Here is a 115343-nt window from a genome sequence, read left to right on the forward strand (position 1 = left end):
GTTGGCGACTACTTCGCCACCGGGAATCTGTAGGGTCGCTTCGATTTTCTGCTGAAGCTTGTCGACCTTCATGATCACTTGCACATTGGTGATCTTGTCAAAATGACCCTCAAGCTTTTTCAGCTTTTGCTCGACATATTCGCGCAGGGGAGGGGTGACTTCTACATGGTGTCCACTGATGTTGACTTGCATACAGCTTCTCCTTCGTTGCCAGTGCATAAAGCGGCGGGTAGGAATACCCGCCACTGGAACGCTGTGGCCCGCCCGTCACATCAAACGCTTACGCTCGCTGGAAGGCGCGATCCCAAGGGATTCGCGGTACTTGGCGACGGTTCGACGGGCGACCTGAATGCCTTGTGCCTCCAGTAAACCAGCGATCTTGCTGTCACTCAACGGCTTTTTCTGATTTTCCGCTGCAACCAGTTTTTTGATGATTGCGCGGATTGCCGTGGACGAGCATTCGCCGCCTTCTGAGGTGCTGACATGGCTGGAGAAAAAGTATTTCAACTCATAAATACCCCGTGGGGTATGCATGAATTTTTGCGTGGTAACGCGGGAAATCGTCGACTCGTGCATGCCTACCGCTTCGGCGATATCGTGCAGAACCAAAGGCTTCATCGCTTCATCGCCGTATTCCAGGAAGCCGCGCTGATGCTCGACGATCTGCGTGGCGACTTTCATCAGGGTTTCGTTACGGCTTTGCAGGCTCTTGATGAACCAGCGCGCCTCCTGCAACTGGTTGCGCATGAAGGTGTTGTCGGCACTGGTGTCGGCGCGTCGCACGAAACCTGCATATTGCGGGTTGACTCGCAGGCGTGGCACTGACTCCTGGTTAAGCTCCACCAGCCAGCGCTCGTTGTCCTTGCGCACGATCACGTCAGGAACTACGTATTCGGCTTCGCTGGACTCGATCTGCGAGCCGGGACGCGGGTTGAGGCTTTGCACCAGCTCGATGACCTGGCGCAGATCGTCTTCCTTGAGCTTCATGCGACGCATCAGTTGGCTGTAATCGCGGCTGCCGAGCAGGTCGATGTAGTCGGTGACCAGGCGCTGGGCCTCGGCGAGCCATGGGGTCTTGGCGGGCAGCTGGCGCAGTTGCAGCTGTAGGCATTCGCTAAGGGTGCGCGCACCAATACCCGCGGGCTCAAATTGCTGGATGCGGTGCAGGACGGCTTCGATTTCGTCCAGTTCGATATCTAGTTCGGGGTCGAAGGCCTCAAGAATCTCTTCGAGTGTCTCGTCCAGATAGCCTTGGTTATTGATGCAATCGATCAGGGTGACGGCGATCAGGCGATCGGTGTCCGACATCGGCGCGAGGTTCAGCTGCCACAACAAATGGCTCTGCAGACTTTCGCCGGCGGACGTGCGGGTAGTGAAGTCCCACTCATCATCGTCGTTGCTGGGCAGGCTGCTGGCGCTGGTCTGGTAGACGTCTTCCCAAGCAGTGTCTACGGGAAGCTCGTTGGGAATGCGTTCGTTCCAATCGCCTTCCTCAAGGTTATCCACCGTAGGGGCGGTCTCTTGGTAGGACGGTTCCTGCACGTCTGCGTTGGGCTTTTGCTCGATGTTGTCGGCCAACGGGTCTGCATTATCGAAGTCGTCGCCTTCTTCCTGGCGTTCGAGCATCGGATTAGACTCCAGGGCCTCCTGGATTTCCTGTTGCAGGTCCAGGGTCGACAATTGGAGCAGGCGGATGGCCTGTTGCAGCTGCGGTGTCATCGTCAGCTGCTGGCCCATTCTTAGGACTAGCGATGGTTTCATGGCAGGGGCTTAACACCTTATTCGCCGGCGCAACGCGCCATCCACGACAGGGCGCGTGAGCGCCAAACATAAGCAAATTATATGCCTGATATCGAGGGCTTTGCCTAGAGCGCGGTAACAATAAAAAACCGGAGGTTTTCATTGACTCCCGCGCATCAGGCAAACGACCTGCCACCGCCTTGTTTGTGCAGGCGGCTTTACAGGCGAAACTCGTGACCCAGGTACACTTCCTTGACCAGTTCGTTGGCCAGGATGGTGGCGGAGTCGCCTTCTGCGATCAGTTGACCATCGTTGACGATATACGCGGTTTCGCAGATATCGAGGGTCTCACGCACGTTGTGATCGGTGATCAGTACACCGATACCCTTGGCCTTGAGGTGATGGATGATCTGCTTGATGTCGCCAACCGAGATAGGGTCGACGCCGGCAAACGGTTCGTCCAGCAGAATGAACTTGGGGGCAGTGGCCAGGGCGCGGGCGATTTCCACGCGACGCCGCTCACCACCGGACAGGCTCATGCCAAGGTTGTCGCGAATGTGGTTGATATGGAATTCCTGCAGCAGGCTTTCCAGCTCCTGTCGGCGGCCGTCACGGTCCAGTTCCTTGCGAGTTTCAAGGATGGCCATAATGTTGTCGGCAACTGACAATTTGCGGAAGATCGATGCTTCTTGAGGAAGATAGCCGATACCCGCGCGTGCACGACCGTGCATTGGCTGGTGGCTGACATCCAGGTCGTCGATCAGTACGCGACCCTGATCCGCCTGGACCAGGCCAACAATCATGTAGAAGCATGTGGTCTTGCCTGCGCCGTTGGGGCCGAGCAAGCCGACGATCTGGCCGCTGTCGATCGACAGGCTGACGTCGCGCACGACCTGACGGCTTTTATAGGCCTTGGCCAGATGCTGGGCTTTCAGGGTTGCCATTACTCGGCCTTCTTCTTCGGCTGGATAACCATGTCGATGCGTGGGCGCGGTGCGGTGACCTTGCTGCCATTGGCACGACCGGCGTTAGCGATCTGTTTCACGGTGTCATAGGTGATCTTTTCACCTTCCGTGGAGTTGCCATCGGGGCTGAGCACCTTGGCCTGGTCGATCAGCACAATGCGATTCTGCTGGGCGTGATACTGAATGGTCTTGCCGTAGCCCTTCATCGGGCCAGTGTCGGCAGCGGACTGCTTCTGTTCGAAGTAAGCCAGGTTGCCCACTGAGGTCACGACGTCGATGTCACCGGCTTGGGTACGCGTCAGTGTCACGGTATTACCGGTGATCTTCATCGACCCTTGGGTGATGATTACGCCGCCGGTATAGGTGGCAACACCTTGCTTGTCATCCAGTTGCGCATCGTCAGCCGAGATGTGGATCGGTTGCTGGCTATCGTTCGGCAGAGCCCAGGCGCTCACGCTTCCCAGTGCTGCGCCCAAACCGAGCAAAATAGGGAGAGTTTTAACGAGCCTCATACTGTCCTCTTACGTTCGATAGCAGGTGTATCCTGCTTTCTTTCAAATACGCTTTCATTCCCTTGCCAGTCGATACACCGCCAGCGCCGTCGATTCTAACGTCTTGCTCGGTCTGCGCATATTGCTTCTGCGGGAATACGGTCATGCGACTGCTGGTAATCACCGTGTCACGGGCTTTGGCATCCGTGCGCGCAACACGTACCGAGTCAATCAGTTCTACCTCGGTGCCGTCGGGGTTCACCTCACCACGCTTGCTGGTGACATGCCACGGAAATTCGGTGCCGCGGTACAGGTTCAGGTCCGGATTAGTCAGCAGAGTGACTTCGGTGGCCTTCAAGTGCTCGACTTTGTCCGACGTCATTTCGTACTGCAGCTTGCCGTCGGGCAGGAACTGCACGCTATAGGCATTGGTGGCGTAATAGTCGATGGCCCCCTCGTCGACCTGCGCAACAGGCTGGTCGAGGAAGCGCCCCGGACTGATATTCCAGTAGCCCACCGCGAGGAACAGCGCGGCAATGACCCCGAATAACAGGAAGTTGCGAATCTTTTTGCTCAGCATAAAACGCTCTATAGGTAGGCGGCGTTAGCCGCTTCAAGGCTGCCTTGGGCTCGCAGGATCAGTTCGCAGAACTCGCGTGCTGCACCTTCGCCACCACGGGCGCAGGTGATGCCATGGGCGTGCTCGCGAACAAACGCCGCCGCATTGGCGACGGCCATGCCAAGCCCTACTCGACGAATGACCGGCAGGTCGGGCAGATCATCGCCTAAGTAGGCGACCTGCTCATAGCTTAGGTTGAGTTGGCCAAGAAGCTCGTCCAGAACTACCAGTTTATCCTCGCGGCCCTGATACAGGTGAGGAATCCCCAGGTTTTGTGCGCGGCGTTCCACAACGGGCGTTTTTCGGCCGCTGATAATCGCGGTTTGCACGCCTGCAGCCATCAGCATCTTGATGCCTTGGCCATCGAGGGTGTTGAACGTCTTGAATTCGCTGCCGTCTTCGAGGAAGTACAGGCGGCCATCGGTCAGCACGCCGTCAACGTCGAAAATCGCCAGTCTGATGTTTTTGCCGCGTTGCAACAGGTCGCTGGTCATTTACATCACTCCCGCACGCAGCAAGTCGTGCATGTTCAGGGCGCCAACAGGGTGGTCGTCGCTATCGACAACCACCAGGGCGCCGATTTTGTGGTCTTCCATGATCTTCAATGCTTCGGCTGCCAGCATCTCAGGGCGTGCGGTCTTGCCGTGTGGCGTCATCACTGCATCGATGGTCGCAGTGTGGATATCGATGGTGCGGTCCAGGGTGCGGCGCAGGTCGCCGTCGGTGAATACCCCAGCCAGGCGGCCGTCAGCTTCAAGGATCACGGTCATGCCCAGGCCCTTGCGAGTCATTTCCATCAGCGCGTCCTTCAGTAAAGTGCCGCGCTGGACGTGGGGCAATTCATCGCCTGAATGCATAACGTTTTCCACTTTCAGCAGTAGGCGGCGGCCCAGCGCGCCACCCGGGTGGGAGAACGCGAAGTCTTCAGCGGTGAACCCGCGAGCTTCAAGCAGCGCAACGGCCAGGGCGTCGCCCATAACCAAGGCAGCGGTAGTGGAGGATGTCGGTGCCAGATTCAGCGGGCAGGCTTCGTGGGCGACGTGAACGTTCAGGTTAACATCGGCAGCCTTGGCTAGCGTCGACTCCGGGTTGCCGGTGACGCTGATCATCTGGATGCCAAGGCGCTTGATCAGCGGCAGCAGGGTCACGATTTCGTTGGTGGTACCGGAGTTGGACAGCGCCAGGATGATGTCATCTTTGGTGATCATGCCCATGTCGCCGTGGCTCGCCTCCGCCGGATGCACGAAAAACGCCGTGGTCCCGGTGCTCGCCAGGGTGGCGGCGATCTTGTTGCCGACGTGGCCCGATTTGCCCATGCCGACCACGACAACGCGGCCCTTACTGGCCAGAATCATCTCGCAGGCGCGTACGAAATCTGCGTCGATATGGGCCAGTAAGCCTTCTACGGCTTCGACTTCGAGGCGGATGGTGCGTTGTGCGGATTGGATAAGGTCGCTGGATTGGCTCATGTCTGAAATCGTATAGCCTGACGAAAAGTCGGCGATTATAGCGGTAATGATCAATTCCCTCACGCAAGTTCGTCAGGCTTTATTCAGCAGGGGACTGAGATCGATCCTCAGTCACACAGTCGGCAACGTTTTTTCCCTGTCCCCAAACTGAACTAGCGCTGTTCCGGCCTTGGGCGCCTTGTACGAGCAGTGATATAGTTCGCCGCCAGTTCGGTCCGCCCAGCCCATGTGGCTATCTATATGCGTCGCCGTTGCAAACGTTTGTCGCATGCGTGGTGTCTGAGTGAGAGGCTGCATCCCAAGGAGTTTAGATGAGTGCCGATAACGCCTACGCGGTCGAGCTGAAGGGACTGACCTTCAAGCGCGGGACGCGCAGCATCTTCAATAACGTCGATATTCGCATTCCCCGTGGCAAGGTCACGGGCATCATGGGGCCGTCCGGTTGCGGCAAGACCACGCTGTTGCGGTTGATGGGCATGCAATTGCGTCCCAGCGCCGGCGAAGTGTGGGTCAATGGCCAAAACCTGCCTACGCTGTCGCGCAGTGATCTGTTCGATGCGCGCAAGCATATGGGCGTGCTGTTCCAGAGCGGTGCGCTGTTCACCGACCTCGATGTGTTCGAGAACGTAGCGTTTCCGCTGCGGGTGCATACCCAGCTGTCCGACGAAATGATTCGCGACATTGTGTTGCTGAAATTGCAGGCCGTCGGCCTCCGTGGCGCAATTGATCTGATGCCCGACGAACTGTCCGGCGGCATGAAGCGCCGTGTGGCCCTGGCGCGAGCCATTGCCCTCGATCCACAGATTCTCATGTACGACGAGCCCTTCGTCGGTCAGGATCCGATCGCCATGGGGGTGCTGGTACGACTGATCCGTCTGCTCAACGATGCCCTGGGTATCACCAGTATCGTGGTCTCCCACGACCTTGCAGAAACCGCGAGCATTGCCGATTACCTCTATGTGGTCGGTGATGGCCAGGTGCTGGGGCAGGGTACGCCTGAAGAGCTGATGAACGCCGACAACCCGCGCATTCGCCAATTCATGACCGGCGACCCCGATGGCCCTGTGCCTTTCCACTTTCCGGCAGCGGATTACCGCTCAGATCTTCTGGGGAAGCGTTGATGCGCAAAACATCTCTTATCGAGAAAGTTCGCCTTTTCGGTCGCTCCGGCATCGACATCGTCGAAGTGCTCGGCCGCTCGACGATTTTCCTGTTCCACGCCTTGTTCGGCCGCGGCGGTATTGGCGGTGGCTTTGGCCTGTTGATCAAGCAGCTGCATTCGGTGGGTGTGATGTCCCTGGTGATCATTGTGGTCTCCGGGGTGTTCATCGGCATGGTGCTGGCGTTGCAGGGCTTCAATATCCTGTCCAGCTACGGTTCGGAGCAGGCAGTGGGGCAGATGGTTGCCCTGACGCTGCTACGTGAACTGGGACCGGTGGTGACCGCGTTGCTGTTCGCCGGGCGCGCAGGTTCCGCGTTGACTGCCGAAATTGGCAACATGAAGTCTACCGAGCAGCTGTCCAGCCTCGAAATGATCGGTGTGGACCCGCTCAAATACATTGTTGCCCCGCGCCTGTGGGCCGGCTTCATTTCCCTGCCATTGCTGGCGATGATCTTCAGCGTGGTCGGTATCTGGGGCGGTTCGTGGGTAGCGGTGGACTGGCTTGGCGTCTACGACGGCTCCTACTGGGCCAACATGCAAAACAGCGTGACCTTCAGTGGTGACGTGCTCAATGGCATTATAAAGAGCATCGTCTTCGCCTTTGTAGTGACCTGGATCGCCGTATTCCAAGGCTATGACTGTGAGCCCACCTCAGAAGGGATCAGTCGTGCCACCACCAAGACCGTTGTGTACGCCTCGCTGGCAGTACTTGGCCTTGACTTCATTTTGACCGCCTTGATGTTTGGAGACTTCTGATGCAAAACCGCACTGTGGAAATCGGTGTCGGCCTTTTCTTGCTGGCTGGCATCCTGGCTTTACTGTTGCTGGCTCTGCGAGTCAGCGGTCTTTCGGCCAGCCCAACCGCCGATACTTATAAACTTTACGCATACTTCGACAATATCGCCGGTTTGACTGTCAGAGCTAAAGTGACCATGGCCGGTGTAACCATTGGCAAGGTCACGGCAATCGATCTGGATCGCGACAGCTTCACCGGGCGAGTGACGATGCAACTGGACAAGAAGGTGGATAATCTGCCTACCGACTCTACTGCATCTATCCTCACTGCGGGGCTGCTGGGCGAGAAGTACATCGGTGTCAGCGTGGGCGGGGAAACAGGCCTGCTCAAGGATGGTTCGACCATCCACGACACTCAGTCGTCGCTGGTACTTGAGGACCTGATCGGAAAATTTTTGCTCAATACGGTCAATAAAGACGCCAAATGAGGAATCTGTTCATGATCTCTACCTTGCGACGTGGCCTGCTGGTACTGCTTGCAGCACTGCCATTGATGGCCAACGCGGCAGGTTCTGCGCACGAACTGGTGCAGGACACCACCAGCAAGATGCTGGCTGACCTGACGGCCAATAAAGAACAGTACAAGCAAGATCCAACCAAGTTCTATGAAGCGCTCAACAGCATCGTCGGCCCGGTCGTCGATGCTGAAGGCATCTCACGCAGCATCATGACGGTCAAATATTCGCGCAAGGCCACGCCTGCGCAGATGCAGACGTTCCAGGAAAACTTCAAGCGCGGCCTGTTCCAGTTCTATGGCAACGCTTTGCTTGAGTACAACAACCAAGGTATTACCGTTGCTCCAGCCGGTGATGAGTCGGGCGATCGCACCAGCGTCAACATGAGCGTCAAAGGTAATAACGGTGCCGTGTACCCGGTGCAGTACACCTTGGAGAAGATCAACGGCGAGTGGAAACTGCGCAACGTGATCATCAATGGTATCAATATCGGCAAGCTGTTCCGTGACCAGTTTGCCGACGCCATGCAGCGCAATGGCAACGACCTGGACAAAACCATCAATGGTTGGGCCGGTGAAGTCGCCAAGGCCAAGGAAGAAACCGATAAAGCTGCTGGGAAGCCGGCGCAATGACCGAGTCGGCTGTTCGTCTCGGCGACTCTGGCCAGCTGTTCATCAGCGGGGTGCTGGATTACCGAACCGGCCCGGCTCTGCGCAAGCATGGCCAAGCACTGATCAAGTCGAGCGCTGCGCCGGAGTTGGTCCTGGATTGCTCAGCGGTAACCAAGTCCAGCAGTGTCGGGTTGTCGTTGCTGCTGTGCTTCATGCGTGATGCCGAAGCGGCTAAGAAGCCGGTTAGCATCCGTGCGTTGCCCGAAGACATGCGCGAAATTGCCGAAGTTTCCGGTCTGACCGAGCTGTTGGCGCATCCTTAATACACATTATTAGAGAAGCCCCCCGTCAGAGTCCTGCTATGCGGGGTTCGCAGGCGCGGGGCTTTTTTGTATGATGTGCGACCCGTGCGCACTGGGCGCCGATAGAGGTTGAGCATGCAGGCCCTAGAAGTTAAGAGCTTTCTTGAAGGAAAGCTGCCGGATACGACCGTAGAAGTTGAAGGCGAAGGCTGCAACTTCCAGCTGAACGTGATTAGCGATGAACTGGCGGCATTGAGCCCAGTCAAGCGTCAGCAGCAGATCTATGCCCATTTGAACCCGTGGATCACCGATGGCAGCATCCATGCGGTCACTATGAAATTTTTCAGCCGCGCGGCCTGGGCCGAGCGCACCTGAGCCCCCTAGGCGTCGAGATTCTTATGGATAAATTGATTATTACCGGCGGTGCTCGCCTTGATGGCGAGATTCGCATTTCCGGTGCAAAAAACTCCGCCTTGCCGATCCTGGCAGCGACCCTGCTGTGCGATGGCCCGGTGACCGTGGCCAACCTGCCGCACCTGCACGACATCACTACCATGATCGAGCTGTTCGGTCGCATGGGCATCGAGCCTGTGATTGATGAGAAGCTGGCCGTCGAAATTGACCCACGCACCATCAAGACCCTGATCGCCCCGTACGAACTGGTGAAAACCATGCGTGCGTCGATCTTGGTGCTGGGCCCGATGGTTGCCCGTTTCGGTGAAGCCGAAGTCGCCCTGCCTGGCGGCTGCGCTATCGGCTCGCGTCCAGTGGACCTGCACATCCGTGGCCTGGAAGCCATGGGCGCAGTCATTGACGTTGAAGGCGGCTACATCAAAGCCAAGGCGCCGGAAGGCGGCCTGCGTGGTGCGAACTTCTTCTTTGATACCGTCAGCGTGACCGGTACCGAGAACATCATGATGGCCGCTGCCCTGGCCAAAGGCCGCAGCGTCCTGCAAAACGCCGCGCGTGAGCCGGAAGTGGTCGACCTGGCCAACTTCCTGAACGCCATGGGCGCGAAGGTTTCCGGTGCCGGCACCGACACCATTACCATTGATGGTGTAGAGCGCCTGCACACTGCAACCTATAAAGTGATGCCTGACCGCATCGAGACCGGTACCTACCTGGTTGCTGCCGCCGTTACCGGTGGTCGCGTCAAGGTAAAGGACACCGATCCGACCATCCTGGAAGCGGTCCTGGAAAAATTGCGCGAAGCTGGCGCCGAAATCACCACCGGCGAAGACTGGATCGAGCTGAACATGCACGGCAAGCGGCCGAAAGCCGTCAACGTGCGGACCGCTCCGTACCCGGCGTTCCCGACTGACATGCAAGCGCAGTTCATCTCCCTGAACGCGATTGCCGAAGGCACTGGTGCCGTGATCGAGACCATCTTCGAAAACCGCTTCATGCACGTGTATGAACTGCACCGCATGGGCGCGAAGATTCAGGTTGAAGGCAACACCGCCATCGTTACCGGCACCGAGAAGCTCAAGGGCGCGCCAGTCATGGCTACCGACCTGCGTGCTTCGGCCAGTCTGGTGATCTCGGCGCTGATCGCCGAAGGCGACACTCTGATCGACCGCATCTACCACATCGACCGTGGTTACGAGTGCATCGAAGAGAAACTGCAGATGCTCGGCGCTAAAATCCGCCGCGTACCGGGCTAGTTCCCGGAACTGAAAACACCGTCACCGTGGTGAGCGGGCTTGCCCCGCGCCGGACTGCGTAGCAGTCCTGTTTTTTGGGTCGCTACGCAATTCAGCGTGGGGCAAGCCCACTCACTACAGACGGTGTCAGCTCGCAGTATGCTGAATTTGTTTCAAATCGAGGCTGTCATGGCCTCGATCTGCGTCTGGCGCCGTTTGCGACCGGACAGCAATAGCCTGATGAAGGACTGACGTTTCCCATGTTGACCATCGCACTGTCCAAGGGCCGCATCCTTGACGACACTTTGCCGCTTCTGGCTGAAGCGGGCATCGTGCCGACCGAGAATCCGGACAAGAGCCGCAAGCTGATCATCCCTACGACCCAGGACGACGTTCGCCTGCTGATCGTGCGGGCTACCGACGTGCCGACCTACGTTGAGCATGGCGCGGCCGACCTCGGCGTCGCCGGTAAAGACGTGCTGATGGAATACGGTGGCCAGGGCCTGTATGAGCCGCTGGACCTGCGTATTGCCCTGTGCAAGCTGATGACTGCCGGCCGTGTCGGTGACGTCGAGCCTAAAGGCCGCCTGCGCGTGGCGACCAAGTTCGTCAACGTCGCCAAGCGTTATTATGCCGAGCAAGGCCGCCAGGTCGACATCATCAAGCTCTACGGCTCGATGGAGCTGGCGCCGCTGATCGGCCTGGCCGACAAGATCATCGATGTGGTCGACACCGGCAACACCCTGCGTGCCAACGGTCTCGAACCACAGGACTTCATCGCCGATATCAGCTCCCGCTTGATCGTCAACAAAGCGTCGATGAAGATGCAGCACGCCCGTATCCAAGCGTTGATCGACACCCTGCGCACCGCAGTGGAGTCTCGACACCGCGGTTGACCTACCCGCGTAGCTGAAAGGCTGCGCCCGTCTATCCGCCTCATAGCCAGAATTCTCAGGTGCCCAAGCGGAAACGACTGCTAGTTTAGGGCGCCTGAGTTTTTGCCAATTCTATTGAGGCCCTCGCTATGACCACGTCCACTGCAATTGCCCGACTCAACGCTGCCGACCCGGATTTCGCCCATCATCTGGATCATCTGCTGAGCTGGGAAAGCGTGTCCGACGACTCGGTCAACCAGCGGGTGCTCGACATCATCAAGGCCGTGCGCGAGCGTGGTGATGCGGCGCTGGTGGATTTCACCCGTCAGTTCGACGGTCTGGACGTCAAATCCATGTCCGATCTGATCCTTCCCCGCGAACGCCTGGAGCTCGCACTGACGCGCATCACTGCGCCTCAGCGTGAAGCCCTGGAAGTCGCGGCGGCGCGTGTGCGCAGCTACCACGAAAAGCAGAAACAGGACTCCTGGAGCTATACCGAAGCCGACGGCACTGTGCTGGGCCAAAAGGTCACGCCGCTGGATCGTGCCGGTCTCTACGTGCCGGGTGGCAAAGCGTCGTATCCATCGTCGGTGTTGATGAACGCAATTCCGGCCAAGGTGGCGGGCGTGACCGAAGTGGTTATGGTGGTGCCGACCCCGCGCGGCGAAATCAACGAACTGGTGCTGGCTGCGGCCTGCATCGCTGGTGTTGACCGTGTGTTCACCATTGGCGGTGCTCAAGCCGTCGCGGCCCTGGCCTACGGCACCGAAAGCGTGCCGAAGGTCGACAAAGTGGTGGGGCCTGGCAACATCTACGTCGCCACCGCCAAGCGCCACGTTTTTGGCCAGGTTGGCATCGACATGATCGCCGGTCCCTCGGAAATCCTCGTAGTGTGCGACGGCCAGACCGATCCGGATTGGATCGCCATGGACCTGTTCTCCCAGGCCGAGCACGACGAAGACGCCCAGGCGATTCTGGTCAGCCCCGATGCCGAGTTCCTCGACAAGGTCGCCGCCAGCATCGATAAGCTGCTGCCTACCATGGACCGTGCAGAGATCATCGAGAAATCCATCAACGGCCGTGGCGCGCTGATCCTGGTGCGTGACATGGAACAGGCCATCGAAGTGGCTAACCGTATCGCCCCGGAGCACTTGGAGCTGTCCGTGGCTGACCCACAGGCCTGGCTGCCGTCGATTCGCCATGCGGGTGCGATCTTCATGGGGCGTCACACCAGTGAAGCGCTGGGCGACTACTGCGCCGGCCCGAACCATGTGTTGCCGACCTCCGGCACCGCGCGGTTCTCATCACCGCTGGGGGTGTACGACTTCCAGAAGCGCTCGTCGATCATCTTTTGCTCGCCACAAGGTGCTTCCGAGTTGGGCAAGACCGCTTCGGTGCTGGCCCGTGGTGAGTCGTTGAGCGCACACGCCCGTAGTGCTGAGTATCGAATCCTGGAAGAAGGGAAATAACACATGAGCAAATTCTGGAGCCCCTTCGTCAGGGACCTCGTGCCTTACGTACCCGGCGAACAGCCAAAGCTGACCAAGCTGGTCAAGCTCAACACCAATGAGAACCCCTACGGTCCGTCGCCCAAAGCACTGGCCGCGATGCAGGCCGAGTTGAACGACAACCTGCGTTTGTACCCGGACCCCAACAGCGACCTGCTCAAGCAGGCGGTGGCCAAGTATTACGGGGTCGACGCCGGCAAAGTGTTTCTCGGTAACGGCTCTGATGAAGTGCTCGCGCACATCTTCCACGGCCTGTTCCAGCACGACCTGCCGCTGCTGTTCCCGGATATCAGCTACAGCTTCTATCCGGTGTACTGCGGTCTTTACGGCATCCAGTCCGACCCGGTGCCGTTGGATGAGAAATTTCAGATCCGTGTTGCGGATTACGCCAGGCCCAACGGCGGGATCATCTTCCCCAACCCGAATGCGCCGACCGGCTGCGTGCTGGCGCTGGACGCAGTAGAGCAGATCCTCAAGGCCAGCCCGGATTCGGTGGTGGTGGTCGATGAAGCCTATATCGACTTCGGCGGTGAAACCGCCATCAGCCTGGTGGATCGCTACCCTAATCTGCTGGTGACCCAGACCCTTTCCAAATCGCGCTCACTGGCCGGTTTGCGCGTGGGCTTGGCCGTGGGTCACCCGGACCTGATCGAGGCGCTGGAACGGGTCAAGAACAGCTTCAACTCCTACCCGCTGGATCGTTTGGCGATTGTCGGCGCGGCAGCGGCGTTTGAGGACCGTGAGTACTTCGAGAAGACGTGCCAGTTGGTGATCGACAGCCGTAACAAAGTAGTCGCGCAATTGGAAGGCAAAGGTTTTGAGGTGCTGCCATCAGCGGCCAACTTCATCTTTGCGCGCCACCCACGGTATGACGCTGCCGGCCTGGCGGCCAAGCTGCGTGAGCAAGGGATTATCGTGCGGCACTTTAAGCAGGAGCGGATTGCCCAGTTCCTGCGGATCAGCATCGGTACGCCGGAGCAGAACCAGGCGCTGATCGATGGCCTCGGCGAGCTTTAACGGGCGCTGAAATCAAATGTGGGAGGGGGCTTGCCCCCGATGGCGGCGTATCAGTCAGTTAATCTATTGACTGACACACTGCTATCGGGGGCAAGCCCTCTCCCACATTGGTTTGTATTGGCAGTTAGATCAACGGCTCATCTGGCTTCTTGTTCTTCCAGCCATCATTGCCCGGCAGCAGCAGGTTCAAACCAATCGCTACCACCGCGCACAGAGCAATGCCCTTCAGGCCGAAGTCATTCGGACCAGTTCCGGTCCCCACCAGCACACCGCCAATACCGAACACCAGGGTCACCGACACAATCACCAGATTGCGCGCCTCGCCCAAGTCGATCTTGTGGCGAATCAACGTGTTCATCCCCACCGCGGCAATCGAGCCGAACAGCAGGCACAGGATCCCCCCCATCACCGGCACCGGGATGCTTTGCAGCAGTGCACCGAACTTGCCGATGAACGCCAGGCTGATGGCGAATACCGCCGCCCAGGTCATGATTTTCGGGTTGTAGTTCTTGGTCAGCATTACCGCGCCGGTTACTTCGGCGTAGGTAGTGTTCGGCGGGCCGCCAAACATGCCTGCTGCCGTGGTGGCGATCCCGTCACCCAGCAGGGTGCGGTGCAGGCCAGGCTTCTTCAGGTAGTCGCGACCGGTCACGCTGCCCACCGCAATCACACCACCGATGTGTTCAATCGCCGGGGCCAGGGCCACTGGGACGATAAACAGGATCGCCTGCCAGTTGAATTCCGGCGCGGTGAAGTGGGGCAGGGCGAACCAAGGCGCAGCGGCGATCTTGGCCGTGTCGACAACGCCAAAGTAGAACGACATGGCAAAACCTACCAGCACACCGGAGATGATCGGCACCAGGCGGAAGATACCTTTGCCGAACACCGCCACGATCAACGTGGTAAGCAGCGCTGGCATCGAGATCAGCATGGCGGTCTTGTACGGGATCAGTTCGGCACCGTTGTCGCCTTTACCCATCGCCATGTTGGCCGCGATCGGCGCCATGGCCAGGCCGATGGAAATAATCACTGGCCCGATTACCACAGGCGGTAGTAGTCGGTCGATGAAACCAGTGCCTTTGATCTTTACCGCTGCCCCTAGGAAGGTGTAAACAAAACCGGCCGCCATTACCCCGCCCATGGTCGCCGCCAGGCCGAACTGCTGCTTGGCGAGAATGATCGGGGTAATGAAGGCAAAGCTCGATGCCAGGAATACCGGCACCTGCCGCCCTGTCACCACCTGGAACAACAACGTGCCCAGGCCGGCGGTGAACAGTGCGACGTTTGGATCAAGACCTGTGATCAGCGGCATCAACACCAGCGCGCCAAATGCTACGAAGAGCATTTGTGCGCCAGACAGGATCTGGCGCCAAAGCGGGTCGTTGAATTCATCCTGCATGCTCACGCGTCCTTCTGCTTGGTGCCGAAGATCTTGTCACCCGCGTCGCCCAGGCCAGGGATGATGTAACCGTGTTCATTCAGGCGCTCATCGATGGAAGCGGTGTAGATCTGCACGTCCGGGTGGGCTTTCTCGACGGCGGCGATGCCTTCGGGAGCGGCGACCAGCACCATGGCGCGGATGTCCTTGCAGCCGGCTTTCTTCAGCAGGTCGATGGTGGCGACCATGGAACTGCCGGTAGCGAGCATCGGGTCAATAATCATGGCCAGGCGCTCGTCGATTTCCGGTACGAGTTTTTCCAGGTAGGTGTGAGCCTGCAAGGTTTCTTCGTTGCGGGCCACGCCCACGGCGCTGACTTTGGCACCCGGAATCAGGCTGAGTACGCCTTCGAGCATGCCGATACCGGCGCGCAGGATCGGTACCACGGTTATTTTCTTACCAGCGATTTTTTCCACCTGGACGGGACCGGCCCAACCGGGGATCTCGTAGGTTTCCAGGGGCAAATCCTTGGTGGCTTCGTAAGTGAGCAACGCTCCGACTTCCTGAGCAAGCTCACGGAAGTTCTTCGTGCTAATGTCGGCGCGGCGCATAAGGCCGAGCTTGTGCTGGATCAGCGGGTGGCGGATCTCGCGAGTGGGCATGGGAAAGGCTCCGGCGGCGGGCAAAAAAACCGGCCTAGATTAATCTATCCGAGGGTGTTGTCCTATAGGCATCTAGTACGTTAGTCCATTAAGGCTTGCTCGGAGCGCATGAGAAGCGTACCTTCGCCCGCTTTTCTTGCCACAGCACCCCCTTGGAGAGCGCCATGTCCGCTGATCTTGAGCATATCCGTCAAATCATGCGTGAGGCTGATTGCCTGTACACCGAAGCGCAAGTCGAAGCTGCGATCGCCAAGGTTGGCGCCCACATCACTCGCGAAATGGCCGACACCAACCCGGTGGTCTTTTGCGTGATGAACGGCGGCCTGATCTTCGCCGGAAAATTGCTGACTCACCTGCAATTTCCGCTGGAAGCGTCTTACCTGCACGCGACTCGCTATCGCAACGAAACCACTGGCGGCGATCTGTTCTGGAAAGCCAAGCCGGAAGTCTCGTTCATTGACCGCGACGTGCTGATCATCGACGACATCCTCGACGAAGGTCACACCCTCGGCGCGATCATCGATTTCTGCAAACACGCCGGCGCGCGCAAAGTGCACACCGCCGTACTGATCGACAAAGACCACGACCGCAAGGCTCGCCCGGACCTTAAGGCTGATTACGTTGGCCTGCCGTGCATCGACCGCTACATCTTCGGTTATGGCATGGACTACAAAGGCTACTGGCGCAACGCCAATGGGATCTACGCCGTCAAAGGTATGTGATCCAGGCCTGGCGCAGGGTTGTCATGCTATCGTGCTTGGCCCCTGCGTCTGGAGCTGTCCATGAGCCTGTTGATTCGCACTTGCGCCGCCCTGGCGCTGACCCTGAGTTTGCCCCTGGCCGCCGCACCGGCGCCTATGCATGGTCAATTTCTGCCTCCCGATGACCTCACCCTGCGGACTGAAAGCCCTGACCAGCAGCAGTTGCTGCAAGTCACGGAGTACGCGGTGGTGGTGGGCAACCAGCGCCAATCCAACCAGCAACCTATCCCGGTGACTTCGCCACTGATGCTCCGGCTTAAGGGCAAGCCCCTGAACAAAGGTGCGAGCATCAGCCAAGTGGTGCTCAACTTCGATGCCGAAAGTAAAAGCCTGAAAAAGCCGGTGTTTGACGACAAGAGCAAGACCCTGACGCTGTCTTATCCGGTGGCCCAGTACCGGGTGATCGTCGATTTGCTGCGCAATGACACGGTGTATGTTCAGTTCCTCAGTTACGCCAACGGCCATATCTGGGCGGACCTGCATACCGGCGTTGTACGTACCAAGTAGCGCTAACATTGAAGAATAAATGTGGTGGGGGATTGCTCCCATATTGGTTCTTCAGCGCTTTCGAAGCCCGCGGCTCGCAGGTAGACTTCAAACCCCGTGTAAATGTCTGCAGGCTGGAGTCGGTAATGCGTAAAGATAAGAAACAGGTGATTGGCGATGAGATCGGCGACGATCAGATCAAGTTGTTCCTGGACTTCGAGCCGGTCGACGCGACTTCACCGTCCCTGCACAAACTGATCAAGGCCTATCGTGGCCTGCGTATCGACGACTTTGAGCGCTTCCTGGGCTTTTTCAAGGAAGCCGGCCTGGACCTGGATGGCAAGGATGAGCATGGCCAGACCTTTGTTGATCTGATCAAGGATCAGCGCAACGCGGACGATTACATCGAGCTGATCAAAAACGCTCGCGGCTGATTATCCCGGCCACAAAAAAACGCCCCGAGGGGCGTTTTTTTATTGCAGCCAGGCCTCAAGCGTAGCTTTCGGCCTCGTTGCTTTGCTCAACCAGTTCCAGGCTGATGTTGTTCTGCGTGTTGATCTTGCGATACAGCTCGGCATCAGTCTCAAGCACTTTTTCCCGGGCAGGGAAGATCTCGTGCAGCTTGGCCGCCCACTCACCGGCGGCTTTGGCCGGGAAGCAGCGCTCAATCAGTTCCAGCATGATCGACACCGTCACCGAGGCGCCTGGGGACGCGCCCAGCAGCGCCGCCAGCGAGCCGTCTTTGGCCGCTACCAGCTCGGTGCCGAATTGCAGCACGCCGCCTTTTTTCGGGTCTTTCTTGATGATCTGCACCCGTTGGCCGGCCACTTCAAGACGCCAGTCTTCGGCTTTAGCCTCAGGGTAGAAGCGACGCAGGGATTCCAGGCGTTGTTCCATGGACTGACGCACTTCGCTGACCAGGTACTTGGTCAGGTCCATGTTGTCGCGGGCCACGGCCAGCATCGGGCCGATGTTGCTGGCACGAATCGACATCGGCAGGTCTAGGAACGAGCCGTGCTTGAGGAACTTGGTGGTGAAACCGGCGTATGGCCCGAACAGCAGGGATTTCTTGCCATCCACTACACGGGTGTCGAGGTGCGGCACCGACATCGGTGGCGAGCCGACGGCGGCCTGGCTGTAGACCTTGGCCTGGTGGTGCTTGACCACTTCCGGGTTGTCGCAACGCAGCCATTGGCCGCTGACCGGGAAGCCGCCGAAGCCTTTACTTTCTTCGATGCCCGAAGCTTGCAGCAGCGGCAGCGCCGCGCCACCGGCGCCGAGGAATACAAACTTGGCGTCCACCTCACGGCTGGTACCGCTGTTGACGTCCTTGATGCTCACGGTCCAGCCGGCGCCGTTGCGCTTGAGGCCGGTCACGCGCTTGCTGTACTTGACCTGGGCATCCGGGGAGCTGGTCAGATGGCCAAGCAGTTGATTGGTCAGGGCGCCGAAGTTGACGTCGGTGCCATTCATTACGCGGGTGGCAGCGATTTTTTCGTCGAGCGGGCGGCCCGGCATCATCAGCGGCATCCATTCGGCCATTTCGCTGCGGTCTTCGGTGTAGTGCATGTCCGAAAACGCGTGGTGCTGGCTGAGGGTTTCAAAGCGCTTCTTGAGGAAGTCCACGCCTTTGTCGCCCTGTACGAAGCTCAGGTGCGGCACCGGACTGATAAAGGACTTGGACGAGCCAAAGGTGCCCTTTTTGGTCAGGTACGCCCAGAACTGCTTCGACACCTCGAACTGAGTGTTGATGTGCACGGCTTTCTTGATGTCGATGGAACCATCGGCGGCCTGCGGCGTGTAGTTCAGCTCGCACAGACCGGCATGACCGGTACCGGCGTTGTTCCATGGGTTGGAACTCTCCGCTGCACCCGAATCCATCAGCTCAACGACTTCCAGCTTGAGGCCGGGGTCGAGCTCTTTGAGCAATACGGCCAGGGTGGCACTCATGATGCCGGCCCCTACCAGTACTACGTCGACTGCTTCGTTATGCGCCATTTAACGCGTCTCCAAAATCTGCAGCACCAAATTGACGGCATGGCTGCCAGGAGTGACGGGGCGGTTCACGTGTTGCCCCAGGTTACCCATGGCCAGGATCGCCATGTCCGTTTCGCAATTCTTTGCAACTTCGGCGCACGCTTCCTGCCCGGCCTAATCTGCCTATGAACGCATTCATGGGCGCCTGTGGCAATTCGACTTATGGTCAAAGCGTGCGATTCGTGCAATCAATCCGTAGCGGACAGGCTCAAGCTCCGGTTGTTGAGGAGTACTCAGTCCTGTGTGGTTGGGCTGTTCCAGACGCTGATGGTGCTTTTACAAACGCCAAACTATTCATTTGCTCGCCACACTCTTGTGAAGTTGTGAAAACCCGTTTTTTCACGCTCTTTTGAAGACGTGAACCTCAAAAAAGGGCTGCCTCAGCCTGGCACTTGGCCCGCAAGACATCTGCCGACACGCGGCAATACGGGCAAACAACTCAAGTGGCCGAGCGCAATGGCAGCTCTGGCAGATTCGGTAAAGGCGGGTGGTTTGCAAAGGAAACAGCAAGCGCGCCAGCTTCACTCGATCTGTGTGGGCGGCTCTCTGTGGGCGATTCTTGGAGTTAATACCGAGGCATTAACGATGCTGCGAGGCCCGATCAGGAGACGTCCTTATAATCGGGGGGAGATTGTAGCGAAGAACGTCAGGGAAATGGGCGTGTTTTATGACTTTTATTAGGTCTTCGGTCAGGCGGCCAACGGCTGGTGCCGCGGCGACCGCGCCGGGCGTGGGCTGACACGGGCGCCGGCGGGCAGCGGGTGGTGCATCCAGCTCAGGCGGATTTCATCAATTTCCACCCAGCCGTCGCCCAAAGGCGGCTGGCTGCACTCTTTAAAGGCCTGGCAGCGGCCTTGCGCATCAAGCCGGGCGAACTGGCGAAGGGCAGGTTTGCGCGTAAACAGCGTCCAGAGAAAATGCATGGCGATAGACCTCCTGAGATTGAGGCCAAGCATGCCTTGCGAGGATGACGAGCCCATGTAACGGCTATTACATATCGGTGACAGCGAACCGCTGTCGAGCCGACGAGTCATAGGTTGTAACTGACGCTAGTTCCCTGCGGGGGCGCCCCGTTATACTGCCGGCCTGTCGGTACCTGATTTCTGGAGAGAAGCGCATGTTGCAACGCCTGTTGTTCGGTTTGATCACTGTGACCAGTTTGACCTTGGTTGGCTGCGCCAACAGCCCGCAACAACTGAGCCCGCAACCGAAGCTCACCACGCAGTTGGCGCCAGTGGGTCATGGTCAGCCAGTGTCGGTGCGTGTAGTGGATGGTCGTCCTTCGCCAACGTTGGGCTCTCGCGGGGGCTTGTACCCGGAGACCGCGCTTATCTCGGTGACTGGTCAGGACGTGCTGCCCAAGTTGCAAGCTCAGGCCGAAGCCGCCGTGCGCCTGCTGGGCTTTACCCCGAGCGCCAACGCGCCGGGCGCTCCTCAGTTGACCATCACCTTGGCTGAGCTGAAGTATCAGTCGCCTAAAGAAGGTCTCTATGTGACAGAAGCCGCCATCGGCGCAACCTTCAAGTCCGATGTCACCGCTGGCACCCGTCGCTATAGCGGTCGTTACGGCGCATCGTTGAACCAGCGTTTCGGTATGTCGCCGAACCAGGAAACCAACACCAAGCTGGTCAGCGACGTCCTGAGCGACGCCTTGACTCGCCTGTTCAAGGATCCAAGCATCGGTTCATTGCTCAGCTCGCAGTAACCGTCCAAATAAAAACCGGGCTCAGTCATGTGCCCGGTTTTTTTTCGTCTGCAGTTTCACGCGGCGGTGTCGATACAGAAGTCCAGCAGGCTCACACCCGTCAACAGGTCGGCCTCTGGCGAGTCTGCATGCTGGTGCCCGCCAAGGGCGCAATAGACCAGCCAATGGCGGTCCTGCACGTTGAACGCCAGGCTGCCGACCAGCGCCTCCTGCTCATCGCTTTGGGCAATTAGATACAGCCGATCCTGGTTGTGCGCGTGCAGCATGACAAGCTCCTGAGTGTTCGAAGGGCAACAGAGTGGCTTGTTAAGGTGACGTTCAGGTGACGCCGTAAATTACTGGATACATTAGCCGTCCATGGAAGATGGAGCGGTTTGGCGCTGGCCGCCACTACTGTTCAGGTTGATATCGGAACCGATACCCAGACACCGTTTCACCCGAGGTTTGCGATGGCGCTGCCCGCACTGTTGATCAATGTTGTGGCTTTATTGGTGGCCTGCTCCGGTGCAGCGCTGCTCTCCATCACCCGCCTGCGCGAGCAGCGCGCCATGGCTGACCTGGCTGCGCAAAGTGAAGCGCGCGCGATCGATCAGCCCATGCTGTTCCTGGATGCGCGTACCGAGCGGGCAAATCGTGTGGCTTACCGCATCGGGTTCGCCTGCCTGGTGCTGGCGCTGGCTATTTCCTGGCTCAGCACCCGAATCTAAAACACGGCAGAACCAATGTAAGAGGGGGCTTGCCCCCGATAGTGGTGTGTCAGCCAAGTATTCATTAGCTGACTCACCGCTATCGGGAGCAAGCCCCCTTCCACATTTTCTGATCGGTGTTTACAGCGGGATTCCGGCCTTGACCCGATATTGATTACGCACCGGCGTCGCATATTGCACCACCAGAAATGGTCGGTGTTCCGCCGGGCATTCGTTCAAGCGCCGTTCCCACTCAGCTTTCGCCTTCGCCAGCTCATCGGCCGGGAACACTTCGGCCGCCTTTGGCACCTGCAATTGCGGGTCGGCGTCGGCCCACTGGGCGTACGCCAGGTAGTGCACCGGGAATAGCCGATAACCGCCGAGAATTTGCCGATCCATTTCCACGGCCAGCACTTTGGTGTCTTCGAAGCGCTCGCTAATGGGCGGCGCGAAGTTGATGTGCACGCGGCCTTTGTAGCCGGTGATGCCCAGGGCAATGCTCACGTCATCTTCACCCTGTGCCTTGACGTAGGTCCCGGTGGTGGCGCGGATATACAACTCGCGGGCCTTGGCTGCATCGCACGGGTCGTACTCGTAGCTGATGGATACCGGCGTCAGGTTCAGTGACTGGATCACCTCGGCAAACGGCTCGTCCTTGCGGCTGACATGGAACATCTTGAGGATGGCTGACTCGGTGCGGTCATCCCCATCCTTGGCGCGGCCTTCGGCCTGGGCGATCCAGATCGACTGGCAGTCGTTGCGTATCGAATGATTGATGTAGGCCGATAGCAGGTTGAACGCCGCCATCTTCTCCTTTCGCCCGGTGATCGAGCGGTGCACGATAAAGCTCTTGTTCAGGCGCATCAGGTCGCTGACAAACGGCTTTTGCAGCAAGTTGTCGCCGATGGCGATGCGTGGCGTCGGCAGGCCGGCGTGGTACACGGCATAGTTGACGAAGGCCGGGTCCATCACGATGTCGCGGTGGTTGGCCAGAAACAGGTAAGCGGTACCGGATTTGAGCTGTTCGACGCCTGTGTAGGTAACGCCATCGGTCGCCCGGTCAATGGTATGGTCGACGTAGTACTCGACTTTGTCCTGCAGCGTAGCCACGGTGGTGACGCCGGCAAATTCACGGCGCAGCTTGCGGGCAATCATCGGCTTGAGCAGCCAGCCCAAGGCGCCGGCAAAGCGCGGGAAGCGGAAGTGGGTCAGGATGTCCAGAAAGGCCTTGTCACTGAACAGTCGGTCCAGCACTGCCGGGACTTCGCTGTCGTTGTAAGGTCGGATGGTATCGAATTCGCCCATCATGCTCTCTTGTTAGAAACGGCTAGGGTAAGTAGAGGAAATATCAGGGTGCGACCCGAGTAATGGGCTCGGCCGGAAATAGCCCTGTAAATAGACCGGCGATTATACGCACAAGTCACCTTGGAGGCTGCGATGCTGGAAACTACGACGTACGATTGTCCTTATTGTGGTGAAACGGTAGAGACAGCGGTGGATTTATCCGGCGGTGATCAGACCTACATAGAAGATTGTCAGGTGTGTTGCCGACCGATTATTTTCGACCTGCAGGTCCATGGTGAAGAGTGGATGCTTGAAACCCGCAGTGAAAACGAATAACAGGCAAGCTCATGCAGCGAATCTACGAACCGGAAAACCTGATGGAAGGCGAGCTGCTGCAACAGATGCTCGCCAGCGAAGGCATCGAAGCACATTTGGTGGGGCGCCATTTGCTCGGCGGCACCGGCGAGCTACCGATCTTCGGTCTTCTGGGTTTGGAAGTAGACAATGACCGGGCGGCTGATGCCCGGGAGCTGATTACTGCCTATATCGGGGCGCAACCGCTGCCGGGTGATGAACCCGACAGCTTCCCCGACGTGCTGGTCTGTTAGGCTGTCGGCCGGTTTACCCAAGAGTCGTGTTGCCCCATGTGTGGACGTTATGCCCTGTTTCGCTGGAATCCCTCCTTTGCTGCCTTGCCAGGCTTTCCGGCTGACCAGCAGGCCCAGTGGAACATCTCCCCGAATGATTCGGTGCTGATCCAGCGCCTGAACGACGGCCATCACACCCTGGCCCGCGCCCGCTGGGGCCTGACGCCGCCCTGGCTGACCGACCTTTCCCGCACCCCGGCCCATGCTCGCGCCGAAACCCTGGCCGAGCAGCCGATGTTCCGCGAGGCCTTTCGCCAGCGCCGCTGCCTGCTGCCCGCCAATGGTTTTTATGAATGGCGCGGCACCCAGCGCAAACGCCCGTACTGGCTGACGCCGGGGGAAGGCTCCACGTTGTTTTTTGCGGCGATCTGGGAGGCCTACCCTGTGCAGGAACAAGTGTGGTTGAGCACGGCGGTGGTGACCCAGGCGGCCCAGAGCCAGCGCCGGCCGCTGATTCTTGATGCCGCAGGGCAGGCCGCCTGGCTCGATCCCGAGACGCCGTTGCATGTGCTGCAAGGTCTATTGGCCAGTGAGCCCATCCCACTGCGCGAGCGGGTCCTGGCTAATATGGTCAACGATCCCAAGCTCAATGGGCCGGAGTGCCTGACTCCGGCCTAAACCTGAAGGCGCCGTGGGATGTATCCGAAATTCCGCGGTTACGCGTCTGTTGTATCTGGCGCTGATACAAATGAGCGCCTACGATACGCGCCATGTTTTGAGGGCGTTTTTCAGGGCGTCTTTTTCAGGGAGAGAGTGTTGATGAAAAGAACATTGGCGGTAAGTGTATTGGCTGCGGCGATGCTGCTGGCTGGGTGTCAGTCGGTCAATACCACCAGCGGCGGCGCCGTTGGGGTTGAGCGCAAGCAATACATGTTCAGCATGCTGTCGAGTCAGGAAGTCGACCAGATGTATGCCCAGTCCTACCAGCAGACGCTGGGTGAGGCCAGTACCAAAGGCCAGTTGGACAAGACCAGCGCCAACGCCAAGCGCGTGCAGGCAATTGCCAAGCGTTTGATCGCCCAGGCGCCCACCTTCCGTCCTGATGCAGCGCAGTGGAAGTGGGAAGTGAATTTGATCAAAAGCGATGAGATGAACGCCAACTGTGGGCCTGGCGGCAAGATCTTTGTGTACAGCGCACTGATCGACAATCTCAAGCTTACCGATGACGAGTTGGCAGCAGTGATGGGCCATGAAATCGCCCACGCCTTGCGCGAGCACGGTCGTGAGGCAATGTCCAAAGCGTACGGTATCGAGATCGCCAAGCAGGGTGCTGGTGCGTTGTTCGGCTTGGGTCAAGACAGCCTGGCATTGGCGGACACGGTTGCCAACTACGGCATGACCTTGCCCAACAGCCGCAGCAATGAAAACGAAGCGGACCTGATCGGCCTGGAACTGTCGGCTCGCGCCGGCTACAACCCGAACGCCGCCATCACGCTGTGGAACAAGATGGCCAAGGCATCGGAAGGCTCGCCACCGGAGTTCATGAGTACTCACCCGGCGTCGGACAGCCGAATCGCGTCCTTGCAGGCGGCGATTCCTAAGGTGATGCCGTTGTATCAACAGGCCAAGAAGTCCTAAGGCTTGATGAAGATCCAAATGTGGGAGGGGGCTTGCCCCCGATGGTGTTGGGTCAGTTAGCAGATGCATTGACTGATCTACTGCTATCGGGGGCAAGCCCCCTCCCACATTGGATTGGGCTTGCAGGCTTAGATCCTTAGAGCCAGCCGCTGCTCTGCATGGCCTTGTACACCGCCACGATCGCCAGGACAAAAAACGCCGTAGCCGCCAGTCGACGAATCAACGTCAGCGGCAGTTTCTCCGCCGCGAAATTCCCCGCCAGAACCACCGGTACGTTGGCAATCAACATGCCCAGAGTGGTGCCGATAATCACCAGCCACAGCTCCGGATATTGCGCGGCCAGCATCACCGTGGCGATCTGAGTCTTGTCACCGATTTCCGCCAGGAAGAATGCAATCAGCGTGGTCAGGAACGGCCCGAACTTGCGCGTGGTACTGGCTTCGTCATCGTCGAGTTTGTCTGGCACCAGTGTCCACAGCGCAGTGGCGCAGAAGCTCGCTGCGAGTATCCAGTGCAACACCGCATCCGAGAAAAAACTGCCAAACCAGGCCCCCACTGCGCCGGCAGCCGCATGGTTGGCCAGGGTCGCGGCGACGATGCCGGCGATGATTGGCCAAGGCTTGCGGAAGCGAGCAGCGAGAATGAGCGCGAGCAGTTGCGTCTTGTCGCCGATTTCGGCCAAGGCAACGATTGCGGTAGGAACGAGTAATGAATCCAGCATCAGGTAAGTTTCCAGGGGCGGGTCGACACGGCTATGACACGTACAGCCTTCCCGCCCCGGGTAAGGTGTGCGTGTCATAGGTCTTGTCAAACCCCGGTCCGTCTGTGCGGACTCCTGGGTCGCATACGCCATGGTCTGTTGACCAAGTATGTTGACGTATGCCGGACGAGCGTGGCGCTCGTGGGAGACTACTCCCCTAGGACGGAGCGGATTCTGCCTAGGCAAAATCCATTCGGCAAGCCTTCTTTTTCAAATAGCCATCAGCCGCGTTTGGCACGGTAGATGCGAAAACCATTGCCCTCGGCCTTGATCGCACACACGCCCAAATGCTCTTCAATAAGCGGTTGGTATTTCAGGAAACTGTTAGCTACCAGGCGAAGTTCGCCGCCTTTTGCCAAGTGTTTCGCTGCTTTTCGCAGCAGGTTCTCGGTGGCGAAATAATCGGTGTGCACACCGACATGGAACGGCGGGTTGCTCAAGATCGCATTCAGACCCATCGGTGCAGCATCGATGCCATCACCGGTGAGCACCTCGGCTTCCAGCCCATTGGCAGCGAGGGTCAAGCGGCTGCTGGCGGCGGCGAAGGCGTCCACGTCCAGCATCGTCACGCTGTTGTGCGGGTAGCGACGTTTCACCGCAGCCCCCAGCACGCCGGCGCCGCAACCAAAGTCCAACAGATGGCCACTCGGCAATTTGTCCAAATGCGCCAGCAACAACTCGGTGCCACGATCCAGGCGGCCATGGCTGAACACGCCCGGCAGGCTCACTACTTTGAGCGGACCTTCGGCCAGTGGCACTTCGAAGACTTGCGCCAGGCTCTCCAGTTCCACTGCTTGCGGCGCGTTGGCAACGGTGATTTGCCACAGCTGGCAATGCCGGGCGTTGTCGAGCTTGCGCGGCTTGCCGAAGGGGATCATCTGCTTGGCGGCACTTTCGATACCGCTTTTTTTCTCGCCGACCAAAAACAGCTCGGCGCCGGGCAGGCGTGCGGCCACGGCGTTGAGCAGGTAGTCAGTGAGGTCCTTGGACTTGGGCAGGAAAATCACCGCAGCGTCGAACTCACGCTCTGGCACATTCACGCCAAATTGGCTGCGGTCCGGGAAGCGTGCGTCGAGCGCCGCCTGGTCACCGGCATGCCAGCACCACCCATGGGCGTTGGGCAGGCGACCCAGCAGGTCGTCGGCGGGCAAGCCCACCAACAGCAGGTTGCCTTGAAAAAGTTCGGCCTGACGAAGCAGTACTTCACTGCGCGGATCCATGGTCTGCTCCTTGAAAAGGGGCGCAGTTTATCAACTGACGACGCGCAGCGGGGCGCCGCTGAAAAAGCCCAGGGCGTTTTCCGTCAGTTGGCCGACGATCCGCTGCCGCGCTTCGCGACTGCCCCAGGCGTTGTGCGGTGTGACGATCAGCCGGGGAATGCCATCGGCCAGCAACGGGTTGCCGTTGACCGGTGGCTCCACGCTCAGCACATCGGTGGCCGCGCCGCCCAAGTGACCGCTGCGCAAGGCATCCGCCAGGGCCTGTTCGTTGATCAAGCCACCGCGCGCGGTGTTGACCACAAACGCGCCTGGCTTGAGCAGTGCGAGTTCGCGGGCGCCGATAAAGTCGCGAGTGTGCTCGTTGAGTGGGCAGTGGAGGGTGAGTGCGTCCACTTGGGCCAGCAGTTCATCCAGGGGCACGCGGTCGGCACGCGCAGGGCGCCCGGGAATGGCCCCAAGAATTACGCGCATGCCAAAAGCCTCGGCCAGCCGCGCCACGGCGCTGCCCAATTCACCATGGCCGAGCAGACCGAGGGTTTTGCCTTCAAGCTCGACGATGGGGTAGTCCAGCAGGCAGAACTGCTTGGCTTCTTGCCATTTGCCTGCGCTCACATCGCGCTGATAGTCCTTTACGCGCGTCACCAGGTTGAGCAGCAGCATGATCGTATGCTGCGCCACTGAAGGCGTGCCGTAGCCCTGGCAATTGCTCACCGTGATGCCGTGAGCGCGGGCGGCGTCGAGGTCAACGTTGTTGGTGCCGGTGGCCGATACTAGGATCAGCTTGAGGTCCGGGCAGGCCGCCAGGGTTTCGGTGTTCAGGGCAATCTTGTTGCTGATAACTACCTGGACGCCTTGCAGGCGCGCAATCACATTCAGCGGCGTGGTATCAGAGTACAGCTGCAGGTCGCTGAAGCAGTCTCTCAGACCGCTGAGGTCGAGGTCCCCAAGGTCCAGGGACGGGTGATCAAGGAAGACGGCGCGGCGATTGTTCGTCATCAACTGTACCTTTTGCGACAGGGTTCGAAGGCGTAATCTGCCGAGCCTATCAGATGAAATAATCCGTTACTTAATGGAGTGAATATGTACGCCGCCGAGTTTTTGACCGTAGCCCTGATTCACCTGTTGGCGGTGGCCAGCCCCGGCCCGGATTTCGCGGTGGTGGTTCGCGAAAGTGTTACCCACGGCCGTCGCGCCGGGACCTGGACCGCGCTGGGTGTGGGCTCGGCGATTTTTCTGCACGTGGGCTATTCGTTGCTCGGTATCGGCCTGATCGTTTCCCAGTCCATCGTGTTGTTCAACGCCCTGAAATGGGCGGCGGCGGCCTACCTGCTGTACATCGGCTTCAAGGCCCTGCGCGCGCAACCGGCCAAGCCTGTCGCCGAGGGCGAGTTGCACCGTGAAGCGGGCGAGCGCACCCCGCGCGGCGCGTTTACCGCCGGTTTCGTGACCAATGGCTTGAATCCCAAGGCCACGCTGTTCTTCCTGTCGCTGTTCACCGTAGTGATCAACCCGCACACGCCGCTGGCGATCCAGGCCGGTTACGGTGTGTATCTGGCGGTGGCGACGGCGCTGTGGTTTTGCCTGGTGGCGATGTTGTTCAGCCAGCAGCGCGTGCGCGCAGGCTTTGCGCGGATGGGGCACTGGTTTGATCGGACCATGGGGGCGGTGTTGATTGCAATCGGCGTGAAACTGGCGTTCACGAGCATGAAGTAAACGCGGGTCTCAAGTGAGCACAATCGAATGTGGGGGGCTTGCTCCCGATGGCGGTGGATCAGTCAATACGTGTGTCGACTGAAACACCGCTATCGGGAGCAAGCCCCCTCCCACATTTGACCTCTAGTGTCCCTGGATAATGGCGCAAAGCTAGCATTCACTGGGGGCTGCAAATCATTCCTTTGGCTGATTTAGCTGAAACATAAGCGCTCTACAGTGCAGATCGTTCAGCCAAGACCGTGCAGTCATAAAAGGGATTCGTATGTTGCAGACCCGTGTTATTCCCCCCGCCGAAGGTGCGTACCAATATCCGCTGTTGATCAAGCGCCTGTTGATGTCCGGCGCCCGCTACGAAAAGACCCGGGAAATCGTCTACCGCGACAAGCTGCGTTACACCTACCCGACCCTGATCGAGCGGGTCGCGCGCTTGGCCAACGTGCTGACCGAAGCCGGGGTAAAGGCCGGTGATACGGTGGCAGTGATGGACTGGGACAGCCATCGTTACCTGGAATGCATGTTTGCTATCCCGATGATCGGCGCGGTGATCCACACCATCAACGTGCGCCTGTCGCCGGAACAGATTCTCTACACCATGAACCACGCCGAAGACCGCTTTGTGCTGGTCAACAGTGAGTTCGTGGGCTTGTACCAAGCCATCGCCGGGCAACTTACCACCGTCGACAAGACGCTGCTGCTCACTGACGGTGAATCAAAAACGGCCGAGCTGCCTAACCTGGTAGGCGAGTACGAAACCCTGTTGGCTGCCGCCAGCACCAAGTACGACTTTCAGGATTTCGACGAGCATTCCGTCGCGACCACGTTCTACACCACCGGCACCACCGGTAACCCCAAAGGCGTGTACTTCACCCACCGCCAATTGGTACTGCACACCATCGGGGTGTCGACCATCATGGGCAGCATCGACAGCGTGCGCCTGCTTGGCACCAACGACGTGTACATGCCGATCACGCCGATGTTTCATGTGCACGCCTGGGGCCTGCCGTATGTGGCGACCATGCTCGGCCTGAAACAGGTCTACCCCGGCCGCTACGACCCCGAATACCTGGTGGAGCTGTGGCGCAAGGAGAAGGTCACCTTCTCCCACTGTGTGCCGACCATCCTGCAAATGGTGCTCAACGCCAAGGCCGCCCAAGGCGTCGATTTTGGCGGTTGGAAAATCGTCATCGGTGGCAGCGCCCTCAATCGCACGTTGTATGAGGCGGCGAAGGCGCGTGGGATTCAGCTGACCGCTGCGTACGGCATGTCCGAGACAGGGCCGCTGGTGTCCTGCGCCCACCTCAACGAAGAACTACTGGCCGGCAGCGAAGACGAGCGCATCACCTACCGCATCAAGGCCGGCGTGCCAGGGCCGTTGGTGGACGCGGCAATCATCGACAGCGAGGGCAACTTCCTGCCCGCCGACGGCGAGTCCCAGGGCGAGCTGGTGCTGCGTGCGCCGTGGCTCAGCGAGGGCTATTTCAACGAGCCGCAGAAGGGCGCGGAGCTATGGGCCGGCGGCTGGATGCACACCGGCGATGTGGCCACGCTGGATGCATTTGGCGTGATCGATATTCGCGACCGCATCAAGGATGTGATCAAGACCGGCGGCGAGTGGATCTCCTCCCTGGCCCTTGAAGACCTGGTCAGCCGTCACCCGGCGGTACGCGAAGTAGCGGTGGTGGGCATCGCCGATCCGCAGTGGGGCGAGCGTCCGTTTGCGCTGCTGGTGGTGCATGATGGCCATGTGATAGGGGCCCGCGAGCTCAAGGAGCACCTCAAGCCTTTTGTCGAACTGGGCCATTTGAGCAAGTGGGCGATTCCGAGCCAGATCGCCGTTGTTACCGAAATTCCCAAGACCAGTGTCGGTAAGCTCGACAAAAAACGTATCCGTATTGACATCGTCGAGTGGCAGGCCAACAACAGTACCTTCCTGTCCACCCTCTGAGCTGATTTGCCGTGCCCTCGTGGCACGGCGATGCTCTATCTCGCGCCCTCACTTGTGATTTGCCAATTTTCAGCCATCCTTGCCGCGTCGGCCTTCGCCGACATGGCGAAAGGGCTGTGGCAGACGGGTTGGTGATGCAAATCACACTTTAGAGGGATCAAGCGGTACCCCCTGCTGGCTATAGTCCCACCCAGAGTTTTTCAAGGATGCGTCGCTTCGGGCCATGGAGGTTCAGTTGCCAGGCGGCATTGGAATCGTTGTATTCCGGCCGTTACAAGCATCACAGAAAGAACTCACTGCCATAACAATAATGCACATGGAGTAGCGTCGATGACCTCAGTAAACCAGTTCTGGCGCCGGGCAAGACTGCCCCTGGCCGTCAGTCTCGCCTCTACGCTCGCCGGGCCCGCATTCGGCGTCAGTTTCAATATCGGTGAAATCGAAGGGAGTTTTGACTCGTCGCTTTCGGTGGGGGCGAGTTGGTCGACAGCTAAGGCCAACCGCGACCTGATTGGTGTTAACAACGGTGGCAAGGGCTTGTCCCAGACCTCGGATGACGGCCATTTGAACTTCAAGCGTGGGGAGACATTCTCGAAGATCTTCAAGGGTATCCATGACCTGGAACTGAAGTACGGTGACACCGGCGTGTTTGTGCGTGGCAAGTACTGGTATGACTTTGAACTCAAGGATGAAAACCGTGAGTTCAAGGACATCAGCGATAAAGGTCGCCAAGAGGGCGCAAGGTCGTCTGGTGGGCAAATTCTCGACGCATTCATCTACCACAACTACTCCATTGCCGATGAGCCGGGTTCCGTGCGTTTTGGTAAGCAGGTCGTGAGCTGGGGTGAAAGTACCTTCATTGGTGGCGGTATCAACTCGATCAACCCGGTCGATGTGGCTGCTTTCCGTCGTCCCGGGGCTGAAATCAAGGAAGGCTTGATTCCAGTCAACATGTTCTATGTGTCGCAGACGCTGACGGATAACTTGTCGGCTGAAGCCTTCTATCAGTTGGATTGGCAGCAGACTGTCACCGATAACTGCGGAACGTTTTTTTCGCAGGCTGATGTGATCTCCAAAGGTTGCGATGACAACCTCCGGTTGCTCAGCAAGCGCTCAGTGATGGCGGGCGCGGGTGCTTTGCCCGTGTTGAACCGGTTCGGGGTCAACATCAACGAAGAGGGTGTGCTTGTCCAGCGCAGCAAGGATCGCGAAGCGCGTGATGGCGGCCAGTTCGGTGCAGCGTTCCACTACAACTACGAGCCGCTGGACACAGAGTTCGGCGCCTACTTCATGAATTACCACAGCCGTGCTCCGATCTTCAGTGCGACTGGCGCTCCGCCCTCCGTTTACGCTGCTGCTCGAGCGGGCTTGCCGGCGACTTTACAGCCGCTCGCAGTGGCGGGTAATTCCAAGTACTTCATCGAGTACCCGGAAGATATTCGCCTTTACGGGTTGAGTTTCTCCACGACGCTTCCTACCGGTACCGCGTGGAGCGGTGAAATCAGCTATCGCCCCAATGCGCCGGTGCAGTTGAATACCACCGACATCCTCTATGCCGGCGTAACGCCTCTTGCGGCTTACGCCAATGCCTCGCCGCTCAAAGGTGTCGAGGGCCAGGACCTACATGGGTATAACCGTAAGGAAATCACTCAGATCCAGACGACCTTCACGCACTTCTTTGATCAGGTCATGGGCGCCAGCCGTCTGACATTGGTGGGCGAGGTGGGCCTGACCCACGTCGGCGGCCTGGAAAGCAGTGACAAAGCCCGTTACGGACGTGACCCGGTATTCGGTCCAGGTCGAGGCCCTATGTGTACCGCCCTTAATACCGGTACGTTCAACGGTGCAGGTCCTGGCACCGACCGCAGCAACCTGACCACTAACTGCAACAACGACGGCTTCACCACCGCTAACTCCTGGGGCTACCGTGGCCGTGCCATCTGGGAATATCCGGATGTGTTTGCGGGTGTGAACCTCAAGCCTAACGTGGCTTGGTCCCACGACGTCAGTGGTTACTCCCCAGGCCCTGGCGGCAACTTTGAAGAAGGCCGTAAAGCCGTAAGCCTTGGGCTGGATGCCGAATACCAGAATACCTACACCGCGAGCTTGGCCTACACCAACTTCTTCGGCGGTAAGTATTCCACCGTGGATGACCGCGATTTCATCGCACTCAGTGTCGGCGCCAACTTCTAAGCGAACGTATTTCTAGGAAGACCAGAACATGAAAATAACCAAAAGTCTGTTGCACGTCGGTGTGCTTGGGCTGTCGATCCTGGCGAGTAACGTCATGGCGGCGGTGTCGGCGGATGAAGCCGCCAAGCTGGGCACGACCCTGACGCCGATGGGGGCGGAAATGGCCGGTAACGCAGCGGGCACCATCCCTAAATGGTCGCCAATGCCTACCAACGCCGGCGCCGTCGACGCCCGTGGGTTCCTGGCCAACCCGTACGCCAGCGAACAACCGCAATTCACCATCACCGCGCAGAACGTCGAGCAGTACAAAGACAAGCTGGCGCCGGGGCAGTACGCGATGTTCAAGCGTTACCCGGAAACCTTCAAGATGCCGGTCTACCCGACCCATCGCGGCGCTACCGTGCCGGCGGATGTGTTCGCCGCCATCAAGAAGAACGCCACCACCACCAACCTGGTGTCGGGCGGCAACGGCCTGGAAAACTTTGAAACCGCCGTACCGTTCCCGATCCCGAAAAGCGGCGTGGAAGTTATCTGGAACCACATCACTCGTTATCGCGGTGGCAGCGTGACCCGCCTGGTGACCCAGGCCACGCCGCAAACCAACGGTTCCTACAGCCTGGTGTACTTCCGCGACCAGTTCGTGTTCCGCGACAAGATGAAGGACTTCGATCCGAAAAACCCGGGCAACGTGCTGTTCTACTTCAAGCAGCAAGTGACCGCGCCGGCACGTCTGGCCGGTGGTGTGCTGCTGGTGCACGAAACCCTGGACCAGGTGAAGGAGCCGCGTTCGGCGTGGGTCTACAACGCCGGCCAGCGTCGTGTGCGCCGGGCGCCGCAAGTGTCCTATGACGGGCCGGGTACCGCCGCCGACGGCCTGCGTACCTCCGATAACCTCGACATGTACAACGGTGCGCCGGATCGCTACGACTGGAAACTGGAAGGTAAGAAGGAAATCTACATCGCCTCCAACAGCTACAAGATCGACGATCCGAAACTCAAGTACGCCGACATCATCAAGGCCGGCCACATCAACCAGGACCTGACGCGCTACGAGCTGCGCCGTGTCTGGCATGTGGTCGCCACTTTGAAAGAAGGCCAGCGCCACATCTATGCCAAGCGTGACTTCTTCATCGACGAAGACACCTGGCAAGCGGCAGTGATCGATCACTACGACGGTCGCGGCCAACTGTGGCGCGTCGCCGAGGCCCATGCCGAGAACTACTACGACAAACAGGTGCCGTGGTATGCCCTGGAAACCCTCTACGACCTGCAGTCCGGCCGCTACCTGGCTTTGGGCATGAAGAACGAAGAGAAGCAGGCCTATGATTTCGGCTTCACCGCCACGACCAGCGACTTCACCCCAGCGGCCCTGCGCCAGGACGGTGTTCGCTAAGCGGCACGAGTAACTCAATGTGGGAGGGGGCCTGCCCCCGATAGCGGTGTGACAGTCAGCACGTGTATTGACTGATCCACCACTATCGGGAGCAAGCCCCCTCCCACTTTTTGTTTGTGGCGATATTTTTTGTCTCAGTTCTTTTTCAGGCAAATGTTGCAAAGATCTACAAAGCTGCTGCTTTTACCGCTAGTCTGCGGACATCTGCAATGCCGACAACAGCCTTCTACAAGAGCCCGGCGATGACTGATCTGTCCCGAATCCAAGGGCCTGCCAGTGCGGTAATCCCGACTCTGGAAGGTCGCTTCTACAGGCCTCCGCTGCCTGACGGCTATGTGCTGCGCCCCCGCCTGTGTGAACGGCTGAGCGCTGGCCTCGAAGGACGGTTGCTGCTGGTCAGCGCCCCGGCGGGGTTCGGTAAGAGTTCGCTGGCGGTGGAGTTCTGCCAGAGCCTGCCGGCTCACTGGCAAAGTCTATGGCTTGGGCTGAGCCCTCGGGACAACGACCCGGGGCGCTTCCTTGAGCGTCTGCTCGAGGGGTTGCAACACTACTTCCCCGCACTCGGCGCTCAATCCCTGGGCTTGCTGAAAATGCGCCAGCGTCACCAGCCCTTTGCCTTTGAAGAATGGCTCGATGGCCTGCTTGATGAGCTCGCGGTTCACCTGTCCACGCGCGCGCCATTGTTACTGGTACTGGATGACTATCATCTGGCCCAGGGTCCGGTGCTGGACCGTTGTCTTCAGTTTTTCCTCAACCATTTGCCGGATGGCCTGCTGGTATTGGTCACCAGTCGCCAGCGCCCTGACTGGCATCTGGCACGCTTGCGTCTGTCACGGCACTTGCTGGAGTTGCACGAGCAAGACCTGCGCCTGACCCATGCCGAATCTCAGGCGCTATTGGATCGCCACAGCAGTTCCCTGAGTGGTGAGGCCCTCGACAACCTGATCCGCCGCAGCGAAGGCTGGGTAGCCGGTTTGCGTTTCTGGTTGCTGGCGGCTTCCGAAGCCGGCAACGAAGACGCATTGCCGCAAAGCCTGCACGGTGGAGAAGGGCTGATCCGCGACTACCTGCTGGAGGAGGTGATCGATTGCTTGCCACCCGAAGTGCAGGCGTTCCTGTTCGACACTGCGCCCCAGGACCGTTTCTGCAGCGAACTGTGTGACGCCGTGCGCGAAGCTCATGACAGCGCCGAAATCCTGCGTTATCTGCAAGCGCACCAAGTGTTCCTGGTGCCCTTGGACGAGCAGGGCCACTGGTACCGTTATCATCATTTATTCTCCGACCTGCTGCGCACCCGCCGTGCGAGCAGCAATGTATTGCCAGCCGCCAGCCTGCACCTGCGCGCGTGTCGTTGGTTCAACGCCCAGGGTTTGATCGATGAGGCGGTGGAGCAGGCTTTACGCGCCGGGCACCTCGACGTGGCGGCCAACCTAGTGCAGAACCTGTCCGAAGAGCAACTGCTGGCCGAGCAGAATGTCGGCATGTTGCTGCGCTGGAAAATGGACTTGCCCGACAGCCTGCTGATCAGCACACCGCGCTTGATCGTGTTGTACAGCTGGGCATTGGGGTTGGCCTGCCAGTTGGATGCGGCGGAGGAATTGTCCGCGTACCTCAGTCGCTTCCTGCCGGCGCCCTCGGCCACTGCACAGCGCTCAATGCTGGCCCAATGGCTGGCGCTGAGCGGGATTATCGCTCGGGGCCGAGGTGATCGTGAATTGACTCAGCGCTATTGCAGTGAGGCGTTGGAAAGCCTGCCGCAACGGCGTTACGGCCAGCGCCTGGTGTGTCTGTCGACGCTGTCCAACTTGGCCATCGCCGATGGCGATTTGTGGCGCGCCCGTGGCCTGAACCGTGAATCCCTGGAACTGGCGCAGCGCGTCGGCAACCCTTTGTTCGAAGCCCTGGCCCATTACGACCGCGCGCGGGTATTGCAGGCCCGCGGTGAGATCCTGCGTGCCCTTGATGAAGTGCGTCAGGGTCTGCAACGTTTGCACGGTCTGGCGCCGCAGAGGCTGTATGCGGTGCGTGCGCGACTGTCGTTGTACGAAGGCTATTTGCTGTTAATGCGTAATCAGCCTGACGCCGGTATCGCTCACCTGCGGGCGGGTCTGGCCGAGGCGCGCGCCTGTCGCGACATCAGCGTACTGATCGGCCATTGCGTGATCGCCAGCTTCGAAGGGCGGCGCAATGACTTTTCCAAAGCCTTCGCCGAACTCGCCGAAGCCGAACGCTTGATGCATATCTGGGACGTGCCGCCGATCTACTATCTGGCGATGATCACCCTGATCAAATGCGAGCTGTGGCTGGCCCAAGGCCGCACCGATCTGGCCGATGCCTGGTTGACGCGGCTGGGGCAGACTTACAACGGCGAGCATGCTGCCGCTGCGCCGGAATTCCACCCGCATTTGCCGCAACATATCGGGCTGCAACAAGCCGCCCTTGATGCCATTCGTCATCAACCCGACGCTGCTTTGCAACGGCTCGGCGAACTGGCACAACACGCTCATAGCTGTGGGCGGCAGATGATTGCACTGATGGCATTCGCCCAGCAGACGCAGTTGCTGCTGGAATGCGGTCAGGAAGCCAAGGCGCGGCCGGTACTGTCCCGAGCGCTTGAGGCTGGCGCCGGAGGGGCGTTGCAACCTTTCCAGAGGCTGCTGGAAAACCACCCGGACTGGATGCGCGAGCAACTCGGCAAGGATCCCCATGGCTTGCTGAATCAGAGCCTTCTGGCACTTCTGCCTACCGTTGCTGAAGTGCACGCGTCACCTAGTCATGAAAGTCTGAGCGCCCGGGAACTGGCAGTGCTGCAACTCATCGCCCAAGGTTGCTCCAACCAGGAGATCAGCAACCGACTGTTTATCTCCCTGCACACTGTCAAGACTCACGCCAGCCATATCAACAGCAAGCTCGGCGTGGAGCGACGCACCCAGGCGGTGGCGAGGGCGCAGGAGTTGAGGTTGATTGGTTAGCGCTTGACCGTTTGCGGTGAGAGTTTTTTGTGTGAGTAAGCTTCTTGTGGCGAGCGAGCTTGCTTGCGTTGGGCCGCGAAGCGGTCCCAGTCTGTTTTAATAGTGCAATTATCCTGGCGATACTGCCCAACCCCCCAGTTAATTTGCACCAGAGGCCCGTTCATGGAAACCGCACAGCCACCCCTCATACGCGAAACCTTCCCTGTCGGTCCCCTGCAGTGCAACTGCACCATCATCGGCGATCCCATTACCAAAAAAGCCATTGTGGTCGACCCGGGCGGCAACCATGAATTGATCCTGGCCCGCCTGGACGCGCTGGGCCTCAAGGTGGTGAGCATCATCCATACCCACGCCCACCTCGATCACTTCCTGGCATCGGGTCAGTTGAAAGAGAAAACTGGCGCCACCTTGCACCTGCATAAGGAAGACCAGTTTCTGTGGGACAACCTGGAAATGCAGTGCCAGATGTTTCGCGTGCCTTATACCCCCGTGCCGTCGCCAGACCGTTGGCTGGAAGATGATGAAGAGTTAGCCTGCGGCTGTGGCGTTGCCTTGCATACTCCGGGTCACACGCCGGGCTCGATGAGTTTCTGGTTTGCCGACGCCAAGCTGCTGATCGCCGGCGATACGCTTTTCCGTCGTGGCGTGGGGCGTACAGATCTGTGGGGTGGGGACCAGGCCACGATTGTGCGCTCGATCAAACAGCGGCTTTATACGCTGGACGAGAGTGCCACGGTGGTCACCGGCCACGGACCGGACACGCGACTGGGCGATGAGATGCGCGAGAATCCATTTGTGCGGGCTTGAGGAGGTGAAAGCGGGCTGATGCATGTTTCATGAGGGGTAATCTGTTGTAGTAAAAACGCAGGTCGCGTTCAGGCTGGGTCTGCTACGTTTTCTACAGCGGTAATGCGGGCTAACGTTTCGTTACAGCTGCGCGAGTGTTCACGGAATTTTTGCCATTTGTCGTGTTCCAAACTCGGCAAAGGTCCATTGCCAATGTCCTCTGCACCACAGAATGCAAAAAGTAGGAGCTCTCTTCATGTTCACTCCGCGTCGTCTGCTTGTAGTCGCCACCGCCGTAGCCCTTTTGTCCGGCTGCGCTTCACCTAATCCTTATGACGGCAGCAGCCAGGGACAGGCGAATAATGAATCCAGCGGTATGAGCAAAACCGCCAAGTACGGTGGTCTCGGTGCTCTTGCCGGTGCGTTGGCCGGTGCTGCCATTGACCATAACAACCGTGGCAAGGGTGCGCTGATCGGTGCGGTGGTTGCGGGTGCTGGTGCCGCGGGTTATGGCTACTACGCCGACCAACAGGAAAAGAAACTGCGCGAGAGCATGGCCAACACTGGAGTTGAAGTTCAGCGCCAGGGTGATCAGATCAAGCTGATCATGCCGGGCAACATCACCTTCGCGACCAACTCGGATGCGATCTCCAGCAGCTTCTATCAGCCGCTGAACAATCTGGCCAACTCCCTCAAACAGTTCAACCAAAACACCATCCAGATTGTTGGCTACACCGACAGTACCGGTAGCCGCCAACTGAACATGGACCTGTCCCAGCGTCGTGCGCAGAGCGTGGCCAACTACTTGACCTCCCAAGGCGTCAACGGTGCAAACCTGAGTGCCCGTGGTGCCGGTCCGGATAACCCGATTGCCAGCAACGCCGACGTCAACGGTCGCGCTCAGAACCGTCGCGTGGAAGTTAACCTGGGCCCAATCCCTGGCCAGCAGTACGGCCAGCCGGGCACCCAGCAACAGGCGCCACAACAGAACAACCAGTTCCAAGGCAACCCGTACTCGCAGTACCAGTAAACAACGGCTAATAAAAAGGGCGCCGTGCAGTCAATGCACGGCGCCCTTTTTTGTGGCTGTCGATTACATCAGTCGATGTATTCGAACACCTTCACGATTTTCTGCACGCCGGATACGCCCTGTACCAGGTTGGACGCACGGGTGGCTTCTGCCTGGGTCAGCAGGCCCATCAGGTAAACGATGCCGTTGTCCGTCACGACCTTGATGCGCGAGCCGGGGATCGCATTGTCGGTGAGCATCTGCGCTTTGATCTTGGTGGTCAGCAGCGCGTCATTACTGATGGCAAGCAGGGTGATCGGATCCATGACCTGCAATTCGTTGTGGACCTTCTTGACCCGCTGAACCGACGCAGCGGCCTGCTCGGCCTGGGCCTTGAGGTCGGCGCGCGGCGTTTGGCCTGCGAGCAGCACCACGCCGTTGAAGCTGGTTACGACGATACGCGACGCACCGTTGCCCAAGTCCGTTGCGGCTTTGGCGACGTTTACTTCGACCTTTGTTTCGATCAACGAGTCGTCAATCTTGCTGCCGAAGGTGCGGGTGCCCTTGTCGTCCTGAATAGGGGTGTCACGTGTCGCAGTGATCGCCGTGCTGCAGCCGCTGATGCCGAGGCACAGCGTAATGGCCAAGAGGCCGAGGCGGTTAACGGTCATTCTTCACTCCCAAACAGTTGGCTGTCGATCAGATCGCACAGGCAGTGGATCGCCAGCAGGTGGACTTCCTGAATACGTGCGGTGACATTGGCCGGGACGCGAATTTCAACATCTTCGGGCAGTAACAGCGAGGCCATGCCGCCGCCATCGCGTCCGGTCAATGCTACGACAATCATTTCGCGATCATGTGCGGCCTGGATCGCTTGAATAATATTCGCCGAGTTGCCGCTGGTGGAAATCGCCAGCAGTACATCGCCTGGTTGGCCCAAGGCGCGGATCTGCTTGGAGAAGATTTCGTTGTAGCTGTAGTCATTGGCTATCGAGGTGATCGTCGACGAATCGGTGGTCAAGGCGATAGCCGGCAGGCTCGGACGCTCCCGCTCGAAGCGGTTGAGCAATTCGGACGAGAAATGCTGGGCATCGCCGGCCGAACCGCCGTTGCCGCACGAAAGCATTTTGCGTTCGGTGAGCAAGGCATTAACCATGACCTGACTGGCTTGCTCGATGTGCGGTGCAAGTACGTCCATCGCCTGTTGCTTGGTGTCGATGCTGGCCTGGAAAAGCTGGCGAATTCGGGATTGCATGTCCATCTGTGTGACCTTAATTAGCGCGGCTATTTGGCACAGGAATGTGCAGCCCGCAAAGCAAAGAGCAAAAGTGTGTGGTGAAGATGTCCGGCGAATCAGCTGTCGAAGGCATCTTTGAGCCAGTTCAGATCAGCCTTGCCTGACGGTGTGCTTTCTATGGCAACCACGTCGAAACGGCAGGGGGAGTTGGCCCAGCGATGCTCTTTTTGCAGGAAAAACTGCGCGGCGAGTATCAGCTTCTGACGCTTGCGCCCGTCGATACTGGCGAGCGCGCCACCCCATTGTGCGTGTTTTCTGTAGCGGACTTCGACGAATACTACTGTATCGCCGTCAAGCATGACCAGATCAAGCTCGCCGCGTTTACACAACCAGTTCTGCGCCAGCAGGCGCAGGCCTTGTTTTTGCAAGTGTTGCAGAGCTTGAAGTTCGGCATCCTTGCCGCTTTGCGCGCTGGACCTCTCGGGCATCAGCGCGGGGTGTCCGGCAGGCGTTGGATCTCGCCACCGACGAACTTCGCCCATGGCATCTGGCGATCAACGCGCTGGTTGGCGCTGATACCCAGGTTGCCCGAAAGGCCGTCAACCCGTGTGTCCGGCAGGGCCTTGAGCTGGCCAAGGCGTGGCGCGAGGCGGTAGGCGTCGACACCCATTGCATACAGGCGGCCCAGGCTGCCGTTGGCTTGTGGCCATTGCGCCGCAACCTGGTTGCGCAGCGGGTCAGTGGTGTTGAGCAGCCAAGGCGTTTCGCAGAACATTACATTGGTCATGTCCAGGTACTGGTTGCGGTCACCGCTGGCGCTGAAAACGTGGGACGTTGCGTAGACCGGTACATCACCGGCGTACTGGAAGTTCAGGGTCGGCTTGATCTGCTGAGCCAGTTGCGGAGTGACGGCCAGGAAGATGAATTCGATGTCCTGGCGACGCGACGGTTGTGCCGCTACGTCAGTACCAACGGTGCTTTGCAGGCTCTTGGCGCGGCCTTCGCTTTTACGCAGTTGGAACAGATCGGCAATCTGCTGGGCCAGGGCGACCGGCTGGTCGACATACTCGACCCCCATGACGGTGCCGCCGTTGGCTTCCCAATCCTGGCGGAACGCTTTGTAGACGCGCTCACCCCATTCGCCACGGGGCACCATCGCGGCAGCGCGATGCAGGCCGTCGGCACGGGCACGGCGCGAGACTTCGCGAGCTTCGTCTTCAGCGGCCAGGCCGAACTGGAACAATTGCGCTGGACCTTGATCGGTTTCGCTGTAGTTCAGTGCCAGGGTGGTGATCGGCAGTTGCGGGCGCGCACTGAGCTGCTTGACCAGCGGCTTCTCCAGTGGGCCGACGACTAATTGCACGCCGGCAGCCTGGGCCTTGGCGTAGAAGTCGTCGATGGAAGTCAGGCGCGAGCTGTCATAGAACTCGATCACCGGGGGCTTCTGCCCGGCTTGTTCAGCCTGGTAGTGAGCGGCCATGAAGCCTTCGCGCAGTGCCTTGCCCACGGAAGCCAGGGGGCCCTCTTGGGGCAGTAGCAGGGCAATCTTGCTCAAGGGCTGGCTTGCGAGTTCCTTGAGCTTGGTCAGCGGTGTTGGCAACTGCACGGCAGCCGGGTGGCCGGGGTTCTGCGCGCGCCAGGTGTCGATAGCGGCTTGTTGTTGCTCCAGCGTGCCGGCACCCTTGACCGCCTGGGCCAAGGTGATCCAGCCGTCCAGGGTCGGGTTGCCACTGGCTTGCAGCTGTTCGGCAGGTAGTGCGGCAATCAAAGTCCAGATGGCTTCGTGATTGCTTTGGGCTGCATCGCCAGTGAGCAGCGGCGCCATGGCGACACGCTCGCGGGCGGCGTTGAGGGTCTGGCCATCAGCCTCATAAGCACGAGCATGCACGGTACCTGTGCGAATCTGCTGTTCAGTCGGCAGGTCCTTCAGACTTTGCAGGCTAGCGTGGTTCAAGGCAGTCAGCGCAGCCTTCGGCTGGTTGCGTGCCATGGCCAGCTCGGCGGCCAGGGTGCTGGCGAACACTTGTGCTGCCGGCTTGAGGGCGTCCAGGGGCACTTGGGCAAGAATTTGCGACGAGCGGCCAGGGTTGTTTTGTTTATAAGCCATGTCTGCCGCACTCAGGCGCAGCAATGCGGCCTTTTCTGGCGTCTTGGCGGTGGTTGCCTGTTCGAGCAGTTGCTCGATACTGGCATCCGGGGTCCGTGGAAGTTCGCCAAGGCTGGACGAGGGCGAGCTGGCGCAAGCCGCCAGTAAGGCAGCGAGGCAGAGGGCAGAGAGCAGCCGCAGGCAAGCGATCATGTAAGTGTTCCTGATACCGATCAAATTAGCGTGGAATTGTACCCAAGCACTGGCCCAGGCGCGATGTTACTGGTGTGAAACCGTCGATTTAGGTCGTGCAAATGTTGGTATTGGGCTGTTGTAGGCAATCGGCGGCGGAAACGGCATCGACCGTGATGGCATATTTTCAAAGCATCTACGCGCTACAATGCGGCTTTTGCCAACCATCGAGGTGTGCGTTTTGACTGCTCCAGGTCCTTTGAATTCCACTGCAGGCTCGCTTTTTGTCGTGGCGACGCCCATTGGCAACCTGGACGACATCAGTGCCCGGGCGCTGAAAGTGTTGCGCGAGGTTAAATTGATCGCGGCGGAAGACACTCGGCACTCCCAGCGGTTGATGCAACATTTTGGTATCAGCACGCCATTAGCCGCCTGTCACGAGCACAACGAGCGCGAAGAAGGCAGCCGCTTTATTGTGCGCCTGCTGGCCGGTGACGATGTGGCGCTGATCTCCGACGCGGGAACGCCGCTGATTTCTGATCCGGGTTACCACTTGGTTCGCCAGGCGCGGGCCGCTGGTATCAATGTAGTGCCTGTTCCGGGTGCGTGCGCACTGATTGCTGCATTGTCGGCTGCGGGGCTGCCTTCAGATCGGTTTATTTTCGAAGGTTTTTTGCCGGCCAAAGCAGTGGGGCGTCGTGCGCGTCTTGAGGCGGTAAAGGAAGAACCGCGTACTTTGATCTTCTACGAAGCGCCGCACCGCATCCTTGAATGTCTGCAAGATATGGAATTGGTGTTTGGCGGCGAGCGCCTGGCATTGTTGGCGCGAGAACTGACTAAAACATTCGAAACCCTCAAGGGGCTGCCGCTGGAGGAGTTGCGTGCATTTGTCGAGGGCGACAGCAATCAACAGCGTGGCGAGTGTGTGGTGCTGGTGGCGGGCTGGACGGCGCCGGAGGCCGAAGATGCGGTCGGCAGCGAGGCCATGCGCATTCTTGACCTGCTCCTCAAGGAGATGCCCCTCAAGCGCGCCGCGGCCCTGGCTGCAGAAATTACCGGTCTGCGTAAGAATGTGTTGTATCAAGTTGCGCTGGATAAACAGAAAGCTGAATAGTTCCGGGGTTAAACCGGTATTCCGTCTGAACGTGATGGCCTTGGTGACTATTATTACTTGTCCTGAGGCCGCCGTGCCGTTAACCTGCGCGGCGGAGAGTCGATTGGACAGTCGCTGCCCTCTATGAAAATTAGGGGGGGGAGGAAAGTCCGGGCTCCATAGGGCGAAGTGCCAGGTAATGCCTGGGAGGCGTGAGCCTACGGAAAGTGCCACAGAAAATAACCGCCTAAGTACTTCGGTACCGGTAAGGGTGAAAAGGTGCGGTAAGAGCGCACCGCACGACTGGCAACAGTTCGTGGCTAGGTAAACCCCACTTGGAGCAAGACCAAATAGGGTCCCAAGGCGTGGCCCGCGCTGGGACCGGGTAGGTTGCTAAAGATGTCCAGTGATGGCCATCGTAGACGAATGACTGTTCAAGACAGAACCCGGCTTACAGATCGACTCTCCACCTTTTTCCTTCTGCCCGAGTCTCGGGCAGAAAACCGGTAATAACGCAAGAATCCTTCCCTGCCAAATCATTGGCAGATGCATCTTCGTAATACCAAAAAAATCTTACTCTTAATAAATTACTTTAACTTTAAGTCGTAGCTCTTTGAGCTATTTGCCCTTATTGGGTCAAAAATACCGCCGAACTCTGGTTTCTCCTGCTTTTACGCTCCTAAATCTCCGTTCTGTAAGGCTTTTCCTTGAATCCGCGCCTTGACGGTGTGGTGGGCGCATTCCTATAGTGTGCGCAAGTGGCGGAAAGTGGCACAAAGTGGGTTTTTTGAACGTAAAACGCTAAAATTTGGAGAAACGCATCTGTGTTTCGCGGAGCTAACGCTATCAGTCTCGATGCAAAAGGCCGTCTCGCCATGCCGAGCCGGTATCGTGACGAGCTGATTTCGCGAAGTTCCGGGCAATTAATCATCACTATCGATGCTGTTGATCCTTGTTTATGTGTTTACCCGCTCGATGAGTGGGAGTTGATTGAAACCAAATTGCGCGCCCTGCCTTCATTGCGTGAAGAAAACCGCCGCCTGCAGCGTTTGCTGATCGGTAATGCCGTCGACCTTGAGCTCGATGGCAGTGGTCGTTTCCTGGTGCCCCCGCGTCTTCGCGAGTACGCCAAGCTGGACAAGCGCGCAATGCTGGTTGGCCAACTGAACAAGTTCCAATTGTGGGACGAAGATGCCTGGGATGCTGTTTCTGCAGCTGACCTGGCTGCTATTCAACAACCGGGCGCTATGCCTGATGAACTGCGTGATTTGATCCTGTGACTATTGATAGCGGCTTTAACCACATCACCGTACTGCTTGACGAAGCCGTTGAGGCTCTCGCCGTACGCGCGGATGGCTGCTATTTGGATGGCACCTTTGGCAGGGGCGGGCACAGCCGGTTGATACTCAGCCAGCTCGGTCCCGACGGCAAGCTCCTCGGGTTCGACAAAGACCCCCAAGCGATTGCCACCGGGCAAGCGCTAGCGGCCGAAGACGGCCGCTTTGTCGTTGTGCAGCGCAGCTTTGCCGAGCTGGGTGCTGAAGTCGCCGAGCGTGGTATGGCGGGCAAGGTGGCCGGGGTTTTGCTCGACTTAGGCGTGTCTTCGCCACAGCTCGATGATCCGGAGCGCGGCTTCAGCTTCATGAACGATGGCCCTCTCGATATGCGCATGGATCCTACCCGTGGCATCAGTGCGGCACAGTTCATCGCCACCGCTCCCCATGAAGAAATTACCCGCGTATTCAAGGAATACGGTGAAGAGCGTTTCGCTGGTCGCATGGCACGTGCCGTGGTGGAGCGCCGTGAAATTCAGCCGTTCGAACGCACCGCCGACCTGGCCGAAGTACTCAAAGTCGCCAACCCTGCATGGGAAAAGGGCAAGAATCCTGCGACCCGTGCGTTCCAAGGCCTGCGCATTCACGTCAACAACGAACTGGGCGATCTGGAAGCTGGTCTTGAAGCCGCGCTGGACGCTTTGGAAGTGGGCGGTCGTCTAGTGGTGATCAGTTTCCACTCCCTTGAAGACCGCATCGTCAAATTGTTCATGCGTCGGTTGGTCAAGGGTGAGTCCGACAACCTGCCGCGCAACCTGCCGGTGCGTTTCGAAGCCTTTGTGCCGAAAATCAAAATCCATGGCAAAGCGCAGTTTGCTTCCGAGGCCGAACTCAAGGCCAACCCACGCTCCCGTAGCGCCGTCATGCGCGTCGCGGAGAAGCTGCGGTGAGCAAGCTTTTTGCCAAGCCCCTGCCGGGCGGCAGCTTCTTTATGTTGCTGCTGTTTGTCGGCGTGCTGGTGTCCGCGATTGCGGTGTCCTACAGCGCCCACTACAACCGTCAACTGCTTAACACCCTGTACGGGGAATTGAGTGTGCGCGACAAAGCGCAGGCGGAATGGGGTCGGTTGATTCTTGAGCAAAGTACCTGGACGGCCCATAGCCGTATCGAAGTTCTGGCCACCGAACAACTGAAAATGCACATTCCGGGCGCGGCCGAAGTCCGCATGGTGGCGCCATGATGAAGCTCGAGGGCGCACTTTATCCATGGCGCTTCCGACTGATGCTCGGGTTGCTGGCATTGATGGTGGGGGCGATTGCCTGGCGGATCATCGACTTGCAGGTCGTCGACCGTGACTTCCTGATCGGCCAGGGCGACGCCCGTAGCCTTCGTCATATCCCGATTCCTGCGCACCGCGGCCTGATTACCGATCGTAACGGCGAGCCTCTGGCCGTCAGTACGCCGGTAACTACCCTGTGGGCCAACGCCAAGGAGTTGCAGGTTGCCAAGGACAGGTGGCCACAACTGGCTGCCGCACTGGGCCAGGATCCAAAAGCCTTGGCCGAGCGCCTTGAGGCTCAAGCCAATAAAGAATTCATCTACCTTGTTCGTGGCCTCACCCCCGAGCAGGGCCAGCAAGTGCTCGACCTTAAAGTCCCCGGTGTCTACGGCATCGAGGAATTCCGTCGTTTCTATCCGGCCGGTGAAACCACCGCCCACATGGTCGGCTTTACCGACATCGATGACCACGGCCGCGAAGGCGTGGAGTTGGCCTACGACGAATGGCTGGCTGGTGTTCCCGGTAAACGACAAGTCATCAAGGATCGGCGCGGCAGACTGATCAAGGATGTCCAAGTCACCAAAAACGCCAAGGCCGGTAAGCCCTTGGCGTTGTCGATTGACCTGCGTCTGCAATACCTGGCCAACCGCGAGCTGCGTAACGCGATCATCGAGAACGGCGCCAAGGCCGGCAGCCTCGTGATCATGGACGTGAAGACCGGCGAGATCCTGGCTATGGTCAACCAGCCGACCTACAACCCGAATAACCGTCGCAACCTGCAGCCGGCGATGATGCGCAACCGCGCCATGATCGACGTGTTCGAGCCGGGTTCGACCATGAAAGCCATCTCCATGAGTGCCGCCCTGGAAACCGGACGCTGGAAACCCAGCGACAAGGTCGAGGTGTACCCAGGCACTTTGCAGCTTGGCAAATACACTATTCGTGACGTATCGCGCACCGAAGGTCCGGTGTTGGATTTGACAGGCATCCTGATCAACTCCAGTAACGTGGGCATGAGTAAGGTCGCCTTCGATATCGGCGGTGAAACCATCTACCACCTGGCGCAGAAAATCGGCTTGGGCCAACCCACCGGTCTGGATTTTCCCGGTGAGCGTGTCGGCAACCTGCCGAACTACCGCGACTGGAAAAAGGCCGAGACCGCCACGCTTTCCTACGGTTACGGCCTGTCGGTAACCGCAATCCAGCTGGCGCACGCGTTCTCCGTGCTGGCCAACAACGGTCGCATGGTGCCGCTGAGCCTGATTCACGTCGACGAAGCGCCGAAAGCCACCCAGGTGATCCCGGAAAACGTCGCCAAGACTATGCAAGGCATGCTGCAACAAGTGATCGAAGCGCCGCGCGGTGTATTCCGGGCCCAGGTGCCGGCGTATCACGTGGCAGGCAAGTCCGGTACCGCGCGTAAAACGTCGGTGGGTACCAAGGGCTATGCCGAAAACTCCTACCGTTCGCTGTTCGCCGGCTTTGGCCCGATGAGCGATCCACGTTACGCCATTGTTGTAGTGATCGACGAGCCGAGCAAAGCCGGTTACTTCGGTGGTCTGGTCTCGGCGCCAGTGTTCAGCAAAGTGATGTCCGGCACCCTGCGCTTGATGAACATCACGCCGGACAACTTGCCGCCGACTCAACAAGCGAATGCCGGACCACCGGTTGCTGCAGTCAAAGCCAATGGAGGGCGCGGCTGATGTCTCTTAGCCTGAATAAGATTTTCGCCCACGCTGGTCGCGATCTGCTGATTCGCGAGTTGACCCTCGACAGCCGTAACGTGCGCGCCGGTGATCTGTTCCTGGCGGTGCCAGGCGGCAAGGTCGATGGTCGTGCGCATATTGCCGACGCCTTGCAGCGCGGCGCCGCAGCCGTGGCTTATGAAGTGGAAGGCGCCACGGTGCTGCCGATCACCGACGTGCCGCTGATCCCTGTCAAAGGCTTGGCCAAACAATTGTCGGACATCGCCGGGCGCTTCTATGGCGACCCGAGCCGCCATCTCAATCTGGTGGGTGTGACCGGTACCAACGGCAAGACCAGTGTGACCCAACTGGTTGCCCAGGCGCTTGACCTGCTGGGCCAGCACTGCGGCATCGTTGGCACCCTTGGCACCGGTTTTTATGGCGCGCTTCAAAGCGGCCTGCACACCACGCCCAATCCTATTGCTGTGCAAGCGACCCTAGCCGACCTGAAAAAGGCCGGTGCCAAGGCGGTTGCCATGGAAGTCTCGTCCCACGGTCTGGACCAGGGCCGCGTAACCGCCCTGGCCTTTGATGTGGCGGTGATGACCAACCTGTCCCGCGACCACCTGGACTACCACGGGACGATGGAGGCGTATGCGTCCGCCAAGGCCAAGCTGTTCGCCTGGAATGACCTGAAGTGCCGGGTTGTGAACCTGGACGACGAGTTCGGTCGCCAGTTGGCCGCGCAGGACAGCGAATCGCGTTTGATCAGCTACAGCCTGCTGGACTCCAGCGCGTACCTGTATTGCCGCGAAGCCCAATTTAATGACGAAGGCGTTCGCGCCACGTTGGTAACGCCCCAAGGCGAACATCACCTGCGCAGCACCTTGCTCGGGCGGTTCAACCTCAGCAACGTCCTCGCCGCTATCGGCGCGCTGCTTGGTCTGGATTACGCCCTGGACGAAATCCTCAAAGTGCTGCCGAAGCTGGAAGGTCCGGCTGGTCGCATGCAACGCCTGGGTGGCGGCACCCAGCCGCTGGTGGTGGTTGATTACGCCCACACCCCGGATGCCCTTGAAAAAGTCCTCGAAGCCTTGCGTCCTCACGCCAAAGGGAAGTTGCTGTGCCTGTTCGGTTGCGGCGGTGATCGCGATCGCGGCAAGCGTCCGCTGATGGCCGAGATTGTCGAGCGCCTGGCCGACGGCGTACTCGTCACCGATGACAACCCGCGTAGCGAAAACCCGAGCCAGATCTTCGACGATATCCGCGCAGGCTTTAAAGACGCGTCCAAGGCTACTTTCGTTGCCGGTCGTGGTGCCGCCATCGCCCAGTTGATCGCCAGTGCCAGCGCTGATGACGTAGTAGTACTGGCCGGCAAGGGGCACGAGGACTACCAGGAAATCAATGGCGAGCGTCATGCCTTCTCCGATCTGGTCGAGGCCGATCACGCCTTGACCGCCTGGGAGATTGCCCATGCTTAAAGCGATGAAATTCAGCGAGCTGAGCCAGGCTCTGTCCGCTCGTATGCTGTCGAGCGATTGCTGCTTCGATGGCGTGAGTATCGACAGTCGCGCGATCAAGCCTGGGCAACTGTTTGTCGCCTTGGCCGGACCGCGCTTTGACGGTCACGACTACCTGAATGAAGTGGCCGCCAAAGGTGCCGTGGGTGCCTTGGTTCAGCGCGAAGTCGCCGACTCCACCTTGCCGCAACTGCTCGTCGCCGATACCCGCTTGGCTCTCGGTCAATTGGGCGCGCTGAACCGTGCTGCTTTTAATAAGCCTGTCGCAGCCGTTACCGGCTCCAGCGGCAAGACAACGGTCAAGGAACTGCTTGCTGGTGTACTGCGTACGCGCGGCCCGGTGCTTGCGACCCGTGGCAACCTTAATAATGACTTTGGCGCTCCGCTGACCCTGCTTGAACTCGCCCCGGAACACACGGCGGCAGTGATCGAACTGGGGGCTTCGCGCATCGGCGAAATCGCCTACACCGTGGCGCTGACCAAGCCCCACGTTGCAATTATCAACAACGCCGGTACTGCCCACGTTGGCGAGTTCGGTGGCCCGGAAAAAATCGTCGAAGCCAAGGGCGAGATTCTTGAGGGCCTGGATGCATCGGGCACCGCGGTTTTGAATCTGGACGACAAGGCCTTCGAGACCTGGCGTGTACGCGCCGCCGGTCGCAAGGTCCTGACATTTGCCGTGCTTAACGCAGCGGCTGATTTCCATGCATCCAACATCACCGTCGATGCCCGTGGCTGCCCGTCCTTCACCTTGCACACCCCGCAAGGTGACGAACACGTGCAACTGAATTTGTTGGGCAACCATAACGTCGCCAATGCCCTGGCCGCCGCCGCTGCGGCCCATGCCTTGGGCGTTTCGCTGTTCGGTATTGCCACGGGCCTGGGCGCGGTGCAACCGGTCAAGGGTCGTACCGTGGCGCAGTTGGCAACCAACGGCATGCGTGTGATTGATGACACCTACAACGCCAACCCATCGTCCATTAATGCCGCTGTAGACCTGCTAAACGGTTTTGACGGTCGCAAGGTGCTGGTACTGGGTGACATCGGCGAATTGGGCGACTGGGCTGAACAAGGCCACCGCGAAGTCGGCGCGTATGCCGCAGGCAAAGTCGACGCCCTCTACGCCGTTGGTACGAACATGGCCCATGCCGTGGCTGCCTTCGGCCAAGGTGCGCGACATTTCGCAACCCAGGCCGAGTTGATTCAGGCGCTGGGCACAGCAGAACAAGACAAACACACAACCATTTTGATCAAGGGATCGCGCAGCGCGGTGATGGAAAACGTCGTCGCGGCCTTGTGTGGCTCAAGTACGGAGAAACATTAATGCTGCTGCTGCTGGCTGAGTATCTGCAACAGTTCCACAAAGGCTTCGCGGTCTTTCAGTACCTGACCCTGCGCGGGATCCTGGGTGTGCTGACCGCGCTGTCTTTGTCGCTGTTTTTGGGGCCGTGGATGATCCGCACCCTGCAGAACCTGCAAATTGGTCAATCGGTTCGTAATGACGGCCCGCAGTCGCACCTGTCCAAGTCCGGCACCCCGACAATGGGCGGCGCGTTGATCCTGTCGTCCATCGGCATCAGCACCTTGCTGTGGGCCGACCTGCACAACCGCTACGTCTGGGTGGTGCTGCTGGTAACCCTGCTGTTCGGCGCCATCGGCTGGGTCGATGACTACCGCAAAGTGATCGAGAAAAACTCCAAGGGGCTGCCAAGCCGCTGGAAGTATTTCTGGCAGTCGGTGTTCGGCCTGGGCGCAGCGATCTTCCTGTACACCACGGCGCCAAGCGCAGTGGAAACCACCCTGATCATCCCGATGCTCAAGGACGCCAGCATTCCATTGGGTATCGGCTTCGTGGTGCTGACCTACTTCGTGATCGTCGGCTCCAGCAACGCGGTGAACCTGACCGACGGCCTCGACGGTCTGGCGATCATGCCGACGGTGATGGTGGGCGGCGCGCTTGGCATCTTCTGCTACCTGTCAGGTAACGTGAAATTCGCTGAGTACCTGCTGATCCCTTATGTACCGGGCGCGGGTGAACTGATTGTGTTCTGCGGCGCCTTGATCGGTGCCGGTCTGGGCTTCTTGTGGTTCAACACCTACCCGGCACAAGTCTTCATGGGCGACGTCGGCGCACTGGCGCTGGGCGCAGCCCTGGGCACCATCGCGGTGATTGTTCGCCAGGAAATCGTGTTGTTCATCATGGGCGGTGTGTTCGTGATGGAAACCCTGTCGGTGGTCATCCAGGTGGCGTCCTTCAAGTTGACCGGGCGCCGCGTGTTCCGCATGGCGCCGATTCACCACCACTTTGAACTCAAGGGCTGGCCCGAGCCACGCGTGATCGTCCGTTTTTGGATCATCACTGTGATTCTCGTACTGGTTGGCCTTGCCACCCTGAAACTGAGGTAGAAACGAGTGTCCCTGATCGCTTCAGACCACTTCCGCATCGTTGTCGGCCTCGGCAAGAGCGGCATGTCCCTGGTTCGCTTCCTGGCGAACCGGGGCACGTCGTTTGCCGTGGCCGATACGCGGGAAAATCCACCGGAGCTGGTCACGCTGCGCCGTGACTACCCGCACGTGGAAGTGCGTTGTGGCGAGTTGGATGTCGAGTTTCTGTGCCGCGCCGATGAGCTCTACGTGAGTCCCGGCCTGGCACTGGCAACACCGGCCCTGCAAGCCGCAGCGGCCCGTGGCGTTAAGCTGTCCGGCGATATCGACCTGTTCGCGCGTAACGCGAAGGCGCCGATAGTAGCCATCAGCGGTTCCAACGCGAAAAGCACCGTGACCACACTGGTCGGTGAGATGGCGATGGCGGCCGGCAAGCGCGTGGCCGTGGGCGGTAACCTCGGCACCCCGGCGCTGGACCTGCTCAGCGACGACATCGAGCTGTACGTGATGGAACTGTCTAGTTTCCAGCTGGAAACCACCCATGACCTCGGCGCCGAAGTCGCCACTGTTCTGAACGTCAGCGAAGACCACATGGACCGCTACAGCGGCCTGCCGGCATATCATCTGGCCAAGCACCGGATCTTCCGCGGCGCCAAGCAATTTGTGGTCAACCGCCAGGATGCCCTTAGCCGTCCGCTGATGGGCGAGGGCATGCCCTGCTGGACCTTCGGTTTGGGCAAGCCCGACTTCAAGGCCTTCGGTATCCGCGAAGAGAACGGCGAGAAATACCTGGCCTTCGAATTTCAGAACCTGATGCCAGTGCGCGAGCTGAAAATTCGTGGTGCCCATAATCAGTCCAACGCCCTGGCGGCATTGGCGCTTGGCCATGCCGTTGGTCTGCCATTCGACGCGATGCTCTCCAGCCTGCGCACCTTCGCCGGTCTTGAACACCGCTGCCAGTGGGTGCGTGATCTCGATGGCGTCAGCTATTACAACGACTCCAAAGCCACCAACGTCGGCGCCGCACTGGCTGCGATCGAAGGGCTTGGCGCCGATATCGACGGCAAGCTGGTGCTGATTGCCGGTGGCGATGGCAAGGGCGCCGATTTCAAAGATCTCAAGGCACCGGTGGCTGCGCATTGCCGCGCCGTGGTTTTGATGGGCCGCGACTCCGACTTGATCGCCGCCGCGCTTGGTGACGCCGTGCCACAGGTGCGTGCCACCTCCTTGGACGACGCCATTGCCCAATGCAAAGCCTTGGCTCAACCAGGCGATGCGGTACTGCTTTCGCCGGCGTGCGCCAGTTTCGACATGTTCAAGAACTACGAAGAGCGTGGCCAGTTGTTCGCCCGCGCCGTGGAGGGCTTGGCATGAGCATTGATTTCAGAAACATCATCAAGCCGTACCCGTCGCCGATTATCACCGGGCGTGGCATCGACCTTGATTTCCCAATGCTCGCCGGTTGCCTCGCGCTACTGGGCCTGGGCCTGGTGATGATCACCTCGGCGTCTTCCGAAGTGGCTGCCGTGCAGTCGGGCAACACCCTTTACATGATGATCCGTCACTTGGTGTACCTGATCATCGGTCTGGGTGCGTGCATCGTCACCATGATGATCCCCATCGCCACCTGGCAGCGTCTCGGTTGGCTGATGCTGATCGGCGCGTTTGGCTTGCTGGTCATGGTGATCGTGCCGGGTATCGGCCGCGAGGTGAACGGCTCGATGCGCTGGATTGGTTTCGGCGCGTTCAACGTGCAACCGTCGGAAATCGCCAAGGTGTTCGTGGTGATCTATCTCGCCGGTTACCTGGTGCGTCGTCAGAAGGAAGTGCGCGAAAGCTGGATGGGCTTCTTCAAGCCATTCATCGTGCTTCTGCCCATGGCCGGCCTCTTGCTGATGGAGCCCGACTTCGGCGCCACCGTCGTGATGATGGGCGCGGCCGCGGCGATGCTGTTCCTCGGCGGCGTGGGCCTGTTCCGCTTCAGTTTGATGGTGGTGCTGGCAGTGGCGGCCGTGACCATCCTGGTGCAGGCGCAACCCTACCGGATGGCGCGTCTGATTACCTTTACCGACCCGTGGTCCGACCAGTTTGGCTCCGGATATCAATTGACCCAGGCGTTGATCGCCTTTGGTCGTGGTGAGTGGCTGGGCGTTGGCCTGGGCAATAGCGTGCAAAAGCAGTTCTACCTTCCGGAAGCCCACACCGACTTCGTGTTCTCGGTACTCGCCGAAGAGTTGGGCGTGGTTGGTTCGCTGTGCACCGTCGCGCTGTTTGTGTTCGTGTGCGTACGCGGCATGTACATCGGCTTGTGGGCCGAGAAGGCCAAACAGTATTTCGCCGCCTATGTGGCGTACGGCTTGTCGTTCCTGTGGATCGGCCAGTTCTTGATCAATATCGGTGTGAACGTCGGCCTGCTGCCGACCAAGGGGCTGACCTTGCCGTTCCTCAGTTACGGCGGCAGTTCGCTGGTGATTTGCTGCGCCTGTCTGGGCTTGTTGCTGCGCATTGAGTGGGAGAGTCGAACCCACTTGGGCAGCGAAGAGATGGAGTTCAGCGAAAGCGACTTCGCCGAGGAGCCGACCCATGGGCGCTAATGTGCTGATCATGGCTGGCGGCACTGGGGGCCACGTATTCCCAGCCCTGGCGTGTGCGCGCGAGTTCCAGAACCGTGGCTACACCGTGCATTGGTTGGGCACGCCGCGCGGTATCGAAAACGAATTGGTACCGAGTGCCGGCTTGCCGTTGCATCTGATCAACGTCACAGGCCTGCGCGGCAAAGGCAAGTTGTCCTTGCTCAAGGCACCTTTCGTCTTGCTCAAGGCGGTGTGGCAGGCGCGCAAGGTCATCCGTGAATTGCAGCCAGTGTGTGTGCTCGGTTTTGGCGGTTATGTAACCGGCCCTGGCGGCGTCGCGGCCAAGCTCGCCGGTGTGCCGGTGATCGTGCACGAGCAGAACGCTGTGGCCGGCACCGCCAACCGCTTGCTGGTGCCGTTGGCTGCGCGGGTGTGTGAAGCGTTTCCCAACACTTTCAGTGTGTCGGATAAGCGCCGTACCACCGGCAACCCGGTGCGCACCGAGCTGTTTATGGACATCGCCCGCGAAGCGCTCGCGGGTCGCAAGGCGCACCTGCTGATCCTGGGCGGAAGCCTGGGCGCTGAGCCATTGAACAAATTGCTACCGGAAGCGGTGGCGCAACTCCCTGTGGAATTGCGCCCGGAGATCTTCCATCAGGCCGGCAAGAACCACGATGAAATCACCGCCACGCGTTATCGCGAAGCCGGTGTCGAGGCGAACGTACAGCCTTTCATCAAAGACATGGCCCATGCCTATGGCTGGGCCGACCTGGTGGTCTGTCGCGCTGGTGCGCTGACCGTCAGTGAACTGGCCGCCGCCGGTCTGCCGTCCTTGCTGGTGCCTTTGCCCCACGCCATCGACGATCACCAGACCCGCAACGCCGAATATTTGGCCGGGGAGGGCGCTGCTTTCCTGCTGCCGCAAAGAACGACTGGCGCCGCCGATTTGGCCGCACGCCTGACCGAGGTTTTGATGCAACCGGAACGACTCAACAACATGGCGAGCACCGCAAGCCGCCTGGCCAAACCTGACGCAACCCGCACCGTGGTGGATATCTGCCTGGAGGTGGCCCATGGTTGAGAATCAGAAAGCCATGCCACAACCCGAGATGCGCCGCATCCGTCGCATCCACTTCGTCGGTATCGGCGGCGTGGGCATGTGCGGCATTGCCGAAGTGTTACTGAACTTGGGCTACCAAGTGTCCGGCTCGGACTTGAAAGAGTCGCCGGTCACCGAGCGCCTGAAGTCGTTTGGTGCACAGATTTTCATCGGCCACCGCGCTGAGAACGCCGCTGAGGCCGACGTGCTGGTGGTGTCCAGCGCCGTGAACACTTCCAACCCGGAAGTGGCCACCGCCCTTGAGCGCCGCATTCCCGTGGTGCCACGTGCCGAGATGCTGGCCGAGTTGATGCGTTATCGCCACGGCATCGCCGTCGCCGGTACCCACGGCAAGACCACCACGACCAGCCTGATCGCTTCGGTGTTCGCCGCTGGTGGCCTGGACCCGACCTTCGTTATCGGTGGCCGCCTGAATGCAGCCGGCACCAATGCCCAGCTCGGCACCAGCCGCTACCTGATCGCCGAAGCCGATGAAAGCGACGCGAGCTTCCTGCACCTGCAACCGCTTGTGGCCGTCGTGACCAACATTGACGAAGACCACATGGCGACCTACGACGGTGACTTCAACAAGTTGAAGAAAACCTTCGTTGAGTTCCTGCATAACCTGCCGTTCTACGGTTTGGCCGTGGTATGCCTGGACGATCCGGTAGTGCGTGAAATCCTGCCGCTGGTCAAGCGTCCGACCGTGACCTACGGCTTCAGCGAAGACGCCGACGTGCGTGCGATCAATGTGCGCCAGGAAGGCATGCAAACCTTCTTCACCGTACTGCGTCCTGACCGTGAGCCGCTGGATGTGTCGGTGAACATGCCGGGCAACCACAACGTATTGAATTCCCTGGCGACCATCTGCATCGCCTCCGATGAAGGCGTCAGCGATGAAGCCATCGTGGAAGGCCTGTCGCGTTTTGCGGGTGTCGGCCGTCGCTTCCAAGTCTACGGCCAACTGCCTGTAGAGGGTGGCGACGTGATGCTGGTGGACGACTACGGTCACCACCCGACTGAAGTTGCCGCAGTGATCAAGGCCGTGCGCGGTGGTTGGCCGGAGCGCCGCCTGGTGATGGTCTACCAACCGCACCGCTACAGCCGGACCCGCGATCTGTATGACGACTTCGTCAATGTATTGGCCGATGCCAACGTGCTGCTGTTGATGGAGGTTTACCCGGCCGGTGAAGAACCGATCCCGGGCGCCGATAGCCGCAAGCTGTGCAACAGCATTCGTCAGCGTGGTCAGCTTGACCCGATCTACATCGAGCGCGGTGTGGACCTGGCACCGATCGTCAAACCGCTGCTGCGCGCTGGTGACATTCTGCTGTGCCAAGGCGCAGGTGATATCGGCGGCCTTGCCCCTAAACTATTGGCGAGCCCGCTGTTTGCCGCCGAGAAGGGGAAGTCGAAATGACCACTGACTACGGCTCCCTGTTTTCGACAATCGCGCCAGCCGACTTCGGCCGTGTGGCGGTGCTGTTCGGCGGCAAGAGCGCCGAGCGCGAAGTGTCGCTCAAGTCCGGCAACGCCGTGCTCGAAGCCCTGCAAAGCGCCGGCGTGAATGCGTTTGGTATCGACGTGGGCGATGACTTCCTCGCCCGCCTGCAGGCCGAAAAGATCGACCGCGCCTTCATTATTCTTCACGGCCGTGGCGGTGAAGACGGCAGCATGCAGGGCCTGCTGGAATGCGCCGGTATTCCTTACACCGGCAGTGGCATCCTCGCCTCGGCACTGGCCATGGACAAGCTGCGCACCAAGCAGGTATGGCACAGCCTGGGCATTCCAACCCCGCGTCACGCTGTTCTGTGCAGCGAAGACGATTGTATTTCTGCAGCCAAGGAACTGGGCCTGCCTTTGATCGTCAAACCAGCCCATGAAGGCTCCAGTATCGGCATGGCCAAAGTGAACTCGGCCGCCGAATTGATCGACGCATGGAAAGCGGCAAGTACCTACGATTCGCAAGTGTTGGTGGAACAGTGGATCCAGGGTCCCGAGTACACCATCGCCACCCTGCGTGGCCAAGTATTGCCGCCTATCGCATTGGGCACGCCCCACACCTTTTACGACTACGACGCCAAGTACCTGGCATCCGATACCCAGTATCGGGTCCCGTGCGGCCTTGACGCAGCCAAGGAACAGGAATTGATGGACCTCACGGCGAAGGCCTGTGAGGCGCTGGGTATCGCCGGCTGGGCGCGGGCAGACGTGATGCAGGATGACCAAGGGCAGTTCTGGTTCCTGGAAGTCAACACTGCGCCGGGCATGACCGACCACAGCCTGGTACCTATGGCCGCTCGCGCAGCCGGCTTGGATTTCCAGCAGTTGGTGCTGGCAATTCTTGCCGCCAGCATTGAGCCAAGAGGCTAAGGACATGAAAGGCGCATCGCTTCGTCATCAGCCCCCACAAGCACCGAGCCGCAAGCCGGTGCCACGGGGTGCCAGCCGAATGGTGGCTAAAGAGCCGATGTCGGCGCGCCTGCCGAAAGCCAACTTTGGTTTCCTCAAGGCGCTGTTCTGGCCGGTGCTGCTGGTGGTATTGGGTTTCGGCACTTACGAAGGTGCGCAGCGTCTATTGCCGTACGCCGACCGTCCGATCACCAAGATCAGCGTGCAGGGTGACTTGAGCTACATCAGCCAGCAAGCGGTGCAGCAGCGCATTGGCCCGTACCTGGCCGCGAGCTTCTTCACCATCGACCTGGCCGGTATGCGCGGTGAGCTGGAACAGATGCCGTGGATCGCCCACGCCGAAGTCCGACGTGTGTGGCCGGACCAGGTGACGATCCGCCTGGAGGAACAACTGCCCGTGGCCCGTTGGGGTGATGAAGCGCTGTTGAACAACCAGGGCCAGGCGTTCACCCCGCGTGAGCTGGCCAACTATGAGCACCTGCCGCAGCTGTTCGGGCCGCAGCGGGCGCAGCAGCAAGTAATGCAGCAGTACCAGGCCTTGAGCCAGATGCTGCGGCCAATGGGCTTCTCCATTGCACGCCTGGAACTGCGTGAACGGGGTAGCTGGTTTTTGACGACCGGGGCAGGCAGTTCCGGCCCGGGCATCCAGTTGTTGCTGGGACGCGACCGCTTGGTGGAAAAGATGCGCCGTTTCATTGCCATCTACGACAAGACCTTGAAAGAACAGATTACGAACATTGCGAGCGTCGACCTGCGTTACGCCAACGGCCTTGCCGTCGGCTGGCGTGAACCGGCTGCGCCCACGGCAGCGCAACCCGCTGTCGCGAAGAATTAAGAAGAGGCAGGACCCATGGCAAACGTGCAAAGCGGCAAAATGATCGTCGGTCTCGATATCGGCACCTCCAAAGTGGTGGCGCTGGTGGGCGAGGTCGGGGAAGACGGCGCGATCGAAATCGTCGGTATTGGCACGCATCCGTCCCGGGGCCTGAAGAAGGGCGTGGTGGTGAACATCGAGTCCACTGTGCAATCGATCCAGCGCGCTATCGAAGAAGCGCAGCTGATGGCCGGTTGCCGGATTCACTCGGCGTTTGTCGGCGTCGCGGGCAACCATATCCGTAGCCTGAACTCCCACGGTATCGTGGCGATCCGTGACCGTGAAGTCAGCGCCGCCGACCTTGAGCGCGTCCTCGACGCCGCCCAGGCCGTGGCGATCCCGGCCGATCAGCGCGTGCTGCACACCCTGCCGCAGGATTACGTGATCGATAACCAGGAAGGCGTTCGCGAGCCTCTGGGCATGTCGGGCGTACGTCTGGAAGCCAAGGTCCACGTGGTGACCTGCGCTGTCAACGCTGCACAGAACATTGAAAAATGCGTGCGCCGCTGCGGCCTGGAAATCGACGACATCATTCTTGAGCAACTGGCGTCTGCGTACTCGGTACTGACCGACGACGAGAAAGAGCTGGGCGTGTGCCTGGTGGACATCGGCGGCGGCACCACTGACATCGCGATCTTCACCGAGGGTGCGATCCGTCACACCGCCGTAATCCCGATTGCAGGCGACCAGGTTACCAACGACATCGCCATGGCGTTGCGTACACCGACCCAGTACGCTGAAGAAATCAAGATCCGCTACGCCTGCGCCCTGGCCAAGCTGGCCGGTGCCGGCGAAACCATCAAGGTTCCGAGCGTGGGCGACCGTCCACCGCGCGAACTGTCGCGCCAGGCTTTGGCCGAAGTGGTCGAGCCGCGTTACGACGAGCTGTTCACCCTGATCCAGGCTGAACTGCGTCGCAGTGGCTACGAAGATTTGATCCCGGCCGGCATCGTGCTGACGGGTGGCACCTCGAAGATGGAAGGCGCGGTCGAACTGGCCGAGGAAATCTTCCACATGCCGGTCCGCCTGGGCGTGCCCCATGGCGTCAAAGGCCTGGGAGACGTGGTGCGCAACCCAATTTATTCCACCGGTGTGGGCTTGCTGTTGTACGGACTGCAAAAGCAGACCGACGGCATTTCCCTGTCGGGCCCGAGCATCCGTGACAGCTACCGCAGCGACGACGAGGCCAAAGCGCCGTTGTTCGAACGGTTGCAGGCTTGGGTAAAAGGCAATTTCTAAAGCTTTACCGCAACACCGATGTAAGCAGTAGGCGAAAAAACTAGAGATAACGAAAGGAGAGGGAACATGTTCGAACTCGTAGACAACATCCCCGCCAGCCCGGTCATCAAAGTGATCGGTGTCGGCGGTGGCGGCGGCAACGCTGTCAACCATATGGTCAAGAGCAACATTGAAGGCGTTGAATTCATCTGCGCCAACACCGATGCCCAGGCGCTGAAAAGCATCGGCGCGCGGACCATCCTGCAATTGGGCACTGCTGTGACCAAGGGCCTCGGCGCTGGCGCCAATCCGGAAGTCGGCCGTCAAGCCGCTTTGGAAGACCGTGAGCGTATTGCCGAAGTGCTGCAAGGCACCAACATGGTGTTCATCACCACTGGCATGGGCGGCGGTACCGGTACCGGTGCGGCCCCGATCATTGCCGAAGTGGCCAAGGAAATGGGCATTCTGACGGTTGCAGTCGTAACCCGTCCGTTCCCGTTCGAAGGTCGCAAGCGCATGCAGATCGCCGACGAAGGTATCCGTCTGCTGTCTGAAAGCGTCGACTCGTTGATCACCATTCCTAACGAGAAATTGCTGACCATCCTGGGCAAGGACGCAAGCCTGCTGTCCGCGTTCGCCAAGGCTGACGATGTACTGGCCGGTGCCGTTCGCGGTATTTCCGACATCATCAAACGCCCAGGCATGATCAACGTCGACTTTGCCGACGTACGTACTGTCATGAGCGAAATGGGCATGGCGATGATGGGCACTGGCTGCGCCAGCGGTCCTAACCGTGCACGTGAAGCCACCGAAGCGGCCATCCGCAACCCGCTGCTGGAAGACGTGAACCTGCAAGGCGCACGCGGCATCCTGGTGAACATCACTGCCGGTCCTGACCTGTCCCTGGGTGAGTACTCCGACGTGGGTAGCATCATCGAAGCCTTCGCTTCCGAGCACGCGATGGTCAAAGTCGGTACCGTTATCGATCCAGACATGCGCGACGAACTGCACGTGACTGTGGTCGCTACCGGCCTGGGCGCGAAAATCGAGAAGCCTGTAAAGGTTATCGACAACACCGTTCATACAAACCATGCCAGCCACGCCAGCCAATCGGCTGCAGCTCCAGCGCCTGTGCGCCCGGAAATGCCGTCGGTGAACTACCGTGACCTGGATCGTCCGACCGTGATGCGCAACCAGGCTCAGGCCGGTGCTGCGGCGTCCCGTAGCCCGAATCCGCAAGATGACCTGGACTACCTGGACATCCCGGCATTCCTGCGTCGTCAGGCCGATTGATGGAATGTATCAGGGCTATGAAGGTGATTGGTGTTCAGCAAAGGTCTGGTCTGCTATTATCGCCAGCCTTTGTTGATACCAGTTCGCAATTTGCGCTCAAGCGGTCCAAGCCATGATTAAACAACGCACCCTGAAGAATATTATCCGTGCCACAGGTGTAGGTCTGCACTCCGGGGAGAAGGTATACCTGACCCTCAAACCTGCACCTGTCGACACCGGCATCGTGTTTGTTCGTGCCGACCTGGACCCTGTGGTGCAGATTCCTGCTCGCGCGGAAAACGTTGGCGAAACCACTATGTCGACCACATTGGTCAACGGTGACGTCAAAGTGGACACGGTGGAGCACTTGCTCTCGGCCATGGCTGGCCTGGGCATCGATAACGCCTACGTCGAGCTCTCCGCGTCCGAAGTCCCTATCATGGATGGCAGCGCTGGACCCTTCGTATTCTTGATTCAATCTGCCGGCCTGGAAGAACAGGACGCAGCCAAGAAGTTCATACGCATTCTGCGGGAAGTGACAGTAGAAGACGGCGACAAGCGCGCCACCTTCGTCCCGTTCGAAGGCTTTAAAGTGAGCTTTGAGATCGATTTCGATCACCCGGTATTCCGTGACCGCACCCAAAGTGCAAGCGTGGATTTTTCCAGCACTTCGTTCGTAAAAGAAGTCAGCCGCGCCCGTACCTTTGGTTTCATGAGTGACATCGAGTACCTGCGCAAGCACAACCTCGCACTCGGCGGCAGCGTTGAAAACGCCATTGTGGTCGACGCGGATGGTGTACTGAACGAAGACGGCCTTCGCTACGAAGACGAATTCGTGAAGCACAAGATCCTCGATGCAATCGGTGACCTCTACCTGCTGGGCAATAGCCTGATAGGCGAGTTCAAAGGCTTCAAGTCGGGCCACGCCCTTAACAACCAGCTGCTGCGCAAGTTGATTGAGCAGACAGACGCTTGGGAAGTCGTGACCTTCGAAGATGCCAGCACCGCACCGATCTCTTACATGCGTCCCGTTGCGGCGGTGTAAGTAACAACTCTCTTTCTTTAGTTTTTAAAGGCTGCCTTCGGGTGGCCTTTTTTTATGGCTGTTTTTCTGGTGAACAGACTTGCTGTGGCAAGCGGGCCTGTTGTGGTGAGTAAGGCTGTGACAGCAAGTCTTCTGTGGACATTAGTCTGATGCCTCATGACAGCGTCGCTGCATCCACGATCCGATTACGCCCCGTATGCTTGGCCTCATACAACGCCTGGTCCGCACTCAGCAGCAATGCTTCCAACGACATACGACTGTGCTTATCCCAGGTGCTCATACCAATACTCACAGTAATCGGCCGCTCATCCCCGGCTATCCGCGGTAAGTGTTCGACGCTGCTGCGGATGTGCTCGGCGATTACCTGTGCGCCCTTGGCATCGGTAATCGGAAGCACCACTGCAAATTCCTCACCGCCATAGCGCGCCGCCAGATCAGCAGGGCGACGAATGTTGCCGCCGATCACTTGGGCCACGGAGCGTAAGGCTTCATCGCCCCCCTTATGGCCATGGCGATCGTTAAAAGCCTTGAAGTGGTCCACGTCAATCATCAGAAGCGTCATCGGCTCCGTTGAGCGTTGGGCGCGGTCCCATTCCAGGCGCAGGCGTTCATCCAGAATGCGGCGGTTGGGCAGGCCGGTGAGGGCGTCGGTGGCTGCCAGTTCTGACAGCACCCGTTCTGCGCGGTAGCGTCGTCGCAGTTCACGACGCAGCATCCAGGTCAGCCACAACAGACCTATACACAGGATGCCGGTGGCGCCACTGGTCAGCAGCGCGGCGCGTTTCCAAGGGGCGAATACATCTTCACTGGACAGTGCCACTACCACGATCAGCGGTAAGTCTCCGACGTTGGTGAACGTGTACAGGCGCTCCTTGCCGCTGAGAGCCGAGATGGCTTGGAAGCTGCCACTGCCTTCACTCAGCATGCGCTTGAAGTTCGGTCGCTCGCTCAAGTCCTTATCGATCATGTCGCGTTCGAGCAGCGGCTGTTGGGCCAACAAAATGCCTTTGTTGTTGAGCAGGTTGACGCTGCTGCCGTTGCCGATGGTCAGGGTGTTGAACAGTTGGTCGAAATACGCCAGACGCATGGTCGCGACCGCAACGCCGGCAAACTCACCGTTGGGTCCTGATACTCGCCGGCTGAATGCCATGCGCCAGACCTGGTCACAGTCGCAATGGATTTTGAACGGTCGGCTGATGAACAAACCGGCCTGGCTGTCCTTTACGTGCACCTGGAAATAATCGCGGTTAGAAAAATTACGCGGCGTCGGCTGCAGCGTTGATGAGTCTGCGATAACGGCGCCGGTGGGGTCCAATAACAGCACTTCGCCCTTGAAAGGCGCTGCGGTGGCGAGGTCGAACTGCACCAGATGCTGGATACTCGCGGCCACCTGGGACAGGTCTTCACGTTGTTTGGCCGCAATCAGCCCTTTGAGTGCCAGGTCATACAATTCAACGTTGCGCAGCACGTCGGCATTGATCAGTTGGGCAATGTTGGTGGTTGAACGTTTGGCTTCCTGAAGGGTGCTGGCGTGTTCGCGGACCAACAACGCCGCAACGATAATCACAATCAGGGCGACCGTGAGGCCGCTGCCCAGAATCAGAAAAAGCTCAGGATGTGCAGGCGAGGTACGAACAGGGCGTTGACTCATCGGGCAGACTTCAGCGGTGTGAATGCTGGCAGTTTAGTTCTACCCGATGAAAATTAAATCATTGGCTAAAAAGAAAGATTCCAGGGGTCAGAACACGTTGATCGGGTAGTCGATAATCACCCGATATTCATCCACGTCCCGGTCAACCGCCGAATAACCATTGCTGCCGCGGTTGGTTGCCCATTGAAAACGCATGGCCAAATCCTTGGCCTTGCCGCCTTGCACCACGTATTTCACGTCGATATCCCGTTCCCAGTGCTTGGCGTCTTTGCCATCGGCGCTGTACCAGGCGCTGTAGCCTCTGCTTTGCGGGTCGACCTTGGTCAGGTCGGTCTTGCCACTGATGTAGGACACCGCCGAGGTCAGCCCGGGCATACCGAGGCCGGCGAAGTCATAGGCGTACTTGAGCTTCCACGAGCGCTCGTTGGGGCCGTTGAAGTCCGAGTATTGTTGGGAGTTATCCAGGTACACGCTGTCGCCCTGAGCGATGTAGTCGAACGGCGTGTTTCCGTTGACCCGCTGGTAAGCGGCGGTGACGCTGTGATTACCCACGCCCACGGTGAAATGCAGGCTGTAGGTGTTGTTGTCGATGCCGCCGAGCAACGACTGGCCGGTGTCTTGGGTGTGGTAGTAGTGCAGACCCGGGTTGAGGCTGACCAAGTCATTGAGTGCGTAGGTGTAGTCCAGGTCGTAGTAGTACTGGTGCCACACGTCCTTGAGTTCGGAGGCGTACAGGTTGCTGGTCAGGCCGGGAATGCCGCTGAACGAAACACCGGCCCAGTTCATGTGCTGGCTGTCGGTGTTAGTCGGCAGGGCGCCGTAGCTGGTGCCAATGCGACGGTGGCCGCTCTGGTTGTAGAGCTTGGTGAAGCTGGCCTGGCCGCCTTCGAACATCCAACCGTCGAAGCTGTGATTGCTTAGGCTCACGCCGCGGAAAGTCTGCGGCAGCATGCGCGTCTGGCCGCCCGCGATGACCGGGTTGTTGAGGAACAGATCACCGGCCTTCAACTCGGTATCAAAGGCACGCATCTTCAAAGTAGCGCCAGCGGTGGAGAACGATCCGGGGGCTTTGCCGCTGCCGTCAGTACTGCCGTAGGGAAGAATGCTGGAGCCGTCAGTGCCGCCACCGCCGTCGAGTTTGAGGCCGAGCATGGCGTGGGCATCCAGGCCGAAGCCGATGGTGCCCTGGGTGTAGCCGGATTCGAAAGTGCCGAGAAAGCCTTGGCCCCACTCCTTGCTGTCATCGGTATGAATGTCACGACGGTCGCGGTTCATGTAGTAGTTGCGGGTGTTGATGTTGAGGTGCGAGCCCTCGATGAAACCTTCAGTAGGGGTAGTGTCTGCCGCGTGGGCAAGGGGGACGATCGTTGCTGCAATCGCGAGGAATAACGGGGTGAACGTCAGCGAGTTCTTCACCGGTAAGGCTCCTTTGGTCTATCGAAAACGGCCAATGTCGTGGGGGTGTGCCTGGCCTTTTTTACGGCAAAAAAAAGCCGCTGATATCAGCGGCTTTAAGACAGATTCCCAGTGTAGAGCCCTGGAAATAAGTCGAGGGAAATTCGGGTAAGCGGGTAGCTGCCTTTGCCGCCGCGCTCATCGATGCGTCAAATTAACGCAGGTGAGCGGTACGATATAGAGTGTAACAAGAGAATGACTGTTGCCCAAATCGCAACAGTGATTGGATCTGATTCCATGTGGGCGGCCTACATCGGCAGAGTAATGCCGAAGGTATTGCCCCCCTGTTCGCTGCGCACAAACACGTCGCCACCGTGCATCAACGCAATCGCCTTGACGATCGCCAGCCCCAATCCATGATTCGCCCCGCTGTTGCTACGCGAGGCGTCCACCCGATAGAACCGCTCGAACAACCGCGGCAGGTGCTCGCCGGCAATTGCCTCGCCGGGGTTGGTCACGGCGATGGCCACCTGATGGTCCAGCACGTCAATGTTCACGTCGATCACCTGCCCCGGCGCCGTGTGCTGAACCGCATTGCTCAACAGGTTGATCAGCGCACGGCGCAGGTGGGCTTTTTCGATCTGTACCTGGGCGTCGCCGTGGACCTGCACCCGCACCTGAGCGTCTTCGAGAATGAAGTCCAGGTAGTCGAGCGTGGTCGCCACCTCATCGGCCAGGGAGCTTTCGATCAGCTTGGTGGCCTTGCTGCCCTGGTCGGCGCTGGCGAGGAACAGCATGTCGTTGATGATCGAACGCAGGCGTTCCAGCTCTTCCAGGTTCGACTCCAGCACTTCCAGATAATGCTCGGCCGAACGCCCACGGGTCAGCGCCACTTGGGTCTGGCCGATCAGATTGGTCAGCGGTGAACGCAGTTCATGGGCCACATCGGCATTAAAAGATTCCAGGCGCGAGTAGGCCTGCTCAACGCGGTCGAGGGTGGAGTTGAACGAGTTGACGAACTGCTTGAGCTCCGGGGGGAGTGGCGACAGTTGCAGGCGTCCGGAGAGTTTTGGCGGCGCGAGTTTGCGCGCTTCATCCGAGAGTCTACCCAGGGGCTTGAGTCCAATGCGCGACACCCAGAACCCCAACAGCGCAGCCAGCACCACGCCAACCAGCGCCAGGCTGACCAATGCCACCAGCAAGTGATGCTGAGTGGCGCGGAAGTTCTCGGTGTCGATGGCAATCATGAAACGCAACGGCGGGCGCTGGTCCTTGGCTGGAAACTGGCTCACCAGTACCTTGAACGGATGGGTGTAGCCCGGCAGATGCAAATCGCGCTTGCCGCTGGGGCCCTCGGCGAAGGCGCGGATCTGCGCATCCGGTTCGCCATACTCGAAGTTCGGATCAGTGCTGACTACCCAGAAGCGGATGCGCTTGTCTTCCTCACTCAATAGTTTGAGCTTGGCCTTGATCTTCACCCAATGGTCCGGCGTGCCGAAGCGGTTCACCGAGGATTCCAGCACGCTGTAGCGCGCATCCAGTTCCGCGCCCGGCAACAATCCGAGGCTGCGGTCGACCTGCTGGTACAGCGCGCCACCGATCAACACAAAAATCAGCAGCGCCACCAACGTGAACATGCCACTCAGGCGCAAGGCGATGGAATTAGACGGCACTGCGGTTCTCCAGCACATAACCCATGCCACGAATGGTGTGCAGCAGTTTGTGTTCGAAGGGCCCATCCAGCTTGGCGCGCAGGCGCTTGATCGCGACTTCGACCACATTGGCGTCGCTGTCGAAATTGATGTCCCAAACCATCTCTGCAATCGCTGTCTTGGACAGAATTTCACCCTGGCGCCGCGCCAACACGCTGAGCAGCGAGAACTCCTTGGCCGTCAGGTCCAGGCGCACACCGTTGCGGCTGGCTTTGCGGCTGATCAGGTCAATCCACAGGTCGGCGACGGTGACTTGCACCGGCTCATGACCACCGCTGCGCCGGGTCAGGGCTTGCAGGCGCGCCACCAGTTCGAGAAACGAGAACGGCTTGCCCAGATAATCGTCGGCGCCCTCGCGCAGCCCGCGTATGCGGTCTTCCACGCGCTCGCGGGCGGTGAGCATGATCACTGGCGTCTGCTTGCGCGCACGCAAGGCACGCAGCACGCCAAAGCCGTCGAGGCCGGGCAGCATCACGTCGAGCACGATCACCGCGTAATCGTTCTCCAGCGCCAAGTGGAGACCTTCGACACCTTCGCGGGCCACGTCGACGGTGTAGCCCTGTTCCGTCAGGCCGCGGTGCAGGTAGTCGGCGGTTTTTTCTTCATCTTCAACAATCAGTACGCGCATGACCCGCCTCAGTGTGTGGTCGCCAGCTCGGCAGCTGGTTTGGGCCGGTGGAAAAAACGCTCAAGGTACAAGTATATGACCGGCGTGGTGAACAGCGTCAGCGCCTGGCTCACCAGCAGGCCGCCGACCACGGCTATCCCCAGCGGCTGGCGCATTTCTGCACCCGGTCCGCTGCCGACCATCAGCGGCACCGCGCCGAGCAGTGCGGCGAGTGTCGTCATGATGATCGGGCGGAACCGCGTCACGCAGGCTTCGTAGATCGCTTCTTCCGGCGGTAGCCCGCGCACGCGCTGGGCCTCCAGGGCGAAGTCGATCATCAGGATGCCGTTCTTCTTCACGATGCCGATCAACAGCACCAGGCCGATCAACGCCATGATCGAAAAGTCCTGCCCCATTAACCACAACATGATCAACGCGCCCAAACCGGCCGAGGGCAATGTGGAAATAATCGTCAGCGGGTGCACGAAGCTCTCATACAGCACCCCAAGGATGATGTAGACCGCCACCAGCGCCGCAAGGATCAGCCACGGCTGGCTGGCCAGCGAGCTTTGGAACGCCTGTGCCGCGCCCTGGAAGTTGCCGATGATGGTCGTCGGCATGCCGATTTCATTCTTGGCCTGGTTGAGCATGACGACCGCATCACCCAACGCCACGCCGGGCGCCAGGTTGAACGACAGGTTGGCAGCCGGGAACATGCCGTCATGGCTGATGGACAACGGCCCCACGGTGGGCGGGTCGACCTTGGCCAGTGCCGACAGCGGCACCATTTCGTTGGTCAGCGGCGAGCGCAGGTAGAAATAGTTCAGGCTCTCGGCCTTGCCCCGTTGTTGGGTGTCCAGTTCCAGTACCACCTGGTACTGGTTGATCTCGGTCTGGAACTCGTTGATCTGGCGCTGGCCGAAGGCGTCATACAGCGCCTGGTCGACATCGGTCGCGTTCAGGCCAAAGCGTGCGGCCGCCTGACGATCGATGCTGATGTGGGTGATGCTGCCGCCCAGTTGCAGGTCGTTGGACAGGTCGCGAAACGCCGGGTTGGCACGCAGTTTTTCGGTGAGGCGCTGGGTCCAGGTGTTGAGCGTCGGGCCGTCGTTGCTCTTGAGCACGTATTGGTACTGGGCACGGCTAGGGCCGGAGCTGAGGTTGATGTCCTGGCCGGCACGGAGGTACAGCACGATGCCCGGCACTTTGGCCAGTTTCGGGCGGATGCGGTCGATGAACTGGCTGGCCGTAACATCTCGATCACCCCGGTCTTTCAGGGCGATCCAGAAGCGCCCGTTGGCGATAGTCTGGTTGCTGCCCGTCACGCCCACCGAATGGGAAAACGCCTGCACCGCCGGGTCATCCTTGACGATCTCAGCCAAGGCTTTGTGCTTGGCGACCATGTCCGGGTACGACACATCGGCCGCCGCTTCGCTGGTGCCGAGCACAAAACCGGTGTCCTGTACCGGAAAGAAGCCCTTGGGGATAAACACGTACCCGACCACGGCCAGGGCAAGGGTCACCACGAAAATGGCGGCCATGGTGCGTTGGTGGGCCAGTGCGCGGCGCAGGTTTCGCGAGTATCCGGCCAGCAGGCGTTCGCTGAAGCCGGGTTTGTCGTGGGCGGGGTGGGTCGGGGCGCGCATGAACAGCGCGGCCAAGGTTGGCGCCAGGGTCAACGAGACCACCACCGAAATCAGGATGGTCGACGTCGCCGTCAGCGCGAACTCCTTGAACAAGCGCCCGACCACGCCTCCCATGAATAGCAGCGGAATAAACGCCGCCACCAGCGAGAAGCTGATGGACACCACCGTAAAGCCGATCTCCCCAGCGCCCTTGATGGCCGCTTCGCGTTTGTCGAGGCCCGCTTCCAGATGGCGGTGGATGTTCTCCACCACCACGATGGCGTCGTCCACCACGAAACCCACGCTAATGACAATCGCCACCAGGGTCAGGTTGTTCAGGCTGAACCCCATCAGGTACATCACCGCGAAGCTGGCGACCAGCGACACGCCGAGCACGCTGGACACAATCAGCGTCGCCGACAACTGGCGCAGGAACAACGCCATCACCGCCACCACCAGCAGGATGGCGATCAGCAGCGTCACTTCCACCTCATGCAGCGAGGCGCGGATGGTCTTGGTGCGGTCGGTCAGTACGCTGACCTGCACCGAAGCCGGCAACATGCCTTGCAGGCGCGGCAGTTCAGCCTGGATGCGGTCCACGGTTTCGACGATGTTTGCGCCGGGCTGGCGCGAGATCACCAGGTTTACGCCGGGTGTATCACCGGACCAGGCTTGCACGTAGGCGTTTTCCGAACCGTTGATGACTTTGGCGATATCGCGTAGTTGAACCGGTGCACCGTCCTTGTAGGACACGATCAGTTGGGCGTAGTCCTCCGGGTGAAACAGCTGGTCGTTGGTCGACAAGGTCGACACGCTGTTTTCCCCATAGATCGCGCCCTTGGCCAGGTTAAGGCTCGATTGCTGGATTGCCAGGCGCACATCGGCCAGGGTGAGGCCGATGGCGGCGAGTTTGTCAGGCGAGGCCTGCACGCGTATCGCCGGGCGTTGCTGGCCGGTGATGTTGATCTGGCCCACACCGTCAATCTGGCTGATCTGCCGCGCCAGCAGGGTTTCCACGTAGTCACTCAGCTCGGTGCTCGGCATGCTGTCGGAGCTGACACTGAGGATCAGTACCGGGCTGTCCGCCGGGTTGACCTTTTTCCAGGTCGGCAGGCTCGGCATGTCGCTGGGCAGCTTGCCCGACGCGGTGTTGATCGCCGCCTGCACTTCCTGGGCGGCGGTGTCGATGCTCTTGTCGAGTGTGAATTGCAGGGTCAGCAGGCTTGAGCCCAGGGCACTGCTGGAGGTCATCTGGGTCATGCCGGGGATGGCACTGAATTGCACTTCCAACGGTGTGGCCACCGATGAGGCCATGGTGTCAGGGCTGGCGCCGGGCAATTGTGCGGTGACCTGGATCGTCGGAAATTCCGCTTCCGGCAGTGGGGCGATGGCCAGGCGAGGGAAGGCAATCATCCCGAGCAATACCAGGGCGAAGGTCAGCAGCAGGGTGGCGACCGGGTGGTCGACGCACCAGGCTGAAGGCGAGCGGCTCATGGCTGCACCTTGGCATCGACGGTCTGGATCACTTGCGGTGGTTCTTTGAGCACCTCCACCTGAGCACCGGCCTTGAGTCGCGACTGGCCATCACTGACCAGCACGTCACCGGCTTGCACACCCGTGATGATGTTCACGTCGCTGTTTTGATAGGTGACCTGCACCGGCACCACCTCAACCTTGTCCCCCTTGACCCGGTACACAAAGTGCGAATCCAGGCCGCGTTGCACCACGGTCGGCGGCACCACCAGGGCATTTTTGTCGAGGGCGGTCTGGATTTTGATGGTCACCAGTTGCCCCGGCCACAGGCGCTGGGAGGCGTTGCTGAACTCAGCCTTGGCGCGCAGTGTGCCGGTGGTGGAGCTGATCTGGTTGTCGATCAGGCTCAAATGGCCTTCACCGAGCAAGTCGCCGGTCTGGCCGTCGGTGTCAGCGCCCAGGTAAGCGTCGACGCTCGCCGGGGCAGGCGCGGCGATCAGGCCTTGCAGGGTCGGCAGCATCTGCTGCGGCAGCGAGAACTCAACGGCAATCGGGTCGATCTGGGTCACTGAGAATAAGCCCTGGGTATCACTGGTGCGCAGGAAATTGCCCGCGTCCACGTTACGAATACCGACGCGGCCACTGACGGGGGAGCGGATCTGGGTGTAGGAAAGCTGGACCTGGGCCGAATCGATTGCGGCCTGGTTGCCTTGGGCGGTGGCCTTGAGCTGGTTGACCAGAGCTTGTTGCTGGTCATAGGTCTGCTTGGACACGCCGTCGTCGATGCTCAACTCCTTGTAGCGCTTGAGGTTGACCAGCGCTACCTGCAGTTGCGCCTGGCTCTCGCCCAACTGCGCCTTGGCCTGGTCGAGACTGGCGCGTATCGAGCGGTCATCAATGGTCGCCAGCAGGTCGCCGACCTTGACCCGTTGGCCTTCCTTGACCAGCAATTGGGTCAGGATGCCGTCGACTTGCGGGCGAATCACCACGCTGTGCAGCGATAACACCGTGCCAATGCCGCTGACAAAACGCGGGATATCCTGTTGCACCACGCTCACCACCCGGACCGGGATCGCGGTCGGTACTGCCAGCTTGGTCTTGGCCGGCCGGGTCAGCGCCCAGACTGCAATCGCTACGACCACGAGGACACCCACAATCAGGGCGGTTTTTCGTTGAATCTGCATGGGTGAGGCGCCGGGGCAAAGGATGGGGAGAGTGAGTGATCTTTATAGCCCTTCAACCCGGTCAGCAGGGTGACTGCTAACTGACAGCGCTGTCAGCAAACTCCGACCATTCGTACAGGCGGTGGTTAAAGATCTCAGGCGCGCAGGTATACTGCGCGCCAGTGTGGCCCGCAAGCCGGCCCCGCATCATTTTCTGCACGCTCCGGAGCTTCCATGACTTCCCCGACACAACCCCCTGTTGACGCGACCGACATCGTCGATCCGGCCAGCGCTGAAGGCGTTGAAAAAGCCGAGATCCCGGCGTTTAAGTTTCCGTTCAAGCCGGGTGAGCTGGCTGGGGCCAAGAATGCCGCCCAGCCTTGGTACAAGAACGGTGCCAAAAACGGCCACACCAAGTCACCGGGCATGGCGCCGCCGGGCACCCGTCGTTCGATGGGTAAACGCTGAGGTTAACAAGCGGCACATTGTGTCGATTGTTGCCTACAGCTTCTGCTGATCTTTCTGATTGTAGGTCCACTGCCGTTTCTTGAAAGCTTGCACAGCCTTTGCTCTGCCCCCGAGGTTCATGGGGGGAGCGAGGCGACGCTGGTCTTTCCGGAAAAGGACGTTTCCCTTGGCCCTGATACACATCTGTGTAGTGCTTGCCCTGTTGTTTTCGGCTGATGCCCTTGCGGCCGATGATCAAACGCGTCGCGAAATCCGCTTCGCCGTTGCTGCGCAATTCCCCCCCTTCCAGAGCCGCGACCCGCAAGGGCAGTTGGTTGGCCTCAATATCGAGTTGGGCAATGCCCTGTGCGTGCAGTTGAATGCGCGCTGCGTTTGGGTCGACCAAGTGGTTGTCGAAGACTTCCTCTCCCTTGAAGCCAGAAAATTCGACGCGATCATGGGCATGGCGCCTACGTCGGAACGGCGGCGTTGGGTAAGCTTCACCGATAACCTCTATCCCTTTACCACCCGGCTGGTGGGCCGCAGCACATCAGGCCTGCTGCCCCATGTTAAGTCGCTCAAGGGCAAGCGGGTTGGCGTATTGCTGGGGAGCAATCGTGAAGCGTTTGCCCGTACGAAGTGGGCGCACAGGGGCGTCATCGTCAAGAGCTTCTGGCTCAATAATGATTTGGTCCGCAGTCTGATAGCCGGCGAAATCGACGCAACCCTGCAAGGCACCGTAGAAATTCGCGAAGCCTTGCTCGACACCGACGAAGGTCGGGATTTCGACTTCCTGGGCCCGCCCATTTCGGCCGCATTGCTGGGGGATGGCGTGGCGATTGCGGTGCGTAAGCCCGACACCGCACTGCGCAAGGAACTCAACTGCGCCCTCGAACAGCTGAAACAGAATGGTGAGTATCAGCGGATAATCCGGCATTACCGGTTAGACGCTGCGCCATGAGCGCTTTTGGGGTCGATAAAGAGACTATGCAGCCCGCAACGAAATAAACGCGTAGTTGGCCGGCACCTCGGTAGCAATCTGCGCCCCGGCGTCCAGCACCTGTTCGGCGATGTCCAGCCCGGACACATGAAACACCCACTCATTGGCCACGGACGGCTGATCAATTGCCAACTCAATCGCCTGGGCAAATGCGCCCATGTCCGGCAAGTACGCGGTAAATCCATCCCCCTTGAGCGCTGTGGTGCGAATGCCCAGCAAGGCGCACACCGCTTCCTTGGTCTGCACGTCATCGCGGTCTGCCTGGCGCGAACGCTGGATCAGCGCCCCGAGTTCCTGGTCCATCAGTTCGCCGCCGATGATCAACGCCGGGCCCTGTTCCCAGGATTCTGGCGGGCAATCCTTGGCGGCAGGGTTGAGCGGGATATGCGGGTTGATCTCCATCGGGTAGATGCGGCAGACCAACGGTCGACGCTCATAGATGCGACACAGGTTGTCTTCGTCAAGATTCCGGCAGCGCCCGGCGTTGTAGGCGGCAAACGTGATTGCCACAAATGCTTCGGTGTTGCCGCTGGGCACCACCACCGAACGGCGTTCGGCGTGCTCGCGTTGCTGTTGGGGCAGGCCCAGTCCGCTACCGAGGAATCCCTCCACCAGAACAATGACGTTACCGCCGTCCGCCGCCCACATACGGGCTTCGGCGAGGGTCAGGGGGACGTGGTGGTCGGTGCAGCATTTACCGCAACCGACGCAGGAAAAATGGGTGTTCATGGCGGATCTGTCACCAGGCTAGGTCAGAGGGCACGCAGTTACGGTGACGGGTTTTTACCTCTTTCCACCGGTACGATTCTCTGTAAGCAAGTTATGCGCCAGCGCCTGTCAGTCCTCTTCGACCACATCGCGCAGTACAAACACCATACCCGCGCTCTCGTACAGCTGCCGGGCGCGTAGGTTGCTTTCCAGTACCTTGAGGTCCACATAGGGTTCACCACGTTGCTTGAACACCTGGAAGGTGTGCAGCAATAACGCGCGGCCCAGCCCCTGGCCTTGAGCGCAAGAATGTATGGAGAGGTTCTTGATGAAGGCGCTGGTCCAGCACTGGGCTACGCCGAGAATACCGTCGGCGTTGCTGGCGACCAGGCACAGCGTGGGGTCGAATTCGGCATCGGTGACGAACTGTTGCCGCCATTCATCGAGGTTGGCGACACGACCACCGCCCTGATCCTGGGTCATGCGCAGTACGGCGTGAATCGCTGGCGCCAACGCGTCACGGTAATGGTCCAGTACGGTCCCGGCCGGCCATTGTGGCGCGGGCAGGCCGGCAGTGAGGTCGCGGCGCAGCAGTTGGTAATACGCCGTCACCGATTACAGACCCTGTTGCGCCACGGTTTGCGCAGCCACCACCAGGCATTTGGTCAGTTCGGGGGATGAGAACTTGGTCAGTACCGCGTTGGCGCCGGCCAGGCGCGCTTTTTCGCTGTTCATCGCGCTGTCCAGGGAGGTGTGCAGCAAAACGTACAGATGCTGGAAGTCTGGCGTTTCACGCAGGGTGCGGGTGAGGGCGTAACCGTCCATCTCGGACATCTCAATGTCCGACACCACGACATTGATCTGCGCGGCGGTACCTTGCAGTTCCAGCAGCACATCAATGGCTTCCTTGGCGCTGCGCGCGGTGTGGCAGGTCAGGCCGAGGTTGCGCAGGGTATGAACCGACTGCTGCAGGGCGACCTGGCTGTCGTCCACCACCAGAATCCGCGCATTGCCGAGCACTTCGGCTTCTTCCATGGTCAAGTCGGTGGGCGCCGCTTCAATCGGTGCCGGCGCGATGCCGTGGATGACTTTTTCAATGTCCAGCACCTGGACCAGGCCGCCTTCCACCTGAGTCACCCCAGTGATAAACGCACGGTTGCCGCCGGAGCCGTAGGGTGGCGGGCGGATGTCGGTCGTCAGGCAGTGCACGATCTTGCTCACCGCCTGCACATGCAGACCCTGTTTGGAACGGCTCACGTCAGTGACAATCAGGCAGCCGCCGTTCGGGTCTTCCAAGGGCCGTTCGCCCAGGGCGCGGCTCAGGTCGATCACCGACAGCGAGGCACCGCGCAGGGTGGCGATGCCTTTAACGTTCGGATGAGACTCCGGCAGTTTGGTCAGCGGCGGGCAGGGAATGATTTCGCTGACTTTCAGCAGGTTGATGGCCATCAGCTTGCCGCTGCGCAAGGTAAAGAGCAGAAGTGAGAGTGAGTCTGCGCGGGCTTTGGTGGTGGACATAAAAACCTTCTGTGGATCAGGGATGACGATCTATGAAAGGTTATCGACCCAGCCGCTGGAAACTGTAGGCGCGATCAGGGCCCTTAGCATCAGCCCTTCCAGACCTGCGGGTTCACCAAATCCTGCGGACGCTCGCCCAGCAGAGCACTGCGCAGGTTGTCCAACGCGCGGTTGGCCATGGCCTCACGGGTTTCATTGGTTGCCGAGCCGATATGCGGCAGGGTCACCGCGTTGCTCAATTGGAACAACGGCGACTGCGCCAGTGGCTCCTGCTCATACACATCCAGCCCGGCGCCGCGAATGGTCTGGTCCTGCAGGGCCTGGATCAGCGCCGGTTCGTCTACCACCGGGCCACGGGAGATGTTGATCAGAATCGCGCTGGATTTCATCAGCCCCAGCTCGCGCGTGCTGATCAGGTGACGGGTCTTGTCGCTCAACGGCACCACCAGGCAGACAAAATCCGCCTCGGCCAGCAACTGGTCCAGGCTGCGGAATTGCGCGCCCAACTCCTGTTCCAGCTCCAGCTTGCGGCTGTTACCGCTGTACAGAATCGGCATGTTGAAGCCCAGGCGCCCGCGACGGGCCACGGCCGCGCCGATATTGCCCATGCCGACGATGCCCAGGGTCTTGCCGTGTACATCACAGCCAAACAACGGCGCGCCGACGCTGGCTTTCCACTGACCGGCCTTGGTCCAGGCGTCCAGCTCTGCCACTCGGCGCGCGCTGCTCATCAGCAGGGCGAACGCCAGGTCGGCGGTGCTTTCGGTGAGTACGTCAGGGGTGTTGGTGAGCATGATCCCGCGCTCGTTGAAGTACGGCACGTCGTAGTTGTCGTAGCCCACTGACACGCTGGACACCACCTCCAGTTTGCTCGCGCCTTCGAGCTGCGCACGGCCCAACTTGCGACCCACGCCGATCAAACCGTGGGCGTGGGGCAGGGCTTCATTGAACTGCGCATTGATGTCGCCCAGCTTGGGATTAGGCGCGATCACCTCGAAATCCTGTTGCAGGCGTTCGATCATGGCTGGGGTGACGCGGCTGAAGGCGAGGACAGTCTTTTTCATGGCAGGCGGGCTCATCGACTACGGAAGAATGCCAAGCAAGCTAACATTCCTTGCCACTGTTGTCAGGACACGGCAGACCTAAAGTGGGCAGGGAAACATGTAGGAGGGGGCTTGCTCCCGATAGCGGTGCGTCAGTCGCCAGATGTATTGACCGATCCACTGCCATCGGGGGCAAGCCCCCTCCCACATTTGACCTGTATCGCCTGGTAGCAATCAGTTCGCCAGCCGCGCACCGCTCAGGCTGCCACTCAACTCGTACGCCACCAGCTCCGCCTGATGCGCCGCCAGGATCTCCGGCAACGAACCGCGCAGGTATTCCACCCAGGTCTTGATCTTCGCATCCAGGTACTGGCGCGAGGGGTAGATGGCGTACAGGTTCAGCTCTTGGGAACGGTAGGTGGGCATGACCCGCACCAAGGTGCCATTACGCAGGCCTTCAATGGCCGCATACACCGGCAACAGGCCGACGCCCATGCCGCTGGTGATCGCGGTTTTCATCGCGTCCGCCGAGTTCACCAGAAACGGCGAGGTGTTGATCGCCACGCTTTCCTGGCCTTCGGGGCCGTTGAAGGTCCACTTGTCCAACTGAATCACTGGGCTGACCAGGCGCAGGCAGGCATGGTTGAGCAAGTCCTGGGGGCGCTGTGCACAGCCCTTGGCCTTGACGTAATCGGGCGAGGCGCAGGCGATGCTGTAGGTGATGCCCAGGCGTTGGGAGACGAAGCCTGAATCCGGCAGTTCGCTGGCCAGCACGATGGACACGTCATAGCCCTCGTCCAACAGGTCCGGCACGCGGTTGGCCAGGGTCAGGTCGAAGGTCACGTCCGGGTGGGTGCGGCGGTAGCGGGCAATGGCGTCGATTACGAAGTGCTGGCCGATACCGGTCATGGTGTGCACTTTCAACTGTCCGGCGGGGCGCGCATGGGCGTCGCTGGCTTCGGCCTCGGCTTCTTCGACGTAGGCCAGGATCTGTTCGCAGCGCAGCAGGTAGCGTTTACCTGCTTCGGTAAGGGCAATGCGCCGGGTGGTGCGGTTGAGCAAGCGGGTTTGCAGATGGGCCTCCAGATTGGAGACCGCGCGCGAGACGTTGGCCGTGGTGGTGTCCAGTTGGGCGGCAGCGGCGGTGAAGCTGCCGGCTTCGGCCACGCAACTGAAGGCGCGCATGTTTTGCAAAGTGTCCATGGAGTGTTCTCAGGGGAGATAACAAATTGTGACAGAAAGTTACGCCGTCCAGTGATCCCTACCAACGGATTATCGCTTGAACGGTAACAAAGATTCACAGGAATGCCAGCTTATCGCCATTCCTCCCGCCCCCTAGAATTGCGCCACCTTCCCCGCATCACCACCTCAGGAATTCGCTTGCCGTGCCGCGTCGCATCAGCAGAGAGCTGAAGACTCTCAGTGTTTGGGCCTTATCGTTAGCAATCAGCGGCTGCATCGGAACCGGAGGAATCGCCCCCCAAGGCCACGCGTTGAACGCCAATACCCTGGCCACCGACGAAGCGATCCAGAGCGCCGCCCAGGACGCCCATTGGCCCACCGCGCAATGGTGGCAAGCCTACGGCGACCCGCAACTTAACCATTGGGTCGAACTCGCCACGCACAGCAGCCCGAGCATGGCCATCGCCGCCGCGCGGGTGCGAGAAGCGCGGGCGATGGCCGGGGTTGCCGAGTCGGCCGAGTCGTTGCAGATCAACAGCGACACCACCCTCAAGCGCCACAACTGGCCCAAGGATCAGTTCTACGGCCCCGGCGAACTGAGCGGCGCCAACACCTGGGATAACAACTCATCCTTGGGCCTGAGCTACGCCCTCGATCTGTGGGGCCGCGAAAGCAACGCCACCGAGCGTGCCGTCGATCTGGCGCACATGAGCGCTGCCGAGGCGCGCCAGGCCCAGTTGGAATTGCAGAACAACGTGGTGCGCGCCTATATCCAGCTGTCGTTGCACTACGCCAACCGCGATATCGTCGCCGCTACGTTGGCCCAGCAGCAGCAGATCCTCGACCTGGCCAACAAACGCCTTTATGCCGGGATCGGCACCCATTTCGATGTAAGCCAGGCCGAAACCCCGCTGCCGGAAACCCACCGCCAACTGGACGCCCTCGACGAAGAAATCGCCCTGAGCCGTAACCAACTGGCGGCCTTGGCGGGTAAAGGCCCGGGGGAGGGCGCGCAGTTGCAACGGCCGAGCCTGTCCCTTGCCGCGCCACTGAAACTGCCGTCCACCCTGCCTGTGCAGTTGCTCGGCCAGCGCCCGGATGTGGTCGCCAGCCGTTGGCAAGTGGCGGCCCAGGCCCGTGGCATCGATGTGGCTCACGCGGGTTTTTATCCCAACGTGGATCTGGTCGGCAGCCTCGGCTACATGGCCACCGGTGGCGGCATGCTGGAGTTTCTGGCGGGCAAGAAATTCAACTACAACGTCGGTCCGGCGATCACCTTGCCGATCTTCGACGGCGGCCGCTTGCGTGCCGAGTTGGGTGAAGCCAGCGCCGGTTACGACATCGCCGTTGCTCGTTACAACCAGACCCTGATCAATGCGCTCAAGGGCATCAGCGACCAGTTGATCCGCCGAGAATCCATGGACAAGCAACAAGGCTTCGCCGCGCAATCGGTGGCCTCGGCGCAGAAAACCTATGACATCGCGATGATCGCCTACCAGCGCGGCCTCACCGATTACCTCAATGTGCTCAACGCCCAGACCCTGTTGTTTCGCCAGCAACAGATCGAGCAGCAGGTCCAGGCCGCGCGCTTGAGCGCACACGCCGAGCTGGTGACCGCCCTGGGCGGTGGCCTCGAAGCAGGCAAGGACGCACCGCAGGACGCCAAGACCCTCCCGAGCAAAACCCCGGCGGCCCTCGCCGTATTCGATCACTGAGTAGGTTGTAATGACTCCCTTGCCTGCACCGCTGCGCTGGCTGCATTCCCTTGAGTGGCGCCGTGGTTTTTTCGACTGGGCACGCAGCGACGGCGTGACCTGGGTGTACATCTTCAAGGTGTTGATCGCCGCGTTCCTCACTCTGTGGCTGGCCATGCGCCTGGAGTTGCCGCAACCGCGCACCGCGATGATCACCGTGTTTATCGTGATGCAGCCGCAGAGCGGCCAGGTGTTCGCCAAGAGCTTTTACCGCTTCCTCGGCACCCTGACGGGCTCTGCGGTGATGGTGTTGTTGATCGCCTTGTTTGCGCAGAACACCGAACTGTTTCTGGGCGCCTTGGCGATCTGGGTCGGCATCTGCACCGCCGGTGCGACGCGCAACCGTAACTTCCGCGCCTATGGGTTTGTGCTGGCCGGTTATACGGCGGCGATGGTTGGCCTACCGGCGCTGGCCCATCCGGATGGCGCCTTTATGGCGGCCGTTTGGCGAGTACTGGAAATCTCCCTGGGAATTATCTGCTCCACGCTGGTGAGCGCTGCGATTCTGCCGCAGACCTCCAGCGCCGCCATGCGCAATGCCTTGTATCAGCGCTTCGGGGTGTTCGCGCAGTTCGTCACCGATGGCTTGCGCGGGCGCAGCCAGCGTGAAGGCTTCGAGGCCAGCAACGTGCGCTTCATCGCCGAAGCCGTGGGCCTGGAAGGGCTGCGCAGCGTTACCGTGTTCGAAGACCCGCATATGCGCCGGCGCAATGGCCGGCTCAGTCGCCTCAACAGCGAATTCATGAGCATCACCACGCGCTTCAATGCCTTGCACCAGTTGCTCGAACGGCTGCGCACGGATGCTGCGGATCACGTGGCGGCGGCGATCAAGCCCGGCCTGCAGGACCTTGCCGAAGTGCTCGATGGGTTCTCCGGTCGCGCATTAACCAGCCCCGATGCGGCACGCCTCGTCAACCAACTGTCGGCCTACAAAGACGGCCTGCCGGCCAAGGTACGCAGCCTGCGCACGGCCTTCCAGGAAGGTGAGCCCACTGAGGCCGAGCAACTGGATTTCCATACCGCCTACGAGTTGCTTTACCGCTTCGTCGACGACCTGCACAACTACGCGCAAACCCATGCCTCACTGGCCGACCACAGCCATGCGCGGGAAGACTGGGACGAAGCCTACACGCCGAAAACCAATTGGCTGGCCTGCGCCGCTTCGGGGATTCGTGCGTCGTTTATCCTGATCGTACTCGGCAGTTATTGGGTGGCGACCGCCTGGCCCAGCGGCGCCACCATGACCCTGATTGCCGCCGCCACCGTCGGCCTGTCAGCCGCCACGCCCAACCCGAAACGCATGGCGTTCCAGATGGCCTGCGGCACCTTGATCGGCGCGTTGGTGGGCTTTGTCGAAATGTTCTTCGTGTTCCCGTGGATCGACGGCTTCCCGCTGCTGTGCGTGATGCTCGCGCCGGTGATCATCCTCGGTGCTTTCCTCGCCTCACGCCCGCAGTACGCAGGCGTTGGCGTGGGCCTGCTGATTTTCTTCAGCACGGGCTCGGTGCCGGACAACCTCACGGTTTACAACCCCTATACCTTTATCAATGACTACATCGCCATGATCATCGGCATGCTGGTGTGCGCGGCCGCCGGCGCGATCATCCTGCCGCCCAATAGCCGCTGGCTGTGGCGCCGCCTGGAGCAGGATCTGCGCGAGCAGGTGGTGTACGCGATCAGCGGCAAGCTCAAGGGGTTGGCGTCGAGTTTTGAAAGCCGCACCCGTGACCTGTTGCACCAAGCCTATGGCCTCGCCGTCGGTCAGCCGCAGGTACAACGTGATTTGCTGCGCTGGATGTTTGTTGTGCTGGAAGTCGGTCACGCGATCATCGAGTTGCGCAAGGAACAAGCGATCCTGCCAGTGCACCCGGCCTATGCCGAGTCCCAGCCGTGGCGCCAGGCGATCCGCGTGATGGGCCGCTCGCTGGTGCGGCTGTTCCTGCAACCCAGCGCGAGCAATCTGGAGCGCGGCCTGATTGCCGTCGACCACGCGATCAGCCGCGTGCAGGCCACCGACGAACCCTTCGCCCCACACTTCGACACCTCGGCGCTGCGCCGGGTGAAGAGCTACCTGCACTTTATCCGCACCTCGTTGCTCGACCCGCAATCGCCGCTGGCGGCCCTTAAAGGATCCCCCCATGCCCCGTGAAATCGCGTTCCACGGCCTCTACATGCCGACGATGACCTTGATGTTCCTGATCGCTGCGGGCCTGGCGTGGGCGCTGGACCGCTTCTTGGCCGGCTTCGACCTGTACCGTTTTTTCTGGCACCCGGCGTTGCTGCGCCTGAGCCTGTTCGTTTGCCTGTTCGGCGCCCTGGCGCTGACCGTCTACCGTTGAGAATGCCCCGATGAAAAAGTTTTTCAGCCTGCTTGCGACCCTGCTGGTATTGGCTTTGGCGATCTGGATTGGCCGCACGTTGTGGGTGCACTACATGGAAACCCCATGGACCCGCGACGGCCGGGTACGCGCCGACATCATCAACGTCGCGGCGGACGTTACCGGCGAAGTGATCGACGTGCCCGTGCGCGATAACCAATTGGTCAAAAAGGGCGACCTGCTGATGCAGATCGACCCCGAGCACTACCGCATTGCGGTCAAGCAAGCGCAATCGTTGGTGGCCTCGCGCAAAGCCACCTGGGAGATGCGCAAGGTCAACGCCCACCGCCGCGCCGACCTCGACGCCTTGGTGATCTCCAAGGAAAACCGCGATGACGCCAGCAACATCGCCGACTCGGCCCTGGCGGATTACCAGCACGCGCTGGCACAACTCGAAGCGGCCGAACTCAACTTGAAACGCACCCAGGTCGTGGCGGCGGTGGATGGCTACGTCACTAACCTCAACGTGCATCGTGGCGACTACGCGCGCATCGGTGAAGCCAAGCTGGCCGTGGTGGATATGAACTCGTTCTGGGTCTATGGCTTCTTCGAAGAAACCAAGCTGCCCCATGTGAACGTCGGTGACAAAGCCGATATGCAGTTGATGAGCGGCGAGACGTTGAAGGGCCACGTAGAAAGCATCTCCCGAGGCATCTACGACCGTGACAACCCCGAGAGCCGCGAGCTGATCGCCGATGTGAACCCGACCTTCAACTGGGTGCGCCTGGCCCAGCGCGTGCCGGTGCGAATTCACATTGATGAAGTGCCGGAAGGCGTTTTGTTGGCGGCGGGCATCACCTGCACCGTGATCGTTAACCAAACGCCGAACTGAAATGTGGGAGGGGGCTCCCACATTCGATTTTTGTTGATAGGCAGATTGGGCACCGCTTCAGGTTTTTGCGTTCGCTCTGAACTTTCTTCGACGTTTGACCCGCAGCATGCTGACGAATCGGCGGTGGTTTCTTGTATTTAAAATCAGCAGGCAGAACAGCGATTGAAGTAGTGGAAATAATGCAAACAAAGTAACCGGGTTGTTTCCCAAGTAGCCTGCTGAAAGCAAGGCGTTCAGTGCCGCGACGCCTGCAAGCAGTGGCGGCCCAGAGCGAAACCCCACCGCCACCAAGGTCAGGCCAATGCACATGGCCAGTAGCAGTGCCATGCTTGCCACGACCGCATATTCGACAGGGAGATGATTTATTCGGGCGTAATACGACAGGCTATGTGACAGGTTGCCTGAAATGCTGACTAAGTTCATTGAGATCCCCATACCCACAGTGAATGCAAAACGTCGGGTGTATCGAGTTAACGTTCGGGGATCTTGCAGGGTGTTGATGTCATTGTTCATGGCTGCTGAACTCTTCATAAATGCCGATAACAATAGGGTTGATATTTCCGGACAGGCCGCTGCCGGTAACTGCCAGAGCGGCACCCACCTGATCGGAGAGTTGAATGAGAAGGTCTTGGCGTAACTGGCCGTTGTTGAAGCGCTTGGGGAGTGTTCCGGCCAACTGCTTTAACCGAATTATTTCGCCAGAGTGACGAGGGTTCTGCAGGCGCAGAACTTCGTATGTCAGCTTTGCGCGTTCCTGTCGGCTCATACGCCTCAAAATGTCGGTCAGGTTGCGGCCTGTCGTATTTTTGATAGTCATGACAGTCTTTACCGTGACAAATGTCGTGCTGCCCGCACCCACCAAAGAAATGCCATCCAAGGCTACGGTCATTGCCTGATACCAACTAAGGCTGTCGTAATAGTCGTTTTCAGATGGGTTGGTTAGTTCTTTGTAGGTTCTCCATATGCCGTTGCCACATTGCAAAGCACTGGCGGCTGCAGCGGTATAAGCAATGTAACTAATTGCAAGGCTGGAACCTGCACTGATAGGCGCTGACGCGATGCCTACCTTGGCAACGATAATCCCAATCACAGCCCCACTGCATGCCAAGGCCATCCCCGCTGCCTCGCGCCATAGCTGCGACTCGCGCGGTGAGTTTGCCAACCACTGCGCATACTCATCGGCAGTCATCACCGGCCGCGCCACTTTCCGCAGAATCACCCTCTTAGGCCTGATGCTGCACAGCGGCACAAACTCGCGCAGCACCGTCACCTGATAGCCGCTGCCGATATGCACCACACCTGCCCCGACGATGGTCGGGTCGGCATCAATGGTTCGATACAGTTTGGGCAGGTCCAGCAGGCTGGTCAGTCGCTGGCGAGTTGTGGTGTGCGCATCCGGCACCCCGCTTCGCAGGAAATCGCTTGGCATCCTTTCACCTGTGAGTAGACAGAGGTGAAAGAGCCTGGGGATAGTTTCCTGGTAATGATGTCGGGCCGTTCGCTATTTTTTGTAGGAGCAGGCCTGTGAGTTATTTCATGGCGCTACATAAGTTTCATGCAAATGCCGCCACAACAGCGCGCCACTCGCCTGCTTCTCAAACACCACGGTCGCGCGGCGATCGGTCCTAGTGCCGCTGTCATCCACCTGAAGCTCCCGATAAGTCACCGTGGCCCCGCGTGCATGTCGGTCAATCCCGGTCATTTCACTCAAGGTGATTTTCAATCCCGGGCGCATTCCGCCCAGGCGAGTGAACAGCGCGTTGACCCCGGCGGCATTGACGCGTGTGCCGGTGGCGGGGGCGATCATGCTGAACTCTGGCGAGAAGCGCGCAAGCAGGTTTTGCAGGGTGCCTTCTGGCGCAACCCCGGCAAACCATTGCTCGATCTCGACGTGGGTCTGGATCACTTCTTCAAAAAAATCGCTGTAATCGATCATCAGGGAGACTCACTGGCAGGGTGGAGCAATGTGCGGACCCTGGACGCATCCAGGCGCAGCACTGCAAAAAGAGGCAGCAGGGTCAAGGCTGCTGCAATCGTGAAGGTTAAGGCGTAAGAATCCAAGGCCGACAACAGCGCACTGAGTGCGGCTGCGCCCAGGCAAAAGCTGATTTGCCGATTGATATTCCACAAAGCGCTGGCGTGGCCCATGCGTTCGGCGGGGATGTCGAGAAACGCCAGCGTCTGTGCCGTGCTGCTGCACAAGCTGCCGCCCAGGCCCATCAAGGCGTAGGCCGGAATAATCAGGGCCGGTTCGTTCAACACCAGAATGCCGCTGCATTGCAGCGCCATGCCCGCCATCAGCAACGGTTTTGGCCCGCAGCGATTGAACAGTTTTTTGCCGAGGAAAATCGCCAGTGCCGAGGCCATTGCCCAAGGCAGCATCAGCGCACCGGTTTGGGTGGCGTCGTATCCAAGGTCGTGAAGGTAGAGGATGGCGATCAGGCTGGTGCCGATGAATACGCCGGGAATGAACAAATAGACCAGCATGGCGATTCGCAGCATAGGGCTGCTGACCTGTTTGAAAATACGGCTCACCTCCAGCTTGGGACGTACACGCGTGGGGGTGTCGGGTTTTATCCACAGCTGTGCGAGCAGCAAGGTGATCGATGCCAGCGGCAGGTTGGCATAGAAGATCCAGCGCCAGGAGAGGCTGTCGACAATCAAGCCGCCCAACGCCGGTGACAGTGCGGGAACCAACAGCGCCACCGACATCACCCTGGCCGTGAGTTGGCTGCGCTCTGCGGGAGGAAAATGCCGATAAGCCATCGCCTGTCCCACGGGGATCAACAGGCCGCCGCCCAACCCTTGCAATAAACGCCAACCGATCAGCGCTTCAATCGAACTCGCCTCCCCCACCATTACCGACGCCCCGGCAAACAGCAGCAAGCTGACGACCATCAAGCCGCGCTCACCCATCATGGCTGCCAGCCATACGCTGAACGGAATAATCACGGTGAGGCCGAGCATGTAGGCGTTGCCCACCCACGCCAATTGTGTGACCGAGGCGTGCAATTCGCGGGCGATATCCGGGTAGGCGACCGTGGCGACGAACATGTTCACCAGGTCGAGGGCAAAGCCCAGTAAAAAGATCCAGGTGACTTTCGAGGGGTAGGTCATGGGCGCGATCCTGCAAGAGAGGCCGGCAGGGTAGGCGTCACGGCGGGTTTGGGATACGCCGCTTTGGCTGCTACTTTGTCAAAAATATTTTGACAAAGGAGGGCCCGGCTGATGGTAAGCCTGGACCGATTCGATACGTTCAAGGCCGTGGTCGAGGCCGGCTCGCTCACGGCAGCGGCCGATCTACTGGGCCAGACCCGCGCCGTGGTCAGTTTCAACCTCAAGCGCCTGGAAGCTGAACTCGGCGTCACCTTACTGACCCGCAACACCCGTCAGCTGGCGCTGACCGATGCCGGCGAACGCTTCTACCTGCGTTGCACACGCGTGCTCGAAGAAGCGCAATTGGCCGTGGAAGAAGCCCGCTCGGAGCATGCCCAGCTCAAGGGCACCCTGCGCATCACCACCACAGTGGAATATGCGCTGGCCGTGGTTGCCCCGGCGGTGGAAGCTTTCCGCAGCCAGCACCCGGACTTGAACATTCACTTATCCACATCCTCCACTCACGCTGATTTGATCTCCGAGCGCTTTGATGTGGCAATAAGATTGGGGCGGCTGCTGGATTCCAATCATCGCGCGGTGCAGTTGTCGACGTTTGAGGTGTTTGCGGTAGCGGCGCCAGCGCTTGCCGGGGCGCAAACGCTGGATGAGCTGGAACACATGCCCAAGCTGGGCCATGGCCGTTTGACGGAGCTGAGCGTGACCGACCCTTCGGGTGGCGAGCATCAGTTCCGCACCGGGCCCGCTGCACTGGTGGCCGACAGCGCAGCAGTGCTCCAGGCGTTTGCCGTGCGCGGCCATGGAGTGGCAGTCCTGCCGCAATGGCTGGTACAGGATGACCTGGAGGCTGGGCGATTGATCCGCTTGCTGGCAGACCATCGTTTCGCCCCACAGGGGGTTTATGGGGTGTATCCGGACACGCGGCACCTGCCCCTGAAAGTGCGGGCGTTTATTGATTTTATGAAGGGTTAAAGCTTTCCGGCCAAGCCGAAGCGCTTTTTCAATACGGTCTCAAGCAACCCCTTGGGCAACAACGCCGCCATCAACGGCAACGCCCGGCTGCCGTTGCCCGAGCGCAAAAGGCGCGGCGGCTGTGGTTGTTGCACCGCCTTGAGCACATCCGCCGCAAAAACCCTGGCCGGGGTTGGCTTGTCCTGAGAGGCCTGGCTGCGTGCACGGATACCTTCGCGCAACGGCCACCACGGCGATTTTTCGTTGATCAACAGCTCGGCCTGGGCGCCGGCGTTTTTTGCAAAGCTTGTATCGATGGCGCCAGGTTGCACTTCCATCACTCGGATGCCAAAGGGTGCCAGCTCCATGCGCAAAGCATCGCTCAAGGCATGCACTGCTGCCTTGGAGGCGCAGTAGGCGCCGGCAAACGGGGTGACCAATACGCCGGAAACGCTGCCGATATTTACCACCAGGCCTTTGCTGCGACGCAGTGCGGGAAAGAACGCCTGGGTCACGCCGACGATGGAAAACACATTGGTCTCGAATTGCCGCTGCATCGCTTCTGTGCCGCCATCGAGCAGCGGGCCCATGGCGCCGTAGCCGGCATTGTTGATCAACACGTCCAACTCCCCCCATTGCTCGGCCAGGTGTTGCAGGGCGGCGCTGTCGTTAACGTCCAGTTGCAGGGCGTTGAAACCGGCGGCGCTAAGGGCGTCGACGTCGTCCTGGCGGCGGGCGCTGGCCCATACGTCGAAGCCAGCAGCCTTGAAGGTATCGGCCAGGGCGCGACCGATGCCGCTGGAACATCCGGTGATGAGTACGTTGGGCATGGATCAGTCCTTTGTCAGTCCGAGAAGCTGCCTTGCAGGTGCTCGGCACGAAATTCCAGGGTTTGCGGGCGGTAACCGGGGCGCAGCGGTGGGGTGGGAAGACAATCGTCCCAAGTCGCGCCGGCCTGCAATTCGCCGGGGCCTCGATAGCGCGGGGCAGCATAGACGTTATCGGCCAGGTTGACCGTGTCGCCCGGCGCATAGGCGGCGACGCGCCAGCGCAGTTCTGTCAGCGGCACGTCGTTGCCGTTGTTCAGGGTCAGTTTCAGCGGGCGGTCGGCGGGGCAGTCCTGCGGGGCGTAGGTGATGCGCAGTTCAAGACGGGCCAGTTGCGAGGCTTCGCGGCTGTCCAGCCAGACCACCCAGACGGCCACGAGACCCAGGCCTGCTAAGGCAGCAAGGGAAACCGGAAGGGCCTTGGCCGGGTAGCGTAGCAGGAGGATCAGCCAGGTGATGATCAGGAGAACGCCGAAGAACATGGAGACCACCTCGAATAGGGAACGAGCATCCTAACTTAAGCGTAGGTGGGATTGGCTACCTTGAGTGCTGTGGTGGGCGTGCCGGCCTCATCGGGGGCAAGCCCCCTCCCACATTTATCCGCGTACAGCACTTTGGAGTGCGGTCGAATGCAGGAGGGGCAAGCCCCCTCCCACATTTATCCGCGTACAGCCTTTGGAGTGCGGTCGAAGGTGGGAGGGGCAAGCCCCCGCCCGCATTTATCCGCGTACAGCCTTTGGAGTGCGGTCGAATGTAGGAGGGGCAAGCCCCGCCCACATTTATCCGCGTACAGCCTTTGGAATGCGGTCGAAGGTGGGAGGGGGCTTGCCCCCGATGAGGCCCTCACAGCCAGCGCAAATCCCAAACAAAAAGCCCCCACCCAACCCACTGCGGATAGGGGACGCAATGGGCTGGGTGAGGGCTTCTTGTACGACTGTTTTACTGCGCGATAGTTTTCACCGACACGCCACGTTCAACCGGCGTCGAGCGACCGTAGATATCTTCAAAACGCTCGATATCGTCTTCGCCCAGGTAGCTGCCCGATTGCACTTCGATGATCTCCAACGGGATCTTGCCCGGGTTGCGCAGGCGGTGCACCGAGGCGATCGGGATGTAGGTGGACTGGTTCTCGCAGAGCAGGAACACGTTCTCGTCACAGGTGACTTCGGCAGTGCCGCTCACCACGATCCAGTGTTCGGCGCGGTGGTGGTGCATCTGCAGCGACAGGCAGGCGCCCGGCTTGACCGAGATGTGCTTGACCTGGAAGCGTCCGCCCATGTCCACAGAGTCGTAGGAACCCCACGGACGATAGACTTCGCAGTGGTTCTGGGTTTCGCTGCGGCCCTGTTCGTTGAGGGTGTTGACCATCTGCTTGACGCCCTGGACCTTGTCCTTGTGGGCAATCATCATCGCGTCCTTGGTTTCCACCACGACGATGTTTTCCAGGCCGATCACCGACACCAGTTTGCCGTTGCCGTGGATCATGCAGTTCTTGCTGTCCTGGATCACCACGTCGCCCTTGGTGACGTTACCGTTGGCGTCTTTATCGTTGACCGCCCACAGCGAAGCCCAGCAACCCACGTCGCTCCAACCGGCGCTCAGCGGTACGACGCAGGCGCGTTGGGTTTTTTCCATCACGGCGTAGTCGATGGAGTTGTCCGGGCAGCAGGCGAAGGTGGCTTCGTCGAAGGACACGGTGTCGGCGTCTTGCTGGCTGCGTTCAAGGGTCAGCACGCAGGTGTCGTAGATGTCCGGATCGTGCTTTTTCAGCTCTTCCAGGAAGCGGCTGGCGCGGAACAGGAACATGCCGCTGTTCCAGAAATAACCGCCGCTTTTGACGAACTCGACGGCGCGTTTTTCATCGGGTTTTTCCACGAACTGCTGCACGCGGCTAACGCCTTCGGGCAGCAGCGAATCGTTGGTGGACTTGATGTAGCCGTAGCCGGTTTCCGGACGGGTCGCCGGTACGCCGAAGAGCACCATCTCGCCACGTTCGGCAGCCACGGTGGCCAGGGCCAGGGCGCGTTGCAGGGCTTTCTGGTCGTCGATCACGTGGTCGGCAGGCAACACCAGCATCAGCTCGTCACGGCCTTCGTTGACCAGCATCATCGCGGTCAGGGCCACGGCCGGCGCGGTGTTACGACCGAACGGTTCCATCAGGATGCGTTGGCATTCCAGTTTACGGTTGGCCAGTTGCTCGTTGACGATGAAGCGATGGTCCTTGTTGCAGACCACGATCGGGGAGTCCATGCCTTCGAACACCAGGCGTTCCAGGGTTTGCTGGAACAGCGTGTGCTCACCGGTCAGGGCCAGGAATTGTTTTGGGAACTGTTTGCGGGAAAGCGGCCAAAGACGTGAGCCGCTACCACCGGAAAGGATTACTGGGATCATGTGTTTCTCCTTGAATCAATTGGGTCAGAGCCTGTGGGAGGGGGCTTGCTCCCGATGGCGGTGATTCAGTCAGCACATCTGTTACTGAACCACCGTATTCGCGAGCAAGCCCGCTCCCACAAGGGGGAGCGTCAATTTCAAAAGCTAATCAGCGGGTCGACACCGGGCGCTTGACCCAAACTGGCGACAAGCTCGAACCCGAGCCGGTGACATACAGCACCGCCGCTTCACCACGTTCCAACGCAACCGGCTTCACATCGCCGACTTTCTTGTCACCGTCATACAACGCCAGGCTCACCTTCACCGGGTTGATTTCGCGCTCGCCACGGCCTTTGGCAGCCACCGACTTGACCACATCAGTCTTGCCATCGGCGGTCTTCAGGGTCAGGGCCTTGTCGCTGAGGTTCTGCACGCGCACCAGAGACTTTTGCTTGTTCTTGAACGGCGGTTCCTCGATCAGTTGAGGTTGGCCGCTGCCGCTGTTGACCAAGGTGTAGTAGTGATCGGCGGCGAGTTTGACCGGCAGGCTCTGGCTACCAACCTTGGCGCTGTAGTCACCGCCCGGCATGAAGCTGAAGTCGCTGCTGGCCAGTGGCGCAACCTCGTTGAGATTGGTGTTGCCGACGGTGGCGCTGACTTCCTGGTTGCTGGCGTTGTAGATACGTACGAAGCTCGAACCTTTTGGCGCGGTAGGGCCGTAGAGCGCGGCATCACCACCGGCGAAGGCGGACAGGGATACGAAGCTCAGACCGGCAGCAATAGCCAGGGTTTTAGCGAGACGACGAGGAGTTGTAGTGAAAGTCATGTGAGTTACCTCTCTTTCAGTTTTGCGCCCGGTCGGGCGTCTCGGATTTCTGATTTTTAATAGCTGGGGTGTTCAGTGCCATGTTCTGTTGGCGCGAACCGGCTTGTTTAAGTTGCGCAACCCACGCGGGGTCGGCATCACCGATTTCGTTGTTTACGGGCAGATAACGTTCAGGAAACTCCCAGATCAGCACCTGTGGCGGGCTGTTCTTGAAGTCATCACTTTTCAGGTAGCTGAGCATCGGCAGGATCGGGCCGTGGCCGTCTTCGGAGTAGTTGATGACGTCGCTGCCCAAGGCTTGCTTGAGCGCACCGACAAAGTTCCAGTTCGGGTTGGCGCTGTAGCTGGTGCCCACGAGTGCCACCGGGGTTTCGCTGTCGGCAAACAGCGCGTCGTCGCCTTTGGTTTCGGCCAGGTGCGTGACGCGTTTTTCCAGCGGTTCTTTGGGCGGCATCAGGTTTTCGAACAGCGGGTCCAGGGGCAGGAACAGACGCAGGTCGCCTTTGTGTGGCTCGGTCTTTTCGGCCTCGGTGACAAAGCGCTGTGGCTCGCCGTGGAGCGGGGTCTTGTCGGCAATCGCCTTGGCCAATTGCTTGGCGGCGACTTCGGCACCGTCCGGTGTCCAGTGGGTGTCGGTGCGCAGGAACACTTGCTTACCGCTCAGCTTGGCCTGTTGCAACGGGCCGAGCAGGTCGGGAGCAGGGATGTTGTCTGCGGCAACACGGGCATGGAAGTCCTGGTACAGATTGGCGTGGATGCTCGCCGGTTTTACTTCACCCAGGTGTTCCGGGTACAGGCGCACCTTGGCCGGCACGATGGCCATCACCAGTTGGATGCCTTGGGCCTTGAGCTTCTGGCGTACGCCTTCGACCAGCGCGTAGTTGCCTTGCAGGTTCTGGTCTTCGTTGACGGCGGGGTTGAACTCCTCGTCGCTGTACAACCAGTGATCGCGGCCCAGCACCACGCCAGGGCGGCCTTCATTGAACAGCTTGTAATCCAGCGCCGCCCAGAGGTTGGTGCCGAGGCGCTTGATCGGGAACTCGTCGTCGTAGTGAGTCTCGACGGCCTTGGTCCAGCGGCCGTTGAGCACCGTGGCCTCGGCGTTGGTGCTGAAGCCAAAGAAGCTACGCAGCGACCAGGCGCCCAGGGCCAACAGCAGCACCATGAACAGGCTGATATAGAGGACGCGTAATGAACGGGTCATGGTCGGCTCCCTCAGAATTGGAAGTAAAGGAACGGCGAGAAACTCTGCGCCGACAGTTTGAGAATCGACGCCACGAACAGCAGCAGCACCGCAGCGCGCATGGCGTAGCGTGGCCAGTCAGCGGTCCAGTAGGCCGGTTGCACGGCGGCGTCCTGGCCAACGGTGAAACCTGGCTGGTGGATGCTGCCGGGGTTGTCGCCGGGTACCGCCTTGATCAGGCTTGGGTCGACAGGCTTGGTTTTTTCAGCAGGGCGGTTGGTGTAGAAATCGCGCAGGCCGAAGAACGCCAAGGTTGCGTACGCCACCACCAGGGTTGCCACTTGCAGGCCAGTGAGGTTGGCGCGGTTGAGTTCCGACAGCGACCACTCACCAAAGCTGAACATCGCACCGTACATACGGCCGGCGACGTGCAGGTTTTCGGAGCGGAAGATCACCCAGCCCATTACCACCAGCAGGAAAGTGAAGGCCCAGCGGAGGACGTTGAAACTGCGCGGCGCGGTATTGAGGCCAATGGCTTTTTCAATCGCCAGCCACATGCCGTGCCAGGCACCCCACACGATGTAAGTGATGTTCGCACCGTGCCACAGGCCACCGAGCAGCATGGTCAGGAACAGGTTGCGGTAGGTGGTCAGCGTGCCTTTACGGTTGCCGCCCAGAGTGATGTACAGGTAGTCACGCAGCCAGGTAGAGAGGCTGATGTGCCAGCGGCGCCAGAACTCGGTGATCGACTGGCTGATGTACGGCTGCTTGAAGTTTTCCATGAAGCGGAAACCCATCATCAAGCCCAGGCCGATGGCCATGTCGCTGTAGCCGGAGAAATCGAAGTACAGCTGCGCGGTGTAGGCCAGCGCGCCGAGCCAGGCATCGCCCGTGGTCGGGTTTTGCAGGGCGAAGCAATGGTCGGCCACCACCGCGAGGGTGTCGGCGATGAAGACCTTCTTGATGAAACCCTGCATGAACCGCGTGCAGCCCTCGGAGAACTTGTCGAGGGTGTGGGTGCGGTTGTTGAACTGGTCAGCCAGGTCGCGAAAACGCAATACCGGGCCGGCGATCAAGTGCGGGAAGATCGCCACGAATGCCGCAAAGTCGATCAGGTTGCGCGTCGCCGGAGTGTCGCCACGGTACACGTCGATGATGTAGCTGATGGACTCGAAGATGTAGAACGAGATCCCGATCGGCAACAGCACGTGGGTCAGGATGAACGGCTCCAGGCCGGCTGACTTCATCATCACGTTGATGCTGTCGACGCCGAAGTTGGCGTACTTGAAGTAGCCGAGGATGCACAGGTCGACCACCACGCCCAGCAGCAGCCAGCGTTGGGCCGGCTTGGTGCGCACGCCGGCTGCACCGACCTTGAGGCCGATCCAGTAGTTCCACAGCGTCACCGCCGCGAACAGCGCCAGGAAGTCCACTCGCCACCAGGCGTAGAACACGTAGCTGGCAATCAGCAGCAGCAGGTTGCGATAGCGTTGCCCGCTCAAGTAGTACAAGCCGAGAAAGATCGGCAAGAACAGAAACAGGAACACATTGGACGAGAAAACCATCCCGATCTCTCCATGTTTAACCAACAGTCAAGGGCCGCAGCCCCCCCAAACCCCCCACGAAAATACGGGGGGCGGTACAACAATTTCACTGGCAAGCGCGGTTCAAGTGTGGGAGGGGGCTTGCCCCCGATAGCGGTGTGTCATTCAACACAGAGGGCGACTGTTACACCGCCATCGGGAGCAAGCCCCCTCCCACATTTCTAACCGTGTTCCGTCAGCTGCCTTTGTTGCCTTTTTCGTGCGACGGGTCGTAGACCTTGGTCAGGTCACCCCCGAGGCGGAAGGTCTTGAACGGCTGCATCCCGTGCTTGCGCTCCACCACATCCGGCGCGCAGGTGTAGAGGGTGCAGAAGGGTTCGAGCCAGGCGAATTTCATGTCCTGCTTCAAGTCCTTCATGTCCTGCTCTTTACCGTTCTTCTGTTCGAAGATCTCCGGATCCTTGACCCCGGCCAGCACTTTGTCGCCCAGGCGTTTGAGCGCGCTGTTGTTTTCCTGGCGCAGATCAACACCGTTGACCAAGGCAAAGCTGGCGATCATCGACAGCGGCGGCAGGGCGTAGTTGTGGTACGACAGGGCGCGTTGCTGACGCTTCAATTCGTTGGGCAAGAAGCCTTGGTCGTCGACCTGATTCACGCCGACCTTGTATTCCTTGACCGCCCAATCAAACAGGTCGCGACGGTTGGTGGCGATGGACGTAGCCATCACCGACCAGGCGGCCCAGTAAGAGTGGTTGTTGGTTTTTTCCAGGGGCAGATTGTCCCAATCGCTTACCACTTGGTTGGCCAGTTTGTTGAACCAGGCTTCGATCAGCTGCGATTCCTGCTGGTGATTGGCCAGCGGGTGCGAGTCGGAGAACTTCAAACGCACATAGGCCGAAGCCATGCTGCCCAGTGCCCATTTGCGCATGGACTTGCCGGTGTGGTTGAAGTCCTTGGACATCAACGCATCGGCCTTGGCCCACGACACCAGCCAGTTCAAGGTGCATTCAAGCTGCTCTGGGCGACCGTCACGCATGAACTGCATCACGCGTTTGCTGGTGTCTTTTTCCAGCTTAGTGATGTCGGCCGTGCTGTCACGAAAGGCTTTTTCCGACTGCACGTTCAGCGTGGAGCGGGCCTTGTCGGAGCCTTCGTACTTGCTGCGAAACTGCAGAGGCCCGGTGTAGGGCGTCGGCATGGTGTCGCAGTTTTCCTTGAAGTCGCCCGTCTTGAACGCTTCGATTGGTGCGAAGTAGCCCTGGGGCGGACGCAGTGGGGCGGCGGCGTTGACCGAGCCGGCGAAGATCGCCAGGCCCAGCAACGATGGAATCCATAACTTCTGCATAAGTAACCTCATTGCCCGAGTGAGGCAGTCTTCTGACCGCCGCTTGGGAATACGTTGCGTGTGCAAATTTTCGCTTCGACCTTCTGCGCGGCAGCGCCCGCTTCGGGGCCCTGCACTTCCACGGCCAGCAAGTTCTGCGAGGCCCAGTCTTCATCGGTGCGCAGTTCAAAGGCGAAACGCCCGTCTGTATCGGATGTTTCGGGTTTCTCGATCTTGATGTCCTCGTGGCGCCCGTTCATGTACCAGAGGGTGGCTTGCAAGGTTTTCACCGATGGATCGGCGAAGCGGATATCAACCTGATGGTTGGCGTTGCGCAGGTCTTTGTTCGAACTGTTAACCATCAATTCGTTCTTGCCGGGTTTCAATGTAGTGCTCGCGGTCATCTGCGCGGTCTTGCCTTCGCAGCCGTTGTCGAGCAGCGACATCATCTGGCGGTAGATGGTCTCCTGGTCCAGGCGATACAGCGGCGAGAATTCCCAAATAAGGATTTTCGGCGGGGTCTTCTGGAATTCTTCGCTGCCCAGGTACTGGATCATCGAACCTTCCAGGCCACCGCCGGGGAAGGCCACGTTGAGGATGTCGGCACCGATTTCCTGCTCCAGGAAGCCGGCGAAGTTGTAGTTCTTGCCGCTGTGGCTGGTGCCCACGAGGGTGATCTGCGGGTTGCCCGAGTCGCCGAACAGGTCGCCGTCACCGGCTTCGCCCTTGGGCTCGGTGGTGAACTGGTCCATGTACTGGATCGCGTAGCTGGTGCCGCACAATTGCCCGGCCATGTTGTGCAGGGTGCCGGTCTTGCCCATGCGCCCGGAGCGCTTGGTCTCGAATTCACGCTTCGGAATATCGGCAAACTCAGGCATCGCACGCACTTTGGCGCCCACGATTTTCGCAGTGCGCTGGGCGCCGTATGGGGTCCAGTGCTGGTCGCCACGGAAGTAGAAATCGTGGGCCGGCAGTTCATCCGGCAGTTGCTCATTGGTGAGCGGCGACAGGTCCGGCACCACGTAGCCCATCTTGGCGAAACGGCCGAGCATGGTTTTGTAGTTGCCCAGGGCCTTGTCGAAGTCGAACTTGGCTTTCTCTTCAGGGTTGAGCTTGTTGCGGTTCACCAGGCCACGGGTCGGCTGGTAGACCACCACCAGTTCCACGCCCTTGGCCTTGAACGCATCGTGCAGTTGTTGCATGCGTTTGTAGCCGGCGGGGCTGGTGTCGAATTCGGTACGCAAGTCTTCCTGGGTACGGAACAGCCAGTCGCCCTGGGCTTCTACCAGGGTGGTGAAGTTCTGCTGGTAGCGCGTGGTGTAGTTCTTCGCGTCATGGGCGGCCGGGCACAGGCTGCAGCACGGTTCGGCGGTGAAGGTCGGTGCCTTCAGTTCGTCGGCGCGTACGCCCTGGCTGGCCGCGAGCAGGCCGAGGGTCAGACCCGAGAGGCTCAGCAGTTTGATCATGTGTGGGTGCATAAGGGTCATCCTCAGTCCTGCATTTCGGTCTGGCGTTCGACAGGGTCGATCAGCACGGCTTTCTGCTGGCGTACCAGCAGGTCGAGAATTTCTTCCTGGCGTTCGCCTAGGACGCCGGAGAAGCTGATGCCACTGGATTTGGTCGGCGCCAGCATCGACACGCGATACAGCTCAATGCTCAGCGGCGAGTCGATGGACAGCGGCCCGCTGCCGTTCCCTGCCAGCTCACCGCCGACCACGATCAGCGAGACCTTGGCGTCGAATGGGTCGAGGGCGATGTCGCGGTCGGTGTCGGTCAAATCCTTGATGTGGCCGTACACGCCGGTCAGGCCGTTGGCCATCGAGGTGTTTTCGTACAGCTTGATGTTCACGCTGTTACGCACACGAATGCCGTGGCGACGGTTGCTGATCACCTTGTTGCCCCACAACAGGTTGTCGCCGCTCTCATAGAGGGTGATGCCGTCAGTGTGGTTGCGGTAGATCTCGTTGTCGGCGATCAGGTTGTTGACGCTATTACGGTCGATCACCAGGCCCGACAGCTTGTTGTCGTAGCTGCGGTTGTTGAAGATGAAGCTGTCGTTCACTTCACGGGAAATGATGATGCCGTGCTTCTTCTTTGTGCCGTAGACGGTGTTGTCCGCGATGATCAGGCCGTGGGAACGGTCGTGGGGGTCAATGCCGTAGACGATGTTGTCTTTGTAGGTATTGCCCTTGATCACGAAGCCCGTGGTCTCATAGCAGTAGAAGCCGTACCACATGTCCGAGAACTCGGAGTCGATGATCCAGCCGGTCGGTTCAGGGCGCTTGAGCACCTTGGCCATGTTCGGCGTGTACTGGGAAATACTCACCCCGTACGACTTACTGTTGGCGTAGCCGAAACTGGCCATCTTGGTCTTGGAGATGTACGTCTCGGTGCCGCCCCAGGCCAGCAGGAACGGGCGGAATTCCTTCGGCGACTTGAACAGCGCCGGGCCGTTGGCCTCTTCGTCCCAACCGGTGATTTTGGTGTCACGCACAAACAACTGGCCGTCGTTGATCAGGAACGAACCGGCCTGTTGGGACAGGCGCAGCTCCTGGGTCTTGTTATCGATGTCCAGGATGCCTTTGCGCCCGACCACGATCGGCAACTTGGCCAGGAACACACCCGGCGAGGTTTCGCTGAAGTACTGCTTGGGCACTTTACCCAGCAAGTCTTTGAGGTTCATGTAGCCGTCGTCGACAAAGATCGCCTGTGGAATGCCGTGTTGGCGCACCACCCATTCGGCCATCTTGTTGTCGCCGCCGATAAAGTCCTTGAGGGCGTCTTCCTGCATCATGCGGCGGATGCTGATTTTGCCGGGCTTGCTGCGCACGATCTTCTTTTCCATCGCGGCGGCGGTGTAGCCCGACAGGTCCGGCAGGGTCGGCTTGGCCATTTCCAGCGGCGCCGTAGGCGGGCTGGAAATGGTGTAGGTCTTGGCCTGTTGCAGTTCCTTGGCGATGGTCGGCGCCTTGGCCGCCGTATCGGCGAACGCTGTGGCGCTGGCCATCAGCATTGCCGCGACGAGTAGGCTTTGAGCATTCATTGCGCAGGCTCCCATCAGAATTTCCAGACCACGTCGACAAAGGCGCGGTGCATGTAGGAGTCGACTTTGCTGCCGTAAGCGTCGCCCGGTTTGAACACACCGGCACGGAAACGCACCAGGGCCGAGGGTTCGTCAACCGACTGGCTGAGCGCGGCCGGCAGAAGGCCTTTCTTGAAGTACTTGGTGACGACCAGGTCCATCTCTTGACCGAGGTCTTTCTTGCCGTCGGCCAGTGGCAAGGAGGTGCTGGCGACGATGTCACCGGCGGCGTCGGTGGTGTTATCCAGCGCGGCAATGCCGTTGCTGCTCACCGGCTTGTTGCCATCCACGCGCCAGAACTTGTGGTACACCAGGCTGGCGTCGTAGTCCTCGCGCAACTGCCAGGACCCGAACAGGCTCATGGACTGCATGTTGTTCATCTCGCCGCGAAACGCTTCGCCGAAGCGGTGCACGCGGGACTGAGTACCTGTCCAGTTCGAACGGTTGCTTTGCAGGCCGTTCTGCTCGTAATCGGCGCTGGCGCGGGAGTAAGCCGCACCCACTTGCCACTGCGGGTCGAGGCGCAGGCGCACGCCGATATCGGTGGCCCAGCCGCTGAGATTGTCACTGCGCTTGGCCTGATCAGGGCTCGAACCGTCGGACTTCAACGCGTTGACCTTGTCGCGGTCGCCACGCATGCCCGTCACGCTCGCCCAGTAGTTGACGGTGTTGGTGTTGCGCCAGTTGTAGGCGTCGCTGTTGGCTTCGATGCCGAGCCAGGTCAGGTCGCCGTTTTCGCGCTTGTCCAACGAGTCGGTGGGTTGACCCGGTTCCGGGTAGTCGAGCTTGCCGTTGTCATGGGTGTGATGACCGCGCAGGCCGATCCACTGGCCTGGCGTCCACTGGTAAGCGGCGTCGGCGTAGAGGTGCTGGCGGTCCTTGTCGACAGGCGACAGTTCCTTGAGGTCGGTGCGGTATTCGCTGAAGCGTTCGGCGACGCCCACGTTGGCTTTGAGCAAGGTGGTGTCGAAGGTCCAGTTCAGCGCTTCGATGTTGGTGTCGCGCCATTGGCCGTCGTCATTGCGCAGGCGTTGGCGACCGAGCTTGAGGATCTCGCCAGGGTAGGGCGTGAAGCCGCTGTAGCCGACCCAGAATTCGCGCATCGCCAAGTAGTTCTTCTTGGTCTTGCGGTCGTTGTTGGTGGTTTGCTGGTTTTCGTCGTCGGCCGACTGTTGCAGGGTGTCGGTCTCGATGATGTCGCTCGATGCAACCGCCTGGCCCATGGCGTAGGCGCTCCAGTTGCCGCTTTCACCGTAGATCCAAGGGCGCAGGTCGATACCGACGCCGTTGACGTCGCCGCCTTTTTGCGTGCCCAGGTCGCGGTCATCTTCGGACTGGCCGGTGATTTTCACTTCCAGGCCGAAGTTCTTGGCTTCAGTCAGCGCGGCCAGGGTCGGGCACGACCACAGCAGGGCGAAGGTCAGGCCAATACCGGCCTTGACGAATGGGTTGAGCTTCATAGGGATTCCTCGCCGTCGTCTTCTTCATCCAGGGCGTGCAGTTGCAACGTGCTCTGGGCCAGGGTGCCGCGGGCGGCCAGTTCCTGTTGCACCAGGCGTTGGCCCTGGACGCGTTGTTCCGGCGTCAGCGGTGCTTCGAGCTGGGTGGCCAGCTCAACGGCTTGCGGGGTGTCCTGGGCTTTGGCCAATTGGCTGAAGACATAGGCGTTCAATGGGTCGGGCTTGGTGCCCTTGCCTTGGGAAAACAGTTGGGCGATGGCGAAGTCGGCGCTGTTCTGGCCGTTTCGCGCCGCGGTCAGCAAGTGGTCCAGGGCCTTTTGCGGGTAGACCTTGCCGAGGTAGCCACGGCGGTAGATCTGGCCGAGGTAGTAATCGGCAGCGACTTCCTTGCCCACGGCTTTTTCGAAGTGCGCTTCGGCGGCCTTGGCATCGGCCGGTACCCACTTGCCTTCGTAGTAGAGCTTGCCCAGGAGCAGTTCGGCGCGAGGCTGGTCGGCCGCGCGGCCGTTGTCGAGGTACTTCATCATTTGGTCGACGTCGCCCAGTTCCGGGAAGTCGTAGAGCAGTTGCGCGAGGCTGACCCAGGACGCCGGGTAGCCAGGGGCGATTTTTTCCAGCAGGGCCTGGGCGGTTTTTTCGTCCGGCGTGCCAAGGGTGGCATCGCCGAGCACACGGGCGACGCTGTCGACGCGCTGGGCAGTGACGGTGCCACGGCTGTAACCGGCTTCCATCTGCTTGAGCAATTCGGCCTGTTTTTCCGGCGCGGCTTGTTTCTGATAGACCGTGGCCAGCTCGACGTAGCAGATATCGGTGGTGTTCAGCGCGGCTTTGCAGATGCGCTCCACATCATCCAGGTGCTGGTCGTAGGTGCCTTGGGTGCGATACAGCAGCACTTGGGCAAGGCCTGCTTCCGGGTAACCGTCGGCCTGCCATTTGCTGATTTGCTGCTGGGCGTTCACATTCGGGAAGCTGTGCGGGTATTGCAGGTACAGCATCGCCAGTGGAATCAGGGTGTTGCCTTCACCATTGGCAAAGGCTTTTTTCAGCAGGCCTTCAGCTTCATGGTGCTCGGCTTCGGTGGAGCCAGGCTTGGCCACCAGCAGGCGCCCCAGGCGAGCCTGGGCGCGCGGCGAAGTGTCTGCCGCTGCACGGTAAGTGGCTTCGGCCTGTTTGATTTGCGCCGGATCGCGGGTGCCTACCTGGATATCGGCCAGGCCCACTTGGGCCTCGCTGTAACCCAGGTCTGCCAGTTGCTGGTAATTCTGCTGCGCGGTGACGGTGTCGCCACGCTTAAGCGCTTCATTGGCCAAGCGTTGGTCGGGCAGGCCGGCGCAACCGGCGAGGCTCACCGCAATAGCCAGCAACGCCACCGAACCCATTTGGGAGGGGGCTTGCTCCCGATACAGGCGACCCGGGCCGTCAGGCAAACCGCGCTGATCCCATCGCGAGCAAGCCCGCTCCCACAGGGACTGCGGTGTTTTTAGGCGCGTCATCACAGGCATCTCCTCGCTTACAGTCCGGCAGCCATGGCTTTATCGATCAGCCAGTTCAGCGATGGGCCACGGTCGCTGGTGACTTCCACCGGGCGGCCGGCGAATGCGCTGTCCAGCGGTGCATCAGGCTTGATCTGTACGCGGATGTCGGAGGACAGATCGGCGCTGTTCAGGCTGGTGCTGCTGACGATGGTGCCGGTACGCACTTGGTCTTCGTCGGCAACCTGGAAGCTCACTGGCGTACCTGGGCGCACGTCGCCGAACTGGCGATAGGTGAAACGCGCTTCCACATTGGCCGGAGCACCGCGTGGCACCAGTTGGAAGATCACATCGCCTTTGCTGGCGTACTGACCGTCGGCGACCATTTGCTGGGCAACCACGCAATCACACGGCGAGGTCAGGGTGCCGGTCATTTGCTTGCCGAACAGTTCTTCAACCTTGGCCGGTTGCAACTGGTCTTCGTCCAAATGGCCCTTGAGCACATCCAGCATGCTGGTGCTGAAGGTCGCCAGCGGCGCGCCTTTGGCGGCGATCGCGTCACCTTTGAGCAGGCTTTGCACGGTGCCGTCGCGCGGCATCGTCACGTTCATACCCGGCACGCTGACCAGACCGGCCTGGGCGTGGCTGACGAAGTACATGCCGTACACCGACTTGAAGACAAACCCGAACGCCGCCAGGCCCACGATGAAGATCCCCGCGCTGAAGGTCACTGCACGCAGGCGACCGAGTGCGGTCATGCCGCTGCCGCTGTCCTTGACCTTGCGCGCCTTGGTGAAGTTGTCGCGTTGCAGGGTCGCCAGCACGTCACCCATGGACACGATGTCGCCGGACAAGTGCGAGGTGATCAGGTGGCGCAGGGTGGAAATATCCTGCTGTTCCAGGTTCTGGAACTGGCAACCGGTACGGCCGCTCTGGCGGTCGTAAGAGCGGATCTGCAATTCGACGTCCATCGCCAGACCGAGGTTATCGATCACGAACTGCAGGCGACCCTTGTGCACTTCACCGACGTTGAGCGGTTGGGTTGCAGTGAATGCCAGGCCACCGGCGGACAGATCGAGCACCCGCGCTTCGGTGGGTTTGCCGTCATTGCCGAAGAAGCGCAATTTGGCCGGGATTTTTACCCGTGCGTGTTGGCGTTGGGCTTCGGATTCGTGGACAACATTGACGTTTGCTTGGCTGTTCATAATTTTCGATTTCCTAGTTAATTCAGGCTTGGCAGGGTCAGACCATCATCAGCAACACGGCGACGAAAATGCTGCCGGCGGAGAAGGTCATGGTCCGAGACGACCAGGTGTTGAACCAACGTTGAAAGCTGGCCAAATCGCGGGTCAGTTTGGTGTCCTGGCGAGTCCAGGACTGTTGATCAAGGCGGAAGAACACGTAGATCTTCACCAGCGCGCCCATGATCTGGTTGTAATAGAGAATCGCCGGGTAAGCCGGGCCGATCTTGTGGCCGGAACACGACAGCAACAGCGTGAGGATCAGGCGGGTAATACCGATCCACAGCAGGTACGCGAGGATGAACGCGCCGCCGTATTTGAAGGTGGCGATAATCGCCACGGTCAGGCCGAGCAGGGAGGTCCACATCGACACGCGCTGGTCGAACAGCACCACGCTGGTGAACAGACCGAGGCGGCGTACGCCCAGGCCGAGGGCGCGGGAGTTCTGGCGCAGGTTGTTGCCGTACCAGCGGAACATCAGCTTGCGGCTGGCCTTGATAAAGCTCTTTTCCGGCGGGTGTTCCACGGTGTTGATCGCGGCGTCCGGCACGTAGAAGGTGTCGTAGCCCAAGCGCATCAGGCTGAACCAGCTGGACTTATCGTCGCCGGTGAGGAACTTGAAGCGGCCCAGGCGCCAGTGTTGCAGCGAGTCGCTTTCCACGTCGGCGATAAAGCCCGGGTCGGTGACCACGCTGGCACGGAACACCGACATGCGACCGGTCATGGTCAGCACGCGCTTGGACAGGGCCATGGAGCACATGTTGATGTGGCGCTGGGCGAAGCGCAGTTTGTGCCACTCGCTCATGATGTAGCCGCCGCGTACTTCGCAGAACTCGTTGGTGGTCAGGCCGCCGACATTGCCGAACAGCTGGAACCACGGCACGGTTTTGCGCACTACGCCTTCGGCAAGCACGGTGTCGCCATCGATCACCGCCACCACGGCGCGGTCGTCCGGCAAGTGGCGGGAGATGGCGCGGAAACCGAAGGCCAGGCCGTCGCGCTTGCCGGTGCCGGCGATGCGCACGAAGTCGAGCTTCACGTGCTCTGGAGGGTTCATCTTCTCCCAGAGGCTCTTGACCAGCAGCTCATCGGACATTTCCACCAGCGAGCAGACCACGGTGGTGGGGAAGCCGCATTCGATGGCCTCGCGGATCACGGAGCTGTAGACCTGCGCGGTGGTCAGCGCATCGATCCTGAAGCTTGTAACCATCAGGAACACGTGGGACGGGTCGGCAGACTTGCCCAGCTTGCGCACTTTACGACGCAGGTGCGGGTAGACCACGTACAAGAACAGCATGCCGCGAAAGAAATGCGTAGCACCCATCGAATAGCGCCAGATACCGACGGCGCCAATCAGGAAAATAAAATTCTTCGACTCGGAGTCGAACGTACTCGCCGGCAACAGCAGGGCGAGACCCATCAGCAGGCTGAGGAAGAACAGCCAGCCGGCGGATTGCAGTAGTACGTGTTTTAACTTGGACATAAGCATCTTCCGAAGGTGAAGGAGGTTTCAGGCGGCGAGCGCTGGGGATGGAAACGCGCGCCGCCTGAAACTTGCCGTTGCTGTTACCAGCAGATGCCTTCGGTGCGACCGGTCGCGCAGGTGGCTTTGGACATGAAGCCCACCAGGTCGATCACTTGCTTGCCGTGCGGTGCGTTCTGCGCCAGGGCGCGGAATTTCTCGTCACGGTTACCGAGGATGATCACGTCGGAGTTGTTGATCACGTCGTCGAAGTCCGAGTTGAGCAGGGACGACACGTGCGGGATCTTGCCTTCGATGTAATCTTTGTTCGCACCGTGGACACGGGCGTACTCGACGTTGCTGTCGTAGATGCTCAGGTCGAAACCTTTGCCGATCAGCATTTCTGCCAGCTCTACCAGCGGGCTTTCACGCAGGTCGTCGGTACCGGCCTTGAAGCTCAGGCCCAGCAGGGCGACTTTGCGTTTGTCGTGGCCGGCAACGATGTCGAAGGCGTTCTGCACCTGGGATTCGTTGCTGCGCATCAGCGAGTTGAGCAGCGGCGCTTCCACGTCCAGGGTGCTGGCGCGGTAGGTCAGGGCGCGCACGTCTTTTGGCAGGCACGAGCCGCCGAACGCAAAGCCTGGGCGCATGTAGTACTGGGACAGGTTGAGGGTCTTGTCCTGGCAGACCACTTCCATCACTTCACGACCATCGACGCCGACGGCCTTGGCGATGTTGCCGATCTCGTTGGCGAAGGTCACCTTGGTGGCGTGCCACACGTTGCAGGTGTACTTGATCATCTCGGCAACGGCGATGTCCTTGCGGATGATCGGTGCGTCGAGTTCTTCGTACAGGGATTGCAGGACATCGCCGGAAGCTTTGTCGAACTCGCCGATGACGGTCATCGGTGGCAAGTCGTAGTCGGCGATGGCGGTGGATTCACGCAGGAATTCCGGGTTGACCGCGACACCGAAGTCGACGCCGGCTTTCTTGCCGGAGCAGTCTTCGAGGATCGGGATTACCACGTTGGCCACGGTGCCTGGCAGTACGGTGCTACGTACGACGACGGTGTGGCGGGTGGCTTTGTCACGCAGGACAAAACCGATCTCGCGGCACACGGCTTCGATGTAGTCGAGTTCCAGATCGCCGTTTTTCTTGCTCGGCGTACCGACGCAAATCATCGACAGGTCGGTATCACGGATGGCGTCGGCGAAGTTGGTGGTGCCGCGCAGTCGACCGGTTTCGATACCCTGGCTCAACAGCTCGCCCAGACCCGGTTCAACGATTGGCGATTTGCCAGCGTTGATCAGGTCGATCTTATCCTTGGAGATGTCTACGCCTACCACTTCGTGGCCACGGGCAGACAAGCAACCGGCACACACTGCGCCAACGTAACCTAGACCAAATATGCTGATGCGCATCGCATTTACCTCTGTGTTAATCATGCCAATTAATGGCCGGAGTTCATGTTTGCAAGCGTCACAAATGCCACGAAAGTTAGGCGAATAGACGCCGACTTACCGCGTACAGGCATGTTGAATAATGAGTGACTAACGATTGCACTCAAGTTGTGCGCAACTTGGCCTTATTGTTGGGACCTGCCCTCAAATGCAGCCGGCCTTCCTGGGAGAAGGGCCTGGCGCCAGTGCCGCAGGGCTTTGATAGAGGCGGCAAGCCTTTAAATATCAATGCCTTGGGTTGTGTCACTGACCATTAGGGGAGGCTTAGCCCTGGCCTTATAGGGAGAAGCAAATCATCCTTGTCGCCGCTCTTAATTAATCGGTTGGCAATATGACCAATGAGTCAAAGTTTAATATGACAACTTCGCTACTTCCGTTGGTCGCCATGTAAGTCATCTCCTACAGAAACAGAGAATTTCGTTACCGGTGGTATGAGCCGTGCTTTGGGACGAAGTTCCAGACCGCCTATCTAGAGCGCTGAAATTTCTTGAAATATTAGGAGGGATGGCACTAGTACTATATTGATAGCACTTGCTATTTGGGCCAGTAGTTATAGGGAGTTGGCTTGGAGAGATAGTTTTGTGCCACTAGTGTTTTAAAAAAGTGGTGCCACTACGAAAAAAATTTAGAAATGTCGAGTGAAAGAAACGTTAGGAATGCGACAGGATATTTTTTGACGTCAAAACGTTGGCGTTTGTCGGATTCAACGCAGATAAAAATGTGGGAGGGGGCTTGCTCCCGATAGCGGTGTGTCAGTCACCCAATCAGTGAATGACGCTCTGCTATCGGGAGCAAGCCCCCTCCCACATTTGAACATCGGTGCTGTTGAGAGCTTTATTCCGGTGCGTGATCGCGCAAAAACACCAGGTTGTCCGGTTTGGACTGCTCCGCATTGAAGCGATAACCCTGCACATCGAACTGCTTGAGCTTGGCGGGATCGTTGATGCGTTCTTCAATCACAAAGCGACTCATCATGCCCCGGGCCTTTTTGGCGTAGAAGCTGATGATCTTGTATTGGCCATTCTTCAGGTCTTTGAACTCGGTGTTGATGATCCGAGCGTTCAGGGCTGTGCGCTTGACCGCCGAGAAGTACTCGTTGGACGCCAGGTTGAGCAGCACGTCATCGCCTTGCTCGGCCAGGGCTTCGTTCAGCCATTCACTGATGCGCGTGCCCCAGAAGGCGTACAGGTCCTTGCCACGTGCGTTGGCCAGTTTGGTGCCCATCTCCAGGCGATACGGCATCATCAGGTCCAGAGGGCGCAGCAGGCCGTAAAGGCCCGAGAGCATGCGCAGGTGGTCCTGGGCGTAGCTGAAGTCGGCATCGGTGAAGGTGTCGGCGTTGAGGCCGGTATACACGTCGCCCTTGAATGCCAGCAAGGCTTGTTTGGCGTTTTCGGGGGTGAAAGCCGGGGTCCAGCTGCCGAAACGTGCGGCGTTGAGGCCGCCGATTTTGTCGGAGACGTGCATGAGTTCGCTGATTTGCGCTGGGCTGAACTCACGCAGTTGCTCGATCAATTCCTGGGAGTGGTCCAGGAACTGCGGCTGGGTGAAGCGTGGGGTCGCCGGTTTTGATTCGAAATCGAGGGTTTTGGCGGGGGAAATCACCGTCAGCATGAAGTCGTCTCCTGTAATCGTGGGGGGATTCTAGGGGCTCGGGCGTTTTGACTCCACCTATGATGGCGATAGGCGCGATCCGCTATGATGGCCGGTGACTCTGGAGAGGGAGACCCTGCGTGCGAATAGCGCTTTTGTTGTCGGCTTGCCTGCTGTGCCTGAATGCCCAGGCGGCACCGGTGGATGTAGCCAGCCTGGACCGTGGCACCTGGCCTGAAAAACTCAGCAGCCCTGCGCTGTTCGACGTAGCCTCGCGCGCCGAAATTCTGATGTTCGCCCGCAGCCTGTTGGCCAGCGAGTCCCTGGATGACGCGGCGCTCAAGCAGCGCCTGGGCCTGAGGATCATCAACCAGGCCGCCATCGACGACCTGCGCCGCCAGCTCTGGCAACGCCTGCTGGAAAACTACACCGTCGCCCAGCAGAGCTGCGAGGTGGATGCCTCGTTCTGCTACCTGGTGGAAAACATGGACGACCTGCGCGAACAGGCCGGCAAGTTCGAAGTCAGCCAAGACTCCTTCTATATAGGTTGGGCCGCCCCCAGCCATACCTTCCATGAACGTTACCTGGACGAACTGCTGAGAAAGGCCGCGCTTTTCCCACAGATCAGCAGCGAAGTTGCTCGGTTTGGCGACCATGAGCGCAATGGCGACGAATTCAACGACCGCCTGTTCCTGCTGACGTTCGACGGCGGCCCTGCACCGGTCAGCGGCAATACCGACTGGCTCGCCGACTACCTGCGCAAGCAGAAGATGAACGCAACGTTCTTTGCCCTCGGCAGCAGCTTGCAAACCCGTGTCGAGCGCAGTTCCGCCGCGCAAGTGGAGGCGTTATACCAAGGCCAGTGCGTCGGCACCCAGGGTTGGCAGTACCGCTCCCACAGCCATTGGGTGGACTGGCAGAGCTCCGTCACCCGCAGTGCGTCGTTGGTACAGAACCTGATGCCGGAAAACTACGTGCCGCTGTTCCGCCCACCGTACGGCCAGCGCCGCGCGGACAGTCAGGGATTCTTTCAATCCCAGGGTTTGCAGGTGGCGTTGTGGGACATCGATTCCCAGGATGATCCAGGCAAGCTCAAGGCCGATGAGTCGATGCAGCGCGTGCTCACACTGATGTTGCTATGGCGCAAAGGGGTGATTGTGTTTCACGACACTCAAGACAAGGCGCGGGTGGCATTGCCGCTGTTGCTACAGGCAACGGCGCAGAGTGGCTTGGGTTGGCAGGACTGCCGGGAAGCATTTCGTTAAAAAGATGAAGTGCCCGGCCCTGTTGGGTATGAGGCGTTTTCGGGGTGATTTTGTGCGACATTTCGATGCAGGCGGACTTCCGACTTTAACGGGGTGCATGGCACTCGGCTAGTGCTATTCGTCATCCTGAAAAATAAACTTCAAAAAAGCGTCAAAGTGCTTTTTCCTGTCATGGGTTTTGCGGTATTACGAAGTCAGATCGCCGAAACCTGCAACACAGGTGGCGTCTTCCAAGACTCCTCATGTGGGCACTGCGCTTGACGTCACTCAGGTGCAGTCGGTGGTCGAATCAAGGCGCAGCACTGTCGTGGTATTGCGTCGACTGGCTCCCACAAAGGTGACCGAGTATGGATGATCATGGACGCACCCCTTCTTCCGACCAGCCAATCCTTTATGTGCTTGATACCAACGTATTGATCCACGATCCAAACGCACTGCTCAATTTCGAAGAGCACCACGTCGCCATCCCGATGATCGTGCTTGAGGAACTCGACAAACTCAAAAGTGGGCACCACAGCGTTGCCGCCGAATGCCGCCAGGCCATCCGCCTGATCGACAAGACCTTGGGCGAAGCGTCACCCGAGGACGTTGAAGTAGGCGTGCCGATCCAGCGTGGCAAAAGCGGGCCCAAGGGCTTGCTGTCGATTCTGATGAGCAAGCGCAGCGAGCCCAACAGCCTGCTGCCGGAAAACCTCAACGACAACAAAATCATTAACCAATTGATCGACCTGCACGCGCGTGACAAGGACCTGCGCCTGGTGTTGGTGACCAAAGACATCAATATGCGCCTCAAGGCCCGAGCGTGTGGGATCGCGGCCGAGGACTACAGCACCGACCAACTGGTCGATGACGTTTCAATGCTGTCCCGTGGTTATCACACGGTGACCGGTTCCTTCTGGGACCTCGTGAGCAAGGTCGAAACCCGTCAGGACCATGGCCGCACCTGGCACCAGGTACAACTGATCGACAACCTGCCGGCCGTGCACATCAATGAATTCATCATCGACGAACAGGGCTTCGTGGGCTGGATCAAAGAGATCCAGGTCGACAAGCTGCTGATCCTCGACCTGCATCAGGAACCCCTGTTGCACCAGGAAGCCTGGGGCCTGAAACCGCGCGACATCTACCAGAGCCTGGCGCTGTATGCGCTGCTCGATCCGGACATCCACCTGGTCAACCTGACCGGCGCTGCGGGTTCCGGTAAAACCATCCTCGCCCTGGCTGCCGCTATCGAGCAGACCATGGTGACCAAGCGCTATCGCCGCATCATCGCCACCCGCTCCGTGCAGGGGCTGGACCAGGAAATTGGCTTCCTGCCCGGCACCGAAGCGGAAAAAATGGAGCCGTGGCTCGGGGCGATCACCGACAACCTCGAAGCCTTGCACATGGATGACGAAAACACCCATGGCAGCGTCGACTACATCCTCAGCAAAGTGCCGTTGCAGTTCAAATCCCTCAACTACATCCGAGGTCGCAGCTTCCAGCAGAGCCTGATTTTGATCGATGAATGCCAGAACCTCACGCCGCACCAGATGAAAACCATCATCACCCGTGCCGGCGCCGGTTCCAAAGTGGTGTGCCTGGGCAACCTGGCACAGATCGACACCCCTTACCTGTCCGCGACCAGCTCCGGGCTGACCTACCTGACTGAACGCTTCAAAGACTTCCCGAACGGCGTGCACATTGCGCTGCAGGGTGTTCCACGTTCGATCCTGGCTGAATACGCAGAGTCTCATTTGTAAATGCGGTCAGTGTGGGAGGGGGCTTGCTCCCTCCCACATTTTGTTGTGTGTTGGGTTTACAATCGCGGCTCCTGATCAGGAGTATCGCTGTGCTGACTCATCTCGATTCCCAAGGTCGCGCCCATATGGTCGACGTCACCGACAAGTCCGTGACGTTCCGTGAGGCAGTGGCTGAAGCGCGGGTGCGCATGTTGCCAAGCACCCTGCAAATGATTGTCGACGGCGCCCATCCCAAGGGCGACGTGTTTGCCGTGGCCCGCATCGCCGGGATCCAGGCAGCAAAAAAAACCAGTGATCTGATCCCCCTGTGCCATCCGCTGATGCTCACCGGCGTCAAGGTCGAACTGAGTGCCGATGGCGAAGACGCGGTGCATATCGTGGCGCGCTGCAAGCTGTCCGGGCAAACCGGCGTGGAGATGGAAGCATTGACGGCAGCCAGCGTCGCTGCGCTGACCCTCTACGACATGTGCAAGGCCGTGGATCGCGGCATGACCATCGAAAATATTCGCCTGCTGGAAAAGCTGGGCGGCAAGAGCGGGCATTTCAAGGCGGATCAAGTATGAGTATTAACGTCCTGTTTTTTGCGCGCTACGCCGAATCGGTGGGCTTCGATTCGCTGGAGATGGAAGGTGAGTTTGCCACCGTGGATGCCGTGCGCCTGGCGCTGGCCAGTGACCCGGAGTTTGCAGTCCTCAACGAGCCAAGTCTGATGTGCGCCCGCAATGAGGAGTTGTGCAGTCTCGACGAACCGGTACACGCCGGAGACGAAGTTGCCTTCTTCCCACCCGTGACCGGAGGCTGAACATGGCCATCCGTGTGCAGGTTGAGGCGTTTGATCCCGGTGCTGAAGTTAACGCAATGCACGCGGCCAACGTGGGCGTGGGCGCGGTGGTGAGTTTTGTCGGTTATGTACGCGACTTCAATGATGGTCGCGACGTATCGGGGATGTTCTTGGAGCATTACCCCGGTATGACCGAAAAGGCCCTGGCCAAGATCGCCGTGGAAGCAGAGCAGCGTTGGCCGTTGCTCAAGCTGGACGTACTGCACCGCGTCGGCGCGTTGGAGCCGGGTGAGCCGATTGTGTTTGTCGCGGCAGCCAGTGCCCATCGCCAGGCTGCATTTGATGCCTGTGCGTTTGTGATGGATTACTTGAAGACGCGAGCGCCGTTCTGGAAGAAAGAGAACACCCCTGAAGGTTCGCGCTGGGTGGAAGGGCGGGACAGCGACCACGCTGCAGCGGACCGCTGGAAGTAGCCAGCCGAACACAGAACCAAATGTGGGAGGGGGCTTGCCCCCGATAGCGGTGTGTCAGTCAATTTATGTATCGACTGATCCACTGTTATCGGGGTGCAAGCCCCCTCCCACAGTTTTGACCGGGTTTCAGCTTACGGGCGTTTGCGTTCTACAGCTCGCAGCAAGTGCGTCGGCGGTGTCTCGCAGCTGATCTTGCGACCCAGCAACGTCTCGATCGACGGCAACTGATACGAGTCATCTTCCCCGGCAAAGCTGATCGACACACCCGCTGCGCCCGCACGGCCAGTACGGCCAATCCGGTGCACATAGTCGTCCGGCACTTCCGGCAGGGTGAAGTTGATCACGTGGCTGATGCCATCGATGTGAATCCCACGGCCCGCCACGTCAGTGGCCACCAGCACGCGGATCTTGCCTTCGCGGAAGCCTTCCAGTGTCTTGATGCGCTTGTGTTGCGGCACATCGCCGGACAGTTGCGCGGCGTTGACACCATCACGTACCAGACGCTCTTCGATGCGGCGTACTTCGTCTTTGCGGTTGGCGAACACCATCACGCGCTCCCAACCGTTGTCGTTGATCAGGTTGTAGAGCAGTTTGTACTTGTCGGCACCGGCCACCGCGTAGATATGCTGTTCGACGTTTTCGCTGGCGACGTTCAGCGCTTCAATCTCGACGATGGACGGGTCGGTGGTCCACTGCTTGGCGAGGTTCATCACGTCTTCGGTGAAGGTCGCGGAGAACAGCAGGGTCTGACGCTCGTTTTTCGGCGGGGTCTGACGAATGATCTGGCGCACTTGCGGGATGAAACCCATGTCGAGCATGCGGTCCGCTTCGTCCAGCACCATCACTTCGACCATGTCCAGGTGCACGTCGCCGCGCTGGTTGAAGTCCAGCAGGCGGCCAGGGGTCGCTACCAGAATGTCGCAGTGACGGGCTTCGAGGTGTTTGAGCTGCTTGTCGAAGTCCATGCCACCGACGAAGGTCATCACGTTAAGGCCGGTGTATTTGGTCAGGTCGGCGGCGTCCTTGGCGATCTGCACCACCAGCTCCCGGGTCGGGGCGATGATCAGCGCGCGCGGTTCACCCATGTAGCGCTCTTTCGGCGGCGGCGTTTGCAGCAGCTGGGTGATGATCGAGATCAGGAACGCGGCGGTCTTGCCAGTGCCGGTCTGGGCACGGCCGATGGCGTCTTTGCCGGCAAGGGTGAAGCCCAATACCTGCGCCTGGATCGGCGTGCAGTACGGGAAGCCCAGGTCCTGGATGGCATGCATCAGTTCCGGGGCCAGTTTGAAGTCGTGGAAACGGGTTTTACCTTCCTGGGGCTCGACGACAAAGTCTTCGAGTTTCCATGGGATCACCGGCGGTTTAGGGGCGCGTTCCCGGCGAGGCTTGGGGGCGGGCGCGACTTCAGCCTGAGGGGTTGCCTGTTCGGGCGATGTCACCGGCGGCGTCTTCGGCTGCGCGATAGGAGCGGTCCGGTCGGGCTGTTGGCCGTCATTGCGGCTGCCGGAGGCGGGGACAGGAGCACTGGGGACAGGCGCGAGCGGCTCAGCCTCGCTTTTGCCGAACATCTTCTTAAGTGCTTTGAGCACGGTGATCTCATTAATTGGTTAAGGAATGTACGCCGGGCAGTGTAATGCAAGAATCGGGCGCGGCGTAGTGTGTCTGTCATACGGCTACATAAATGCGGAGTATCAGCCTAGGCGAGCGCTCAACCAGGCGCCAATATCGTGTATCTCCTGAGGTAACACTTCGTGGCCCATTGGGTATTCCTGCCATGTCACGGTGACACCACGGCTCTTCAGGTGTTCGTAAGCCGTACGGCCCATCGCGTTCTGCACCACCTCGTCGTGCTGGCCGTGCAGGCACAGAGCGGGAATGCGCTGCTGGCTGGCGGACAATTCCAGCTCATCGCTGAAAGTGGGCGCGTAGGTGGAGAGGGCGATGACGCCTCCCAAGGCACCCTGCCATTTGGTAAACGCTGTGTGGAAAACCACCGCGCCACCTTGGGAAAAACCGGCGAGGAAAATTCGCGAGGCGTCTATTCCGCTGTTTTTTTCGTTTTTGATCAAATCGGTGACCATTCTGGACGACTCATCCAGCTCTTCCAGGCTGATCGAACGGGCCGGGCTCATGGCCTTGATGTCGTACCAACTCGGCATTTCGTAGCCGCCATTAATAGTCACCGCGCGGGTCGGCGCTTGGGGTAATACAAAGCGCGTGGTCAGCAAGCTTTCCTGCAGCGCTTCGGCCACCGGCAAAAAGTCGTAGCGATCGGCACCCAGGCCATGCAACCAGATTACGCAGGCGTCTGCGGGCTTGGCGGGCTGAAGAATCAAGGGTTCGGTCATGTCTGCTCCATAAATGTGCGTGCGCTCCGATTAAGTGCGACGGAACGGTGCGTCATAGGTTGATCTGTTAAGAGAATGTCGCAAGGTTGAATCTTTTCCTATTGACCATGGGCTGAAACGACTCAGCCACCACTCTGGTACGGCGCTTGCTATGTGTAGGTCGATGTCAGAACTATCCCGGGACGGTAACACTATCAGTGACTGCCGTTTATGGGATAGCCGCTGGAATTACTGCGACAGCCTCATGCCGCTTGACCCTAAAAAAAACCAACACGGGTCAATATCGCCTCATAAGGGTGCGCTGAGGTTCGAGCTCCGACACAACAAGAGCGTATTTGGAGGTTTGAATGAAGGTATTGAAATCCACCCTGGCCATCGTTTCCGCGGCCGCTGTACTGGGTGTCAGTGGTTTCGCCCAAGCTGGCGCCACTCTGGACGCCGTGCAGAAGAAAGGCTTCGTGCAATGCGGCGTGAGTGACGGCTTGCCGGGTTTCTCGGTACCGGATGCCAGCGGCAAGATCCTCGGGATCGACGCTGACGTTTGCCGCGCTGTCGCTGCTGCTGTGTTCGGCGACGCGACCAAGGTCAAGTTCAGCCAGTTGAACGCCAAGGAGCGTTTCACCGCGCTTCAGTCTGGCGAAGTCGACATTCTGTCCCGTAACACCACCATGACCAGCTCTCGCGACGCCGGCATGGGCCTGAAATTCCCAGGCTTCATCACCTACTACGACGGCATCGGCTTCCTGGTTAACAACAAGCTGGGCGTAAAAAGCGCCAAGGAACTGGACGGTGCAACCATCTGCATCCAGGCCGGTACCACCACCGAGCTGAACGTTTCCGACTACTTCCGTGGCAACAACCTCAAATACACCCCGATCACCTTCGACACCTCCGACGAAAGCGCCAAGTCGCTGGAATCCGGTCGTTGCGACGTACTGACTTCCGACAAGTCCCAACTGTTCGCCCAGCGCAGCAAGCTGGCCGCGCCGAAGGACTACGTGGTTCTGCCGGAAACCATCTCCAAAGAACCGCTGGGCCCAGTCGTGCGTAACGGCGACGACGAGTGGCTGGCCATCGTGCGCTGGGTTGGCTACGCCATGCTCAACGCTGAAGAAGCCGGCATCACTTCCAAAAACGTTGAAGCTGAAGCCAAATCCACCAAGAACCCGGACGTTGCACGTCTGCTCGGTGCTGACGGCGAATACGGCAAAGACCTGAAAGTGAAGAAAGACTGGGTCGTACAGATCGTCAAGCAAGTCGGTAACTACGGCGAAGTGTTCGAGCGCAACCTCGGCAAGAGCACCCCGCTGGAAATCGACCGTGGCCTGAACGCACTGTGGAACAACGGCGGCATTCAATACGCACCCCCTGTGCGCTGATCGCTGATGGTTCTGTCACCCGGTGGGCCAACCGCCGGGTGATGTTCTGTTCCATTCTTTCCGGGGCACTTCATGCAAAATCAAATCGGCGCACCAAAGCAGAAGCTCAGCTTCAGCGATCCCAAAGTGCGTGCGTGGCTCTTCCAGATCATCACGATTGTGGCGGTGATCTCGCTGGGCTGGTACCTCTTCGACAATACCCAGACCAACCTTCAGCACCGAGGCATTACCTCGGGTTTCGACTTTCTTGAGCGCAGTGCCGGGTTCGGCATCGCGCAGCATTTGATCGACTACACCGAATCGGACAGCTATGCCCGCGTCTTTGTAATCGGCTTGCTCAATACCCTGCTGGTGACCGTGATCGGCGTGGTCCTGGCGACCTTGCTCGGTTTCATCATCGGCGTGGCGCGTCTGTCGCCGAACTGGATGATCAACAAGCTGGCGACCGTGTATGTGGAAGTGTTCCGCAACATTCCGCCGCTGCTGCAAATCCTGTTCTGGTACTTCGCGGTGTTCCTGACCATGCCGGGGCCGCGTAACAGCCATAACTTCGGCGACACCTTCTTTGTCAGCAGCCGTGGCCTGAATATGCCGGCAGCGCTGGCCGCTGATGGGTTCTGGCCGTTTGTGGCCAGTGTGGTGGTGGCGATCGTGGCAATCGTGGCGATGGCGCGTTGGGCCAACAAACGCTTTGAAGCCACCGGCGTTCCGTTCCACAAATTCTGGGCGGGCCTGGCGCTGTTTTTCGTGATCCCGGCGTTGTGCGCCCTGATCTTCGGTGCACCGCTGCACTGGGAAATGCCCACGCTGCAAGGTTTCAACTTTGTCGGCGGCTGGGTGCTGATCC

109 protein-coding genes, 1 other RNA gene and 1 riboswitch (2 of these 111 cut by a window edge) are annotated in these 115343 nt (G+C 59.7%); of the genes, 58 read left to right on the forward strand and 52 right to left on the reverse strand.

Annotation, left to right across the window (positions count from 1 at the left end; genetic code table 11):
* The 7 genes from hpf to CKW32_RS01155 form a co-directional block, all read right to left on the reverse strand.
* Positions 1-192: the 5' portion of a ribosome hibernation-promoting factor, HPF/YfiA family gene (gene hpf, locus CKW32_RS01125; RefSeq protein ID WP_095183847.1), read on the reverse strand. It extends 114 nt beyond the left edge of the window; 192 of the gene's 306 nt are visible here — the first part of the coding sequence; it begins with the start codon at positions 190-192; its stop codon lies off the left edge, out of view.
* Between the two features lie 75 nt (positions 193-267).
* Positions 268-1761 (reverse strand): RNA polymerase factor sigma-54, encoded by a 1494-nt coding sequence (locus CKW32_RS01130; protein ID WP_032886277.1) that lies wholly within the window; start codon positions 1759-1761, stop codon positions 268-270.
* Positions 1762-1958: 197 nt separating this feature from the next.
* Positions 1959-2684 carry an LPS export ABC transporter ATP-binding protein gene (gene lptB, locus CKW32_RS01135; protein ID WP_004372092.1) on the reverse strand — a complete coding sequence of 242 codons (726 nt, stop codon included), beginning with the start codon at positions 2682-2684 and terminating at the stop codon, positions 1959-1961.
* Positions 2684-3217: a lipopolysaccharide transport periplasmic protein LptA gene (gene lptA / locus CKW32_RS01140; RefSeq protein ID WP_095183848.1), complete on the reverse strand. Its 534-nt coding sequence runs from the start codon at positions 3215-3217 to the stop codon at positions 2684-2686. Before lptA ends, lptB begins: the two co-directional genes overlap by 1 nt.
* Positions 3204-3776 carry an LPS export ABC transporter periplasmic protein LptC gene (gene lptC, locus CKW32_RS01145; RefSeq protein WP_032886279.1) on the reverse strand — a complete coding sequence of 191 codons (573 nt, stop codon included), beginning with the start codon at positions 3774-3776 and terminating at the stop codon, positions 3204-3206. The genes lptA and lptC overlap by 14 nt, the downstream gene beginning before the upstream one ends.
* Before the next feature lie 8 nt (positions 3777-3784).
* Positions 3785-4309, reverse strand: coding sequence for an HAD family hydrolase (locus tag CKW32_RS01150; RefSeq protein WP_095183849.1), 525 nt, complete (start codon positions 4307-4309; stop codon positions 3785-3787).
* Entirely contained in the window at positions 4310-5284 is a 975-nt protein-coding gene (locus tag CKW32_RS01155) for a KpsF/GutQ family sugar-phosphate isomerase (protein ID WP_032886281.1), read from the reverse strand.
* A 311-nt stretch (positions 5285-5595) separates the two neighbouring features.
* Here CKW32_RS01155 and CKW32_RS01160 point away from each other — a divergent pair, with 311 nt between their 5' ends.
* The 10 genes from CKW32_RS01160 to hisC all read left to right on the forward strand — a co-directional run bounded on the left by CKW32_RS01160 (position 5596) and on the right by hisC (position 13652).
* Positions 5596-6405, forward strand: a complete 810-nt coding sequence (locus CKW32_RS01160) for an ATP-binding cassette domain-containing protein (protein WP_003171811.1) — start codon at positions 5596-5598, stop codon at positions 6403-6405.
* Complete coding sequence (gene mlaE, locus CKW32_RS01165; RefSeq protein WP_095183850.1) at positions 6405-7202, forward strand: lipid asymmetry maintenance ABC transporter permease subunit MlaE; 798 nt, start codon at positions 6405-6407, stop codon at positions 7200-7202. Before CKW32_RS01160 ends, mlaE begins: the two co-directional genes overlap by 1 nt.
* Entirely contained in the window at positions 7202-7669 is a 468-nt protein-coding gene (gene mlaD / locus CKW32_RS01170; protein ID WP_095183851.1) for an outer membrane lipid asymmetry maintenance protein MlaD, read from the forward strand. The genes mlaE and mlaD overlap by 1 nt, the downstream gene beginning before the upstream one ends.
* An 11-nt stretch (positions 7670-7680) precedes the next feature.
* Positions 7681-8328 carry a phospholipid-binding protein MlaC gene (locus CKW32_RS01175; RefSeq protein WP_032886283.1) on the forward strand — a complete coding sequence of 216 codons (648 nt, stop codon included), beginning with the start codon at positions 7681-7683 and terminating at the stop codon, positions 8326-8328.
* On the forward strand, positions 8325-8630 hold the full coding sequence (locus CKW32_RS01180) for a lipid asymmetry maintenance protein MlaB (RefSeq protein WP_032886285.1): 306 nt from the start codon (positions 8325-8327) through the stop codon (positions 8628-8630). Before CKW32_RS01175 ends, CKW32_RS01180 begins: the two co-directional genes overlap by 4 nt.
* A 114-nt stretch (positions 8631-8744) precedes the next feature.
* On the forward strand, positions 8745-8984 hold the full coding sequence (locus CKW32_RS01185; protein ID WP_032886286.1) for a BolA family protein: 240 nt from the start codon (positions 8745-8747) through the stop codon (positions 8982-8984).
* A gap of 23 nt (positions 8985-9007) precedes the next feature.
* Positions 9008-10273, forward strand: a complete 1266-nt coding sequence (murA, locus tag CKW32_RS01190; RefSeq protein WP_010213103.1) for a UDP-N-acetylglucosamine 1-carboxyvinyltransferase — start codon at positions 9008-9010, stop codon at positions 10271-10273.
* Between the two features lie 239 nt (positions 10274-10512).
* Positions 10513-11148, forward strand: a complete 636-nt coding sequence (gene hisG, locus CKW32_RS01195; protein WP_003171824.1) for an ATP phosphoribosyltransferase — start codon at positions 10513-10515, stop codon at positions 11146-11148.
* Positions 11149-11276: 128 nt separating this feature from the next.
* A complete protein-coding gene (gene hisD, locus CKW32_RS01200; protein WP_032886288.1) occupies positions 11277-12596 on the forward strand; it encodes a histidinol dehydrogenase in 1320 nt (439 codons plus the stop codon).
* Between the two features lie 3 nt (positions 12597-12599).
* Positions 12600-13652: a histidinol-phosphate transaminase gene (hisC, locus tag CKW32_RS01205; protein WP_095183852.1), complete on the forward strand. Its 1053-nt coding sequence runs from the start codon at positions 12600-12602 to the stop codon at positions 13650-13652.
* 124 nt (positions 13653-13776) lie between these two features.
* On the opposite strand, the gene CKW32_RS01210 is transcribed toward hisC, so the two are convergent.
* Complete coding sequence (locus tag CKW32_RS01210) at positions 13777-15051, reverse strand: uracil-xanthine permease family protein (RefSeq protein WP_095183853.1); 1275 nt, start codon at positions 15049-15051, stop codon at positions 13777-13779.
* Between the two features lie 2 nt (positions 15052-15053).
* Positions 15054-15692 (reverse strand): uracil phosphoribosyltransferase, encoded by a 639-nt coding sequence (gene upp, locus CKW32_RS01215; protein WP_004372055.1) that lies wholly within the window; start codon positions 15690-15692, stop codon positions 15054-15056.
* A gap of 164 nt (positions 15693-15856) precedes the next feature.
* On the opposite strand from upp, the gene CKW32_RS01220 reads away from it, so the two are divergent.
* The 3 genes from CKW32_RS01220 to CKW32_RS01230 all read left to right on the forward strand — a co-directional run bounded on the left by CKW32_RS01220 (position 15857) and on the right by CKW32_RS01230 (position 17373).
* Entirely contained in the window at positions 15857-16414 is a 558-nt protein-coding gene (locus CKW32_RS01220; protein WP_032886291.1) for a hypoxanthine-guanine phosphoribosyltransferase, read from the forward strand.
* A gap of 60 nt (positions 16415-16474) precedes the next feature.
* A complete protein-coding gene (locus tag CKW32_RS01225) occupies positions 16475-16960 on the forward strand; it encodes a hypothetical protein (RefSeq protein ID WP_032886293.1) in 486 nt (161 codons plus the stop codon).
* Between the two features lie 125 nt (positions 16961-17085).
* Complete coding sequence (locus CKW32_RS01230; protein ID WP_095183854.1) at positions 17086-17373, forward strand: PA4642 family protein; 288 nt, start codon at positions 17086-17088, stop codon at positions 17371-17373.
* A 55-nt stretch (positions 17374-17428) separates the two neighbouring features.
* Here the strand turns inward: CKW32_RS01230 and mqo are convergent, their stop codons facing one another.
* Both mqo and CKW32_RS01240 read right to left on the reverse strand, forming a co-directional pair.
* Positions 17429-18937, reverse strand: coding sequence for a malate dehydrogenase (quinone) (gene mqo / locus CKW32_RS01235; RefSeq protein WP_095183855.1), 1509 nt, complete (start codon positions 18935-18937; stop codon positions 17429-17431).
* Positions 18938-19665: 728 nt separating this feature from the next.
* On the reverse strand, positions 19666-19899 hold the full coding sequence (locus tag CKW32_RS01240; RefSeq protein WP_032886296.1) for a hypothetical protein: 234 nt from the start codon (positions 19897-19899) through the stop codon (positions 19666-19668).
* Positions 19900-20093: 194 nt separating this feature from the next.
* Here CKW32_RS01240 and CKW32_RS01245 point away from each other — a divergent pair, with 194 nt between their 5' ends.
* Positions 20094-20681, forward strand: a complete 588-nt coding sequence (locus tag CKW32_RS01245; RefSeq protein ID WP_032886297.1) for a YajG family lipoprotein — start codon at positions 20094-20096, stop codon at positions 20679-20681.
* A 56-nt stretch (positions 20682-20737) separates the two neighbouring features.
* On the opposite strand, the gene CKW32_RS01250 is transcribed toward CKW32_RS01245, so the two are convergent.
* Entirely contained in the window at positions 20738-20947 is a 210-nt protein-coding gene (locus tag CKW32_RS01250; protein ID WP_032886298.1) for a hypothetical protein, read from the reverse strand.
* Between the two features lie 183 nt (positions 20948-21130).
* Between CKW32_RS01250 and CKW32_RS01255 the strand changes: the two genes are divergently transcribed.
* Positions 21131-21388: a hypothetical protein gene (locus CKW32_RS01255; protein ID WP_095184310.1), complete on the forward strand. Its 258-nt coding sequence runs from the start codon at positions 21131-21133 to the stop codon at positions 21386-21388.
* 120 nt (positions 21389-21508) lie between these two features.
* On the opposite strand, the gene CKW32_RS01260 is transcribed toward CKW32_RS01255, so the two are convergent.
* On the reverse strand, positions 21509-22672 hold the full coding sequence (locus tag CKW32_RS01260) for a 1-acyl-sn-glycerol-3-phosphate acyltransferase (RefSeq protein ID WP_177326426.1): 1164 nt from the start codon (positions 22670-22672) through the stop codon (positions 21509-21511).
* A gap of 132 nt (positions 22673-22804) precedes the next feature.
* Here CKW32_RS01260 and CKW32_RS01265 point away from each other — a divergent pair, with 132 nt between their 5' ends.
* From CKW32_RS01265 to CKW32_RS01280, 4 genes are all read left to right on the forward strand, one after another.
* On the forward strand, positions 22805-22987 hold the full coding sequence (locus CKW32_RS01265) for a CPXCG motif-containing cysteine-rich protein (RefSeq protein ID WP_081797681.1): 183 nt from the start codon (positions 22805-22807) through the stop codon (positions 22985-22987).
* A gap of 11 nt (positions 22988-22998) precedes the next feature.
* Positions 22999-23259 (forward strand): putative signal transducing protein, encoded by a 261-nt coding sequence (locus CKW32_RS01270; RefSeq protein WP_095183856.1) that lies wholly within the window; start codon positions 22999-23001, stop codon positions 23257-23259.
* 36 nt (positions 23260-23295) lie between these two features.
* Entirely contained in the window at positions 23296-23916 is a 621-nt protein-coding gene (locus CKW32_RS01275) for an SOS response-associated peptidase (RefSeq protein ID WP_095183857.1), read from the forward strand.
* 141 nt (positions 23917-24057) lie between these two features.
* Entirely contained in the window at positions 24058-24876 is an 819-nt protein-coding gene (locus CKW32_RS01280) for a M48 family metallopeptidase (protein WP_032886302.1), read from the forward strand.
* Between the two features lie 136 nt (positions 24877-25012).
* Here CKW32_RS01280 and CKW32_RS01285 read toward each other — a convergent pair whose 3' ends face one another.
* The 3 genes from CKW32_RS01285 to CKW32_RS01295 form a co-directional block, all read right to left on the reverse strand.
* The gene (locus tag CKW32_RS01285; protein ID WP_057012949.1) at positions 25013-25597 is read right to left on the reverse strand and encodes a TMEM165/GDT1 family protein; all 585 of its coding nucleotides are present in this window, start codon (positions 25595-25597) and stop codon (positions 25013-25015) included.
* A gap of 89 nt (positions 25598-25686) precedes the next feature.
* Positions 25687-25806, reverse strand: a riboswitch (yybP-ykoY riboswitch).
* Between the two features lie 51 nt (positions 25807-25857).
* Positions 25858-26856: a class I SAM-dependent methyltransferase gene (locus CKW32_RS01290; protein WP_032886303.1), complete on the reverse strand. Its 999-nt coding sequence runs from the start codon at positions 26854-26856 to the stop codon at positions 25858-25860.
* Positions 26857-26886: 30 nt separating this feature from the next.
* Positions 26887-27852 (reverse strand): 2-hydroxyacid dehydrogenase, encoded by a 966-nt coding sequence (locus CKW32_RS01295; RefSeq protein WP_095183858.1) that lies wholly within the window; start codon positions 27850-27852, stop codon positions 26887-26889.
* Between the two features lie 84 nt (positions 27853-27936).
* Between CKW32_RS01295 and CKW32_RS01300 the strand changes: the two genes are divergently transcribed.
* The 7 genes from CKW32_RS01300 (at position 27937) to CKW32_RS01330 (ending at position 38888) form a co-directional block, all read left to right on the forward strand.
* Entirely contained in the window at positions 27937-28569 is a 633-nt protein-coding gene (locus CKW32_RS01300; protein ID WP_016978297.1) for a LysE family translocator, read from the forward strand.
* A 262-nt stretch (positions 28570-28831) separates the two neighbouring features.
* A complete protein-coding gene (locus CKW32_RS01305; protein WP_095183859.1) occupies positions 28832-30514 on the forward strand; it encodes a fatty acid--CoA ligase in 1683 nt (560 codons plus the stop codon).
* Positions 30515-30844: 330 nt separating this feature from the next.
* Entirely contained in the window at positions 30845-32707 is a 1863-nt protein-coding gene (locus CKW32_RS01310) for a DUF1302 domain-containing protein (protein WP_095183860.1), read from the forward strand.
* 28 nt (positions 32708-32735) lie between these two features.
* Positions 32736-34100: a DUF1329 domain-containing protein gene (locus tag CKW32_RS01315; protein ID WP_095183861.1), complete on the forward strand. Its 1365-nt coding sequence runs from the start codon at positions 32736-32738 to the stop codon at positions 34098-34100.
* 242 nt (positions 34101-34342) lie between these two features.
* Positions 34343-37072, forward strand: a complete 2730-nt coding sequence (locus tag CKW32_RS01320; protein WP_095183862.1) for a LuxR C-terminal-related transcriptional regulator — start codon at positions 34343-34345, stop codon at positions 37070-37072.
* 162 nt (positions 37073-37234) lie between these two features.
* Positions 37235-37879, forward strand: a complete 645-nt coding sequence (locus CKW32_RS01325; RefSeq protein ID WP_095183863.1) for an MBL fold metallo-hydrolase — start codon at positions 37235-37237, stop codon at positions 37877-37879.
* Positions 37880-38114: 235 nt separating this feature from the next.
* Positions 38115-38888, forward strand: coding sequence for an OmpA family lipoprotein (locus tag CKW32_RS01330; RefSeq protein WP_032886310.1), 774 nt, complete (start codon positions 38115-38117; stop codon positions 38886-38888).
* A 68-nt stretch (positions 38889-38956) separates the two neighbouring features.
* On the opposite strand, the gene CKW32_RS01335 is transcribed toward CKW32_RS01330, so the two are convergent.
* The 4 genes from CKW32_RS01335 to CKW32_RS01350 all read right to left on the reverse strand — a co-directional run bounded on the left by CKW32_RS01335 (position 38957) and on the right by CKW32_RS01350 (position 42403).
* Positions 38957-39538 (reverse strand): BON domain-containing protein, encoded by a 582-nt coding sequence (locus CKW32_RS01335; RefSeq protein ID WP_032886311.1) that lies wholly within the window; start codon positions 39536-39538, stop codon positions 38957-38959.
* Entirely contained in the window at positions 39535-40128 is a 594-nt protein-coding gene (locus CKW32_RS01340; protein WP_032886312.1) for a phosphoheptose isomerase, read from the reverse strand. Before CKW32_RS01340 ends, CKW32_RS01335 begins: the two co-directional genes overlap by 4 nt.
* A 92-nt stretch (positions 40129-40220) precedes the next feature.
* Positions 40221-40592 (reverse strand): YraN family protein, encoded by a 372-nt coding sequence (locus CKW32_RS01345; RefSeq protein ID WP_032886313.1) that lies wholly within the window; start codon positions 40590-40592, stop codon positions 40221-40223.
* Positions 40592-42403, reverse strand: a complete 1812-nt coding sequence (locus CKW32_RS01350; protein ID WP_095183864.1) for a penicillin-binding protein activator — start codon at positions 42401-42403, stop codon at positions 40592-40594. Before CKW32_RS01350 ends, CKW32_RS01345 begins: the two co-directional genes overlap by 1 nt.
* A 187-nt stretch (positions 42404-42590) precedes the next feature.
* Here CKW32_RS01350 and rsmI point away from each other — a divergent pair, with 187 nt between their 5' ends.
* From rsmI to lpxC, 18 genes are all read left to right on the forward strand, one after another.
* Positions 42591-43496 (forward strand): 16S rRNA (cytidine(1402)-2'-O)-methyltransferase, encoded by a 906-nt coding sequence (gene rsmI, locus CKW32_RS01355; RefSeq protein ID WP_163033157.1) that lies wholly within the window; start codon positions 42591-42593, stop codon positions 43494-43496.
* Positions 43497-43591: 95 nt separating this feature from the next.
* Positions 43592-43945, forward strand: an RNA gene (gene rnpB, locus CKW32_RS01360) — RNase P RNA component class A.
* A gap of 354 nt (positions 43946-44299) precedes the next feature.
* Positions 44300-44755: a division/cell wall cluster transcriptional repressor MraZ gene (gene mraZ / locus CKW32_RS01365; protein WP_003171868.1), complete on the forward strand. Its 456-nt coding sequence runs from the start codon at positions 44300-44302 to the stop codon at positions 44753-44755.
* A complete protein-coding gene (gene rsmH, locus CKW32_RS01370) occupies positions 44752-45699 on the forward strand; it encodes a 16S rRNA (cytosine(1402)-N(4))-methyltransferase RsmH (RefSeq protein ID WP_032886315.1) in 948 nt (315 codons plus the stop codon). Before mraZ ends, rsmH begins: the two co-directional genes overlap by 4 nt.
* Positions 45696-45989, forward strand: a complete 294-nt coding sequence (gene ftsL, locus CKW32_RS01375; protein ID WP_003216203.1) for a cell division protein FtsL — start codon at positions 45696-45698, stop codon at positions 45987-45989. The genes rsmH and ftsL overlap by 4 nt, the downstream gene beginning before the upstream one ends.
* Entirely contained in the window at positions 45989-47731 is a 1743-nt protein-coding gene (locus tag CKW32_RS01380) for a penicillin-binding protein 2 (protein WP_163033163.1), read from the forward strand. The genes ftsL and CKW32_RS01380 overlap by 1 nt, the downstream gene beginning before the upstream one ends.
* On the forward strand, positions 47731-49194 hold the full coding sequence (gene murE / locus CKW32_RS01385; RefSeq protein ID WP_032886317.1) for a UDP-N-acetylmuramoyl-L-alanyl-D-glutamate--2,6-diaminopimelate ligase: 1464 nt from the start codon (positions 47731-47733) through the stop codon (positions 49192-49194). Before CKW32_RS01380 ends, murE begins: the two co-directional genes overlap by 1 nt.
* A complete protein-coding gene (gene murF / locus CKW32_RS01390) occupies positions 49187-50557 on the forward strand; it encodes a UDP-N-acetylmuramoyl-tripeptide--D-alanyl-D-alanine ligase (protein WP_095183865.1) in 1371 nt (456 codons plus the stop codon). The genes murE and murF overlap by 8 nt, the downstream gene beginning before the upstream one ends.
* Complete coding sequence (gene mraY / locus CKW32_RS01395) at positions 50557-51639, forward strand: phospho-N-acetylmuramoyl-pentapeptide-transferase (protein ID WP_032886319.1); 1083 nt, start codon at positions 50557-50559, stop codon at positions 51637-51639. Before murF ends, mraY begins: the two co-directional genes overlap by 1 nt.
* Positions 51640-51645: 6 nt before the next feature.
* The gene (gene murD, locus CKW32_RS01400; RefSeq protein WP_032886320.1) at positions 51646-52992 is read left to right on the forward strand and encodes a UDP-N-acetylmuramoyl-L-alanine--D-glutamate ligase; all 1347 of its coding nucleotides are present in this window, start codon (positions 51646-51648) and stop codon (positions 52990-52992) included.
* A complete protein-coding gene (gene ftsW, locus CKW32_RS01405; RefSeq protein WP_032886321.1) occupies positions 52989-54212 on the forward strand; it encodes a putative lipid II flippase FtsW in 1224 nt (407 codons plus the stop codon). The genes murD and ftsW overlap by 4 nt, the downstream gene beginning before the upstream one ends.
* On the forward strand, positions 54202-55272 hold the full coding sequence (gene murG, locus CKW32_RS01410) for an undecaprenyldiphospho-muramoylpentapeptide beta-N-acetylglucosaminyltransferase (protein ID WP_032886322.1): 1071 nt from the start codon (positions 54202-54204) through the stop codon (positions 55270-55272). Before ftsW ends, murG begins: the two co-directional genes overlap by 11 nt.
* On the forward strand, positions 55265-56710 hold the full coding sequence (murC, locus tag CKW32_RS01415; protein ID WP_032886323.1) for a UDP-N-acetylmuramate--L-alanine ligase: 1446 nt from the start codon (positions 55265-55267) through the stop codon (positions 56708-56710). Before murG ends, murC begins: the two co-directional genes overlap by 8 nt.
* Positions 56707-57663 (forward strand): D-alanine--D-alanine ligase, encoded by a 957-nt coding sequence (locus CKW32_RS01420; protein WP_095183866.1) that lies wholly within the window; start codon positions 56707-56709, stop codon positions 57661-57663. The genes murC and CKW32_RS01420 overlap by 4 nt, the downstream gene beginning before the upstream one ends.
* Positions 57664-57667: 4 nt before the next feature.
* Positions 57668-58537 (forward strand): cell division protein FtsQ/DivIB, encoded by an 870-nt coding sequence (locus tag CKW32_RS01425; RefSeq protein ID WP_095183867.1) that lies wholly within the window; start codon positions 57668-57670, stop codon positions 58535-58537.
* A gap of 15 nt (positions 58538-58552) precedes the next feature.
* The gene (ftsA, locus tag CKW32_RS01430; RefSeq protein WP_032886326.1) at positions 58553-59815 is read left to right on the forward strand and encodes a cell division protein FtsA; all 1263 of its coding nucleotides are present in this window, start codon (positions 58553-58555) and stop codon (positions 59813-59815) included.
* Between the two features lie 66 nt (positions 59816-59881).
* Entirely contained in the window at positions 59882-61087 is a 1206-nt protein-coding gene (ftsZ, locus tag CKW32_RS01435; protein WP_095183868.1) for a cell division protein FtsZ, read from the forward strand.
* 112 nt (positions 61088-61199) lie between these two features.
* On the forward strand, positions 61200-62111 hold the full coding sequence (gene lpxC, locus CKW32_RS01440; RefSeq protein ID WP_003171886.1) for a UDP-3-O-acyl-N-acetylglucosamine deacetylase: 912 nt from the start codon (positions 61200-61202) through the stop codon (positions 62109-62111).
* A 154-nt stretch (positions 62112-62265) separates the two neighbouring features.
* Here lpxC and CKW32_RS01445 read toward each other — a convergent pair whose 3' ends face one another.
* From CKW32_RS01445 to CKW32_RS01470, 6 genes are all read right to left on the reverse strand, one after another.
* Positions 62266-63762 (reverse strand): sensor domain-containing diguanylate cyclase, encoded by a 1497-nt coding sequence (locus CKW32_RS01445; protein ID WP_032886328.1) that lies wholly within the window; start codon positions 63760-63762, stop codon positions 62266-62268.
* An 87-nt stretch (positions 63763-63849) separates the two neighbouring features.
* Entirely contained in the window at positions 63850-65178 is a 1329-nt protein-coding gene (locus CKW32_RS01450) for an OprD family porin (protein ID WP_095183869.1), read from the reverse strand.
* Between the two features lie 287 nt (positions 65179-65465).
* Entirely contained in the window at positions 65466-66830 is a 1365-nt protein-coding gene (locus CKW32_RS01455) for a heavy metal sensor histidine kinase (RefSeq protein WP_095183870.1), read from the reverse strand.
* Complete coding sequence (locus tag CKW32_RS01460) at positions 66820-67497, reverse strand: heavy metal response regulator transcription factor (RefSeq protein ID WP_032886331.1); 678 nt, start codon at positions 67495-67497, stop codon at positions 66820-66822. The genes CKW32_RS01455 and CKW32_RS01460 overlap by 11 nt, the downstream gene beginning before the upstream one ends.
* A gap of 8 nt (positions 67498-67505) precedes the next feature.
* Entirely contained in the window at positions 67506-70595 is a 3090-nt protein-coding gene (locus CKW32_RS01465; RefSeq protein ID WP_095183871.1) for a multidrug efflux RND transporter permease subunit, read from the reverse strand.
* Positions 70592-71758, reverse strand: a complete 1167-nt coding sequence (locus CKW32_RS01470) for an efflux RND transporter periplasmic adaptor subunit (protein ID WP_095183872.1) — start codon at positions 71756-71758, stop codon at positions 70592-70594. Before CKW32_RS01470 ends, CKW32_RS01465 begins: the two co-directional genes overlap by 4 nt.
* A gap of 213 nt (positions 71759-71971) precedes the next feature.
* On the opposite strand from CKW32_RS01470, the gene CKW32_RS01475 reads away from it, so the two are divergent.
* Both CKW32_RS01475 and CKW32_RS01480 read left to right on the forward strand, forming a co-directional pair.
* Complete coding sequence (locus tag CKW32_RS01475; RefSeq protein WP_032886334.1) at positions 71972-72205, forward strand: hypothetical protein; 234 nt, start codon at positions 71972-71974, stop codon at positions 72203-72205.
* Positions 72206-72371: 166 nt separating this feature from the next.
* Positions 72372-73145 (forward strand): transporter substrate-binding domain-containing protein, encoded by a 774-nt coding sequence (locus CKW32_RS01480; protein WP_095183873.1) that lies wholly within the window; start codon positions 72372-72374, stop codon positions 73143-73145.
* Positions 73146-73169: 24 nt separating this feature from the next.
* Here CKW32_RS01480 and CKW32_RS01485 read toward each other — a convergent pair whose 3' ends face one another.
* The 5 genes from CKW32_RS01485 to CKW32_RS01505 all read right to left on the reverse strand — a co-directional run bounded on the left by CKW32_RS01485 (position 73170) and on the right by CKW32_RS01505 (position 77656).
* Positions 73170-73913 (reverse strand): YkgJ family cysteine cluster protein, encoded by a 744-nt coding sequence (locus CKW32_RS01485; protein WP_095183874.1) that lies wholly within the window; start codon positions 73911-73913, stop codon positions 73170-73172.
* A 108-nt stretch (positions 73914-74021) separates the two neighbouring features.
* Positions 74022-74504 carry an N-acetyltransferase gene (locus CKW32_RS01490; RefSeq protein WP_095183875.1) on the reverse strand — a complete coding sequence of 161 codons (483 nt, stop codon included), beginning with the start codon at positions 74502-74504 and terminating at the stop codon, positions 74022-74024.
* Positions 74505-74507: 3 nt separating this feature from the next.
* Positions 74508-75410 carry a chemotaxis protein CheV gene (locus CKW32_RS01495; RefSeq protein ID WP_032886338.1) on the reverse strand — a complete coding sequence of 301 codons (903 nt, stop codon included), beginning with the start codon at positions 75408-75410 and terminating at the stop codon, positions 74508-74510.
* Between the two features lie 89 nt (positions 75411-75499).
* Complete coding sequence (locus CKW32_RS01500; RefSeq protein WP_032886485.1) at positions 75500-76474, reverse strand: D-glycerate dehydrogenase; 975 nt, start codon at positions 76472-76474, stop codon at positions 75500-75502.
* A 213-nt stretch (positions 76475-76687) separates the two neighbouring features.
* A complete protein-coding gene (locus CKW32_RS01505; RefSeq protein WP_027604744.1) occupies positions 76688-77656 on the reverse strand; it encodes a LysR family transcriptional regulator in 969 nt (322 codons plus the stop codon).
* A gap of 182 nt (positions 77657-77838) precedes the next feature.
* Between CKW32_RS01505 and CKW32_RS01510 the strand changes: the two genes are divergently transcribed.
* From CKW32_RS01510 to CKW32_RS01525, 4 genes are read left to right on the forward strand one after another with little or no spacing between them, the layout of a single operon-like run.
* Positions 77839-79350, forward strand: a complete 1512-nt coding sequence (locus CKW32_RS01510; protein ID WP_095183876.1) for an efflux transporter outer membrane subunit — start codon at positions 77839-77841, stop codon at positions 79348-79350.
* A 10-nt stretch (positions 79351-79360) separates the two neighbouring features.
* Complete coding sequence (locus tag CKW32_RS01515; RefSeq protein WP_032886340.1) at positions 79361-81538, forward strand: FUSC family protein; 2178 nt, start codon at positions 79361-79363, stop codon at positions 81536-81538.
* Complete coding sequence (locus CKW32_RS01520; protein ID WP_032886341.1) at positions 81528-81728, forward strand: DUF1656 domain-containing protein; 201 nt, start codon at positions 81528-81530, stop codon at positions 81726-81728. Before CKW32_RS01515 ends, CKW32_RS01520 begins: the two co-directional genes overlap by 11 nt.
* Before the next feature lie 10 nt (positions 81729-81738).
* Complete coding sequence (locus tag CKW32_RS01525; protein WP_095183877.1) at positions 81739-82599, forward strand: HlyD family secretion protein; 861 nt, start codon at positions 81739-81741, stop codon at positions 82597-82599.
* 57 nt (positions 82600-82656) lie between these two features.
* Here the strand turns inward: CKW32_RS01525 and CKW32_RS01530 are convergent, their stop codons facing one another.
* The 4 genes from CKW32_RS01530 to CKW32_RS01545 form a co-directional block, all read right to left on the reverse strand.
* Positions 82657-83112: a hypothetical protein gene (locus CKW32_RS01530; protein WP_256585194.1), complete on the reverse strand. Its 456-nt coding sequence runs from the start codon at positions 83110-83112 to the stop codon at positions 82657-82659.
* Positions 83102-84028, reverse strand: a complete 927-nt coding sequence (locus tag CKW32_RS01535; protein ID WP_095183878.1) for an NAD synthetase — start codon at positions 84026-84028, stop codon at positions 83102-83104. The genes CKW32_RS01530 and CKW32_RS01535 overlap by 11 nt, the downstream gene beginning before the upstream one ends.
* Positions 84029-84133: 105 nt before the next feature.
* Positions 84134-84535, reverse strand: coding sequence for a hypothetical protein (locus CKW32_RS01540; RefSeq protein ID WP_032886344.1), 402 nt, complete (start codon positions 84533-84535; stop codon positions 84134-84136).
* Positions 84535-85716, reverse strand: coding sequence for an MFS transporter (locus CKW32_RS01545; protein ID WP_095183879.1), 1182 nt, complete (start codon positions 85714-85716; stop codon positions 84535-84537). Before CKW32_RS01545 ends, CKW32_RS01540 begins: the two co-directional genes overlap by 1 nt.
* Positions 85717-85827: 111 nt before the next feature.
* On the opposite strand from CKW32_RS01545, the gene CKW32_RS01550 reads away from it, so the two are divergent.
* Positions 85828-86685, forward strand: coding sequence for a LysR family transcriptional regulator (locus tag CKW32_RS01550; protein ID WP_032886347.1), 858 nt, complete (start codon positions 85828-85830; stop codon positions 86683-86685).
* On the opposite strand, the gene CKW32_RS01555 is transcribed toward CKW32_RS01550, so the two are convergent.
* The 15 genes from CKW32_RS01555 to yaaA all read right to left on the reverse strand — a co-directional run bounded on the left by CKW32_RS01555 (position 86682) and on the right by yaaA (position 106529).
* Entirely contained in the window at positions 86682-87494 is an 813-nt protein-coding gene (locus CKW32_RS01555) for an SDR family oxidoreductase (protein WP_032886348.1), read from the reverse strand. The two genes, CKW32_RS01550 and CKW32_RS01555, sit on opposite strands and share 4 nt — an antisense overlap.
* Positions 87495-87508: 14 nt before the next feature.
* The gene (locus CKW32_RS01560) at positions 87509-87973 is read right to left on the reverse strand and encodes a multidrug transporter (RefSeq protein ID WP_095183880.1); all 465 of its coding nucleotides are present in this window, start codon (positions 87971-87973) and stop codon (positions 87509-87511) included.
* A gap of 457 nt (positions 87974-88430) precedes the next feature.
* Positions 88431-89882: a mannose-1-phosphate guanylyltransferase/mannose-6-phosphate isomerase gene (locus tag CKW32_RS01565; protein ID WP_032886351.1), complete on the reverse strand. Its 1452-nt coding sequence runs from the start codon at positions 89880-89882 to the stop codon at positions 88431-88433.
* A 148-nt stretch (positions 89883-90030) separates the two neighbouring features.
* Positions 90031-90687, reverse strand: a complete 657-nt coding sequence (locus CKW32_RS01570; RefSeq protein ID WP_032886353.1) for an alginate O-acetyltransferase AlgF — start codon at positions 90685-90687, stop codon at positions 90031-90033.
* A gap of 16 nt (positions 90688-90703) precedes the next feature.
* The gene (locus CKW32_RS01575; RefSeq protein WP_032886354.1) at positions 90704-91891 is read right to left on the reverse strand and encodes an alginate O-acetyltransferase; all 1188 of its coding nucleotides are present in this window, start codon (positions 91889-91891) and stop codon (positions 90704-90706) included.
* An 11-nt stretch (positions 91892-91902) separates the two neighbouring features.
* A complete protein-coding gene (locus CKW32_RS01580; protein ID WP_032886355.1) occupies positions 91903-93435 on the reverse strand; it encodes an MBOAT family protein in 1533 nt (510 codons plus the stop codon).
* A gap of 214 nt (positions 93436-93649) precedes the next feature.
* Positions 93650-94759: a mannuronate-specific alginate lyase gene (locus CKW32_RS01585; RefSeq protein WP_095183881.1), complete on the reverse strand. Its 1110-nt coding sequence runs from the start codon at positions 94757-94759 to the stop codon at positions 93650-93652.
* Positions 94760-94767: 8 nt separating this feature from the next.
* Positions 94768-96216 (reverse strand): alginate O-acetyltransferase, encoded by a 1449-nt coding sequence (locus tag CKW32_RS01590; protein ID WP_032886487.1) that lies wholly within the window; start codon positions 96214-96216, stop codon positions 94768-94770.
* An 11-nt stretch (positions 96217-96227) separates the two neighbouring features.
* Positions 96228-97796 (reverse strand): mannuronan 5-epimerase AlgG, encoded by a 1569-nt coding sequence (gene algG, locus CKW32_RS01595; protein ID WP_095183882.1) that lies wholly within the window; start codon positions 97794-97796, stop codon positions 96228-96230.
* Complete coding sequence (locus CKW32_RS01600; RefSeq protein WP_032886361.1) at positions 97796-99280, reverse strand: alginate export family protein; 1485 nt, start codon at positions 99278-99280, stop codon at positions 97796-97798. Before CKW32_RS01600 ends, algG begins: the two co-directional genes overlap by 1 nt.
* The gene (algK, locus tag CKW32_RS01605; protein WP_095183883.1) at positions 99277-100659 is read right to left on the reverse strand and encodes an alginate biosynthesis TPR repeat lipoprotein AlgK; all 1383 of its coding nucleotides are present in this window, start codon (positions 100657-100659) and stop codon (positions 99277-99279) included. The genes CKW32_RS01600 and algK overlap by 4 nt, the downstream gene beginning before the upstream one ends.
* Before the next feature lie 131 nt (positions 100660-100790).
* Positions 100791-101957 (reverse strand): alginate biosynthesis protein Alg44, encoded by a 1167-nt coding sequence (locus CKW32_RS01610; protein WP_032886365.1) that lies wholly within the window; start codon positions 101955-101957, stop codon positions 100791-100793.
* Positions 101958-101994: 37 nt separating this feature from the next.
* A complete protein-coding gene (gene alg8, locus CKW32_RS01620) occupies positions 101995-103476 on the reverse strand; it encodes a mannuronan synthase (RefSeq protein WP_032886367.1) in 1482 nt (493 codons plus the stop codon).
* Between the two features lie 83 nt (positions 103477-103559).
* Positions 103560-104876 (reverse strand): nucleotide sugar dehydrogenase, encoded by a 1317-nt coding sequence (locus CKW32_RS01625; RefSeq protein WP_095183884.1) that lies wholly within the window; start codon positions 104874-104876, stop codon positions 103560-103562.
* 873 nt (positions 104877-105749) lie between these two features.
* Complete coding sequence (yaaA, locus tag CKW32_RS01630; RefSeq protein WP_095183885.1) at positions 105750-106529, reverse strand: peroxide stress protein YaaA; 780 nt, start codon at positions 106527-106529, stop codon at positions 105750-105752.
* A gap of 119 nt (positions 106530-106648) precedes the next feature.
* On the opposite strand from yaaA, the gene CKW32_RS01635 reads away from it, so the two are divergent.
* From CKW32_RS01635 to moaE, 5 genes are all read left to right on the forward strand, one after another.
* The gene (locus CKW32_RS01635; protein ID WP_032886371.1) at positions 106649-107773 is read left to right on the forward strand and encodes a polysaccharide deacetylase family protein; all 1125 of its coding nucleotides are present in this window, start codon (positions 106649-106651) and stop codon (positions 107771-107773) included.
* Between the two features lie 347 nt (positions 107774-108120).
* Complete coding sequence (locus CKW32_RS01640) at positions 108121-109515, forward strand: PhoH family protein (RefSeq protein WP_032886372.1); 1395 nt, start codon at positions 108121-108123, stop codon at positions 109513-109515.
* 89 nt (positions 109516-109604) lie between these two features.
* Complete coding sequence (gene moaC / locus CKW32_RS01645) at positions 109605-110078, forward strand: cyclic pyranopterin monophosphate synthase MoaC (RefSeq protein WP_095183886.1); 474 nt, start codon at positions 109605-109607, stop codon at positions 110076-110078.
* Positions 110075-110317 (forward strand): molybdopterin converting factor subunit 1, encoded by a 243-nt coding sequence (moaD, locus tag CKW32_RS01650; protein WP_032886374.1) that lies wholly within the window; start codon positions 110075-110077, stop codon positions 110315-110317. The genes moaC and moaD overlap by 4 nt, the downstream gene beginning before the upstream one ends.
* Before the next feature lie 2 nt (positions 110318-110319).
* Positions 110320-110769, forward strand: coding sequence for a molybdopterin synthase catalytic subunit MoaE (moaE, locus tag CKW32_RS01655; RefSeq protein WP_095183887.1), 450 nt, complete (start codon positions 110320-110322; stop codon positions 110767-110769).
* 131 nt (positions 110770-110900) lie between these two features.
* Here the strand turns inward: moaE and rhlB are convergent, their stop codons facing one another.
* Together rhlB and CKW32_RS01665 are read right to left on the reverse strand one after the other, a co-directional pair.
* A complete protein-coding gene (gene rhlB / locus CKW32_RS01660) occupies positions 110901-112364 on the reverse strand; it encodes an ATP-dependent RNA helicase RhlB (RefSeq protein ID WP_177434251.1) in 1464 nt (487 codons plus the stop codon).
* A gap of 96 nt (positions 112365-112460) precedes the next feature.
* Positions 112461-113117: an alpha/beta hydrolase gene (locus CKW32_RS01665; RefSeq protein WP_095183889.1), complete on the reverse strand. Its 657-nt coding sequence runs from the start codon at positions 113115-113117 to the stop codon at positions 112461-112463.
* Positions 113118-113464: 347 nt separating this feature from the next.
* On the opposite strand from CKW32_RS01665, the gene CKW32_RS01670 reads away from it, so the two are divergent.
* Together CKW32_RS01670 and CKW32_RS01675 are read left to right on the forward strand one after the other, a co-directional pair.
* Positions 113465-114496, forward strand: a complete 1032-nt coding sequence (locus CKW32_RS01670; protein WP_010212954.1) for an amino acid ABC transporter substrate-binding protein — start codon at positions 113465-113467, stop codon at positions 114494-114496.
* Positions 114497-114568: 72 nt separating this feature from the next.
* A protein-coding gene (locus tag CKW32_RS01675) for an amino acid ABC transporter permease (protein WP_032886379.1) crosses the window boundary here: on the forward strand, positions 114569-115343 show its 5' portion. It continues 407 nt past the right edge of the window; 775 of the gene's 1182 nt are visible here — the first part of the coding sequence; it begins with the start codon at positions 114569-114571; the stop codon falls past the right edge of the window.

The organism is Pseudomonas sp. Irchel 3H9, assembly GCF_900187495.1.
In the GTDB taxonomy this organism is placed as follows: domain Bacteria; phylum Pseudomonadota; class Gammaproteobacteria; order Pseudomonadales; family Pseudomonadaceae; genus Aquipseudomonas; species Aquipseudomonas sivasensis.

Coding starts and splice junctions, on each gene's coding strand:
- hisC (WP_095183852.1), top strand. CDS start 12,600: ATGAGCAAATTCTGGAGCCCCTTCGTCAGGGACCTCGTGCCTTACGTA.
- mraY (WP_032886319.1), top strand. CDS start 50,557: ATGCTGCTGCTGCTGGCTGAGTATCTGCAACAGTTCCACAAAGGCTTC.
- algG (WP_095183882.1), bottom strand. CDS start 97,796: ATGGGAGCCTGCGCAATGAATGCTCAAAGCCTACTCGTCGCGGCAATG.
- CKW32_RS01470 (WP_095183872.1), bottom strand. CDS start 71,758: ATGCAGATTCAACGAAAAACCGCCCTGATTGTGGGTGTCCTCGTGGTC.
- CKW32_RS01285 (WP_057012949.1), bottom strand. CDS start 25,597: ATGCTGGATTCATTACTCGTTCCTACCGCAATCGTTGCCTTGGCCGAA.
- murG (WP_032886322.1), top strand. CDS start 54,202: ATGGGCGCTAATGTGCTGATCATGGCTGGCGGCACTGGGGGCCACGTA.
- CKW32_RS01280 (WP_032886302.1), top strand. CDS start 24,058: ATGAAAAGAACATTGGCGGTAAGTGTATTGGCTGCGGCGATGCTGCTG.
- CKW32_RS01330 (WP_032886310.1), top strand. CDS start 38,115: ATGTTCACTCCGCGTCGTCTGCTTGTAGTCGCCACCGCCGTAGCCCTT.
- CKW32_RS01290 (WP_032886303.1), bottom strand. CDS start 26,856: ATGGATCCGCGCAGTGAAGTACTGCTTCGTCAGGCCGAACTTTTTCAA.
- CKW32_RS01475 (WP_032886334.1), top strand. CDS start 71,972: ATGACTTCCCCGACACAACCCCCTGTTGACGCGACCGACATCGTCGAT.
- CKW32_RS01180 (WP_032886285.1), top strand. CDS start 8,325: ATGACCGAGTCGGCTGTTCGTCTCGGCGACTCTGGCCAGCTGTTCATC.
- CKW32_RS01250 (WP_032886298.1), bottom strand. CDS start 20,947: ATGCTGCACGCGCACAACCAGGATCGGCTGTATCTAATTGCCCAAAGC.
- CKW32_RS01150 (WP_095183849.1), bottom strand. CDS start 4,309: ATGACCAGCGACCTGTTGCAACGCGGCAAAAACATCAGACTGGCGATT.
- alg8 (WP_032886367.1), bottom strand. CDS start 103,476: ATGTCCAAGTTAAAACACGTACTACTGCAATCCGCCGGCTGGCTGTTC.
- CKW32_RS01555 (WP_032886348.1), bottom strand. CDS start 87,494: ATGCCCAACGTACTCATCACCGGATGTTCCAGCGGCATCGGTCGCGCC.
- CKW32_RS01160 (WP_003171811.1), top strand. CDS start 5,596: ATGAGTGCCGATAACGCCTACGCGGTCGAGCTGAAGGGACTGACCTTC.
- CKW32_RS01230 (WP_095183854.1), top strand. CDS start 17,086: ATGCGTAAAGATAAGAAACAGGTGATTGGCGATGAGATCGGCGACGAT.
- CKW32_RS01560 (WP_095183880.1), bottom strand. CDS start 87,973: ATGTTCTTCGGCGTTCTCCTGATCATCACCTGGCTGATCCTCCTGCTA.
- moaD (WP_032886374.1), top strand. CDS start 110,075: ATGAGTATTAACGTCCTGTTTTTTGCGCGCTACGCCGAATCGGTGGGC.
- lptB (WP_004372092.1), bottom strand. CDS start 2,684: ATGGCAACCCTGAAAGCCCAGCATCTGGCCAAGGCCTATAAAAGCCGT.
- CKW32_RS01625 (WP_095183884.1), bottom strand. CDS start 104,876: ATGCGCATCAGCATATTTGGTCTAGGTTACGTTGGCGCAGTGTGTGCC.
- CKW32_RS01515 (WP_032886340.1), top strand. CDS start 79,361: ATGACTCCCTTGCCTGCACCGCTGCGCTGGCTGCATTCCCTTGAGTGG.
- CKW32_RS01445 (WP_032886328.1), bottom strand. CDS start 63,762: ATGAGTCAACGCCCTGTTCGTACCTCGCCTGCACATCCTGAGCTTTTT.
- murC (WP_032886323.1), top strand. CDS start 55,265: ATGGTTGAGAATCAGAAAGCCATGCCACAACCCGAGATGCGCCGCATC.
- mlaD (WP_095183851.1), top strand. CDS start 7,202: ATGCAAAACCGCACTGTGGAAATCGGTGTCGGCCTTTTCTTGCTGGCT.
- CKW32_RS01270 (WP_095183856.1), top strand. CDS start 22,999: ATGCAGCGAATCTACGAACCGGAAAACCTGATGGAAGGCGAGCTGCTG.
- moaE (WP_095183887.1), top strand. CDS start 110,320: ATGGCCATCCGTGTGCAGGTTGAGGCGTTTGATCCCGGTGCTGAAGTT.
- CKW32_RS01665 (WP_095183889.1), bottom strand. CDS start 113,117: ATGACCGAACCCTTGATTCTTCAGCCCGCCAAGCCCGCAGACGCCTGC.
- CKW32_RS01335 (WP_032886311.1), bottom strand. CDS start 39,538: ATGACCGTTAACCGCCTCGGCCTCTTGGCCATTACGCTGTGCCTCGGC.
- CKW32_RS01220 (WP_032886291.1), top strand. CDS start 15,857: ATGTCCGCTGATCTTGAGCATATCCGTCAAATCATGCGTGAGGCTGAT.
- CKW32_RS01320 (WP_095183862.1), top strand. CDS start 34,343: ATGACTGATCTGTCCCGAATCCAAGGGCCTGCCAGTGCGGTAATCCCG.
- CKW32_RS01460 (WP_032886331.1), bottom strand. CDS start 67,497: ATGCGCGTACTGATTGTTGAAGATGAAGAAAAAACCGCCGACTACCTG.
- CKW32_RS01325 (WP_095183863.1), top strand. CDS start 37,235: ATGGAAACCGCACAGCCACCCCTCATACGCGAAACCTTCCCTGTCGGT.
- CKW32_RS01380 (WP_163033163.1), top strand. CDS start 45,989: ATGAAGCTCGAGGGCGCACTTTATCCATGGCGCTTCCGACTGATGCTC.
- CKW32_RS01255 (WP_095184310.1), top strand. CDS start 21,131: ATGGCGCTGCCCGCACTGTTGATCAATGTTGTGGCTTTATTGGTGGCC.
- CKW32_RS01310 (WP_095183860.1), top strand. CDS start 30,845: ATGACCTCAGTAAACCAGTTCTGGCGCCGGGCAAGACTGCCCCTGGCC.
- CKW32_RS01175 (WP_032886283.1), top strand. CDS start 7,681: ATGATCTCTACCTTGCGACGTGGCCTGCTGGTACTGCTTGCAGCACTG.
- CKW32_RS01575 (WP_032886354.1), bottom strand. CDS start 91,891: ATGACCCGTTCATTACGCGTCCTCTATATCAGCCTGTTCATGGTGCTG.
- CKW32_RS01155 (WP_032886281.1), bottom strand. CDS start 5,284: ATGAGCCAATCCAGCGACCTTATCCAATCCGCACAACGCACCATCCGC.
- ftsW (WP_032886321.1), top strand. CDS start 52,989: ATGAGCATTGATTTCAGAAACATCATCAAGCCGTACCCGTCGCCGATT.
- upp (WP_004372055.1), bottom strand. CDS start 15,692: ATGCCCACTCGCGAGATCCGCCACCCGCTGATCCAGCACAAGCTCGGC.
- CKW32_RS01275 (WP_095183857.1), top strand. CDS start 23,296: ATGTGTGGACGTTATGCCCTGTTTCGCTGGAATCCCTCCTTTGCTGCC.
- CKW32_RS01130 (WP_032886277.1), bottom strand. CDS start 1,761: ATGAAACCATCGCTAGTCCTAAGAATGGGCCAGCAGCTGACGATGACA.
- CKW32_RS01545 (WP_095183879.1), bottom strand. CDS start 85,716: ATGACCTACCCCTCGAAAGTCACCTGGATCTTTTTACTGGGCTTTGCC.
- CKW32_RS01585 (WP_095183881.1), bottom strand. CDS start 94,759: ATGCAGAAGTTATGGATTCCATCGTTGCTGGGCCTGGCGATCTTCGCC.
- hisD (WP_032886288.1), top strand. CDS start 11,277: ATGACCACGTCCACTGCAATTGCCCGACTCAACGCTGCCGACCCGGAT.
- CKW32_RS01590 (WP_032886487.1), bottom strand. CDS start 96,216: ATGCACCCACACATGATCAAACTGCTGAGCCTCTCGGGTCTGACCCTC.
- CKW32_RS01570 (WP_032886353.1), bottom strand. CDS start 90,687: ATGACTTTCACTACAACTCCTCGTCGTCTCGCTAAAACCCTGGCTATT.
- CKW32_RS01210 (WP_095183853.1), bottom strand. CDS start 15,051: ATGCAGGATGAATTCAACGACCCGCTTTGGCGCCAGATCCTGTCTGGC.
- CKW32_RS01305 (WP_095183859.1), top strand. CDS start 28,832: ATGTTGCAGACCCGTGTTATTCCCCCCGCCGAAGGTGCGTACCAATAT.
- mqo (WP_095183855.1), bottom strand. CDS start 18,937: ATGGCGCATAACGAAGCAGTCGACGTAGTACTGGTAGGGGCCGGCATC.
- CKW32_RS01345 (WP_032886313.1), bottom strand. CDS start 40,592: ATGCCCGAGAGGTCCAGCGCGCAAAGCGGCAAGGATGCCGAACTTCAA.
- CKW32_RS01610 (WP_032886365.1), bottom strand. CDS start 101,957: ATGAACAGCCAAGCAAACGTCAATGTTGTCCACGAATCCGAAGCCCAA.
- CKW32_RS01185 (WP_032886286.1), top strand. CDS start 8,745: ATGCAGGCCCTAGAAGTTAAGAGCTTTCTTGAAGGAAAGCTGCCGGAT.
- CKW32_RS01500 (WP_032886485.1), bottom strand. CDS start 76,474: ATGAAAAAGACTGTCCTCGCCTTCAGCCGCGTCACCCCAGCCATGATC.
- CKW32_RS01300 (WP_016978297.1), top strand. CDS start 27,937: ATGTACGCCGCCGAGTTTTTGACCGTAGCCCTGATTCACCTGTTGGCG.
- CKW32_RS01225 (WP_032886293.1), top strand. CDS start 16,475: ATGAGCCTGTTGATTCGCACTTGCGCCGCCCTGGCGCTGACCCTGAGT.
- CKW32_RS01315 (WP_095183861.1), top strand. CDS start 32,736: ATGAAAATAACCAAAAGTCTGTTGCACGTCGGTGTGCTTGGGCTGTCG.
- CKW32_RS01550 (WP_032886347.1), top strand. CDS start 85,828: ATGGTAAGCCTGGACCGATTCGATACGTTCAAGGCCGTGGTCGAGGCC.
- CKW32_RS01265 (WP_081797681.1), top strand. CDS start 22,805: ATGCTGGAAACTACGACGTACGATTGTCCTTATTGTGGTGAAACGGTA.
- murA (WP_010213103.1), top strand. CDS start 9,008: ATGGATAAATTGATTATTACCGGCGGTGCTCGCCTTGATGGCGAGATT.
- lptC (WP_032886279.1), bottom strand. CDS start 3,776: ATGCTGAGCAAAAAGATTCGCAACTTCCTGTTATTCGGGGTCATTGCC.
- CKW32_RS01535 (WP_095183878.1), bottom strand. CDS start 84,028: ATGCCAAGCGATTTCCTGCGAAGCGGGGTGCCGGATGCGCACACCACA.
- CKW32_RS01530 (WP_256585194.1), bottom strand. CDS start 83,112: ATGAACAATGACATCAACACCCTGCAAGATCCCCGAACGTTAACTCGA.
- ftsZ (WP_095183868.1), top strand. CDS start 59,882: ATGTTCGAACTCGTAGACAACATCCCCGCCAGCCCGGTCATCAAAGTG.
- CKW32_RS01540 (WP_032886344.1), bottom strand. CDS start 84,535: ATGATCGATTACAGCGATTTTTTTGAAGAAGTGATCCAGACCCACGTC.
- lpxC (WP_003171886.1), top strand. CDS start 61,200: ATGATTAAACAACGCACCCTGAAGAATATTATCCGTGCCACAGGTGTA.
- CKW32_RS01505 (WP_027604744.1), bottom strand. CDS start 77,656: ATGGACACTTTGCAAAACATGCGCGCCTTCAGTTGCGTGGCCGAAGCC.
- CKW32_RS01520 (WP_032886341.1), top strand. CDS start 81,528: ATGCCCCGTGAAATCGCGTTCCACGGCCTCTACATGCCGACGATGACC.
- hisG (WP_003171824.1), top strand. CDS start 10,513: ATGTTGACCATCGCACTGTCCAAGGGCCGCATCCTTGACGACACTTTG.
- yaaA (WP_095183885.1), bottom strand. CDS start 106,529: ATGCTGACGGTGATTTCCCCCGCCAAAACCCTCGATTTCGAATCAAAA.
- CKW32_RS01580 (WP_032886355.1), bottom strand. CDS start 93,435: ATGGTTTTCTCGTCCAATGTGTTCCTGTTTCTGTTCTTGCCGATCTTT.
- CKW32_RS01425 (WP_095183867.1), top strand. CDS start 57,668: ATGAAAGGCGCATCGCTTCGTCATCAGCCCCCACAAGCACCGAGCCGC.
- CKW32_RS01295 (WP_095183858.1), bottom strand. CDS start 27,852: ATGACGAACAATCGCCGCGCCGTCTTCCTTGATCACCCGTCCCTGGAC.
- murE (WP_032886317.1), top strand. CDS start 47,731: ATGTCTCTTAGCCTGAATAAGATTTTCGCCCACGCTGGTCGCGATCTG.
- CKW32_RS01350 (WP_095183864.1), bottom strand. CDS start 42,403: ATGATCGCTTGCCTGCGGCTGCTCTCTGCCCTCTGCCTCGCTGCCTTA.
- CKW32_RS01340 (WP_032886312.1), bottom strand. CDS start 40,128: ATGGACATGCAATCCCGAATTCGCCAGCTTTTCCAGGCCAGCATCGAC.
- algK (WP_095183883.1), bottom strand. CDS start 100,659: ATGGGTTCGGTGGCGTTGCTGGCTATTGCGGTGAGCCTCGCCGGTTGC.
- CKW32_RS01245 (WP_032886297.1), top strand. CDS start 20,094: ATGTTGCAACGCCTGTTGTTCGGTTTGATCACTGTGACCAGTTTGACC.
- rsmI (WP_163033157.1), top strand. CDS start 42,591: ATGCGGCTTTTGCCAACCATCGAGGTGTGCGTTTTGACTGCTCCAGGT.
- CKW32_RS01640 (WP_032886372.1), top strand. CDS start 108,121: ATGGATGATCATGGACGCACCCCTTCTTCCGACCAGCCAATCCTTTAT.
- ftsA (WP_032886326.1), top strand. CDS start 58,553: ATGGCAAACGTGCAAAGCGGCAAAATGATCGTCGGTCTCGATATCGGC.
- CKW32_RS01260 (WP_177326426.1), bottom strand. CDS start 22,672: ATGGGCGAATTCGATACCATCCGACCTTACAACGACAGCGAAGTCCCG.
- CKW32_RS01465 (WP_095183871.1), bottom strand. CDS start 70,595: ATGAGCCGCTCGCCTTCAGCCTGGTGCGTCGACCACCCGGTCGCCACC.
- mlaE (WP_095183850.1), top strand. CDS start 6,405: ATGCGCAAAACATCTCTTATCGAGAAAGTTCGCCTTTTCGGTCGCTCC.
- CKW32_RS01600 (WP_032886361.1), bottom strand. CDS start 99,280: ATGAAGCTCAACCCATTCGTCAAGGCCGGTATTGGCCTGACCTTCGCC.
- lptA (WP_095183848.1), bottom strand. CDS start 3,217: ATGAGGCTCGTTAAAACTCTCCCTATTTTGCTCGGTTTGGGCGCAGCA.
- CKW32_RS01485 (WP_095183874.1), bottom strand. CDS start 73,913: ATGAACACCCATTTTTCCTGCGTCGGTTGCGGTAAATGCTGCACCGAC.
- CKW32_RS01420 (WP_095183866.1), top strand. CDS start 56,707: ATGACCACTGACTACGGCTCCCTGTTTTCGACAATCGCGCCAGCCGAC.
- CKW32_RS01670 (WP_010212954.1), top strand. CDS start 113,465: ATGAAGGTATTGAAATCCACCCTGGCCATCGTTTCCGCGGCCGCTGTA.
- CKW32_RS01495 (WP_032886338.1), bottom strand. CDS start 75,410: ATGTCCACCACCAAAGCCCGCGCAGACTCACTCTCACTTCTGCTCTTT.
- CKW32_RS01240 (WP_032886296.1), bottom strand. CDS start 19,899: ATGCATTTTCTCTGGACGCTGTTTACGCGCAAACCTGCCCTTCGCCAG.
- CKW32_RS01525 (WP_095183877.1), top strand. CDS start 81,739: ATGAAAAAGTTTTTCAGCCTGCTTGCGACCCTGCTGGTATTGGCTTTG.
- murF (WP_095183865.1), top strand. CDS start 49,187: ATGCTTAAAGCGATGAAATTCAGCGAGCTGAGCCAGGCTCTGTCCGCT.
- CKW32_RS01565 (WP_032886351.1), bottom strand. CDS start 89,882: ATGATCCCAGTAATCCTTTCCGGTGGTAGCGGCTCACGTCTTTGGCCG.